Source organism: Streptomyces sp. WMMB303 (assembly GCF_029351045.1).
Lineage (GTDB): Bacteria > Actinomycetota > Actinomycetes > Streptomycetales > Streptomycetaceae > Streptomyces.
Genome location: NZ_JARKIN010000001.1, coordinates 2,159,689 through 2,275,031 on the forward strand (window position 1 = coordinate 2,159,689; position 115,343 = coordinate 2,275,031).

The window sequence follows — 115,343 nt, forward strand, 5'->3', positions numbered from 1 at the left end:
TGGCCCTGGACCACTACACGGCTCGCGAGCGGCGCCCCGAGGCCGGGCGGCTGCTGTCGGAGTGCGCGGTCACCCGGCTGCGGCAGGCCGAGCCGGGCAGCGGACACCAGCTGGCCTGGGCCCGTTTCCTCGCCGCCGTCGCCTCCCGCGAGGAGGAGCTGCGGCTGCTGCAGGGCCTGCTGGCCGGCACCGCCCGGATCGACGGGCTGGCGGTGGACCAGGAGCTGCGCTGGACCTTCCTGGGGGCCCTGACCGCCGCCGGTCTGGCCGACGAGGAGGCCGTCGACGCCGAACTGGCGCGGGACGACACCGCCTCCGGCAAGCGGCACCAGGTGCGCTGTCTGGCCGCCCGTCCCTCGGCCGCGGTCAAGGCGCAGGCGTGGGCCTCGGTCGTGGAGTCGGACGCGCTGTCCAACTCGCTGGTCGAGGCGACGATCTCCGGCTTCGCGCAGCCCGGTCAGACCGAGCTGACCGCGCCGTACACCCCGCGCTACTTCGAGATGCTGGAGACGGTCTGGGCCACGCGCTCGATCGAGATCGGCATGGCGATCGTGCGGGGCCTGTTCCCCGCCGCGCAGGGCGACCAGGCCACGCTCGACGCCGCCGACGCCTGGCTGACCGGGCATCCGGACTCCGCACCCGCGCTGCGGCGGCTGGTCGCCGAGGCCCGGGACGACCTGGCCCGGGCGCTGCGCGCCCAGCGCGCCGACGCCGCCGCATAGTCCCGCTCGGCGTGCCGGTCCCGCCGCCGGCCCGCGGCGGGACCGGCCCGGCGGCACTCCTCAGGCCACGACGGGGAGTCCGGGGTCGCGCCGGGCGGCCAGCCAGCGCGCGTAGGCGGGGCTGCCCAGCGCCACCTCCTCGTAGGAGGCGCGCAGATCCTCGACGACGCCGTCCCCCTCGACGCACGCGTGCCGTCCGGCCCGCAGCGCCACCACCAGCCGCACCCCGAGCGGATCCCCCGCCAGGGGGACGATGGACATGCCCGGCCGCGGCTGTGAGGTGGGCTGGCACGGGGTGACGACCTCCCCCGCGGCGACCAGGTCGCCCGCGGACAGGTAGTCGCCGTAGACCACCCGCGGATCGATCCGCGCCGCCGTGAACACCCGGCGCAGCCCGTCCCAGTCGCCGTCGACCGACGGGTCGACCATCCACTTCTCCCCGGCGAGCTCCGCGACGGCCACGGCCCGACCGGTCCGCGCCGCCGGATGGGTGGCGGGCACGGCGACGAACTGGGGCTCACGCCGCACCAGGACCTGCAGTCGGATGCCGTCGGGGACCCGCAGCGGGGCGCCCTCGACCTCGTGCACGAAGGCGGCGTCGAGCTGGTTGTCCGCGACCATCTGCAGCAGCGTGTTCGCCGAGACATCCGTCTGGAAGGTGATGTCGGTCTCCGGCAGCCGGCGGTGCAGGCGGCGCAGCCAGCCGGGGACGGCCCTGCTGCCGGTGCTGCCGAGCCGCAGCCGCGCCCCGGGGTCCGCGTGGCCGAGCCCGGCGGCGTCCTTGGCCTCCCGGATCAGCTCCGTCATCTGCGCCACGATCGGCCGGGCGCGGGTGAGGACGGTGCGGCCCAGCGGCGTGGGCCTGCTGCCCGTCCGCTCCCGGTTGAAGAGCGGACCGCCGACGGCCTGTTCGATCCGCCTGAGCTGGGTCGTCAGCGAAGGCTGCGTCATCCCGAGCTGGCGGGCCGCCTTGTGCACGCTGCCGGTGTCGGCGATCGCACACACTGCACGAAGATGCCTCACTTCGAGCTCCACACCGCGGAGCATATCGGCGGGTCGCGGGTCCCACCAGAGAGCGCCGGACCGGTGAACGGTGCGCGAACGCGCGTGCGGCACGGGGGGATTCACCGGTCCTATCGGGAGTTGGCATCATTCCGGAACGCCCTCCGTTCGAACAGACTCTCCCGGAGCAGCAATCCGTCCGGAGGGACCGGCGGCGCCCCCCACGCCAACATCCCAGAGCGGCGCCGGTTTCTCCGAAACCAAGGAGAGACCCCCCATGGAATACCGCAGATCGGCTCTTTCGGCGGCGCTCGGCCTGGGCGTGACCGTCGCACTCGGCCTGGGTGCCGTGCCCGCCTCCGCCGCGGACGACGCAGCCGCCGCCCGCCCCGCGGCGTCCTCGACGGCAGTCTCCGCCACCACCCAGGGCTTCACCGGCGAGAACCAGCAGCGCAACGAGAAGTTCTTCAAGTTCATCGTCAAGGAAGCCTTCAAGAAGCAGGCCGCGAAGCCGGGCATCCAGCAGGTCACCATCAACTACAGCGCCAGCGGCGCGCCCTCGTTCCGGAGCGAGATCGCCAACAGCACGGCGGTGTGGAACTCGGCCGTCTCGAACGTGAAGCTCGCCGAGGGCGGCGGGGCCAGCTTCGACTACCGCGAGGGCAACGACTCGCGCGGCAGCTACGCCTACACCGACGGGCACGGCAACGGCTACATCTTCCTGGACTACGCGCAGAACCAGCAGTACGACTCCGACCGCGTCGTCGCGCACGAGACCGGTCACGTGCTCGGTCTGCCGGACCACTACTCCGGGCCCTGCAGCGAGCTGATGTCGGGCGGCGGCCCCGGCACGTCCTGCACCAACGACCAGCCCGACGCCGCCGAGCGCGCGCGGGTCGAGCAGCTGTGGGCGAACGGCGTGGCGTCCGTCGCGTTCGAGAACGTCGGCTTCAAGTAAGCCGCACCCGCAACTGATCCACCCCCCGCACGTCGGCCCCCGGTCACCACCGGGGGCCGATGCGCGTGCGGCGGCGAGAGCGCCGGCGGGCCGTCAGCCCGCCGCACCCGCCGCCCGGTCCGCGGCCTGGGCCCGCAGCGCCCGCTCGACACCGGCCCTCGACTCGGTCACCAGACGGCGCAGCGCCGCGCTCGGCTCCGCCGAGGCGAGCCAGGCGTCGGTGGCGTCCAGCGTTTCCTGTGCGACCTGCAGCGCGGGGTAGAGGCCGATGGCGACCTGCTGGGCCATCTCATGGCTGCGCTGCTCCCACACGTCCTTGACGGCGGCGAAGTAGCGCTCGGTCCAGGGCTCCAGCAGGATGCGCTGGTCGGTCTGGACGAAGCCGGAGATGACGGCCTCCTGCACCGCGTTGGGCAGTTCGTCGCCCTCCACAACGGCCCGCCACGCCTCCGCCTTGGCCTCCGGGGTGGGACGTGCCGCGCGCGCGGCGGCCGCGTGCCGCTCCCCCGCCGAGGTGGCGTCACGCCCCAGTTCGGCCGCGATCTCCGCCTCGTCGGCCCGGCCGGTGGCGGCCAGCCGCTCCAGGAACGCCCAGCGCAGCTCCGTGTCGACGACCAGGCCCTCGACGGCGCGGCTGCCGTCCAGCAGCCCGGCCAGCAGATCGAGCTGAGCGTCGCTGCGGGCCGCGGCGGCGAACGCGCGCGCCCAGGCCAACTGGTGGTCGCTGCCCGGCGCGGCGGCGCGGAGCTGCTCGTCGGCGGCCTCGGCCCAGCGGGTGAGCCCGGCCTCCCGGTGCTCGGGCGCCGCGTACAGGTCCAGGGCGAGCTTGACCTGGCGCTGCAGGGACTGCACGAGGCCGATGTCGGACTCCTTGCCGATGCCGGAGAGCACCAGCTCCAGGAAGGCGCTCGCGGACAGCTCCGCGTCGCGGGCCATGTCCCAGGCGGAGGCCCAGCACAGGGCGCGCGGCAGCGGGTCGGAGAAGTCGCCCAGGTGCCGGGTGACGTTGGCCAGCGACTCCTCGTCCAGCCGGACCTTGGCGTAGGTGTGGTCGCCGTCGTTGAGCAGCAGTACGTCGGGGCGCTTGCGGTCGCGGGGCAGCGGCACCTGGGTCAGCTCGCCGTCGACGTCGAGTTCGACGCTGTCGGTGCGGACCAGCTTGCCGTCCACCAGGTCGTAGAAGCCGACGCCGAGGCGGTGCGGGCGCAGCGTCGGCTCGCCCTCGGCGCCGGCGGGCAGCGCGGGCGCCTCCTGGCGGATGGCCAGCGCCGTGAGGGTGCCGTCCGGCGCGCAGGTCGGCTCGGGGCGCAGGACGTTGATGCCCGCGGTCTCCAGCCAGGCCCGGGACCAGGTCTTCAGATCCCGCCCGGAGGTCTCCTCCAGGGCACCGAGGAGGTCGCTCAGCCGGGTGTTGCCCCACTGGTGGCGCTGGAAGTAGGCGCGGACGCCGCGGAAGAACTCCTCCATCCCGACATAGGCGACGAGCTGCTTGAGGACGGAGGCACCCTTGGCGTAGGTGATGCCGTCGAAGTTGACCAGGACGTCGTCCAGATCCCGGATCGGGGCCATGATCGGGTGGGTGGAGGGGAGCTGGTCCTGGCGGTACGCCCAGGTCTTCATCTGGTTGGCGAAGCTCGTCCAGGCGTCCGGCCAGCGGCTGCCGGGGGCGTGCGCCTGGCAGGCGATGGAGGTGTAGGTGGCGAACGACTCGTTCAGCCACAGGTCGTTCCACCACTCCATGGTGACCAGGTCGCCGAACCACATGTGGGCCAGCTCGTGCAGGATGGTCTCGGCACGGCCCTCGTAGGCGGCGTCGGTGACCTTGGAGCGGAAGACGTACTGGTCCCGGATGGTGACGGCGCCCGCGTTCTCCATGGCACCCGCGTTGAACTCGGGCACGAAGAGCTGGTCGTACTTCTCGAACGGGTACGGGTAGTCGAACTTCTCCTGGAACCAGTCGAAGCCCTGCCGGGTGACCTCGAAGATCGCGTCGGCGTCCAGGTACTCGGCCAGCGAGGGGCGGCAGTAGATGCCCAGCGGCACGCTGCGGCCGTCCGCTCCCTTCCCCTCCCAGCTGCTGTGCACCGAGTGGTACGGACCGGTGATCAGCGCCGTGATGTAGGTGGAGATCCGCGGGGTGGGTGCGAAGCTCCAGACGTTGTCCCGGGGCTCGGGGGTGGGCGAGTTGGAGATCACCGTCCAGCCCTCGGGAGCGCGGACGGTGAACTGGAAGGTGGCCTTGAGGTCGGGCTGCTCGAAGGTGGTGAAGACCCGGCGCGCGTCCGGCACCTCGAACTGGGTGTAGAGGTAGGCCTGGCCGTCGACCGGGTCCACGAAGCGGTGCAGGCCCTCGCCGGTGTTGGTGTAGGCGCAGTCCGCCACGACGACCAGCTCATGAGAGCCCTGGGTGAGTCCGCGCAGCGCGATGCGGGAGTCCGCGAAGACGGCGGCCGGCTCCAGGGGGGCACCGTCGAGAGTCACCTCGTGCACGGTCGGCGCGACCAGATCCGCGAAGGTGTCGCCCGCCTCCGCCGCCTGGAAGCGGAGCCTCGTCACGGAGCGGAAGGTGCCGCCCTGCTGCGCGCCGCTCAGGTCCAGGTCGATCTCGTACGAGTCCACGGTGAGCAGCCGGGCCCGCTCCTGGGCCTCCTCGCGCGTCAGATTCGTGCCAGGCACTTGGTTGATCTCCCCACTCTCGCGGCTCGCAGCGCTGTCGTGCTGATTGCTGAAGCCATACTTGCACGCGGTTGCGACAGCCGCTGGCGTGCGTTCCGACGCCGTTCAGACAGGGGTCATCCGGGTCGCCGATGAAACGGATGAGGGGCTTCCCCGCCCCTGTGATCCTCCGCTACCGGGAGACCGAATGCCCCGTCGCAGCCGTGTCCGGCCCGCCGACTCCGCTCCCTCTTCCCCTGCTTCCCCTGCTTCCTCTGCTCCCCCTGCCTCCCCCGCTTCCCCGGGCCCCGCCCGGATTGTCCCCACCGGCGAGTGCGCCACCGCGGCGGCCCGGCTCCACCCGCCCTCCCACCGCCCCGGGCGGCGCCGGATGCTCGGGCTGGCCGGTTCCGCGGGGGTCGCGGCAACGCTCGCCCTGGTGACCGCACCGGCACCCGCCGGCTCCGCCGCACCCGCCACCCGCACCCGGGTACGCCCGCTGCGCGCCGCACCCGCCCCTGCCGCCGGGGACGCGCCGCACGGCAACACCACCACCCTCACGCACCGCGCCGTGCCCTCCGGGGACGGCCCGTTCAAGCGGCTGGTCACCGGGCCCGGCTGGGGCCGGACGGTCCGCACCGAGCTGGCACCGGCCGGCCGGCAGCGGGCCGGCCAGGCCGTACCGCTGGCGTCGTTCGTACAGTTCACGGACTTGCACCTGGTGGATGTGCAGCACCCGTTGCGCTACGAGTACCTGCGCGCCGAGACCGCCAGTGCGTGGCGGCCGCAGGAGGCGCTGTCGGTCGCGGGAGCGGTCTCGCTGGTCGAGCGGGTCAACGCGCTGTCCGGCGGGCCCGCCACCGGCACCGCGCTCTCCTGCGTCGTGACCACGGGTGACAACACCGACAACAACTCGCGCGCCGAGCTGGAGTGGTTCGTGCAGGTGATGAGCGGCGGACGGATCACTCCCGACACCGGCGAACCCCTGCTCTACGAGGGCGTGCAGGACTCGGGGCTGCGGGACTACTGGCAGCCGGACTCGGACGTGCGCGACCGCGACAAGAACGTCGGCTACCCGAAGCTGGACGGCTACTTGCGGGCCGCTGTCCGGCAGGTGACCAGTCCGGGTCTGAAGCTGCCCTGGTACGCCACGGTCGGCAACCACGACGCCCTGCCGGGCGGTTGTTTCGCCGCGGCGGACGCCCGCGGCTTCTTCGCCGACTTCGCCGTCGGCGACCGGAAGCTGATGACCCTGTCCCGGGACCGGGCGGCACAGCTGTGGCGGGCCGTGGACCAGGGCCTCGACCCGGAGGGTGCCCGGTTCAAGGAACTGCTGCGCACCGAACGCCGCCGGATGCGGGTCGTCACCCCGGACCCGCGGCGCGCCCCGGTCACCCCGCGCGAGTACGTACGCACCCTCGCCGGGCCGCACGCGCTGGGGCACGGTCCCGCCGAGCACGGGTACACGGAGGCCAACGCCGAGGACGGCACGCTGTACTACACGTTCCGGATATCCGAGGACGTGATGGGCTACAGCCTGGACACCACCCGGCGGGACGGGCACTACAAGGGCCGGGTGGGCGCGGCACAGCTGCGCTGGCTGAAGCGCAAGCTGGCGGAACACGACGACAGCTACGCGCTCGTCTTCAGCCACCACACCAGCACCACCACCCCGGAGGGCGGTACGGAGCTGCTGGCACTGCTGCGCGACACCCCCCACGTGGTGGCCTGGGTCAACGGGCACAGCCACCGCAACAGGATCACCCCGCACAACACGTTCTGGGAGGTCAGCACGGCCTCGCACATCGACTTCCCACAGCTGGCGCGCACCCTGGAGCTGGTGGACAACAAGGACGGCACCCTCTCCCTGTTCACCACCCTCATCGAATCCGCCGCGCCGCACCGTACGGACTTCACCGACCTGTCGCAGACCGGGCTGGCCTCCCTCTACCGGGAGCTCGCCTTCAACGCTCCCGGCACCCGCAGGGGGCTGGAGGGGGACGAGGAGGACCGCAACACCGAACTACTGCTCCGCAAGCCGTGACCCGCGGGGCGAGCCGTGCCCGCCGGGCACGGCGCCGCAGCGGACCGCCCGCGCCGTGCGGCTCAGTCCGCGGCGGCGCCGACCGCTTCCCCGTCCCACTCCTCGGCGGTGAGCGCCGCCAGGCAGGCGCGGACCGAGGGGCTGTCGCCGCCCGCCCGCCAGGCCGCCCGCACCTCGCGGTGGAGCGCCGGTTGGACCGGCACGAAGCACACCCCGGGCGGGCAGGGCCACCGCCCCATGCCGGGCACCAGCGCCGCGGTCAGCCCGCGGGCCACGAACGCGAGCTGGGTGGCGTACTCGCCGACGGCGTAGCGCACCCGGGGTTCGACGCCGCGCGCCCGCAGCGCCTGGACCAGCGCCTCGTAGGGCTCGGTGCCGACCGGGCAGCTCGACCAGTCGACACCGTCCAGCTCCGCCAGGTCGACCACCTCCCGGCCGGCCAGCGGATGCCGGGCCGGGAGCGCCACCTGGACCTCCTCCACGGCGAGCGGCTTGACCCGCACGCCCTCGGGCAGCGGCATGGGGCGGCTGTGCCAGCTCTCGATCAGCAGCAGGTCCAGTTCACCGGCGAGCAGCAGCGGCACCATGTCGACGGCCTCGCCGTCCACCACGGTGGGCCGCAGCCGGGGGTGCGCCTCGGTGAGCGCGGCCAGCACGCCCGGCAGCAGGGCGCGCAGACAACTGCCGACGCCGCCGAGCCGGAGGGGCCCGAGGATCTCGTCCCCGAGGTCGGCCAGATCGCTCTCGGCGGCGGAGAGCTGCGCGACGACGCGGGCCGCGTGGTCGGCCAGCACGCGGCCCGCGTGGGTGAGTCGGACGCCGCGGCCCTGCGGCTCCAGCAGGGTGTGGCCCGCCTCGCGCTCCAGCTTGGCCAGTTGCTGGGAGACGCCGGAGGGGGTGATGTGCAGGGCGGCCGCGGCGCGTACCAGGGAGCCGTGCACGGCGACGGCGTCGAGGGCGCGGAGCCGGTCGGAGCTGAACATACGGGGGCACCTCATCGGGCGGTCGGGCGATCGGGGGTCTTACGGGGACGGGTACGCGGGCGGGCAGGATTCATCAGCGACGCTCACCGATACTGCCAACGAATCGTCGCTTTTCCTTGGCAGTCAGGGCAGGCAGAGTGACGGCCATGACCGGCACCGAAGAGAGGGCGCAGCAGGCCGCACCGCGCGGCCGACTGGCCGACGCCGCACCGGTGCCGCTGGCGGTGGCGGCCTCGGCGTGCATCTCCGCCTCCGCGATGTTCGTCAAGCTGTCCGGGGTCAACGCCGGCACCGCCGCCTTCCTGCGCTGCGCGCTGGCCCTGGTCGCCCTGGTGCCCCTCGCCCTGCTGGAACGGCGGCGGCTGGGCCCCCGACCGGTCCGCGCCCAGCGGTTCGACCTGCTGGCGGGCGCACTGCTGGGCGTCGACTTCGTCTTCTGGGCACAGAGCATCCACGACGTGGGCTCGTCCATCGCGACCGTGCTGCTCAACATCCAGATCGCCGTCTTCCCCCTGCTGGCGCTCGCCGTCACCCGTACCCGGCCCGGCGCACGCTACTGGCGCACCCTGCCCGTGCTGCTGTTCGGCGTCGCGCTGGCCAGCGGCGCCATCGGACATCCCGAGCCCGGCAGCAGCCCGGTCTCCGGGGTGCTCTACGGAGCCGGCGCCGGAGTGGCGTTCGCCGGATACCTGTTCCTGACCCGGCTGGGCGGCGGCGGGGCGCACACTCTTCACCCGGTGTGCGTCTCCACGCTGGCCGCCGGTGTCACCTCCGGGGTACTGGGAGCGCTGTGGACGGGGATCGACCCGGCGCCCGGCTGGGGCCCGCTGGGCTGGCTGACGGTGATGTCGCTGTTCGGACAGGTGCTGGCGCTCGTGCTGATGGGGCCGGCGCTGGCCCGGCTGGCGCCGGTGACCAGCGCCGCGCTGCTGCTGCTGCAACCGGTGCTGGCGCTCGTCCTCGGTGTCGTCTTCCTCGGTGAACGCCCCACCGCGACCCAGTTCGCCGGGTGCGTCCTGGTCGTCCTCGCCGTCTGGCACACCAGCCGCCCGGCTCACTAGAGTCCCCGTCCATGCACCTGCCGCGGCGCCTCCTGAGCGGGCTGATCTCCACCGTGACCGCCTTCGGGCTGATGGTGAGCTCCTCCACCGCCGCCGACCTGGGGCACACCCGCACCCGCGCGGCGATGGAGGCGCTGGTGGCGCGGGACGACGCACCGGGAGTGCTGGCGCAGGTGGCGGACGGAGCCGGGGTGTGGAACGGCAGCGCCGGCACCGCCGACTACGCCACCGGCCGCCCGCGGCTGGCCGGGGACCGGTTCCGGATCGGCAGCCTGACCAAGCCGTTCGTGGCGACGGTGCTGCTGCAACTGGAAGCGGAGGGCACGCTCGGGCTCGACGATCCGGTGGGCCGCTGGCTGCCGGACGTGCGGCTGGGCCGGTACGGCGCGGCGGTGGGCGGGCCGGAGCGGGCCGTCACGGTGCGCCAACTCCTCGGCCACACCAGCGGCATCCCCGACTACACCGAGGATCCGGCCCTGCGCGCCGCCTACTTCAGCCCGCGCTTCCCGGACGTGCGGACGCGCACGCACAGCGCCGGGGAACTGGTGCGGCGCGCCCTGACCCGCCCCCCGCTGTTCCGCCCCGGCACCGGCTGGAGCTACTCCAACACCAACTACCTGCTGGCCGGGATGGTCATCGAGCGCGCCACCGGGCACTCCTACGCGACGGAGATCGAACGCCGGGTGCTGCGCCCGCTGAAGCTGCGCGACACCTCGCTGCCCGGCACCTCGACGCGCATCCCGGGGCAGCACGGCAAGGAGTACTCCACACTGTTCGCACCGGGCACCGACCCGCCCGTCCGGGACGTCACCGCGCTCAACCCCTCGCTGGCCGGGGCGTCCGGCGAGATGATCTCCTCGACCGGCGACCTGGTGCGCTTCGTCAGCGCCCTGGCCACCGGCCGGCTGCTGCCGCCGCAGGAGACGGCCCGGATGCGGACGACACGCAGAGCGGACGCGACCGAACGCTACGGGCTGGGACTGACCGAGCGCACCCTCTCCTGCGGGGTCACGGTCTGGGGCCACGACGGCACCATCCACGGCTCCAGCACGGCGGCCTACACCACGCCGGACGGCACTCACACGATCGCCGTCAACCTCAACGGCGACTGGTCGGACGGCGCCCGCGACCTGGTCGAGGCCGAGTACTGCGACTGACCCCGGCGGCTCAGCGCGGCAGGACCGCCACGTACTCGGCGGGCGGCTGCTCCGCTGCGGCCATCAGCGCCGTCCGGACCACGGCAGCCTGCTGGGCCGGGCTCTCGCGCAGCTTCTCCGGGGTGACGTGGACGACGGTGATCCCGAACTGCTCCAGGGACTCCCGCTTGTGGGTGCAGGCGTCCCAGGCCGCCTCCGCACCGGCCCGGGGGGAACGCGCATCGATCTCCACAGCGACGGCCCGGTCCGGCCAGTAGGCGTCGACGGCACCGAGGTGCGGACCGCCGGGCACCCGCAGTTCGACGTTCCAGCACGGGTCGGGCAGTCCTTGCCCGAAGACCATCCCGTACAGCAGGCCCTCGGTCAGCGCCCGCCCCTCGGCCAGCAGACTCTCCACGGCGTCGGCGACGTGCGGCAGGCCGAGCAGCCGGGCCCTGGTGAGTTCGCGCACCACCGGCTGCGGTTCGCAGTGCCCGCCGCGCACCGCTTCGGTCAGCAGACCGCGCACCTCGTCGGCGTCGGCCGACTGGGCCACCGCGTCGGCCAGCGCCCGCGGCACGGGGGCCACCGGCAGTCCGGTGATCTCCTCCGGTTCGGGCACGATCCGGGTCCGCACCAGATGCGCGGAGGTGTAGGCAGAGCCTGCGGGGAGCGGCACCCGGGTACCCGGCCCGAGGGGCTCGCCCAGCTCCGGGACCAGCACATCGATCCGGTCGAGATCCAGCAGGGAGGGTGCGGTGGCGAAGCAGTGCAGCGCGAGCGCGGCCAGACCGGTGATCATCGCGCGGCCGGGCGGCCCGAACGGCTCGGCGCCGCCGTGCGCGTACCGGAGCGCGGCGCGCAGCCGCTCTTCGCTGGTGGGCAGTCCGGTACGGGGCGGGAGTGGTACATCGTGCGTCATGTTGTGGGCAATTCCCCACAGCCGACGGAGTGCCAACGTGTGTGACGAAGCTGTCACCGAACCCGGACAACCTCGTACTAAAGCACGGCAGTTCGACTGCCGATAGGGCGCGGCGCAGCGCGCCGGACCGGGCTCCCGCGGAGTCAGTTCTCCTTGCCGCGCTTCTCGCTCAGTGTCACCAGACCGGCGATGACCAGGAAGAGCACGAGGGGCGCTGCGACGTACAGCCCCAGGGTGTCGAGGACGCTCAGGCCGGAGCCCGGCTGGTCGCCGTCGTCGCGGGTGAGCGCGAAGGCGGGGGACGACAGCAGCGGCAGCAGCGCCGCGCCGACGGTGACCGTGCCTGCGCGCAGTGCGTTCTTCTTGACCTTGTCGCTCACACAGTCAAGATATCGGACGGGTGAGCGGGTCGCGCGCCGGGGTGCCCCTGCGGGCGGACCCCCTGTTCGGGCGGAGGTGCGGGGGCTCACGAGAGGTACGTTCCAGACGCGGGCGTTCCGTTCAAGGCGCGGGCACCTCGGGGCGCACGCCGGAGCGCGGCACAGCGGTCGGGGGCTGTGTCGTCGACCGGCCGGAGCGTGCTGCTCCAGTGCGGCACGGCCGGTGCGCGGCGGAGCGGCGGCGGGCGGTGGCGCCCAGAGCCGCGAGCACGGAGACGGCCGCCTCCCGGGCACCCGGACCCGGCGGTCCGGTGCGCTCCGGCAGGAGAGCGGGGCTCCGTGCGACGCGGCGGGCCACGCGATCAGATCTCTGCGGGCTCCGTGCCGAATCCGACCCCGGCGGGTTCGCTGGTCAGCGGCGCCTCCGCGAGCGGGGGCTCGCTGGTCAGCGGGGCGACGTCGGCGAGCGGGGGCTCACTGGTGAGCGGAGCGTCCGCGCAGCCGCAGATGCACGAGCCGTCGAGTCCGGAGTCGGGGTCGGACACACCGGACAGGTCTACCGGCTCGTGCCCTCGTTTGGAGAGTGCGCGCTGTTGGGGAAGCGGAGTCAGGGCGGAGATCAGGAGTTCAGCGGACGCGGCCACCGGGGGCCTCCGTTCGTTGACGAATGGATGGTCAGGACTCGCCCTACCCAGTAGACGGGCGCGCAGACGTGTCCGAAGAGGAAACGTGTCCCAGCTCACGCGCGTTCCCGCGGCGAATCGGCGACAACATTTCCCCGAGGGAGGAGATCCGTCGGACAAAACGGGCGCTCCGGCGAGGATTTGCGGCCTGCTCGCGGGTGCGGTCCCCGGCCTCGCCCGGTGCGGTGACCGGGGACGCAGCCGGTGCCGGGCGGGCCGGCGGGCCGTAGAATCCGTCGGCACAGGGTTTGTGGCAGATCTGTCGCCTCCCGAGGTGAGCGCGGCGCGGCACTCGCCTCTATGGTGCTGGCGGAGGCCGCAGCGGAACGGACGGCAGGCGCGCGTGCGCCGGGCCCGGGCCGCTCGGCGGAGGGGTTCCGGTCGGACATCGGGAGGAAGCGGTGGGGACAGCGCGCGGCCAGGACGACCCGAGGGTCTCCGGGTCCGGCACGGGCACCGTCCCGCGCCAGGGGGCACCGGGCGGCAGAGCCAGGATGAGCGCCGCCGCGCTCGCCGCGGCGGTCGTCTCCGGCCTGCTCACCGGCGCACCCGCCGCCCAGGCGGCCGCCCCGGCCGCACCGGACGGCCCGGCCGCCGGGAGCCGGGACGACGAGAGCACCCGCGACGGCCTGCCACCGGTCTGGCCCCGCCCGCAGAAGATGCGCGCACAGGGCGGATTCGTTCCCGTCTCCACCGCGGCCACGCTGATCGCGGACGAGGACGCCGACCCGCACGCCTTGCGCACCGTGCGGGCCACGCTGCGCGCGGCCGGGGTGCGCACGCTGCACGAGCGGCAAGCGGGCAGCGGCGGCCGATCCGCCGCCTCCGGCGGCCTCGTCGTACGGGTGGGCAGCGGGTCGGCGGGCGCGGCGCTGCGCGCTCTGCGCGCCCCCGCCCGCGGCGACCTGCCGACGGGCGGCTACCGGCTGGCCGCAGGACGGGCCGACGGGCACGACACCGTGGCGCTGGAGGGAACCGACGGCGCGGGCCTCTTCCACGCCGCGCAGACGCTCCGGCAGCTCGCCACCGAGCAGGACGGCCGGCCCGGCTTCCCCGGCGTCTCCGTCCGCGACTGGCCGACCGCCTCGGTGCGCGGCACGACAGAGGGCTTCTACGGCCAACCCTGGACGCAGCAGGAGCGGCTGTCGCAACTGGACTTCATGGGCCGCACCAAACAGAACCGCTACCTGTACGCGCCGGGGGACGACCCCTACCGCCAGGCGCCCCGCTGGCGCGACCCGTACCCGGCGGCACAGCGCGCCGACTTCCGCGAGCTGGCCGACCGCGCCGAGCGCAACCACGTCACCCTCGGCTGGGCGGTCTCACCCGGTCAGGGACTGTGCTTCTCCTCCCCCGAGGACCGCAAGGCGCTGCTGCGCAAACTGGACGCCATGCGCGCGCTGGGCGTGGGCGCCTTCCAACTGCGCTTCGAGGACGTCAGCTACACCGAGTGGCACTGCGACCAGGACGCCGACACCTACGGCTCCGGCCCCGCCGCCGCGGCCCGTGCCCAGGCCGAGCTGGCCAACGCCGTGGCCGACCATCTGGCCACCCGCCACCCGGACGCCGCACCGCTGTCCGTGGTGCCGACGGAGTTCTACCAGAAGGGCCGCACCCAGTACCGGGCCGCGCTGGCCGGGAAGCTCGACGACCGCGTGGAGATCGGCTGGAGCGGGGTGGGGGTGGTGCCGCGCACCATCAGCGGCGCCGAACTCGCCCGCGCGCGCAACGCCTTCCCGCGGCACCGCCTGGTGACGATGGACAACTACCCGGTCAACGACTTCGCCTCGGACCGGATCTTCCTGGGGCCCTACCGGGGCCGCGAACCCGCCGTCGCCTCCGGTTCGGCCGCGCTGCTGACCAACGCGATGAAGCAGCCGCTGGCCTCCCGCATCCCGCTGTTCACGGCTGCGGACTACGCCTGGAACCCGCGCGGCTACCGTCCCAAGGAGTCCTGGCGGGCCGCGGTGGACGAGCTGGCGGGCGGCCGCGGCAGCTCCGCCGACGCCCGCGCCGCGGTGCACGCGCTGGCGGGCAACGACGCCTCCTCGATGCTCGGCAGCGACGAGTCCGCCTATGTGCGGCCGCTGCTGGAGAACTTCTGGCGGGAGTACGAGAACGGACCGGGCTCCGGGCTGGACCGGGCCGCCGAAGAACTCCGCGACGCCTTCACGACCATGCGCACGGCGCCCTCGAAGGTGCCCGAGGGGCTCGGCCGGGAGGTGAAGCCGTGGCTCACGCAGCTCTCGCGGCTCGGCGCCGCAGGCGAGCGGTCGGTCGACATGCTGGTCGCACAGCTCGGCGGCGACGGAGCCGCGGCCTGGAAGGCGCAGTTGGAGGTGCGGCGGCTGCGCGCCGAGAGCCGCGGCAGCAAGGTCACCGTCGGCAAGGGCGTGCTCGCGGACTTCACGGACAGGGCACTGAAGCAGTCCGAGAACTGGAGCGGCGGCCGGCCCGGATCGAAGGGGAAGTCCGGCTCCGCACGGACCGGCAAGGGCGACGAGCGCGGCACCGGCGGCAGCGGATCCCGGCCGAGGGTGAGCGGCAGCCCGGAGGGCGCTCCCGACCACCCGCTCTCCGCCGCCGCCGACGGCGATCCGAGTACCTCCTACCACGCTGCGGTACCCCCGGCCACGGCCACCTTCACACCCGAGCAGCCGCCCATGCTCGTCCCGCCGGCCGCCGCGGCCGGATCGGGCGCCGACGACGAGAACGGCGCGGACGGCGGCCGTCCGGCGCGGGAAGCGCTGACGATGCGGCTGCCCGAGGCCCGCCCGCTGCGCGCCGTCACCGTGCTGACCGGCCCGGACTCGGGCACCCGGGGCACCGTCGAGGCACATGTCCCCGGCGAGGGCTGGCAGCGGCTGGGGGCGCTCTCCCGGACCGGCTGGACGCATCTGGCCACCGGGGGGCACGACGCGAGGGCCGACGCGGTGCGGCTGGTGTGGAGCCAGGACGCGAAGCCGCCGGTCGTCCACGAGATCACCCCCTGGTACGCCGACACCCCCGAAGCCTCCCTGTCGCTGCCGCGCAGCACCGTGGACGCGGCGATCGGCGGCGGCACCACCCGCGTCACGGCGCGGCTGACCGGCAACCGGCCGACCGACGTGCGGGACAAGGTCACTGTGCACGCCCCCAAGGGCTTCACCGTGCGCACCCCGTCCCGCACCACCGTGCGGCGGGGCGGCACGGTGGACGTGCCGCTGCGGATCAGCGCCGACAGCTCGGTCGGAACGGGCAGTTACCGCATCCCGGTCTCCTTCGGCGGGGAGCGCCGCACGCTCACCGTACGGGCCTATCCGCGCACCTCCGGGCCGGATCTGGCCCGCGGGGCCCGCGCGGCCTCCTCCGGGGACGAGACGAAGGACTTCCCGGCCGCCGCGGTCGCGGACGGCAAGCGCGGCACCCGCTGGTCCTCCCCCGCCGAGGACGGCGCGTGGGTGCAGGTGGAACTGGCCGAACGCGCCCGCGTGGGACAGGTCGTCCTGCGCTGGCAGGACGCCTATGCGGCGCGCTACCGGATCCAGGTCTCCCCCGACGGCAAGCACTGGCGCACCGCCGCCACGGTGCGGGACGGCGAGGGCGGCAAGGATGCGGTCCGGATGGACTCCCCCAAGGACACCCGCTTCGTCCGGGTGGTGGGCGACAAGCGGGCGACGCGCTTCGGGATCTCGCTGTGGTCGATGGAGGTCTACGCCGTGGATTCCGCGGGCCGGGCCAAGCACGCCCGGCGGGACGGCGACGAGGGGTAGCTCCCGGGAGCCAGGGGGCGCCGCGGGCGGCACCCCCTCGGGACGTCTGCCGACGTACGAAGGCCGCACCCCGCGGGGCGGGGGCGGCACGACAAAGCCCGGGTCTCAGGCAGTGGATCTGCCGTCGATCCGGGCGAGATCGTCATCCGCGCCGTACGGCTGGAGGTAGGGGAGCCACCGTGGGTCCCTGTGCCCCGTGCCGATGATGCGCCAGGCGAGGCCGGAGGGCGGGGCCGGTTGATGGCGCAACCGCCAGCCCAGCTCGGCGACCTGGCGGTCGGCTTTCACATGGTTGCAGCGGCGGCAGGCCGCCACGACGTTCTCCCAGGCGTGCGCCCCTCCCCTGCTGCGGGGGATGACGTGGTCGACGCTGGTTGCGATGCCACCGCAGTAGGCGCAGCGGCCGCCGTCCCTGGCGAACAGCGCACGGCGGGTGAGGGGGACGCTGCCGCGAAAGGGCACCCTCACGAACCGCTTGAGACGGACGACGCTGGGGGCGGGTATGACGTGGGTGGCGCTGTGCATCAGGGCGCCGGAGTCCTCGAGGCTGATCGCCTTCCCGTTGAGGACGAGTACGAGCGCGCGGCGGAGCGGTACGACGCCGAGCGGCTCGTACGACGCGTTGAGGACCAGGACATGCGGCACGGTGCCTCCTTGTACGTCGGCGGCGCGTGGCTCGCGCCGGGACGATCTCCCCTCAGTGTGTCCCGTGCCCTGGTCACTCCGCCACCACGACCGGGAAAGGAGATGTGCGTGTTTTGGACCACACCGGCCGCCTTGCGGCCGGAACGGCCTCCCCGCCCGAACGCCTGGCCCCATACTGCTCGGTGGCACCGAATGTGAAGTCCCTGCGCCGTTAGTGTGGTGCCGGCATTCGTACGGGTGCCTTGTTGAGGTGACACGCACGGAAGGTCGACCTGTGTACTGGCTGCTCAGCGCATCGCCCCCGCCGGACGGCCCCCAGCCGCCGAAGTCCCTGGAGGACGCCCAGGACAGTGCGGGAGAGGCGGCCGGCTGGGTCCAGGAGCACTGGTCGGAGTGGCTCGCCTCCGGGGTGCGCATCGTGTTCGTCTGCGTCATCGCGGTGGTGCTGCGCTACCTGGTCCGGCGCGCGATCACCCAGCTGATAACCCGGATGAACCGCAGGTCCGAGATCAGCGACAGCGGCAAGGCGCTGCGCGGGCTGCTGGTGAGCGGCGAGCGGCGCAAGCAGCGGTCCCAGGCGATCGGCTCCATCCTGCGCTCCGTCGCCTCCTTCGTGATCATGGGTACCGCGGCCCTGACGGTGCTCTCCGGGCTGGGCATCAACCCCGCGCCGCTGCTGGCCAGCGCCGGTGTCGCGGGCGTAGCACTGGGTTTCGGCGCCCGCAACCTGGTGACGGACGTCCTGGCGGGGATGTTCATGCTGCTGGAGGACCAGTACGGGGTCGGCGACCGGGTGGACGCCGGAGAGGCCTCCGGCGTCGTCCTGGAGATCGGACTGCGGGTGACGCAGCTGCGCGGGGACGCGGGCGAGATCTGGTACATCCGCAACGGCGAGATCAAGCGCATCGGCAACCTCAGTCAGGGCTGGTCCATGGCCGCCCTGGACGTGCGGGTACGCGCCGAGGAGGACCTGGAGGAGGTCCGGGCCGTGGTCGTCGCGGTGGGCCAGGAGATGAGCAAGGAACGCCCCTGGGACGAGATCCTGTGGGAGCCCGTGCAGGTGCTCGGCCTGGACGAGGTGACGCTCGACTCCATGGTGCTGCGCGTCTCGGTCAAGACCATGCCCGAGAAGAACCTGGCGGCGGAGCGGGAGCTGCGCTGGCGGGTGAAGAAGGCGCTGGACGAGCGCGGCATCCGGATCGTCGACGAGCCCTCGCTCGCCCTGCAGTCCCTGCCGTCGCCCTCCCTGGAGAAGTAGGCGGGGGGGCGTGCGCGGCCGCGCCGCCACGCCCCCTGCGGCCGGAGCTGCCGTTCGACCTACCGGCGCACCAGCGTGATCGTCGTCCACGCGCCCACGTGGACCCGGTCGCCCTCCTTGAGGGGGACGGGCACGAAGGGCTGGACCGGGTCCTCGGCGCCGTTGATGGTGGTGCCGTTGGTGGAGTCCTGGTCGACGACGGACCAGCTGCCGTCGGGCTGCTGCACCAGCAGCGCGTGCTGATGCGAGACCCCGGGGTCCTCCGGGGAGCGGCCCAGATCGATGTCCGGGGCCTCTCCCGTGGAGGCGCGGCGACGGCCGATGGTGACCTGCGGGCCGGTGAGCGGCAGCTGCTGCTCCGGGGAGTACGCGGGAAGGTTGAGCGCCGCCGCCTCGGGGCCGCTGCGCTGCATCATCGCCATGAAGTAGGCACGGTCCGGGGCGATCATCGCCGTCCACGAACCGCCGCCCTGCGGCACTCCGCCGCCCTGCGCGGCGTGCTCCGGCATGCCGTGCTCCGGTGCGCCGTGCTCCGGTGCGGGCAGACCGCCGTACTCCGCGGGCCCACCCTGCTGCGGGGAGCCCGGGCCGGGGCCGTGCCCGCCCGGTACACCGGGTGCCGGAGGCGCGGGCGGGCCGGGCGGGGCCGGGGGCGGTCCGGGGTGTCCGCCGGGCACCTGCGGCGGCGCCGGGGCCGCCGGGGGCGCGACCATCTGCTGCTCGGTGGGGCCGGGCGGGGACAGCTCCCAGTCGCCGCCCGCGGGCTGAGCATGCGGGCTCCCATACGGGTCGGCGAGGGGATCGGAGGGGTAGGGCTGCCGGTCCGGGCCGGGGAAGCCGCCGGGGCCCTGCGGTCCCGGGCTGTCGAATCCGGGCGGTGCGGGCGGCGCGGCGGGGGCCGGGAAGCCGGGACGGGCGGCCTGGGGCTGCTGGCCGGGCGGGGCGTAGGTGGTCGGCGAGTGGGTCAGGAAGTTGTAGCGGCACTCCTCGCAGAAGGGCGCCTGGGACTCGCGCGGCGTCCCGCACTGGGGGCACGGCTCGGGCGGGCCCGAGCCGGGTCCCGGGTAGCCGTAGCCCTGCCCGGGGCCGTGTCCGGGCGGGGGCGGGCCGGGCGCGGGCGGCGGACCGGGCGGGCCCGGGTAGCCGTAGCCGCCCGGAGCGGGCGGCTGAGGGGGCGGCGGTGCGGCACCGGCGGGCGACCCCGGCGCTTCGGCCATGCGGTGGCCGCAGACCTCGCACCAGTCGTCGGCCGCTGACTGGTGGCCGTTCGGGCAAGTCGGCATGGTGGTGCCTCCCCCTCCGTGCTCCTGCTCGTCGGTACCTGCTGGTGCGGGTCGCGCCGGTCGTGCGGAGGCGCCGCGGCCGGGACGCTAGCGCTTCACGCGGACCGTCTTGGTGGACCGCGTCTCCAGCGTCATCTCGTCAGCCTCGGCGACCTTCGTCTTCAGTCGAACAGTACCCGTCGCGGCATCCACCACGTCGACCACCTTCGAAAGCAGTTTCGCAGTATCCGTGTTCCCCGACGCGTTCGCCAACTGCACTGCTCGCCCCAGTTTGGCCGTTGCGCCCGCTTCGTCCCCCGCCTTTCGGAGATCGAGCCCCGTACGGATCACCTGGGCCAGTTCGGCCTGCCCCGTGTAGTGCGCCACCTGCGGATTGATGGAGGTGGTGGCCGCCAGGTCGTCCGTCCACACCGCGCGCACCAGCCCCTGCCCGAGTGTCTGCGCGGAACCGCCGTCCGGCGCGGGCAGCACCAGCGAGACCCGCGCGGCGAGCATCTCCTGGCCGATCCCGGCGGCCGGCACCTCCACACAGACGTGGTAGTCGCGCGACTCGTCCCCCCAGGACCCGGTCGGGTAGTCACCGGCGCGCGGACCCGCCTCCGTGCGGCGGTCGGTCAACTCCTCGACCGTGGGGGCCACCTGCTTGACGAACGCGATCCGGGAGCCCTGCGGGGTCCACAGCCGCAGCGCCACATCGGCGACCTCCTTGCCCATGGCGCTCTCCATCATCCTGGTGAAGTCCGCCGCCAGACCGTCCGGATCGGCCACGATGTCGGCGGTGCCGAGCAGCGCCGAGGCGATCCCGGTGACCTCCTGGACCTCCCAGTCGGTGCCCACCCCCCGTGCGTCGCAGGTGAAGTGGCCCGCGCACGCCTCCAGCGCCGCGCGCAGCGCGGCGGGTTCCTCGTGCTCGTTGCGCCCGTCGGTGAGCAGGATGCCGTGCCGGATGGTGACGTCGGCGGCGCTCAACAGCCGGTCGGCCAGCCGCAGCCAGGTGCCGATCGCGGTGCCGCCGCCCGCCGACAGGCCGCGCAGCGCATCCTTGGCCTGCGCCCGGGTGGTGGCGTCGGCCACGGCGAGCGCACCGCCGCCGGGGAACACCTCCTTCGCCTTGTGGGTGCCCGCCACGACGGCGAAGGAGACACCGTCCCGGAGCGTGTCGATCGCGGCTGCGGTGGCGTCGCGCGCGTTGCGCATCTTGGTGGGCGGATAGTCCATCGAGCCGGAACAGTCGAGCATGATGACGACCGCCGCGTCAGCCCCCTCCGCCGCCGGCACCCGGCCCGGCTCGGTCACCGGCAGCGTCATGCCGCCCGTCGTACCACCCCCCGTGGAGGTGACGGTGACCACGGCGTTGACCTCTCGGGCGCCTTCGGGCAGGTACGCGTTCTGGTAGACGTCCACCGAGAAGCGCGGCGCGTTGGACTTCGCGAAGTTGGCCATCTGTTCCGCTCCTGTTTGCTCTACAGCGACAAGTGGACAACGGGGCGGAGTGGAAGTGCGATGGTGCGTGCGGTACTTCCCCCCGGACAGCGCTCCCGTCGCCCCCGGCACCGCACAGCGATGTCCGAAGGCCCCCCGCGGCGGGCTCGGTTCAGGCCGGGCCCGCCCCTCCCGACGGCGCGGGGAACGGCAGCACGGCCACCGTCACGTTGTCGTGCCCGCCGCCGTCCAGCGCATAGCCGACCAGGTGCTGCGCGGCCTGGAGGGGGCGCGCCGAGGCGTCGGCCGGCACGGCCGCGGCCATCTCCCCCGCCGACTCGGCGTAGTTCCACAGGCCGTCCGTGCACACCACCACGACACCGGGCTGTTCGGGTTTGAACGAGCAGGTGTGCGGGTCGATCTCGTAGGCGTCCGCGCCGAGCCAGCCGGTGATCGCGTGCGCCCGCGGGTCCGCGTAGGCCTCGGCCTCGTTCATCAGCCCAGCGGCGACCATCTGGGCCGCCCAGGAGTCGTCCTCCGTCAGCCGCGCGGGGGCCGAGACACGGTCGTCGGGCACCCAGTAGGCGCGGCTGTCGCCGATCCAGCCGACGGTCACGACACCCTCCACGCTGATCGCGCCGACGACGGTGCAGGCCGGAGCGTTCTTGGACGGCTCGACCGGGGTGTCGGCGGCCAGCGCGTTGACCGCTTCGGAGGCAGCCAGCAACGCGTCGTGCATGGCCTGCTGCGGGTGGCGGCCGGCCGGCAGCGCCCGGCGCAACGCCTCACCCGCGGCCTCGGCCGCCGCCGACGACGCCTCGTCGGGACGGGTGGCCGAGGAGACTCCGTCGCAGACGACGGCGAGGGTCGCGGGCGCACCCTCCGGGATGGCCGCCTCGGCGATGGCGAAGTAGTCCTCGTTGCGGTGGTGCCGCAGCCCCCGGTCGCTGGCGGCCGCGACGGTCCCCAGCGCGGACTCCATGTGGTCGCGTTCCCGGGGCTGCTTGTGGCCGCAGTGCTCGCAGTAGCCGTCGCTGTCGATCGTCCCGGTGCCGCAGGCCACGCACGTCGGCCCCGGGAACTGCGGGCCGGCGGCGGGCGCACGGGGGTCGGAGGCCGCCGCGGCGGACCGCGCCGCAGGGGGCGGCGGAGGCGGCGGCACGCTCGGGACCGGGGGCACCGGACCCGGGCCGGCCGGGCCGCCGGCGGGCGCACCCGGCGCCGCGGAAGGCGCCGGGCCGGATCCGGCCTGCGGCGGCGCTGCCGGGGGCGGCGGCACCGGAGGCGGCGCCGGGACTTCCTGGCCGGGCGGCGCTGCCGCCGGCAGGCCGTCCGGGAGCGTGGGTTCCCGGCGCGGCGCCGGAGGGGTGCCCCGGCCGGCTGCGAGGCCCTGCACGGCGGCTGCCAGATCCGCACCGCAGGCGCCGCAGAAGCGGTCGCCCTCCTCGAGCGGTTCCGCACAGCTCGGGCAGGCGGAGAGTTGGTCCAACTGAGGCATGGTCACACCCACGTCCTGGGGCGGAAACGGTTGGCCCGCTCCACCAGTTCGATCCTCGCGGTTCCGCTCTGCGCATGCCGGGCGAGCAGCCGGTAGGAGCGCTCCAGGCCGAAGCGCAGCCCCTCTTCGGTGAGCGGACTGTCCAACAGCCGTACCCCGGCACCCGGCGGTGCCCCCGGTGCACCCGCAGGCGCGGGCCCGGAGGAAGCAGCCCCCCGGGCGGGAACAGCCTGGCACAGCAGCCAGTCGAGTGCGCACCCGAGTACCTCGCAGGTCAGCTCGTGGCGGCGCACCTCGTCCAGCCCGACGTGCTGGAGATCGGCCACCTGCTGCGCTGCCGCGCGCAGTTCCTCCAGCAGCGGCTCGTGCGGCGAGCGCTGCCGCAACCGGGCGCGAACCGCCGCGATGCGCGCCGGGGTGTAGTGGATGGAGGACTCCGGCACCGACTCCAGCACCTGGACGGCGCCCGGCCGGTCGCCGGCCGCGAGCCGCACCCGGGCCAGCCCGAACGCGGCGCTCACGTACGACGGGTCGGTGGTCCACACCAGCCGGTAGTACTCGGCCGCGTTGTCCAGCTGGCCGAGCACCTCCGCGCAGCAGCCCAGGGCCAGCTTGGGTGCGGGCTCGCCGGGGAACGCGTCGTAGACCGCGTCGAAGGAGAGCGCGGCGGTCTCCCGGTCGCCGGTCGCCAGCGCGGCCAGGCCGCGGTACCACACGACCCGCCAGTCGTCGGCGTGCCGGGCCTCCAGGGCGTCCAGCGCGTCGAGCGCGGCCCCGGCGCCCTCCTGCCCCGCGTCGCTCTCCAGGAGGGCGCGCAGGGTACGCAGCCGCAGCTCCGGCGAGTCGGCCGGCGCCCCGTCCAGCGCGGTGAGCAGCTCGGCGGGCGAGGAAGCCGACAGCCCGGCGAGGAAGCCCGCGTTGGGGTCGGCGGCGTCGACGCGCGGGACGGGCAGCGCCAGTGCCGTCAGCCGGGTACGGAACGGAGCCAGCTCGACCACGCGCGCGGGAGCGGCGTCCGGGCTCCCGGCGCCGCCCGGCGGCGGGAACGAGGCGAGCGGCGCGGGCGGCGCGGTACGGGCCGGCGGCACCTCCGGCGCACCCGCCGGGGCGGGGGTGGGAGGCACGGCGGCGCCGCCCGCGGCCTCCGGCACGGTGGCAGCGCTGCCGGACGCCGCGGAACGCCCCGCGCCCGCGAGCGCGGCCGGCCGGGCGCGGCGCTTCCCCGCCGCCGGATCGCGCGCCCCCAGCAGGGAGGCGTCGCCGGACCGGGGCGCGAACAGCTCGGTGTCCACGACCCGCGGTTCCGGGCCGAAGAGGGTGGACAGGGCGGGGCGCGGCTTCCCGGTCTGCAACGCCACGACCTCCCGGAGGACCCCCAGAAGCTGGTCGGCCATCTCCTGCGCGGAGGCGAACCTGCGGCGCGGGTCGGGGTCGGTCGCCCGCACCAGGAACCGGTAGAAGGACTCGTACCGCTGGAAGACCCCGATGTTCTCCGGGTTGGGCAGGCTGTCGACGTAGACGTTGGTGTAGCCCTGGAAGTCGAAGGTCAGGACGGCGAGGGTGCGCGCCACGGTGTACAGGTCGGAGGCGACCGAGGGGCCCTCCTCGGCGACCTCCGGCGCCTGGTACCCGACGGTGCCGTAGATGGCGCTCTCGTCGTCGTCCATGCGGCGCACCGCGCCCAGGTCGATCAGCTTGAGCTGGTCGCCCTGCTGTATCGCGTTGTCGACCTTGAAGTCGCAGTAGAGCAGGTTGCGGCTGTGCAGATGTCCCAGGGCCTCCAGGGCCTCGATGCCGTAGGCGCACGCCTGCTCCACGGGCAGCGGGTCGCGCTTCCCCGCCGGGGTGCGCCGGTCGTTGGCGATCTGCTTGAGGGAGCTGCCGCCGACGTACTCCATCACGATGTAGCCGTCGAGGCTGCCGGTGCGCTGGTCGAGGTGCTCGACGAAGTTGTAGATGCGGACGATGTTGGAGTGCTCGATCTCCGCCAGGAAGCGGCGCTCGGCGATCGCCGCCGCCATCGCGTCCTGGTCACCGGTGTCCAGCAGCCCTTTGAGGACGACCCAGCGGTCCGAGACGGCCCGGTCGACGGCCAGGTAGACCCAGCCGAGTCCGCCGTGCGCCAGGCAGCCCGCGACCTCGTACTGTCCGTGCACGATGTCCCCGGGACGCAGCTTGGGCACGAACGAGTACGGGTGGCCGCATTTGGTGCAGAACCCCTCCGTGCGGCCCGGCCGGTCGCCGCGCGCCCGCCCCACCGCCGCGCCGCACTCCCCGTTGCTGCAGAAGCGCTTGCGCTCGGGCACCTCCGGGTTCGCCAGGACGACCCCGGCCGGATCCGGCCGGGGCACCTGCGGGATCTGCACCAGTCCGGCGCCCAGCCTGCTCCGCCCGGAACTCTTGGCGGAGGTGCTGGAGCTGCGGACGGAGACCGAGCGCTCGGTGCCGGGCCCGGACAGCGAGCGGGAGAGCCGCCCGGAGACCGAGCGGCGCGAGGAGCGCGAGCGCGCCGAGCCGCGGGAGGAGGTCCGCGACGAGCCCGAGCGCGCCGAGCCGGAGGAGCGGCTGTGCCGCGCCGCGCCGGTCATCCCGGTGGGCGCCGCGCCCAGCATCCCGCCGGGTGCCACCACGGGGGCGAGCCCGCAGGTGCCGCAGTACAGCTCGCCCCCTCCCATGTCCTCGTACCCGCCGTCGCACTGCGGCCGCTGGCACGGCCGCTCCGGTGCGCTCGTCTGCTCGCTCACTCTGCCCCCATGTTCATCGCTCCGCCCGCGGCGTCCCTGGTCTGCCGCCGGTGCTGCAGTGCCTCCTGTGCGGCCCGTTGGTAGCGCAGTACGGCGTCCTCCGCGGCCCGCAGGTCGCAGGGGGCGCTCCACAGCATCCGGCGCGCCGTGTCGTAGCGCTCGATGAGCAGGCTGTCCTCGGCCAGACCGTGCTGGGCCACCTTTGCCTTGTACGCGTCCAGGCGGCCGCGCAGTTCCGCCCGCACGGCCAGTGGCGCGGTGACGGCCGAGAGTTGGGACCGGGCCCGCTCCAGTTCGTCCTCGGCGCTCGCCTCCAGTTCCTCCAGCAGCGGTGAGAGCCGGTGCCACTGCGCGTACCTGCGGTGCTCGACGGCTTCGGCGAGCCGGCTGTGCAGCACCGCCGGCGGTCCGCTGACGGCGGGCACCTCGGAGGCGGCGATCTTGGCCAGCACCTCGCCGCGCGCCGCGCGGGCCTCGGCGAGTGTGCGGTCGGCGCGGGTGAGCAGGTCGCGCAGCTTCATCAGCCGCTGTTCGGCGTCCTGCCGCACGGCGAGCACGGCGTCGATCTCGCGCCGTACCTCCTCCAGCGCGCGGGCTGCGCTGTCGTAGCGGGTGGTGTCCGGTCTGCCGCCGCCCGGCGCGCCACTGCCTCCGGTGGGTGTCCAGAAGGCGAGCGGATCCCGGACGACCTCCTCGCGCAGCGCGGTGAGTTCGGCCGTGATGCGCTCCAGGTCGTCGGCGGACGGATGCTCACCGGGGCGCACGCCCACCGAGTGCGCCAGAGAGCGCACGCGGCCCAGTTCGGCGGCGAGCATGTCGATCCGGGCCGGCAGCGCGGACCACACGGAGTCGGCCGCCGCCACCACGTCGAGTGCCTGCGCGTACCACCCGTTCATCCGCTCGACGAGCTGCCCGAGGGTCAACTCCTCGGCGAGCTTCGGCGCCCCGGACAGGCTCGCCCCCGCGGTACCGGGCAGCCCCGCGCCGGGGACGGTGAGGGTGCCGCGCAGCAGCCGGGTCAGCTCGACCAGGTCGTCGCGGCTGGGCCAGCGGCGGCGCTCCCGCAGCCCGCGGGCCTGGCGCAGGGTGCGCGCGTAGACCTCGAACCCGTTCCACAGCGCGGTGATGGCGGCCTCGGCCCGGGCCCAGCGGTGCGCGGTCGTCCCGGCGAGCTCGGCGCCCTCCAGGAGCCTGCGCCCGGCGTGGTCCTGGAGCGCGAGCAGGGAGGACTCCACCGCCTCGTGCTCGGCGTCGAGCCGCTCCAGCACCCGGTCGGTCTCCTCGCGGCTCATCACCTCTCCGGCGGCTCCCGCGGACCCCATCGATCACCTCGCTGTTCGACTCGTACTCACGGCGCCGTTCCCACGAACCGGTTCCGCGGCGGCCACGTCGGCAGCCGCCTCGGCGGCCCTCTCCGCAGCGCGACCGCCGCGTCCGGTTCAGTCGCGGTAGAGCGGCTCGGGCGGTGCGGGCTTCTTCCCTTCCGTACCCATCATGTCGTCGGCCAGCCAGCGGTCGTAGGAAGACTTCCATTTGTGCTCGCGGTAGTCCTCCAGCACCTTGTTGACCCTGCGGACCAGATCCTCGTCCTCGAGGTTCATCGCGACGCCGTACGGCTCCAGCGTCTCGGGCTGCCCCACGAGTTCGACCGAGGGGTCCTGCGCGGCCTGCCCCGCGCCCAGGGCGCTGTCGGTGACCGTCGCGTCCGCCTCGCCGAGCTGCATGCGCACCAGGCAGTCGAGCTGGTTCGGCACGACGACCGGGCGCGCGCCCAGTGCCGCGTAGGCGGGGGTCTTCATCATCTTCTCCGCCGTGGAACCCGATGCGTAGCACACGTGTTTGCCGCGCATGCTGCTGTCGAAGCCCTTGACGCGTGCGTGCTTCTTGGGCACGACCAGTTGCTGGCCCGCCTGGAAGTACGCGGTGGAGAAGGCGACCTGCGCGCGCCGGAGGCAGTTGATGGTCATCGTCCGCACGACCATGTCCACATCACCACTCTGGATGGCAGGGACACGCTGGTCGGTGGGGATGGTGCGGTAGACGATCCGGTCGGCTCCGTCCTTCCCCAGCAGATCCCGGGCGATCGCCTTGACCAGGTCGATGTCGAAGCCCTCGATGGTGCCGGTGGCCGGGTCCCGGTAGCCCCACAGGTAGCTGTTCTGGTCGACACCGACAACCAGTTTGCCCTTCTTCTTGATCCGCTCGACCGCCTTCCCCGAGGCGCCGGACGGCTTGAGGCTCTCCGCCGGATTGCTGCCGTCCGCGCACTTCTCCGGCCGCGGCTCGGCCCCGGGCTCGGTGGCGGAGGCGGGCCGTGCCACCGCGGCACCCGGGCCGGAGCGCGCCGCCGCACGGTCCGCCGAGGTGCCGCCCGGGGCTCCGGCGCCCCCGACCGCGGAGACCAGTACCGCCCCGGCGACCGCCAGGCCGCCCACGGCGACGGCCGACGGCCTGCGGAAGGCGCCGCCCGGCCGCCCCCGTGCGGGCACCCGCCCGCTCCGGCGGCCCGACTCGCGCCTGTCGTCGGGGCCCCGGCCCACCGCACCGCCGGGACCCCGCACCCCCGGCGCGTCCGGCGCGTCCGGCGCGTCCGGCGTGTCCGCTCCCGTTGCTCCCGTCGCCGACATGGCGTCCCCCCTCCTCACCTGTACTCCGCGAGTCGCCGCCCGATGCCCAGCACCGTGCCCACTGCTGCGAGCACGGCCAGCAGCAGCGCTCCCACCAGCAGTCCGCCGAACCGGCCGCGGCCCGCGGCGGCGGCCTCCTCGAACTGGCGCTGCTCATGCGCCGCGGCCCGGCCCAGACTCGCGTCCGCCGCGTCGAAGCTCTCCCGCGTGCTGTCCTCGGCACCGATCACCCGCGCGACCGCGTCCTCGTAGTTGCCGCCGTCGTCCTCGGCCCGCGCCTGCCGGTGCCGCTCCTGCCAGGTCCGTACGGCCCGCTGCGCGTCCCGCACCGCGTCACCTCCGCTGCGGTCGTCCGCGACCCGGCGGGCCTCGCCCAGCAGCCCGCCCCCGGTGCGCCGTTCACCGCCGGTGCCCGCGACCGCGGCCATCTGCTTGCGGTAGCTCTTCTCGTACGCCGCGCCGCCACCGCGCGCGACCAGTGTCATGTTCTCGTCTCCACGGGCCTGCAGGGTGCCTATCCACGCCTCGTTGAGGGCCTGAAGGGAGCGCGCGCCCTTGGTGTCGGACTCGTTCAGCCCCGAGCGCGCCAGCGTGTGCCCCGCCCCGAGCCACACCAGCAGCGCGAGCACGGCGGCGGTCGCGCCGAGCAGGCCGCGGTCGAAGACCCGGTTGGTGCGGCGGTAGTTGCGGCGCTGCGCCCAGCCCAGTGCGGCGAGTGCCAGCACGCCGGTGCCGAGCCCGAGCAGCGGCCAGCTCTCGGCGTCCGTGTAGTCGCCGCCCAACTGCTCGGTCTCGGCCGTGTACAGCTTGCGGGCGGCGGGCAGCAACTCGCCGCGCATCTTCTCGTTGGCGTACCGCAGGTAGGCGCCGCCCAGCGGCAGGCCCTGCCGGTTGTCGGCGCGCGCGGACTCCACCAAGCCCGTGTAGACCGGCAGTCCGCGGTTGAGTACGGCGATCTGCCGCTCCGCGGTCGGTGACCCACCGGAGGCGGCCGCCGCCTCGGCGAGCAGTTCGGACGCCTCGCGGATGTCCTTCTCGTAGCGGCGGCGCTCCGAGCGGGGCTCGTCACCGCCCGCCAGGAAGCCGCTGGAGGCCGAGGTGTCGGCATCGGCCAGCGAGCGGTAGATGTGTGCGGCGTCCGCGCTCAGCGGCTGGCTGTGGTCGACGACGGCGTCCGCCGCCGCCACCCGGTCGGAGACCTGCCACGCCGACACGGCCCCGAACAGCAGCACGAGCGCAACCAGGGCCGCGCCGATCGCCCGCAGCCTGCCCGGCTCGGTGGTCGCGGCCGTGCGCAGCCGCCGCACCCCCTCGGACCAGGCCGTACGGCGCGCAGCCGGTGGCCCGGCGGGCTGCGGCCCGCCGCCTGCGGCGGCCCCCATCGCTCCCGCGCCGGGCCCCTCCGGCGGCGCCCCGGACAGCGGCGGCGGGGCCGGTGGCACGGTCGGCTGCTGATTCACGGCTGGAGCCCTCCCCCTCGGTCGCCGGCAGACACCCTGCCGCGTGCGTTCCCTCCGCTCCGTTCCGCGCAGCCCCCGGCTCCCCTGCCGGGGACCGCGAGCGTCGGGACGCTCCGGCCGTGGTGCCCAGGCCAGCAGTATGGCCGCCGCGGGCAGCAATGACAGGGACTTGGCCGGGATCTTGTTCGGATCGCGACCGAATGCCCGACCGGGCACGTCTCCCCGGCACTTCCCGGGGGCGCGTTCCCCTGCGTGGCACCACCGCAGGCCGAGCGCTGCCCCCGCGCCCGCTCCTGCCCTCCCTCACGCACCCCGCGGGCCGCCCGGTTCCCGGTTTCGCGGTTTCCCGGGCCAGGAGCGTACGAGGCGTGCGGTCCGGCCCCGCCCGGACGTCGCCGCAGCGCGAGCCGGCCGACGGGTCGCCGCAGCGCGAGCCGGCCGATGGCCAGGTGAGACAGAACAGATGACCGCGCGAGACCGGAATACCGGATTCAGCCGTTAGCCTCCGCGCATGTCCAACGCGATCACAGCCGATGGGCTGCGCAAACGGTACGGGGAGACGCGGGCCGTCGACGGCGTCTCCCTCGAAGTGACGCGCGGCGAGTTCTACGGCATCCTCGGGCCGAACGGAGCCGGCAAGACGACCACCATGGAACTCCTGGAGGGGCTCCGCGAACCCGACGAGGGAACCGCACACCTGCTGGGATCGCCCTCCTGGCCCCGCGACCCGGCACTGCTGCGCCGGATAGGCGTGCAGCTCCAGGCATCCGCGTTCTTCGAACGGCTGACCGCCCGGGAGCAGATACGCACCTTCGCCGCGCTCTACGGCGTCGAGGAGTCGCACGCCGACCGGATGCTGGAGTCCGTGGGACTCACAGAGAAGGCGGACACCCGGGAGGACAAGCTCTCCGGCGGCCAGGCGCAGCGGCTGTCCATCGCCTGCGCCCTGGTGCACGATCCGGAACTGGTCTTCCTGGACGAGCCCACCACCGGCCTGGACCCGCAGGCCCGGCGCAACCTGTGGGACCTGCTGCGCACCCTCAACTCCTCCGGCCGCACGGTGGTGCTCACCACGCACTACATGGACGAGGCCGAGACGCTGTGCGACCGGGTCGCCGTCATGGACCACGGGAAGGTGCTGCGGGTGGGACCTCCGCGCGCGCTCGTGCAGGAGCTGGAAGTCGACACCCTGGAGGACGTCTTCCTCCAGTTGACGGGGCGGGAGTACCGGGAGTGAGAGCGTTCCTCAATCTGTCGCTGGCGATGACACGCGGGCTGGCCCGCGACCGCGCGGCGGTCTTCTTCACACTGATCTTCCCGCTGATGTTCCTGATGCTCTTCGGCGCGCTCTTCAAGGACCAGGGGGTCGGCAAGTCCGACATCGTGCAGGTCGGCAGCGTCAAGGTGCTCGACGGCCTGCCCGACAAGGAGCGCGCCGGGCTGCGGGACGTCCTGGAGATCGAGAAGACGGACGGTTCGGCCGCGGCCCGCCGCGAGGCCCTGGAGAAGGTCCGCAAGGGCGACGCCGACGCCGCCGTCTTCCAGCGGGACGGCAAGGTGGAGCTGCGCTACTCGGCGGCCGACCAGGTGCGCTCGGGCACCGTACGGGGCGTGCTCAACAGCATCGTCCAGCAGGCCAACCAGCGTGCGACCGGGCAGCCGCCCGCCTTCGCGCTGCAGACCGGCACCGTGGAGGACGAGACCACCAAACCGATCCAGTACCTCACGCCGGGGCTGCTGGGCTGGGCGGTGGCGATGGGCGGTGTCTTCGGCTCCGCCTTCAACCTGGTGAGCTGGCGCCGGAAGCGCATCCTGCGCCGTCTGTGGCTCGCCCCGATCAGTGCGCGCAGCGTGGTCGGCGCCCGGATCGGCGTGAACCTGATGACCGCCTTCGCGCAGACCGCGATCTTCCTGGCGGTCGCCTCGTTGCCCTACTACGGGCTGAAACTCACCGGCGACTGGTGGCTGTGCCTGCCACTGGTGGTCTGCGGCACGCTGGCGTTCATGTCCATCGGACTGCTGGTCGGCTCGTTCGCCAAGACCGAGGAGGCGGCCAACGGGATGGCGCAGCTGATCATCCTCCCCATGGCGTTCCTCTCCGGCGCCTTCTTCCCACTGGACAACGCACCGGGATGGATCCGCGCGGTCAGCGAGTTCCTGCCGCTCAAGCACCTGGCCTCGGCCATGCAGGACGTCCTCACCCGTGGGGAGAGCTGGGGCACCGCGCTGCCCGTCATGGGCGGACTGCTGCTGTTCGCCGCGGTGCTGACGGCGATCGCCGCCCGGGTCTTCCGCTGGGACGCCGCCTGACCCAAAGCGGTACCCGGCTCCGGGCCCGGCGGCACCGGGACGCAACCGTGCGCGGGGCCCGGACGGAGGCGTCGGGGAGGGCCGGTCCTAGGTCCGCGGACCTCCTCCGGGTCGTCTGCGACCATGGACGGGTGATGGAGATTCCGCGCGGCAGTCTGGAAACGCAGACCTTCTACGAACAGGTCGGCGGCGAGGAGACGTTTCGACGGCTGGTGCACCGCTTCTACCAGGGGGTCGCCGAGGACCCCCTGCTGCGGCCCATGTATCCGGAGGAGGACCTGGGGCCGGCCGAGGAGCGGCTGGCGCTCTTCCTGATGCAGTACTGGGGCGGCCCCCGCACCTACAGCGACGCGCGGGGCCACCCGCGGCTGCGGATGCGGCACGCGCCCTTCACGGTGAACCGGGCCGCGCACGACGCCTGGCTACGGCACATGCGGGACGCGGTCGACAGCCTGGAGCTGCCCGCCCCGCTGGCGACCAAGCTCTGGGACTACCTGGTCTACGCCGCCGGCTCGCTGATCAACACCGCCGACTGACCGGCAGCGGCACGACGGCCGGGGCAGCACCCTCGGCGCGTTCCCGGCGGGCGCTGCTACGTAGGGCCCACCCGGTGCGGGTGGGCCCTACGCGCATGTTCCGAACCTTCCGAGCGCTCCGTACTTCCCGGCGGGCTTCCCCGGCGGCCGGAGCCGACGGTCACCCGGTGCCGGAAATACCGGATATACCGCTCACACCGGGGTGACGCTCAGCCCGCCGCCCGCTCCCGGACGCTCCCGACTGCGCACGGCCACCGACCCGTAGACGGTCCGCAGCCGCAGCCAGGCCCCCGACTCCAGCAGCGCCGCCGGATCCGTCCCGCGCAGGAAGCCGAGCGCGTGCGCCGCGTGCGCGGCGCGCAGCGGCAATTGCGTACGCCCCAGCGGCCGGGACCAGATCTCTTCGGCGAGCGCGTCCAGGGCCTGCCTGCCCCGGCGCTCGGGCGGCAGCTTCTCGGCCCGCTCCCGGAACTCACCGACCGCTGCGGCCGCCACCGACCCCACCGCGTCCACCGGCACCCGGGCGAACTCTTGCCAACCGCCGCGCGGCGGCAGCACACCCGCCCAGGACGGACCGGTCACGGCCTTCGGCACAGCGACGGCCTCCCGGTCCTCCTCGACGAGTTCCAGCAGCTCACCGGCGGCAACGGTCACATCGAGCTCCACCGGCTCCAGCAGCCGCCCGGTACGCACGGCCAGCACCTCGAAGCGGGCGGGCCTGGCGAACACCCCGGCCACCCCGCCGCCCGCCTGGATGCGCACCGCGGCGTTCTTCTCCCAGCGCACCAGCCGCTCCAGGAAGGCGGCGAGCCCCGCCGCCTCCCCGGGGTCGGCGAAGACCAGCCGGTCAGCCGCTGTGACTGTCATCGATGTACCCCTCCAGGAAGGAGCGCTCGGCGGCCGACAGCCGCCGCGGATAGCCCTCCTTCAGGTTGTACGGCACCACGACCGTCCGCGCCCGGACGAACGGGCCGCCCGCGGACACGGGGTCCGTGATCTCGTAGCCGAACGTCACCGACGCCGCGGTCAGCTTCACCACCCACGTCTCCACCGTGACCGGATCCGCCTGGTGGACCAGCTGCCGCAGATAGTCGATCTCGTGCCGCGCCACGACGGTGCCGCCCGTGAACGCCTCCGGGTCCGTCTCCCGCGCCGCCCGGGTCAGGAAATCGATCCGGGCCTCCTCCAGATAGCGGAGGTAGACGACGTTGTTGACGTGCCCGAAGGCGTCCATGTCCGACCAGCGCAGCGGACACCGGTAGCTGTGCCGCACGCGCTCAGCTCCGGGTGAGCTTCTTGTAGGTCGCGCGGTGCGGACGCGCCGCGTCCGGCCCCAGCCGCTCGATCTTGTTCTTCTCGTAGGACTCGAAGTTGCCCTCGAACCAGAACCACTTGCTCTCGCCCTCGTAGGCGAGGATGTGGGTGGCCACCCGGTCCAGGAACCAGCGGTCGTGGGAGACGACCACGGCACAGCCCGGGAAGTCCAGCAGCGCGTTCTCCAACGAGGAGAGCGTCTCCACATCCAGGTCGTTGGTCGGCTCGTCCAGCAGCAGCAGGTTGCCGCCCTGCTTGAGGGTGAGCGCCAGGTTCAGCCGGTTACGCTCACCGCCGGAGAGCACACCCGCGGGCTTCTGCTGGTCCGGGCCCTTGAACCCGAACGCGCTCACATAGGCGCGCGACGGCATCTCGACCTGGCCGACGTTGATGTAGTCCAACTCGTCGGAGACGACCGCCCACAGCGTCTTCTTCGCGTCGATGTTCGCGCGGCTCTGGTCGACGTAGGAGATCTTGACCGTGTCCCCGACCTTGATCGACCCGGAGTCGGCCCCCTCCAGCCCCTGGATCATCTTGAACAGCGTGGTCTTGCCCGCACCGTTCGGGCCGATCACGCCCACGATCCCGTTCCGCGGCAGCGTGAAGGACAGGTCGTCGATGAGCACCTTGTCACCGAACGCCTTGCTGAGGTTCTCCACCTCGACGACCACGTTGCCCAGCCGCGGCCCCGGCGGGATCTGGATCTCCTCGAAGTCCAGCTTCCGGGTCTTCTCCGCCTCGGCGGCCATCTCCTCGTACCGGGTCAGCCGCGCCCGCGACTTGGCCTGCCGCCCCTTGGCGTTGGAGCGGACCCACTCCAGCTCCTCCTTGAGGCGCTTCTGCCGCTTGGCGTCCTTCTGGCCCTCCACCTTGAGGCGGGACTGCTTCTTCTCCAGGTACGTGGAGTAGTTGCCCTCGTAGCCGATGGCACGGCCGCGGTCCAGCTCCATGATCCAGCCGGCCACGTTGTCCAGGAAGTAGCGGTCGTGGGTGATGGCCACGACGGTGCCCGGGTACTTGGCCAGGTGCTGCTCCAGCCACTGCACCGACTCGGCGTCCAGGTGGTTGGTCGGCTCGTCCAGCAGCAGCAGGTCGGGCTGCTCCAGCAGCAGCTTGCAGAGCGCGACGCGGCGCTTCTCACCACCGGAGAGGTTGGTGACCGGCCAGTCGCCGGGCGGGCAGCCCAGCGCGTCCATGGCCTGCTCGAGCTGCGCGTCCAGATCCCAGGCGTTCGCGTGGTCGAGCTTCTCCTGGAGCTTGCCCATCTCCTCCATCAGCTCGTCGGTGTACTCGGTCGCCATCTGCTCGGCGATCTGGTTGAACCGGTCGAGCTGCTGCTTGGTCTCCGCGACACCGTCCTGGACGTTCTCCAGCACCGTCTTGGACTCGTCCAGCGGCGGCTCCTGCAGCAGGATGCCCACGGTGTAGCCCGGCGACAGCATCGCGTCACCGTTGGAGGGCTGCTCCAGACCCGCCATGATCTTGAGCACGGTGGACTTGCCCGCGCCGTTGGGGCCCACGACACCGATCTTCGCGCCGGGCAGGAAGCTCAAGGTGACGTCGTCGAGGATCACCTTGTCGCCGTGCGCCTTGCGCGCCTTGCGCATGGTGTAGATGTACTCAGCCAAGAGGAACCGTCCGGCAATCTGTAGGTAGTCGTACGCGGCCAGGCCGCGCGGGTCGTCATGCGGCAGCGGGCCGCGGGTTGAGTGCGGCCGCTCCAGCTAAGGCATACGCCCTCCATCTTGCCGCACCCGGGCCCCGGGCCGGAAACCGCACCTGCGCCCGGCACCGCGGAGCACACCGGTTCCGGCCGGACGCAGCCGCCCCGGACACGGGGCGCGGGAGCTGGACGGCGCCGGGGCCGCGGAGGCCGCAGCCCGGCTTCCGCGGCCGCCTCAGCCGCGGCGACGCACGATCCGGAGCGTGGTCACTCCCACGGCCAGCAGCGCGATGGCCACGGCGGCGAACAAGCGGGTGCCCCCGCCACCACCGGTCTCCGCCAGGTCACCGTCCGACGCCGGGACACTGCCACCCCCCACCGTCGCGGGCCGCTCGACCGTGGCGGGCGCGTTCTGCCGGGTCACCCCGCCACCGGCGGCGGCGGTCGTGCAGTCGAGAACCCCGCTGAACGTCTTCCGGTACCCGTGCGGTCCGCGCACCGGGATCCGGTACGGCTGGTCCTCCGCCACCGGGACCGTGACGGTGCCGTGCTCGCCGCCCGCGATGTCCTCACGCTGCTTGCCGACCCGCAGCGGGAAGGAGGAGTCGCCACCGTTGGAGACGGTGATGTCCACCCCGGAGTCGGCACAGTTCTCCCTCGCCGTGGCGGCGGGAGCAGGCCCGCGCTCGGCCCAGTTGACCGTGGCGGTGGCGGAGACGGTGGACTGGCTCGACCCGGCCAGGATCTGCGCCTGCCCCCGGCCCCGCTCACCGGAGCCGGTGAACACCCGGCCCAGCGGCACCTTCGTGGCGACCTGCGCGGTCAGCGACCCCTTACCGGCCTCCACCCCCTCGGGCAGCTCGAAGTAGAGCTTCGTCCCGTTGCGCGCCGTACGGACCCGCTTCCCTTCCCGGTCGACGATCCGCATCCCCTGGGAGGCGGCATGCGGTCCGGGCGCCACGCTCACCGCGGCGGCGTTCGTGCGCACGGTCACCGGGCCGGGACGCTCGTCGGCGCGGCCGGAGACCTCCGCCCTGTCGAACGTGAGGGACGCGCCCGGCTCGGACATCGACCGGGCCTTGTCCACGAGATGGTCGGCGAGCTGCTGGGCGGCGGGGTCGGTGGCGGTGATGTGGGGCGGCTCCGGGGGCCCCTCCCCCCTCCCCCCGCCCCTCGAAGTCCCGCTCGCGCCGCTTTCGGCCAGCCGCCAGATCGCGACCTGGGTGCCCGCCGCCGCGGTCTGCGGGGTGAGCCGCTCGGCCCCCGCCGACTTCGCCAGCGCCTGGAGATCGTTGCGTCGCGGATAGGAGTGCTCGACTGTCCAGCGGATCTTCCCGGAGTTGCGATTGCCGGACAGCGACGAGGTCTGCCACTCCCCCTCCGCGTAACGCGACTGCTCCTGTGCCGGGTTGAGCACGTCGAGTCCGTATGTCTGCAGCGTGCCGCCCCCGTCGACGGACATCTCGAAGAGCCCGGCACCGACCGTCTGCCTCTCTCCCTCGGCGGCGACGACCGCCCGGCCGTGCGTGCGGAGGCCGTCGAGCGTGGCCACCGCTCCGCTGTGCTGCTCGGGCCCTCCGTCGGCGAACGCCCCACCCGCGTCGTTTCCGGTGGTGGCCCTGGCCGGAGCCGCGGCCGCCGGGCCGACGGCACCCGCCGTGCCTGTCGCGCACAGCGCGGTGGCCGCCGCGACGACGGTGAGCCGACGGGCCGCACGCGCCCGTACAGAAGTCATGGTCTTCCCCTCTTGGCGGACTCTCCCCCGGTCGCGTCGTCCGCGAGCCGCCGGTCCACCGCAAAGCTCTGAACCCCCTGGTCAGTACGCGTGGGATGGTAAGGAGCAAAACGCCACGGGATCCCCACGATTCACGGTGGCCACACATTCCGACTCGGAATCGTTATCGCCGAATCCGACGGACCGGGACGATCACGACGCGCCGCGCTGACCTGGAACGCCGTCCTCCGCCAGCGCTCCGGGCAGGAGTTCACCCTCTGGTACGGCCTCCTCCGGCACGGATTCGGAACCCGGCGTGCCGACCCCGTCACCCGGCGCCCCGAAGGGCGGTGGTCCTGCCGCAGCCACCGGGGGCCAGGCCGGGGCGGGGCCACGGGTGAGCTCCGGGTTCGCGCGAGACGCCCGCACGAACGCCGAGGTGCCGCGCGTCAGATCGTGCCCCACCGTCGCCGCGAGCAACTCGGCCGACAGATACCGGCGCCCGTCCCGCTCGCCCTCCACGACGCGCAACTGACCCCGGACGATGACGGGTTCACCGCGGGCGACGGACGAGGCGAGATGGCCGGCCAGCCCCCGCCAGGCCCAGACCGTGTAGAAGCTGGTGGAGGCGTCCGCCCAGCGCTGGTGCTGTTTGTCGAACCGCCGGACCGTACTGGCCAGCCGGAACCTGGCGACCGGAAGCCCGGACGGCGAGGTCCAGTGGTCGACCTTCGTCGCCACGTTGCCGGTAACCGTCACATAGGTCTCGTTCATGCGTCTCCCCCTGCTCGCTGCCGATTGCCGCCGGTGCTCCGCCGGGCCCGTCGTCACGAGGACGGCGGCGGTCCGGCGGAGCACCACCGGGTGCCCGAGCGCGGCGGCCCTCGGTGCGACCGCCGTTCCGCGGTCCCGTCGGGGGCCGCCGCAGGCCGGTCGCCCTCGGTGCCGTCGTGCGGGTTCCAGAGTGGGGGGAGAAGGGCGGGCGTGGGGAAAGAGGGATTCAGCTGTGGATTACTCGGAGGTTGTGCACAACTCGGTCACACCGGTGGATGGCCCTGTGGTGTCGGTACCGGCGCCGACACCGGCCCCTCGCCCCCCGGTGTCCGACGCGGCCGAATCACCGGAACCGCCACAACCGGCCGGAGCGCTCCGGTCTCCGTGCTTGAACGGGTCTCGCGGGCCGCCCGCGGAGATTCCCGCTCCGCGGCCGTCCACGCCGCCGGCCGGCCCTCCGGCGGCAGAACCACTCCGGGCTCCGACGACCGCAGCGCCCTGCGAACCGATCCAGGCCTCCGCCGGCCGCTCCTCCACGACCGAGTCGACCGCACCGGCGGCGATGGCGTACTGCTCCCGCACCTGGCGGTACCGCAGCAGCTCGGCGGCCACCGGCTCCAGCACCCGCGTCCCTCCGCAGCAGGCCGCCAACTGGCGCAGGTGCCGCTCCTCCGCCAGGCCATAGGTCCGGGCCGGACCCCGCGCGGCGCGGCGACACGCCCAGGCGAGCCCGGGGCCGGCGAGGGTGGCGGCCGCGAGGAGAACGCAGGGCAGCAGTGCGGTGCGGTCGAACCCGTGGGCGACGATGGCGACGACAGCCACCCACACGGCTCCGGCCGCCTGGAGGGCGAACAGCAGCCACTGCCCCGCGAATGCGGCGGTGTGCCAGGTAGGACGCGGTACGCGTACCCCGGAACCCGCGGTCCGGTCCGCGTCCGGTGACGGCCCGCCCGTATCCGGGGACGACCCGCCCGCCTCCGGGAACGGACCGGCGATGTCACGCGACGGCCCGGCCAGGTCGCGCACGGGTCCGTCGGATGCCGCGGCCGTCCACCGGGGTGCCCCGTCGAGTGCCGGGGAGGCGGTCGCTCCCCGCATCCCGGAGCCGGCGTCCGGACCGTCCGCAGGAACGTCGGCGCCGCCGTCGGCGCCGAACTGCGGGCCACGCGGGCGGCCGGGGTCGCTCGCGGCGCGGGGGGCCGGAGCGCCGGGGGCGGACTGCTGACCGGGCACGGCCGCTGCGGTGGCGGATGCGGGCTTGGCCGCCTGCGGCGTCTCCGTTCCGTAGGGGAAGTCCGTCAGCGAGGCCGTGATGGCGGCTGTCCGCTGCGCGTCCGGTCCGGCGGAGCAGGCTTCCATGACCTGGTCCAGGGCCTCGGGCAGACCGGCGGCCCCGCGGCGGGCCGACTCGCGGACGGTGTGCGCCCAGGCGTCGGGCAGACCGCTCGCAGCCGCGTCCGCCAGCTCCCGCACGGCCTGGGCGACCACCGGCCGTGCGGCCAGCGGCTGCTGGAGGGTGTCGCGGCGGACGCGGGCACCGGCGGTGGAACCGTCCGGCTGTTCCCCGGCCCCCGCCCCGGCCCACTCGCCGCGCTCCGAAGTCGGCCTGGAGGCGTACCAGCGCAGCGCGCGCACCCAGGGGATGCCGGAGGAGTGCTCTGCCTGCCGCAGCCACGCCCGTTCCGCGGCCTGGCCCGCTGCCGCCGCGCCCACGGCGACGGCGAGCCGGTCCTCGAAGTCCTCGCGGGCGCGCTCGCTCAACCCGACGGGCCCGCCCTCGGCGCCCACTCCCGGCTCGGTGTAGACGGGACGCAGCCGGTCCATGGCGCCGTCCAGATCGGCGGTCAGCCGCAGGACCGCGGCCCGCTGCTGCGCGACGAACTCGCCGAGCTCCTCGCGCAGCACGTCGATGCCCTCGTGTGTCAGTGCCGAGGCGGACAGCACGGCCGCGCCCGGTTCGCCGTGCTCGCCCAGCGCCATGCCGTCCTCGTCCAGCAGCCGCCGCAGGTCGTCCAGCACGGCGTCGACGGAGTCGCGGGTGAGCCGGTCGGTCTGGTTGAGGACGACGAAGGTGACCTCGGCGTGTCCGGCGAGGCGGCGCAGGTAGTCCTCGTGCAGCAGCGCGTCCGCGTACTTCTCCGGGTCCACCACCCACACCACCGCGTCGACCAGCTCCAGCATCCGGTCGACCTGCTCGCGGTGGCCCGGGGCGGCGGAGTCGTGGTCGGGCAGGTCGACGAGGATGAGGCCGCTCAGCGTGCCGTCGTGCGTGCGGTGGCGGGCGTGCTGCGGAATGCCGAGCCTGTCGAGGAGCCCGTCGGGGCTGCCGTCGCTGTAGCGTCCCGCTTCCCAGGTGCAGGCCACCGGTGCGGCAGTGGTGGGGCGGCGCATCCCCACCTCGGAGAGCCGGCCGCCGGTGAGTGCGTTGAACAGCGACGACTTTCCGCTGCCTGTCGCGCCCGCCAGGGCGACGGTCGTGTAGGAGCGGGGCAGCCCCCTGCGGGTGGCCGCCTCGTCCAGCACGGTGCCCGCCTCGGCGAGCACGTCGGCGTCCAGCCGGGTGCGCGACAGCCCGACGAGTTCGCGCAGGGCGCCGAGCCGCTGACGCAGGACGCTCTCCCCCGCGTCGCACCGCGGGTCCCGGCGGATGTCTCGGCGGAGGTCCCGGCCGACGTCCTTCCGGTCGTGCCGGTCGCGCTGCTCGTTCCGGTCGTGCTGCTCGTTCCGGGTGTTCCGGACGGGAGCAGTGTCCGTATTCCGTCGCGTGGCGCTTCCTCCGGCTCCGACGTCGCGGAGTGCACTTCCCGCGAGGTCCTGGGCGCAGCTCCCTTCGGCACGCCGGGTGGAGTCCTCGAGGCCGCCGCGGGGCGCGGCGGCCGCCGTGCCACCGTCCGGTTCCGGGTGCGGCCTGAGCGGCTGCCGGTGCGGGCGCTCCTCGGGCTCGGGGACGGGGGGTTCCGGCCACACGTGCGTGCGGCCGGAGACGTCCTCGGTGGCCGCGCGGGGCGCCTGGGCGGCCGAGGAGGACGGTGTCTCTCGCACAGCAGAAGCCGGCTCCGGCACCGCAGGAGCGGGAGCGGGCTCCGGTACGGCAGGAGGAGCGGGCTCCGGTACAGCCGCTGTGGGCACCCGCTCGGCGTCGGCCGGGTGTGGTTCGGGGGCGGCGCCGGGGTCGGGGGCGGGGGCGGGGTCGGGGGCGCGCGGGGGCTCGGGCCAGGACGTGCCGCGCCAGGGCGGCGTCGCGGCGCATCCCGGGCGGGGGTGTTCCGCTCCGCGGGCCGGGGGCTCCGTCGCCGAGGTGTGGCTGCGGGGGTTGGGAGCCCGCGGGCCGGCCTCCGGTGCGACGGCACGCTCGGGGCGGACGGGAGGGCCGGGCGGCACGGAGGGCTCGGGGCGTGCGACGGGTCGGGACGGCTCGGCGGCTCCGGCCGGCGCCGCACGCCCGGTCGGCTCGGCTGCTCCGGCGGGGTCGGTGCCTCCGACCGGCCGGCCCGGCTCGGTCGCCTGACCCTGCTGGGCCTGCTGGGCCGGGGGCGCAGGCGGGGCGGGCGCGGCGGGAGCGGGGGGCTCGGCCTGCGCGGCAGGCGGGGCGGCGCGCTCCGCGCGTGCCCTGCGGGCGATGACGCCGTCGTCCCATCCGCAATCCGGTGCGGCGGCCCGGGCGTGCGCGTCCTGCGGCTCGTCCTCGCGGTGCGCGGTGCCACTGTCACCCGGCAGGTCGCGGCAGTCGTGACCAGGAGGGTGCTCTGCGGCCGCTGTCTCGGGGGCCAGGACCGCCTGCGCCTGCGCCGCCGGGACAGCCACCGCTTCGCGAGGATCAGGAGCCCCCTGGCGTCCCCGTTCCACCGACCCGCCGACCCCGTCAGACGCACCGGATGAACCGGATCCACCGGCTTCGGCGGCTTCGGCGGGTCCGCCCGGCTCGCATGGCGCGGGTCCTCCAGGTCCGTCCGGGCCTTCCGGCCTGCCCGGTACGCGTCCGCCTTCGGGCGCGCCGTCGAGCGGGGCCTCCGACTGCTGGCGCGGCAGTTCCGCCGCCGCGACCTGGCCGTGGCCCTCGGGTCCGTCCGGGCCGCTCCGCGCGGGGGGCTCCTGGGGCGGCTGCTGTTCGTCCAGGCTCAGCTCCAGTTGCCCTTTGCCGGGCTCGCTGTGCGGGCTGCTCCAGCCGTCGGGCCAACTGCCGGACCAGCGCTCGGGCGGCTCGCCCGCTCCGGGGTTGGTGGCATCGGTGGATGTCACTGCTGTCACCTCTCCATGTGCGCGCTCTGCAGGCCGCGCGCGGCGTTCTCCGTACCGAGCGGTGCGCGCGTGGGCGGGAATTCGCGGGCGGTCACGTCCGTCCTGCTCTGCTCCTGAGGGCCGCCCCGTGCGTCCTCCGGCCGCTGCGGCCGGTGGAGTTCCCGCAACCGGTGCGGCTCGTGGAGCCCGTGCGTTCTGGTGAGCTTGTCCAGCACCGAGAACGCGGCGATCAGTTCCATCTGCGGTTCGGGGCCGGCGTCGAGTTCCGCCAGGGGGACCAGGCGCAGGTCGCGCTCCCCGTCCAGGACGCGCCTCACGCAGTGCTCCAGCAGCTCCGCGCACTGCTCGCGCAGCTCGTGGGCAGCCTCCTCGCCGAGCAGGTCCTCGAGTGCGTCATCGGCGCCCGCGACCCGCACCCCGCCGAGCAGGGAGGCGGCCAGCAGTCCGGCCACGTGCTCGGCGTCCTCCTCGCCGCACGAGGCACGGCCTGCCGCGCGGGTCTCCTCCTCGGCCAGCTCCTCGACGCAGCGGCGCCATCGGCGCACCATCACGCCGATCCGGCCGACGGCCTCGTCGCGTTCGCTCTGGCCGCCGGAGAGGAGCCGGCCGCAGCCCTCCAGACCCGGTACGCCTCGGCGCAGTTCGGCGATCCGTTCGTCGGCGGCGGCGACCGCGCCGGACAGCAGTGCGGTCAGGCCCTCGGCGAAGGCGTCGAACAGTTCTTCGCCGTCGCTGTCGGTGGGGAAGCTGCGCCAGTGCTCGGCGACGTCGCCCGCCAGCAGTTCACCGTCGGCGATGCGGGTGCGCAGCCGCTGTCCGGCGGTCCCGTAGGCGTTCTCGATGTACCGGGTGAGTCGCTCGGCTGCCGCGTGCTGCGCCGCGGAGGAACCGGCCAGGGCCGTGATGCGCGGGCGCAGCGAGGCGAGCGTCCCGTCGGCGGTGCGGCTGGCGGCTGCGTACCGGGCGTCGGCGTCCTGGGCGTGCTCCTCCAGCCAGTCGCGCAGTCCGCTGACGGCGGAGACGGGCAGCAGCCCGGATCCGCCCGCCGATTCGGGCAGTTCCGGGATGGTGAAGCAGGGGATCCTCCCGAGCCCCGCCCGGTCGAGGAGCAGCCCGTACTGCGTCGTGACCTCGGCGGCCATCTGGTGCGGCACCCGGTCGAGGACGGTGGCGAGGGTGACGTCGTACTCCTTGGCGGTGCGCAGCAGGTGCCAGGGGATGGCGTCGCCGTAGCGCGCGGCGGTGGTGACGAGCACCCAGATGTCGGCGGCGCAGACCAGTTCGGCGGCCAGGTCCCGGTTGTGCGCGACGAGGGAGTCGATGTCGGGCGCGTCGAGCAGCGCGAGGCCGGGGGGCAGGCCGCTGTCGGTCTCGACCCGGAGGACGCGCGGCGGCTCGTCCGGGTCGGTGTCCCACTCGTACTCCCACTCCGCACCGGCCGCGGCGTCCCGGCCCGGGCTCCGGCGGGGGTCCCAGTCGGTGGCCCAGGCGCTGTCCCAGTCGGTGGCACGGTCGGCCGGCCGGCCGGCGAACCGGTCGCCGCTCTCCGCGGCACCGGCCGGATCGCCGGAGCTGCCGGGCGTGTCGTGCGGGCCCGGGGCGCCCGGTCCGCCGAAGGCGCCGGGAGCGGCGCCCATGCCGGGCGCGGCGGGCGTCCCGGGCGGGTCCTGCCGGGGGGTCCAGGCCCGGTCCAGGCGGGGCAGCACCCGCTGTCCGACGAACCAGCCCCGGTCGTCCGGATGACAGACCAGCACAGGTGTGCGGGTCGTGGGCCGCAGTACGCCCGCCTCGCTGACCTTGCGCCCCACCAGGGAGTTGACCAGCGTCGACTTGCCCGCCCCGGTCGAACCGCCGATCACCGCGAGGAGCGGCGCCTCGGGGGTGCGTACGCGCGGGACGAGGTAGTCGTCGAGCTGGGCCAGCAGCTCGTCCCGGGACTGCCGGGCGCGCTCGGCGCCCGGCAGCGGGAGAGGAAAGCGCGCGGCTGCGACGCGCTCACGGAGTGCGGTGAGCGCGTCGAGCAGTTCAAGCCGTACGTCCAAGATCGCCACATAGGGCAGAATGCCCAATTTTGCGGCAGTTTTGAAGCTTATCCACGGTTGCGAGCGAGGAAAATGTGTAGTTTCAGTACTGAAAGACCACTTTTGAACCCGTTCACCCCGCATGGCCCACCTGCCACCCAGCCGCCCCCATAACGACTACGCAACACCCGCAACCCACACGGCCAAAACCGCTGCGTGAATCGCACCCGCCTGCGATTATCGGGACCGCTTCACGGAACCTCCACATAGCGTCGCGGCCGTGGAGCGAACAGGACGAGCCGCCAGGCCCCCTATCCTTGACACCGCCGGTCACGGGGGGCGGCGAGCCCGCCCACCCGCGACGGAGGACGGCCCCCGTAGCTCAGTGGATAGAGCAGGCGCCTTCTAAGCGCTTGGCCGCAGGTTCGAGTCCTGCCGGGGGCGCCCGCTCAAGGGCCGGCCGGCGGTCGGCGTCGCAGCCCGCCGGGCCGGCCCCGACCCGGCCCAGCCCGGCGCGCAGGCGGCACAGCTCTCCCACCCTCCTCCCCGCGGGTCGGTCCCTGCCGCACGCATCGGCCTGTCAGGCGGAAAGACATCCAATCCGCCGAACGGATGACACTCCGGTTCCGCATCCGAAAGATCGGCCCCGGCCCAGCCGTGACGGGCCCCGACGTCTCGGGCAACTGACTGAACCACAGGCCGGACGTGAGCGGTCACGACTCGGAGGGCCACTCAAGTGCGTCCGGCGGCGGATCGAGTATGGCATTGCGAGCCGCAAGCGCGAGAGCGCTCTGAGCGCCGAGAGACAGTCCGATCCGGTTCCAGTGGAAGATGACGTGGTAGGCCAAGACCCGGCGGATGCCTCGATCGAGAACGCCTGCCGTTATGCCTTCCTTGAGTGCGTTTCCCGCGTGCCGGAAGGCCGCGGCCCATTCGGCAACCGGGTGCAGAAGGGCCCCTTTGCCGAATACTGGACCGTCCGGGCTCGTGTCGCTGACCAGGAGTTGCCGGATCTGCCGGGTCATTCCCTCAAGGCGGTCTTCGAGGACCTTGCCCGTGGCGGAGCGGTGCTCCTCATTGATGACGCGGTCCCAGACGTCTCCTTGTTCCTGCCACTCCAGGCCCGCGGCCCGCATCATGACCGTGCACAGGAGCACGGACAGTTCACGGCGGCCGAGGGGCACGTCGGTGCGGCCGTCGCGCGACAGGATGTGATGGCTGTCGGCGGTGAAGAGGTGGTGAGCGTTGAGCATGCCAGCCGTGCCCCCGAAGGCGGCAGTCTCCGGCTCGTAGATACCCGGCCACCAGCGGCTGAGACGGCCAGCCTTGACCAGCTCGTCCAGCTGAGCGCCGAGTTCCGTGCGAACCTGAGGCTGCGGGCCACCGTAGAGGCGCAGGCGCCAGCAAGGGTGCTTTCGGATGAACCACCACAGCGAGACCACACCGTGCTTCTCCAGGCGGGCGAGTAAGGGTGCGATGTGCGTCGCTGCTGTCTGCTCGGCGTGCGCCCACTCGGAAAACTCGACGTAGAACTGCCACCAACCCGTGCGCAGCAGCTCATGGCGGGCGAGTGCGGTGTGACCGGCCTGTTCGAAGACCTCGACCGCGTCGGCGAGTGCTATGGGCTCCATGCCCGCCTTCTGCGCGACATCGTCGACGGACTGCCCGGCGATGACGTCGAGGACAGCACGGCCCACCGGCCCAGGGTTCGGGGGCCAAGCCAGAGGCGTCAGTTGATCAGCAGACATGCATCCCATCCAGTGGTTGGTGTCCGGTCGGCGGAGACCGTTGTGAGGGCCAAAGCGCATCCGGCATCGCCCTCCAGGAGGCCGAGCCCCTTGGTCACAGACGGGCGGGCGTGGGTAGTCAGGTCCTTGCGGAGAGCTGGGAGGAGGGCAGCCAGATGGGGTGTACGGGCGTCGCGAGCTGCCCGGAAGGCTGTTTGGTACAGGCCCGCCCAGCCGTGGCACAGGGTCGTGTCGGAGATCTGGGCGAGTTGCCCGGGGTCGCTGAGGCACTGGTGCAATGCGTCCTCGTAGAGGAGCTGGAGTGCCGGGTCGTTCAGTGCGATTCCGGCGAGCTGCCCCGCTCTCGCAATGCCGGGCGTGCCATAGCACCAGCTCGGCCGGCCGGGTGCACGCTGGTGGGAGCGGCCGGATTCGAGATCGGCGAGCGTGAGGTGTTCGGGCCACCACGGGCCTGCTTCGCCCTCCTGCCGCCAAGTGTCGAGGTGGTCGCAGATCGCACGGATCGCGTCCGCCTGGCCCTCGACGCGGACGCCGTGGCGCTCGGCTTGGGCCAGCAGCAGTAGTGGGCCTGTGATGCCGTGCGCTGCGCCCAGGTTTCCGTGTCCGCCCGGCATGGTGTGTTCGCGGTGAGGATCATGGTCTACCCACCAGCCAGGAGTGGGATGGTTGTTGTCGAGGGGACGGGTCAGCGCGACCAGGTAGCTGAGAACGCGTTCCATCGCGCTGCTGTCGGGAGCGCTGCCCAGCAGGTAGGCGCCGATCCCGGTGAGCCCGAAGAAGGTGTCGTATTCGCCGAAGGTGGTCAGGGCTCCGCGATGCAGCCGGGCGAGAGCGGCGTCGGCGCGGCGGTGCGCCAGGGCGATGACGTTGTCGCGCAGGGCGGAGTAAGCGTCCTGGTAGAAATGTCGCACGGTGTCGGGGACGGTGTTCAGGACGAAGGCGAGGGCCGGGGCACCGAGGTAGAGGCCGGTGGTGTCGGCTGCGCTGATGTCCCTGGCTGCAGCCTCAGCGATCCAGCGGTGCGCGGGCGACCAGGGTGATCGGCCTTGCGCGGCGTACTCGATGTGGAACAGGGCGATGCCGGCGGCGCCCTCGGCGAGGGACTGCTCAGCCCAAGGTTCGTCCTCGAGTGGTGCGGCGTGCTGCGCCAGGTGCGCGGCGAACTCCTGCGTGAGGGCCTGGGCCTGTTCAAGCTCCGTCGTCATCGTTCAACCCGGATCGGCCGGTGGCGCAGGGCGATGGTGCGGGCGAGGTGAAGGGTGGCGGCTTCCGCAGTGGGTCCGACCCCGAGCGCGCGCACCTGATGGTGGTGGAACAGCGACCGCAGGACCGTCGTCGGGTCGTGCTCCGTCTCGATAAGGGCCTGGCGGTATGCGGTGAGGACTCTGGCGCGCTGTTCCCATGCCTCGACGATCTCTGCGCCGCCCTGAAGAGCGAGCGTTTGCTGTTCAGCGTCGTAGAGCTGGATGGCTTGTTCCCTCAACGTCCGGTCGGGTCGCCCGTGGGCCGGGGTGCGTTCGATCAACCAGGTCCATGCGTCGTCTCGGGACGTGAGCAGATGCGCGGCGATGTCGACGAGACTCACAGCGGTGAGCGACTGGGGTGCGATGTCGTAGCTGGATGTAAGCCGGATCTGCGCGAGGGCTGCGGTGGAGTCGGCGGCGAACACGCGGTGCGCGGCGTCCATTGCCTGCCCCGTCCCGTATCGGCCGGTCTGGGGCCGGTAGGACTCGAAGGTGAGGCTGGACAGCAGGCGCTGGTGGTGAAGGTCGGTCGCCCAGGCGTTCACTGCGGCGGCCGCTGCCCCGTAGTCGCCAGTGAGGTGCAGGGTTAGCGCGAGGTGTTGTCCGGCCTCTGGGCGGGCGAGTTCCCGGTGTCGGGTGAACCACCACATCGGCTGGCCGAGTGCAGCCAACAGACGCGGAAGGTGCCAGTCCAGGATTTCGTCATACCGGTTGGGGTGGGTGTTTAGATGCATCCGCAACACCTCGCCGTCACCAGGGAGCTGCACAGGCGGAACGGGCTGATGAGCGCGGAGTGGGGACAGCGACGTGGTGGAGGCCGCGGGTGCGGTCCGTACGAAGGCGAGCAGGATCTCGTGGGCCCGGCCGATCCAGCCGCACTGGTCGTCGTCAGCGACCTCGCGCAGTTCCAGTTCGTGGACGTCGTGGAGTCGGGTGTGAACGAGGCGGCGGTGCACAGGGTGATCGAGGTCGACGGGAAGCCGTTGGTCGAACTCGGTCAAGGAGACGCGGTTCGGGACGTTCAGGCGTACGCGCCATGCGGCGAATGGTAGGTCCGCTCGATCCAGGTGACGATCGCGGTGCGGAGGTCCTGCCGGGTGGCCCAGGTGCGGCGGTCGAGGACGTTGTTCTGCAGCAGAGCGAAGAAGGATTCCATGGCGGCGTTGTCGCCGGCCGAGCCGACTCTTCCCATGGATCCGGCCAGGCCGTGGCGGTGCAGAGCGTGGACGTACTTTCTTGATCGGAATTGCGATCCGCGGTCGGAATGGACTGTGCAGCCGGCCACGTCCCCTCTTCTGGCGGCCGCGTTGTCCAGGGCGTTCACCGAGAGGCGGGCCTTCATCCGGTTGTCGATGGAGTAGCCGACGATCCGGCCGCAGAAGGCGTCCTTGACCGCGCACAGGTACAGCTTGCCCTGGCTCGTGGGGTGTTCGGTGATGTCGGTCAGCCACAGCTGGTTCGGGGCATCGGCGGTGAAGTCGCGTTGGACGAGATCATCGTGCACGGCCGGACCCGGTCTCTTGCCGTTCTTCGATCGCTTCTTCCCGAAGGCCGACCACCAGGCGTTGTCCCGGCAGATCCGCCACGCGGTCCGCTCGCTCATGCGCTCCCCGGCCGTCTCGGCCTCCCCGGCGAGAAAGCGGTAGCCGAACTCGGGGTCGTCGCGGTGGGCGTCGAACAGCGCATTCGCGCGGTAGGCCACGGTGACCTCGGCATCGGTCACGGGCTGAGACAGCCAGCGGTAGTAGTGCTGGCGGGAGAGCTTGAGCATCCGGCACGCGACCGCGACGGGGACTCCGTCGGCGGCGAGCTCTCTCACGAGCGGGTAGAGCCTTTTCCCGGCAAGTTCGCCTGCGACAGATACGCGGCAGCTCGGCGCAGGACCTCGTTCTCCTGCTCCAGCAGCCGGACCCGCTTCTTCAGCTCAGTGTTCTCCGCCGACTCAGACCTGGTGACACCGGGCTTCTCGCCGTCCTCGACCGCGGCCTGGCGCATCCACTTCGACAGCGTCATCTCATGGACGCCGAAGTCCTTCGCGATCTGCGCGAGGGTGACGCCCTTCTCGCGGTTGAGCGCGACGCGGACCACGTCGTCACGGAACTCTTGAGGATAGGGAACTGGCACGGCTACATCCTTCCAGGCCGCCCTACGGGCAAGCCAGAGCAGATGTCACCCGACCATGCAGCAGACCCCTGACTGCGCACGGCCGGGTGGCTCGGCATCTGCGCCGCGCAGGGTTGCTTGCAGGTCAGCGTAGGTGTGCGGCGTTCCCTGCCGCCTGTGCCACCGTGGCCGGTCGCGGTCGTGAGCTCTTGCTTCGAGGCTCAGCCGTTGGCCACCGGACGTTCCTACATGCGGCCAACGGCCAGAGGCCGACCGAGGGCACCTCATGCAGACGCCGGAAGGCCAACTGAGCACCGCTGCGGATTCTCAGGGGATTGATTGTTGAGCGTGAGGCCATGGGTCATCCTCAGACTCGTGAGTGCTGAGGATCTGCGAGACGAACTGATCTGAAGACGTCGGCGCTGACGGCCATCGCCCGCCAGCAGCAGGTGATCCGACGCCTGGGGGAGGACGTACGGGGCGAGCGGAGAAAGCTCGCCGAACTCGTATGCGTGGCCACCACCAGGACGCCCGGCAACCCGATCCCCTACGGCCGTGTCGAACACGTCGCACGCCTCCTCGGCCGCAGGAGCCGAGCCGGAAGGACGCCACAACCGTCGCAGTCGGCAAACACCGTGCCGCCCTCACTCCACACTGCCGAATGACCGGCGAGCCGAAGGGAACCCCCACCGCTCATGTCCACCGCACCCCTCGACGGCGGGACACCGGTCCCGCCCATGCCCGAGCGGACTCCGAAGTCGCTGCGCGCCGCCATCGCCCAGCATGCGCCGCAACTCCTCGTGGACTTCGACCGCGACTGGCGGCGTGACATCGCCGACGCCTACGACCTTGCCCCCGTCCCCGCCTTCATGGCCCGCTGGTGGGGCGAGTACGCCCTCGCCCGTAACCTCGAACTCGAAGCCAGGGTCCACCGCCTGGAAGACGAGGCCACCCAGGAGGGCGACTACGCGCGCGCCAAGGCGATGATCGAGGAAGCCGGGCGCATCCGCAGGGAAGCCGCGAAGGCGGAACCCGGCGAGTGACAGACGCTGGTCAGAGGCGCTTTTTGGTTACCGGACCGCCTGTCGGACAGCCCGCTTCGGGAAAGCGCGAGGCCAAGCGCTTGGCCGCAGGGCCGGCCGGTCCCCCAGTTCGCCGGGCCCCATCGAGGCCGGCTGCGGGAGTCGGCGCAGCTCGCCGATGCTCCTCCAAGGGGGAGCCGGCGGATGGGGAACCGGCCCCCGGCCCGGCGTCATCCGGCGAGCGACCTCCGGCGTGGCGGGAAGGGGACGGTCACGGCTCCTGCGGGTCGGGCACCCGGGGCGCCAGGGCACGGCGGATGAACCGTCGTTGCCAGGGCACCTCGACCGCGCGGGCGTGGTACTTCTCCCGTACCCAGGTGACGGCCTCCTCGGGGTTCAGGCCCTCGAAGACGCACATCGCCGACAGGGCCGTTCCGGTCCGTCCGACTCCTCCGCCGCAACACACCTCGACACGTTCACCCGCGGCCCGCCGGTGAGCGAGGCGGAGTGTGCGCAGCGCGGTATCGGAGTCGGTGGGGAGCCAGAAGTCGCGCCAGGGAACCCACAGGGACTCCCAGGACGGCTCAAGCGGCCGCCGGCCGGTGAGGTGCACGGTGAGTGCCGGTGTCGGGCCGGCCGGCAGGTCGTGCCGCAGGCCCCGTCCCCTGATCATTCGTCCCGAGGGGAGCCTCAGCACCCCTGGGGCTCCGGATTCCCACACATCACTGCTCATGATTTCCCTTGTTTCCCTTCCCCCTGGATCGACGGCCACGGAATGCGGGTCGCCGCGCACCGCGGCCCATGGCGGCCGGGGTCGCGGCTGTCACGACCCGAGATAGCGCAGCACTGCCAGGACTCGGCGGCTGTAGGCGGTGGAGCGGTCGAGGTCGAGTTTGTCGAAGATGGCGTTGACGTGTTTCTCGACCGCGCTCTGCGAGACGTACAGCTGGGCGGCGATGGCCGCGTTCGTGTGCCCCTGTGCCATGGCGGCCAGGACTTCGCTCTCCCGCGGCGTGAGCCTTTGCAGAGGGTCGGAATGGCTGCTGCGGGCGAGGAGTTGCCGCACCACCTCGGAGTCGAAGGCGGTGCGGCCGGAGCCGACGCGTTCCAGTGCGTCCAGGAACTCGTCGACCTGGACGACCCGGTCCTTGAGCAGGTAGCCCACGCCGGTGGCATCGGTGGTCAACAACTCGGTCGCGTAGCGGTGCTCGACGTACTGCGACAGGATGAGGACGCCGGTTCCCGGCCGGCGGCGCCGGATCTCCAGGGCGGCCCGCAGCCCTTCGTCGGTGTGGGTGGGGGGCATCCGGACATCGAGGATCACCGTGTCGGGTGGTCCGCTCTCCACCGCGGCCAGCAGCTCGGTCGCGGTGCCGACCGAGGCGGTGATCTCGTGCCCCTCGTCGGCCAGGAGCCGCACCAGCCCCTCGCGCAGCAGTGTCGAGTCCTCCGCGATCATCAGTCGCACGGCAACTCCGCGGTGATGCGGGTCGGGCCGCCGGCGGGGCTGTGGACGGTGAGGTGCCCGTCGAGGGCGGCCACGCGCCGGGCCAGGCCGAGCAGACCGCCGCCCGAAGGATCGGCGCCGCCGCGGCCGTCGTCCTCCACGCGCACATCCAGCACATCACCCCGCTGCTCGACGTGCACCGACGCGCACGAAGCCCCGGAATGCTTGACCGCGTTGGTGACGCACTCGGCCACCACGAAGTACGCCACCGTCCGTACGGTCCGGGGCAGGCCGTCGCCCACGCGCGCGGAGAGCCGCACCGGGATACCCGCACGCGCGGCGACGGTCTCCAGCGCCTCGGGCAGCCCGTCCTCGTCCAGTACCGCGGGGTACACGCGCCAGGCGACTTCCCGGAGTTGTGTCAGCGCCTGCTGGGACTCGGCGTGCGCCTGGAGCACCAGTTCCCGGGCCCTGGCCGGGTCCGTGTCGCGGCGTGCCCGGCCCAGCAGCATGCCGAGCGCCACGAGACGCTGCTGTACACCGTCGTGCAGATCGCGTTCGATCCGTCTCCGTTCGTCGTGCACGGCCTCGACCACCCCGGCGCGGCTTGCGGCCAGTTCACCGATACGGCGTTGCAGGACTTCGTGTTCGCTTCCGCCGGCGAAGCGCCGGGCGAGGTGTGCGTCCAGCGACGCCACCCCGTGCAGGCCCTGAGCGCACAGGAAGAGCAGGAACAGCCCGCCGAGAGCGGACAGCAGCACAGTCGCGGGATACTCGATCTCCGCGAGGACGAACCAGCCCCATGCCAGGAACGAGGCGTAGCCGGCACCGACGGCCGCGGCCAGCAGGACGACGCCGCCCAGCAGCCCGACGCCGCACCGCGCCGCGAGATAGGCGAAGGCGGCACTCCCGCCGGCGGGCACGGCCGGGTCGGTTCCGTACCAGGCGGACATCCGTCGGCGCTCCCAGCCGGCCAGCCGTCCGGCTGTGACCGCCACCCCGCGCGGCGGGCCGGTACCGGTGCGCCCGCCCGACACGGCGAGCGACCACAGACCGCCCGCGAGAACGAGGACCAGTTCGGCCACCGCTGACAGCGCACCGCAGAGAACCCCTACGGTCACCCGGAACCACCGGCGTCTCAATGTGCGCATAGCCCTCACGCTAGCCGCACCGAGTGCCCCTGGGGACTGCGGAAAACCACACCCTTCCGTTGTGCGTTTCCCCAGCCGGCCGTGCGGCGGTCCGCATACCGGCCCGTCCCTGCGCTTTCTACCGTCGACGGCGTGATCATCAATGCTGCTTCTCAGCTGCCGGCCGGCGGCGTCGCCGGGTGGGCCGCCGATCTGACGGAATCCCTGGGCGCCGTGGGCGCGGGCGTGGCCATCGCGCTGGAGAACCTCTTCCCGCCGCTGCCGAGCGAAGTCATCCTGCCGCTCGCCGGATTCGCCGCCGCCCGGGGGGATCTCTCGCTGGCCGCGGTGCTGTGGTGGACGACTGCCGGCTCGGTCGCCGGCGCGCTGGCCCTCTACGCGCTCGGAGCCCTTCTCGGCCGGGATCGCATGGTGGCGTTGGCGGCCCGGATCCCTCTGGTGAAGGTCTCCGACATCCACCGCGCCGAGGCGTGGTTCGCACGGCACGGCACCAAGGCCGTCTTCTTCGGACGGATGATTCCCCTCTTCCGCAGCATGATCTCCGTCCCCTCAGGCATCGAACGGATGCGCCTTCCGCTCTTCCTGGCCCTGACCACGGCCGGCAGCGCCCTGTGGAACGCGCTCTTCGTCCTCGCCGGTTACCTGCTCGGCGAGCGCTGGCACCAGGTGACCGACCTCGCCGGGACCTACTCCACGGCGGTCCTGGCCGCCACCGCGCTCGCCGTTCTCGGCTTCGCCGTTCTCCGCCTGGTGAGGGCCGGAAGCGGCGGACGTCGCGCCGGCGGCTGACGGGTCTCCTGACCGGAATTCCCGTTCACCGAATCCGATCCAGCTCTCTGTCCTCGAGGTCCGACCGGCTTCCCGCGTCGGGCTCGCCCTACCGGAAGGAAAGACGTGCCGAAGAAACCGGCAACGGTGCGGATCGCACGATGGAGCGCCGCACATCCCTGGTCCGCCATCGGCCTGTGGATCGCGTTCGTCGCCGTGTGCCTCTTCCTGGGGGGAGCGGCCGGCACCAATGCGATCAGCGACGAGGAGTCGGGGGTGGGCGAGTCGGGCCGGGCGGGAAGAATCGTGCACTCCGGGGATTTCCCCGAGAAGCCCGAGGAGAACGTACTGATCACCGCCGAGGACGGCGGAGAGCTGGACCGGACCGCCGGACAGGCGGCGGCAGCGGAGGTGGTCCGGAGGATGACGGCGCTCGCCGAAGTGGAGAGCGTCGGTGATCCGGTCCTCTCGCCGAACGGCAAGGCGCTGCTGGTCCCCGTCACCATGAAAGGCGACACGGAGAACGCCGACCGGCGGGTCGGGCCCCTGCTCGAAGCGGGCACGGCCGTCGAGGACGGTCACGAGGGCCTGCGGGTCGACGAGGTGGGCACCGGCTCCACGGCGAAGGGTCTGTCGGAGACCCTCGGCGAGGACTTCGAGCGGGCCGAACTGATCAGCCTTCCGCTGACGCTGCTGATCCTGCTCGTCGTCTTCGGTGCGATCACCGCGGCGGGCGTGCCCGTGGTGCTGGCACTCTCCTGCGTCGGCGCCGCCATCGGGCTCTCCTCGCTCGCCTCCCACGTGCTGCCCGAGACCAGCGCGGTCAGCAACGTCATCCTGCTCATGGGCATGGCCGTGGGCGTGGACTATTCGCTCTTCTACCTCAAGCGGGAGCGCGAGGAACGCCGTGCGGGGAAGTCCCACGTGGACGCGATCGAGATCGCGGCGGAGACCTCCGGACACACCGTGGTGGTGTCCGGCACCACGGTGATCGTGGCGATGGCGGGGCTCTATCTGGCCGACGAGGCGACCTTCGCGTCGCTGGCCACCGGTTCGATCATCGTCGTCGCCGTGGCCGTGCTCGCCTCGCTGACCGTGCTGCCCGCCCTGCTCGCCAAGCTCGGCCGCTGGGTCGACAAGCCCAAGGTGCCGGTGCTGTGGCGGCTGACCCTGCGGCCCGGCGAGTCGCGGGTGTGGCCCGCGCTGCTGCGCCCGGCGCTGTCCAGGCCGTTGACCACGCTGGTGGTGTCGGTGGGCGCGCTGCTGCTGCTCGCCGCGCCGGCCCTCGGGATGAAGCTGAAGCAGCCGGGCTCCGACGACCTGTCCCGCGACATCCCGGTGGTGCGGGCCATGGACCGGCTGACCGAGGCCTTCCCCAGCAAGGGCACTGTGCACCAGGTCGCCGTCCGGGCACCCGCCGGCCGGGCCGAGGAGGTGAAGGCCGCATTGGAGGCGTTGCTGGAGCGCACCGCGGACGACGGGCTGTTCGCACACGACTCGACTCCGACGATCGAGGAGTCGGCGGACCGCCGAGTGCACACCGTCGACATCGGCACGCCCCACCGGCCCGAGAGCGACGGCGCCCGCGAGTCCCTGGACGTGCTGCGCGGCTGGGTGCCGCAGGCCGTGAACGACGTGCCCGGCGCGGAGAGCGCGGTCGGCGGCAAGGTGGCACAGGGCGTGGACTTCACCGGGCATCTGGAGGCGCGGCTGCCCTGGGTGGTGGGCTTCGTCCTGCTGCTGACCTTCGTCACCATGGTGCTGATCTTCCGTTCGCTCGCTGTGGCGCTCTCCGCGATCCTGCTGAACCTGCTCTCCGCCGCCGCCTCGTTCGGTGTCCTGGTCGCCGTCTTCCAGCACACCTGGGCGGAGGGCCTGCTCGCCTTCACCAGCTCGGGCGCGGTCGTCTCGTGGCTGCCGCTCTTCCTGTTCGTCGTGCTGTTCGGGCTGTCGATGGACTACCACGTCTTCGTGGTCAGCCGGATCCGCGAAGCCGCGTCCGAGGGCGCCACGGTGCGGGCCGCGATCCGCGCGGGCATCACGCGCTCGGCGGGAGTGGTGACCAGCGCGGCGATCGTCATGGTCGGGGTGTTCGCCATCTTCGGCACGCTGAGCATGGTCGAGTTCAAGCAGTTGGGCGTGGGGCTCGCGGCGGCCATCCTGCTGGACGCCGCGATCATCCGGATCTATGTGCTGCCCGCGCTGATGACGGCGCTCGGCCGGTGGAACTGGTGGCCCGGCGGGACATCCGGCAGCGGCGCGGCGGATATCCCGCAGGCCGATTCGACGTGTCTCGTGCCCGACGGCCGGCCGCAGCCCGCACGGCTCGCCTCCCGGCAGTCGCACCGGCAGGGCGCACACCAGCCGGCCGGGCTCGCGCCGCCTGCCGGGCAGGGCGGCCATCCGCAACAGCAGCCGCGGCCCGGCCGGCACCGCCGGGACACCCCGTGAGCCGGCCACGGTAGCGGCCGGCCAGGTCAGGAGCCGGGCCCGGCCGCGGCAGTGAGGGAGGCGAGCTGGGTGAGGATCGAGGGGTCGGTGATCTGCTCGTCCTCGGCGAGCAGGAGCACTTTGCTGAGGATGATGCTCGTCATCCGGTCCTCGTCGGCGAACGGGAGGAAGAGCCGGCGGTGTGCCGTGGCGCCGAACGAGGCGGGCACGACGCACAGGTGGCCGCCCGGTTCGACGTGGATGCTGCCGCTGGTCAGATGCACCCGGTAGAGGGCCCGGGTACCGCGGACGACGGCCGTGTGCCCTTCGACGGCGACCCGGGCCAGGCCCAGGTCGGCGACGAGCGCCGCGAGCAGTTGTGCCCGGCCCACAGCCTGCGCCGGGGACGGGTACGCCTCCGGCTCCCTGCCGGCGACCGACACCACCAGGTCCAGGTCCCGCATGGCCTCGGAGAACGCCACCGGCGGTACGTCGGCCAGCGGCACCGAGGTGGTGCCGGCGCCGTCCGCCCCGGCCGGGGCGCCGCGGAAGCCGGGGGCGCGCTGTCCGCCGGTGAGGAAGCGGAGTCCGCCGACGCGGACCTCGCCCATCCCGAAGTAGCCGCTCAACTCGCAGTCCAGCGCCGCCACGAGGCCGCCACCGACGGTGCGGGTCGCCTGGTGGTCGTCGTACTCGCCGTGGGTGGACCAGCCCCGGCCGGACAGCAGCTGCCCCGCCACCTTGCCGTCGACCGTCTGGCCGGCGAACCGCCATGACACGTCGCCGGCCTCGCGCTCGGCCGGGGTGAGCAGATACAGCTCGCGGAACGCCTGTTTGACCGGCTGGCGGAGCCGGCGCCGCACCAGTTGCTGCTGCCAGTGGCCGAGCAGCCGCCGTTCGTGCAGGTCGACGGGGTGGACCGCGGTGACGGGGCCGGTGGTGTCGACCTCGTCCAGCAGGCCGATCGTGCCTGCACGGTCCCGCCAGAGCAGCGCGGGCAGCATCGCCGCGCCGGCGGGCAGCGAGCGCAGCCGGTCCAGTTCGTCGGGCGTCAGCGTTCCGGCGGTGGCGACCAACCGCTCCACCAGCCCGGTCCGCATCCGGCGGGCCTGCTCCCGCAAGCGGCTCTGGTGCGCGCGCAGTTCCTGGTACCCGGGGTCGGCGCGGACGGCCGCGGGCGCCGACTTCAGCGTCCTGCCCGCCCGGCTGACCGTCAGGGCCGGCTCGGCGCCGTCGATCCGCAACGCGACCCGATAGGAGCCGGCTTCCGCCTCGGTGGGGGTCTCGGCGGCGAGCCGCGCCTCGCAGTCCCATTCGAGGCGGTCGGCGTCCGGTGCGCCCGCCACCTGGGCCAGGTGGTCGAGGGCGACGGCGATCGCGGCGGCGTGGCTGTGTCGGCGGTTCGGGCCCAGCTTGGCGCCCTTCTTCGCGGACGCGCGCAGCGCCAGATAGCGGTCGAGTACCGTCTCGTCCGCGGCGAGAGGCAGCATTCCGAACGCGGCGATCCCGTGCAGCGAGTGGTGTCCGACGCGCTTGAGCACCTGGGCCCGGTTCTCGCCCAGAACCGCGGAGACCAGTTCGTTCGGTTCGTGCTCCAACAGGCGGCGCGCGGTGTCCGGCCCGGCCTCCTCGACCGCGGCGAGGAGAGCGGCCCGGTCCTGGCGGGTGACGCCGTCCGGCATCGCCCGGATCAGCCGCAGCAGCGGCCCGGCCCCTTCCAGGCCGAACAGCGGGAGCAGCGCGTCGGCGTCGCCTGCGGGCCGCCGCCAGCCGAACGCCCGGCGCTGCTCCTCCGGCGACCGGTCCCGCAGCAGGTCCAGCAGGGCGGCGCGCTCCTCGTCGGTCAGTTCGGCCGCGCCCAGGTGGCGGGCCACCCGGGGGCCGCCCTGCCAGGTCAGGGCGGCCCGGACGAAGCGCAGTCCGCGCGGGGCCGGCCCCTTGGGCAGCTCGTCCCAGTCGGCCGGTGCCGGTGCGGAGACGAGCCGCCACGTCAGCGCGTCGAGGTGGGTCCGTACCGCGTCCACGAAGGCAGCCGGTGGGTCGGTCGCCTCGCCGGCCGGTGAGCGGCCTCCGGCGAGGGCGAGGGCGAGGTAGGGGTCGTCGGTGACGGCCCGTTCGACCAGGTCCGCGTCCAGGGCGCCGGCCCGGTGCAGGGCGCCGAGGATCCGCACGACGGTCTCCCGCCGCAGGGTGCCGAGCGGGGTGCGGATCAGGACCCGCAGCAGCCGGGTGTCGGTGGCGGCGACGGCCCGCTCCGCCACCTCGTCCAATTGCAGCCGGTGCCGTACGTCGCAGCCGAGGAAGGTGGCGAGGAGTGCTTTGCGGTGTGCCGTCGGCCACGGCGCGGCCAGCAGTGCGGTGACGTCGTCCTCGCAGTCGGCGGGGTAAGCGGCGTCGTACAGCACGTCGAGTTCGGCGACGATGTCGGCCAGGTGCGGGGTGAGATTGCCGAGGGCCCGGTCGTCGCCCTGCTCGATCCGGGAGCGGATCTCCTCGGCGAGGTCCCGCAGGCCCGCCAGGTCGTCGGCCCGCGCTGCGGCCCCCGCCCGGTCCACCAGCCGCCACAGCGCCTCGCGCTGCTCGCGGACCACGCCGCGGTAGTCCTCCGGTATGCCGGGGTCGCCCTCGGAGGGGGAACGCTCCACTGTGCTCAGCCTCCCGCCAGTGCGACCAGCCGCAGGAAGACCACCGGCTCGCCGGGCCGGGGGGTGATCTCCTCGTCGAGGTCCGCGATCTGCCGCCCGCCGGTGAACACCGCGAACGTGCCCCGGACGAAGGCCCGGTGTGCCCGCGACACCTGCTCGGGGACGTCCGGGTCGGCCGGCTGCTGCGGCATCCTGATCACGCCGGTGGCGGCCTGGGTCCGGATATCGGCCTCGGACAGGTACTGGCGGTCGAGGGCGCGCCGGCTGCGGGCCGCGTCGGTGCGCAGCTCCCGGATCTGCTCCTCGACCGCCCGCCGGATCAGCTCCCGCGCCGTCGCCCGGTCACCGTCCAGCCGTACCCGCACCGTCGGCGGGCGGTCCCCGGGCGGGCCGGGTATCGCGCTGCGCACCTCGACGTCGATCATGGCCGCCACGGTAGTCCTCCCCTCCGACATCCGCGTGTGCATAGCGGGTCGGCCGCGGCGTGGTGCCGTCGTCACCGGGGCGATCGCTGGACTGGGCTTCACCCCGGGCGCGGGTCGCTCTCCTCGAAGTGGCTCGGTCTGCCCTCGCGGTGCGCGAGCCGGCCGCGGCGTTCGGCGCGGGCGCGGGGCAGCAGGGTCCAGGTGCCGTCGGTGCGGCGCAGGGCGGCCGAGTGCCAGGGGGTGGTCCAGGCGTCGGGCGCGTCGAGGAGCCGGAGGCCGAACTTGTCCGTGCCGTAGGGCTGGGGGTGGATGGACAGGCGTACGGCACGCGGGTGGCACTCGGCGATCAGTCCGCCCCAGGCGCGGCTGCGCTGGATGACGCCGTAGGCGCGGCGGCGGCAGTCGCGCTGGAGGGCCGAGCGGGTGCCGGTGAAGTCGGCGGTGTCCTCGACGAGGAAGCGGGTGATGCCCCGGTAGAGCGGCAGGGTGTGGCCCGCGGAGCGCACCTGGGCGCGCAGTTCCTCCAGGGGCGGGGCGTATCGCCGGTGCACGTGGGCCCGCTTGTCCGCGTGCGGCAGGGCGCCGAGGACGTCGCGCAGGTCGAAGACGGAGAGGTGGCGGAGCGACAGCGTGCGGATCAGGCGGCGGAGTTCGTCCGCGTAGGCGTCTATGTGGGCGTCCGGCACGCGGATGAGGTCTCCGAAGACGTGGCCGTCGGAGCAGATGACCACGCGGGCACCGGGTGCGTGGATCCGCGCCATGTCGGCGCACAGTGCGTCGAGGAAGCCGAGGGAGAGGCGCTCCCCCTGGTCCGGGAGCGGGCCGAGGACCTTGGCGGGGTTGGGCGATTTGCAGGGGAAGCCCGGCAGGGTGAAGACGACGGGTTCCCGGGCGCGGACGAAGTCGTCGATCCGCCGCAGTTGGTGCGGGAACGCCGTGAGGCGGTCGGGTGCGCGGTCGGTCGTGCGGCAGTACGGCAGCAGCAGTCCGAGGATCTCCGCGCTGATGCCGGTCGTGTCGGTCCCTTCGAGGCCGATTCCTTCGAGGCCGGTCGCGCCGGTGCCGGGGCCGGAGCCGGGGGCGCTGACGCCGCGGGTGTCGGTGTCGGGCGTGCGGGGGCCGCTTCGGGTCGTCGCAGGCATGGCGTGTTCTCCGTGACGGTCGGGGCGGGCGTGCGGGCATGACGGCATGGCGCCTCGGCGGTGGGGTGCGCCGGGCGTCGGCGGTATCGGGTGTGTGCGGGGTACTCGGTCCGGGCCGCGGGACGCCGGGACCGTTCCGAGGTGGGAGCGGGGAGGCGCGGGGGGTACGGGGCCGGATCAGTCGCGGCGGTGGTCGTAGGTGACGGGCAGGCTGAGGGTGCCGCGGCCGAGGACGGCCGGGGTCCAGTCGAGTTCCGTGTCGTCGACGGCCGGGCGCAGACCGGGAAGCCGGGTCAGGAGGGTGCCCAGGGCGATCTGGAGTTCGGCACGGGCGAGGGCCGCGCCGGGGCAGAAGTGGATGCCGTGTCCGAAGGCGAGGTGCGGGTTGGGGGTGCGCTCGAGGTCGAGGGTGTCCGGGTCGGGGAAGCGGCGCGGGTCACGGTTGGCGGCGCAGAGCGAGACGATCACCGAGTCCCCGGCCGGGACCTCGGTGCCGTGCAGGTCGCTGTCCTGGTCGAGGAAGCGCCAGGTGGTCAGCTCGAAGGCGCTGTCGTAGCGCAGCAGTTCGTCCACGGCCCGGGGCAGCAGCCCGGCGTCGTCGCGCAGCCGCGCGAGCGCGTCCGGGTGCCGGAAGAGGCTGATCAGTGCGGTGGTGATCTGGTTGGTGACCGGTTCCTGACCGGCGACCAGGAGCTGGAAGATCATCGAGTTCAGCTCCTCCTGCGTCAGCTCGCGGCGGTCGCGGGCCGCGACGAGGCGGCTGAGCAGGTCGTCCTCCCCGTGCTCTCGCTTGTGGGCGACGACCTCGGCGATGTATCGCTGCAGGCCGTGCAGTCGGGCCTCGTACAGCGGGCGTCCGGGGTCGGCCGGTCCGACGGGCTGGACGACCTTGCCCCAGTCCCGGTCGAAGCGGGCGGCCGACTCCCCTGGGAGGCCGATGGTCTCGGCGAGCACCCGGAAGGGGAAGTGGGCCGCGAATCCGGCCACGAGCTCGGCCGGTCCGGTCGCCGGGAGCCGGTCGACGAGCGCGTCGGCCATCTCCTGGAAGCGCGGCCGCAGTTGTGCGACGCGCCGCGGGGTGAAGGCGTCCGTGACGAAGCGCCGCATCCGGGTGTGCTCGGGCGGGTCCTGGTGCAGCAGGTGCACTTGGAGCTGGGAGTGCTGCGGCTCGGGCATGATCGAGGCTCTGGCCCGCCAGCGGTCGTTGCCGCGGTCGTGGTTCTTGCCGAGGCGGTCGTCGTCGAGTGCGGAGTGCGCGGCGTCGTAGCCGGTGACGAGCCACGCCTCTACGCCGCTGGGGAAGAGGACGCGGTGCACCGGGCCCGCCTCGCGCATCCGCGTGTAGAGGGGGTAGGGGTCGGCCTTGTAGGGGCAGCCCAGCAGGGGGACGGGGTCGGGCAGCGGCTCCTGGGAGTCGTCGGCGGGGGTCGGCGGGTCGGGGAGGGACATGGGCACTGCTCCTGGGACGGCGAGGTCGGACTGAGGGCGGGCGCGGGCCGGGGTCGGGGCGCTCCGGCCGGAGCGGGTCGGGGGCGGGGTGCGGAGCGGGGTTCGGGGCAGACGGCCTCACCTCGGGGACGGGGAGTGCGCCCGCCGCAGGCCCGGGACGTGATGACGCGCCGGGGGGTCGCGGTGGAGGAACGAGGACTGGGGTCGGGTCAGCGGCGCGCGGCCGGAGCCGCCTGGGGAGCGGCGCCGTCCGGCGCCGGATCGGTGGGCGCGCGGGCACCGCGGCCGAGGAGCGGTACGGCGAGGCAGGCGGCGCAGCCGGCGAGCACGATCCCGGCCCGGACGCCGGAGCCCGGCCCGGCGAGTCCCCAGGCGGCGGTGGCCAGGGCGGGGCCGAGGGTGAAGCCGAGCATCCGCGAGAGCTGGATGGCCGATCCGACCGTGGCCGCGCGGCCGGCCGGTGCGGCTCCCATGGCCAGGGCCTGGGTGGGGCCGCCGTTGAGGCCCATTCCGGCGCCCGCCAGTCCGAGCCGCCACGCGATGTCGGCCGGCGACCAGCCGTCGTCCAGCGGGACGAGCAGCAGCAGGCCGCAGGCGGTGAGGGCGGCTCCGGTGACGGCGACGGCACGGGTCCGGAAGCGGTCGGCGAGGCGCCCGCCGAGGGGTCCGGCGAGTGCCATGCCGAGCGGGAAGGCGAGCACCGTCAGTCCGGTCGTGGTGGCGCTCGCTCCGGCGTCCCGCTGCAGGTGCAGGGCCAGGAGGTAGCGGGCGGCGGCGAAGCCGAGCGCCAGCGTCAGGACCGCTCCGAGGGTGTGCGCCATCGGCGTCTTACGCAGCACGTCGAGCACGGGACGGCCGCCGGGTCCGCGCAGCCACCACCACAGCGGGGGCGCGGCGGCGAGGGTGAGCGCGAGCCAAGCAGAGCTGTCCGAGGCGAGTGTCAGAGCGAGCAGAAGAATCGTTACTCCTGCCGCGACGAGCGCCGCGTCACCGAGCGAGCGCCGGTCCGGGGCCCGCAGCCGGCCGCCCCGCGGCAGCACGCTCTCCCAGGCAGGCGGCCGTCCGCGCAGCAGCGGCAGCCCCCGCACCGCCAGCAGCACGAACAGGCAGAACGGGATCTTGACCAGAAAGATCCACCGCCAGCCCCACTGGTCGAGCAGCAGCCCGCCGACCGCAGGGCCGGTCACGGCGCCGAGGGGGCCCAGGGTCGCGGGTACACTCATCGCCCGGCCGCGCAGCGCCGGGCGCACCGACCGCAGCGCCAGCACCGGCATCAGCACGAACAGCACCGCGGCGCAGCCGCCCTGAGCGAACCGGGCGGCGATCAGCCAGCCCGCCGAGGGCGCGGCGGCGGCCAGTGCGCTGCACAGTGCGAACCCGGCGGTCGCCGCGGGCAGCGCCGCACGGGTGCCCCCCTGGTCGAGCCGGCGGCCGGCCGGGAGCAGGAGCGCGACGACCGGAAGCTGGTAGCCGAGGACCACCCACTGCGCGGTCCGGTCGGACACCTCCAGTGCCGCCGAGATGTCGGCGAGGGCCACGTTCACGATGTTCATGTCGAGCATCACCACGAACGACAGCACACCCGCCACCGCCACCAGCAGCCAGTGGTCCCGCTCCGGGGAGCGGCCCGCGGACCTGCCCGCGGGTTCGGGCGCGGGCCTGCCACCGGTCCGCTTCGAGCGCGCTGCACGGTCCGTCACCTGAGCCCTCCCCGTTCGCGGGCCACCCGGTGCGGCGGCCTCGTTCCAGAAGTCGGCGGACGGGGAGGCTGAGTTCCGGGGCGGACCGCGTGTGCCGGAGCACGCCTCGGTGGGCGGGCGGCGCGCGTCACGACAGGCGCCTCACGGGCGGGCGCGGGGCGGCACGCACGGCCGACGGCCCGCCCCGGGGGCCGCCCGCCCGGCCCGACAGCTCCGCCCGGCCCGACAGGTCATCCTGCTCCGACCGGTCCGAACCGTCCCGCTGCGCCGCCGCGAAGGGGCGGTGATGGTCGAAGGCGATGAGCGGGTCCCCGGTCAGCGGGTGCTCCACGACCGCCGCGCGCACCCCGAACACCTCCGCCAGGAGCGCCGGGGTGAGGACCTCACGGGGCGGGCCGGAGGCCACCACGCGACCGTCGTGCAGCACGTGCAGCCGGTCGCAGACGGCGGCGGCGTTGAGGTCGTGCAGGGAGATCAGTGTGCTGCGCCGCCGCTCGCGCAGCAGGCCGAGGAGTTCGACCTGGTGCCGGACGTCGAGGTGATTCGTCGGCTCGTCCAGCACGAGGACGTCCGGCTGCTGGGCGAAGGCACGGGCCAGCAGGACGCGTTGCCGCTCGCCGCCGGACAGCTCGGAGAACCGCCGCTCGGCCTGATCGGCCATCTCCACGTCCGTCAGGGCGCGGGAGACCAGCTCCCGGTCGGCGGCGTCCTCCCCGGCGAAGGCGCGTTTGTAGGGCGTGCGGCCCATGGCGACGACCTCGCGCACCGTCAGTTCGAAGTCACCGCCCCGCTCCTGCGGCAGCGCCGCGACGTGCCGCGCGGAGCGGGCCGGGCTCAGCGCGCGCACATCGGTGCCGTCGAGCAGCACCCGCCCCTCTACCGGCTTCAGATGCCGGTAGACGGTGCGCAGCAGGGTGGACTTGCCGCTGCCGTTCGGGCCGACCAGGCCGGTGATCTCACCGGACGCGGCCAGCAGGCAGGCCCCGGTGACGACCGTGTGCCCCTGGTAGGCGACGCTCAGGTCCTCGATGTCGATCTTCATCGGTCGCTCCCCCGTTCCTTCCGCGAGCACTCCCCCGGTTCGCCGGGCGCGGCGCTCACCTTGCGCTTCCCAGCCGCCGGTCCAGCAGATACAGCAGCGCCGGGGCACCGATCAGCGAGGTGACGACCCCGACCGGCAGTTCCTGGGTGTCCATGGCGGTGCGGCACACGATGTCGACCACGATCAGGAGCAGTGCGCCGAAGAGCGCCGAGACCGGCAGCAACCGGCGGTGGTCGCCGCCGACGACCAGCCGGCAGGCGTGCGGCACCATCAGCGCGACGAAGGCGATGGCCCCGGAGACCGCCACCAGGACGCCGGTGAGCAGACTCGTGAGCGCGAACATCTCCCGGCGCAGCCGTACCACGTCGACACCGAGCCCGGCGGCTGTCTCGTCGCCCATCAGCAGCGCGTTCAGCCCCCGGGCGCGGGCCTGGAGCAGCAGCATCCCCGCCGGGACGGCGATCGCGGGGACGGCGAGCAGCGGCCAGCTCGCCCCGCTGAGGCTGCCCATCAGCCAGAACAGCACGCTGTGCGTCTGCTGTTCGTCCCCGGCCTGCAGCACGAGATAGCTGGTGAAGCCGGAGAGGAACTGACCGATCGCCACGCCCGCCAGCACCAGGCGCAGCGGTGCGAAGCCGCCGCCGCGCCGCGCCACGGCCCACACGAGCGCGAAGGTCGCCAGCGCGCCGGCGAAGGCCGCGCCCGAGAGCCCGAGTCCGAGTGCCCCGCCGCCGCCGAAGCCGAGTACGAGGGCGGCGACGGCGCCGAGCGAGGCGCCGTTGGAGACGCCCAGGAAGTAGGGGTCGGCCAGCGGGTTGCGGACCAGGGCCTGCATCGCCGTGCCGACCAGGCCGAGCCCGGCGCCGACCAGGGCCGCCAGCAGGGCGCGGGGCAGCCGCAATTGCCAGACGATCAGATCGTCGGTGCCGGGTCCGGGGGGTTCGCCGGTGGCCCGGCGCCACACCACGCTCCACACCTCTCCCGGCGGGATCGACGTGGAGCCCCAGGCGACCGCGGCCGTGAGGGCGGCCGGCAGCGCCGCCGCCAGAAGCAGCGCCGACGGCCATGCGGGCACGGTGCGCCGGGCCCGGGTGGGCGCGGCGTCCTTGCGCGGGGTGCGTGCGGGAGTGTCGAGCACCGTCAGTCGGCCTTCCCCGGGTGGAGGGTCGCGGCGATCTTCTCGACGGTGTCGGCGTTGGTGACCCCGGCGATGGTGGTCCGCTCGGAGTGGATCCGCAGGAAGCGGCCCTTCTCGACGGCGGTCAGGCCCTTGGTGGCCGGGTTGGTCTCCAGCCACTTCCGGGCCTCGTCGAACGCCTTCTCGTCGGCCGCCTCACTGCCCCGGTTGCGTACCGCGAGCTGGATCCACTCCGGGTCGCGGGAGATGACGTCCTCCCAGCCGACCTTCTTGAAGGCGCCGTCGCAGTCGGCGAAGATGTTGCGGGCCCCGGCCTGGTTGATGACCGCGTTGCCGACCTGCTTGTCGCAGAGGGCCGTGGGCTGCTTGGTGCCCGCGTCGTAGTCGAAGAAGAAGTACGTCGGCCGCTCGCGCTCGGGGGTGGAGCCGACGGCTTTTTGCACGGCGTCCACCTTCTTCCGCATTCCGCGGACGAGTTTCTCCGCCTGGTCCTCGGTTCCGGTGACCTTGCCGAGTGCGGTGATGTCGTCCTCGACGGCGGACAGGTCGGTCATCGGGGAGGAGCGCCGGGCCGCGCACGCGGTCGACTTGAGATATATGTGCTCGATCCCGGCGGCCTCGAACTCCTCCTCCGTCGGCGCGTCGCCCATGCCGCCGCCCATCTTCATGGCGGAGAAGGTGTCGATGTAGAGGTCGGCGCCGGAGCCGAGCAGCTTCTCCTTCGGGATGACCGTCTTGCTGAGCACCTTCACCTGCTGCGCCTGCGCGTCGAGACCGGCCGGGAGGGTGCCCCTGCCGGGCGGGAAGCCGGTGCCGATCACCGTCTCCCCCACGCCGAGGCGCAGCAGCAGTTCCAGGGCGGCGGCGTTGCTGGTGACGATCTTCTCCGGCGGCTTGCGGAAGGTGGCCTCGGCACCCTTGCAGTCGGTCACCGTTACCGGGTGAGCGGCCGCGTCCGCTCCTCTGCCGGCCCGGCTCGCGGTGCCGTAGCCGTCGTCGCCGCAGCCCGCCACCAGCAGGGCGCCCAGCACCGCTGCCGCGGTGCCGCCCCGTACGCGAGAACGCATCACTGCCTCCTGGATCCACTCGTCCACGGGTGAACCCTCGCCACCCGGTCCAACAGTCGGACCGGGTGGCGCTCCGGTTCCCGGCCGGTGCACGGGACTATTCCGCGCCGGCCGGGCGGCGGTGCGGACGCGTGGGGCGCGGGAGCGGCCGCCGCCGCGGGCGGCCGGTCAGTCCCGCGGGTGGAGCGGATCGCCGTGGAGCGCGGCCGGGGGAGCGGAGGCGCGGTTCCAGTCCATGCGGGACCAGGGCAGGGCGAGGTCTTCCGGGTGCGCGACGGGCAGCGGGGACAGGTCTTCGGCGGGGGTTGCCTCGTGGTGGCGGGCGAAGACGGCCTCCGTGTACCGGTGGCCGGTGTCGGCGGCGATGAAGACGACCGGTCGCGCGGGATCGAGGCGGCGTTCCCACCGGGCGGCGAGGTAGGCGGCGCCGGTGGACAGGCCGGCGAAGACGGCGTGCCGGCGCAGCAGGTCGACGCTGCCGGCGCGGGCGGCGTCGAAGGCGAGCCAGTGGAGGGTGTCGTAGAGGTCGTGGCGTACGTTGCCGAAGGGGATGGAGCTGCCCACCCCGGCGATGATGATCTCCGGGTCGGAGACGTGCTCGCTGCCGAAGGTGACACTCCCGTACGGCTGGACACCGACGAGTTCCACGTCCACCCGGCTGCGCCGCAGGTACCGGGCCAGCGCTCCGGTGGAGGCGCCGGAGCCCACGCCGCCGACGAGCCGCAGGGCCCGGGCACCGGTCTCGGTCCGGAGTCGTTCGGCGACGGCCGCGTAGCCGAGGTAGTGGATGTCGTCGTGGTACTGGCGCATCCAGTGGTGGTCGGGGTGGTCGCGCAGGATCTCCCGGACGCGCGCGACGCGGCGCCGCTGGTCGAGCTTGAGGTCGGAGCACGGCTCCATCTGCTCCAGGCGCGCGCCGAGGACGGCGAGCTGGGTGCGCAGGGTGTGGTCGACGGTGGTGGAGCCGACGATGTGGCAGCGCATGCCGTAGCGGTGGCAGGCCAGGGCGAGGGCGTAGGCGTAGATGCCGCTGGAGCTGTCGATGAGGGTGTCTCCGCGTCGTACGGCGCCGGTGTCCAGGAGGTGGCGGACGGCTGCCAGCGCGGAGACGACCTTCATGGTCTCGAAGCGCAGGCAGATGAGACCGTCCTCGAGGTGTATCAGGTCCGGTCGGCCGATGGCCTCGGAGATGTGCTCGTCCATGGGAGGGGTCCTCGCTCCGGGAGGTGGGGGCCGGGTCGGTGGTGAGGCCGGTGGTCGCCTCTGCGGTCCGGTGGTGTCGCGCCGGTGGTCGTGCCGCTGTTCGTGCCGGTGGAGAAGTTGACGGTGGGCGTCATGCCGTCGCCGTCCAGGGCGCGGAGGCAGTGGCGCACCCTGCGGTGCAGGCCGGGGGCGCGGGGATCGAAGAGGAGGCCGGCGACGTTGCCGCTGTGGGCGATCTGCACGCCGGTGGCACCCGTCCGGTCGGCGATCGCGGTGAGCGTCTCGAACTCCGGATGGTGCAGGACGCGTTGGCCGAGGCGGGCGCTTGCGGTGCTGACCCGCCCGAGCAGCGCGGGGTCGGCGTCCGCGACTGCGGTGCGCAGCATCCGGCGCAGCCGCTCGTAGCGGGCCGGTTCGCGGTCGTCGTCGGTGCGCGCGGACAGGGACAGCGTGTCGACCGGCGCGCCGCCGCCCAGCGTGCAGCCGACCACCAGGGCGGGCGGCAGGGCGGTGCCCAGGGCTTCGAGGACGCGGCCTTGGCGCTGGGCGAAGAGCAGCGGGCCCGGGCCGAGCATCAGCGGGTCGCAGGCTCCCTCCGCCCGCACCGCCAGCCGGGCGATCGTCTGCGGGGCGAGCCGCAGCCGGTAGGAGTCGGCGACCGCCCGCACGGTGGCGATGACGTCGCTGGTGGAGGATCCCATCCCGAGCCCCACGGGGAGGTCGCCGCTGAGCCGCAGTTCCCCGCCGCACGGTTCCACGCCGCGGTGCGCGGCGCACGCGCGTACCGCGAGGAGAGCTGCCGCCCGTGCCTTCGCACGGCCGGGCGGTGTCACCGTGACCGCGTCGGGGCCGTCGTCCGAGCGGCGCAGGAAGGCGGCGTGGGCACCCGGGCCGTGCATCGGCAGGGTGACCAGCGCGTGGCAGGGCCGGCGCCGTTCGTCGAGGAAGACGCCCTGGAGGATCTCGCCGTGGTGGCAGGCGGCCTCTCCGGCGCCGACGACCTCCCGTGGGCCGGCGGCGGGCCCTGCCGGGCGGGTGGTGGTCATGATCCGCCCGCCGCCCCGCGGTACCGGTAGAGGGTGGTGGGGTCGGCGCTGAACTGCGAGAAGGGGAACGGTTCCGCGGACAGTGCGGTCACCCCGGCGCCGAGGAAGGCCCGCGCCACGGCGCTGCCGGACTGCGCGTAGACCACCAGGGGCACTCCTTGTTCGCGGCACCGGGTCAGAACGGTGTCGAACGAGCCGTTGCCGAGGGTCATGCCGGTGGCGACCACGGCGTCGGCGGCGTCCAGGACCTGGTCCATGTCGTCGGTGACCGGGTCGCCCCACTGGGTGCGGCGCAGGTTGAAGTCGCAGGGCAGGGGGATGCCGCCGCGCTCGCGGATGGCCGCGACGAGCGGGTTCACCACCCCGATCAGCGCGACCTTCGCACCACCGGGGAGGTCGAGCAGTCCGGCGATGGCCGCGTCCCTGGCCCGCGCCCGGGTCTCGGGGGTCCCGGCGGGCAGGACGACCGGTTCGGCCTCCGCGGCCTGCCGGTGCGGCCGGACGCGGGAGAGGTAGGCGTCGAGTGCGGCGATCCGCAGCGGGCGGGAGGCGTCGCGCAGCAGCGTGTCCAGCGGGGTGCCGGACGCGTCGCGGCATATCTCCGGGTCGATCTCCCCCGCCTCGAAGGCGCAGCCGCCGAAGGAGTCCCCCGACCGGACCAGGACGTACTGGTTGAGGTAGGTGGTGTCCCCGCCGGCCAGCCGGGTGCCGTGGTGGATCCAGAACACGCTGGTCGCCGCGAGTTCGGCGGGCCGCGGACCCCATGCGCCCGCCAGGGCGCCGGATATCAGCTCGTCGGTGTTCTTCAGGGCTGCTGTGTTCTTCATGGTTGTGTTCTTCATGGCTGTCCTTGGGCGCGGGCACGGACGTGCGGCGGCGTGCCGTCGGGGACGTCACCGGCCGCCGGTGGGGGCGCGGTTGCCGGGCGCTGCCGGAGGTCGTCGTGCGGGTCGGTACTGAGCCGGTGGAGGGGTGCGGTGCGGTTCACGAGGGCTCCTGGGTCGGTGGGGACGGAGCAGCGGGGACGCGTCGGGGGTCATCGCAGCTCCGGGAGGGTGTCGGTGGTCCGCGCCGTCGAACCGCGGTAGGAGACGGCGAGGTTGCCGAGGCTGTCGTGCTCGACCTCGGCGTCGACCTCGAAGACGTCGGCCAGCCGCGCGGGCGTGAGGACGTCCGCGGGGCGGCCCGCGGCGACCAGCCTGCCCCGCTGCATGAGCAGGAGCCGGTCGCAGTAGCGGGCGGCCAGGGCGAGGTCGTGCAGGGCGACCAGCACCGTCTGCCCGGTGCGGGTCAGCAGCTCCATCAGCTCCAACTGGTGTCCGATGTCGAGATGGTTGGTCGGCTCGTCCAGCAGGAGGCATCGGGGGCGCTGGGCCAGCGCGCGGGCGATGTGGGTGCGCTGGCGTTCGCCGCCGGACAGCGACTTCCAGTGCCGGTCGGCGAGTCCGGTCAGTCCCAGTCGGGCGAGCGCGGCGGCGACGACGGCCCGGTCGGTGGCGTCCGGGCCGCCCCAGCGGTCGCGGAACGGGGTGCGGCCGAGCCCGACCACGTCGGCGACGCGCAGGTCGGTGTCGGTGGCGGCGGCCTGTTCGACGAAGGCGGTGTGCCGGGCGAGGCGCCGCGGGCTCCAGCCGGTCACCGGCTCTTCGTCGTACCGTACGGCGCCGGCCGTCGGTGTCCGCAGGCCGGCCAGGCAGCGCAGCAGGGAGGACTTGCCACAGCCGTTGGGGCCGATCAGCCCGACCGTCTCGCCCGCGGCGACCTGGAGGGTGACGTCGAGGACGAGCGCACGGCCGGACACCGACCAGGTCAGATGTTCGGCGCTGAGCCTCACAGTTCACCTCTTCTGCGCAGCACCAGCAGGAACAGCGGTACGCCGAGCAGGGCGGTGAACACGCCGACCGGCACTTCCTGAGGGGCGAAGGCCATCCGGGCCAGGGCGTCGGTCCACACCAGGAAGACAGCCCCGACGAGGGCGGAGTACGGCAGCAGCGAGCGGTGCAGCGGTCCGACCACGAACCGCACACCGTGCGGCACGATCAGTCCCACGAAGCCGATGGCGCCGACGGAGGCCACCGCCACCGCGGTCAGTACCGCCGTCGCCAGCAGCAGCACGCGCCGTACCGCCCGCACGTCGATGCCGAGCGAGGCGGCGGTGTCGCTGCCGAAGGCGAAGGCGTCCAGCGCGGTGGCGTACAGCCGGAAGAGCACGAGCCCCACCGAGCACACCCCCGCGCACACGAGCACCGCGTCCCAGCGGGTGGAGGCCATCGAGCCGAGCAGCCAGTGGGTGATCGCCCGGGTGGACTCGGCGTCCGCTGAGGCGGTCAGCACGAGCGCGGTCAGCGCGGCGAACAGTTCGGCCACCACCACGCCCGTCAGCACGATCCGCGCCGAGTCGAGGCCGGTTCTGCGCAGCAGGAGCAGCAGTGCCCCGAACGACAGCAGCGCACCCGCGAACGCCCCGCCGGTCACCCCGAACGAGCCCGCGCCGACGCCGAGTACGACCACGCACACCGCGCCGGTCGACGCCCCGGAGGAGATGCCCAGCAGATAGGGGTCGGCGAGCGGGTTGCGGGTGACCGCCTGCAGCACGGCTCCGCATGCTGCGAGCGAGGCGCCGACCAGGGCCGCCATCAGCACACGCGGTACCCGCAGGTCCCAGATGAGGGAGTCGCGCAGCCGCGGCAGCGGCGTCACGTCGAATCCGGTGCGCGCCCCCACGACCCGGGCCAGTTCGGTGTATCCGATGTCGGCCGCTCCCACCCGCACCGAGACCGCCAGCGACACCAGCAGAGCCACGGCGCCGAGCAGGAGCAGCCCGGCCCGGGAGACGGCGGACGGTCCCGGGCTCGGGGGAGAGTCCGGGGGCGGGTCCGGCGGACTCTTGTGGCCCGTACGTACCCGCCCCGCGCCACCGGTGTCGGCCGGTGCGTCTCGCGCGAACTCCTGGGCCGGGCACAGCGGGTCGACGGGGTGGGCCTCCCCGGACGGAATCCCGCACGCGCCCGGAGAGCCGGGGGCGGCCGGGCTAGCGGACATGCCCGAGATCCTTCATACCCTTGATCAGCAGGCCGAGTGTGTGGGTGGTGCGCACCGAGGGGTCCATCTCGATACCGGGCGCCTCGATGATGCGGTTCTTCCGGACCGCGGCCAGTTCGGACACCGTCGGGTGCTCGCGCATCATGGCGAGCTTGTCCTCGGCGCTGTCCCCCGGCTTTCCGCGCTCGGAGAGGTCGCCGACGACGAGGAAGTCCGGGTCGCGGTCGGCTATCTGCGCCCAGGAGACCTCCGGCCACTCCTCGTCGACGTCGTCGAAGGCGTTCTTCGCGCCCACGAGCCGGCTCATCTCGCTGGGCAGACCGCCCTTGCCCGCGACGTAGGGTTTGTCGCCGTAGACGGAGTACAGCCACACGACAGTCGGTTCGCCTCTGACGCGGTCGGCGGTCCGGGCCGCCTGCTCGACCACGGCCCGTTGTTCGCCGACCAGCTTCGCCGCGCGCTTCTCGACGCCGAAGATCCTTCCGTAGTTCTCGTAGTCGTCGAAGAGGAGGTCGAACGCGGTCTTGTCCGGGTCGTTCCGCTCCGGGCAGTCCACCGCGCTCACGTAGGAGGGCAGGTCCAGTGCGGCGAGTTCCGCGCGGGTTCCGGCCCGGTCCTTGGCGTACGGCTCGGCGGAGGAGGCGACGGCCAGGTCGGGGGTGGCCGCGCGCAGTTGTTCGCCGGTCAGGAGGTCGGGACTGAGGACCGGCACCTGGTCGTAGGCCCGCTGGTACTCCTCGGCGACTTTCGTCTTCAGGTAGGCGGTACCGGCCATGTGCTCCCCGAGTCCGAGTTCCAGCAGCGTCTCGGTGGCGGACTGGTCCAGGGTGACGGCGCGTTCCGGCGGGCCGTCGAAGGAGAGGGTGCGGCCGCAGCTCGTCACTGTCGTCCTGTCCGGCTTCTGTGCGGAAGCGTCGGAGGACTTGCCGGACGAGGAGCAACCGGCGGCGGTGGAGGCGAGGACGGCCAGCGCGACGGCGAGGCGGGCGGAATGACGCATGGGCTTCTCCGGTGAACAGGGCAGGGGAATCGGGCCGTGCCGGGGAGCGAGGGCAGGCGGACATCACCTTAACGGAAATGATTATCATTAGACTACTCTGGTCCCGTCGCGCCGCCGACCCGGCCCGAGTGCTGCACCTCCGGCCGACAACGCACCGCCGGCCCGCACGGCCGCCCCCGAAGCCGCGTCCCGCTTCCGCGTCCGACCCGACCGACCCGACCACTCCGCAGAGAACAGGAGCCCTCGTGCCGATCCCGCCCGCGCCCCCCGCGTCGCCCGCCGCCCCCGCAGCCGGCCCCGGAAAGCAGCGGACCGTCCTGCTCGACCCCGCCTTCCTCCGCCTGTGGACCGGCGCCACCGCGTCGGGCCTGGCCACCTGGGCCCTCCCCTTCGTGCTCGGACTCGCGGTACTCGAGCGCGCCCTCGGCGCCACGGACCTCGGACTGCTGCTCGCGGCCCGCACCGCGGGCTTCCTCGCCGCGGTGCCCGTCGCCGGAGTGCTGGCCGACCGGCACTCCCGCCGGGGCGTCGTACTGTGGGCCGGACTCGCCGCCGGGCTCGGGGCACCGGTGATCGCCGCCGGACTCGGGCACTCGCTGCTGCTGATGGCCGCCGCTGCCGCACTGGCCGGTGCCGGGCAGGGCGCCTGCCGGCCCGCCTACCAGGCCCTCACCGCCGAAGTGGTGGACGCGGAGCGCCGACAGCAGGCCAACGCCGCCATGACCCTGGCGGTTCGGGTCACCACGCTCGTGGGGCCCTCGCTGGCCGCCCTGCTCGCGGTCCTCCTCGACGTCCGGGCCCTGCTGACGGGCATCGGACTGCTGTGGCTCGTCGCCGCGTGCGTCCCCGGACGCGGCGCACGCCCCCGGACCGCGCACAGCACCGGGCAGGACGCTTCCGGCACCGGACGCACCGGAATCCTCACCGAGTTCGCCGAAGGCGTCCGCGAAGCCCGCAGGCACCCGTGGTTCGTCGCCGGTCTGGGCGCCCTGACGGCCGTCATCGCCACCGGATACTCGGCCACCGGGGTCGCCCTCCCCGTCGTCAGCCGCGACACCTACGGCACCGAGGCCGTGCTGGCCGGTGCGATGACCGCCTACACCGCCGGAGCACTCGCCGGGGCCCTGATCGTCGCCCGATGGCGCCCCCGCTCCCCCGGCCGAGCCGCCCTGGCCGGACTCGCCGCCTACGGATTCGCCCCGCTCAGCCTGGTGTTCCCCGTGCACCCCGTCGTGGTGGCGGCCGCCTACGCGGTCGCGGGCATCGGCATCGAACTGTTCAACGTGCCGTGGTTCACCGCCGCCCAGCGCGAAATCGCACCGGACAAGCTGGCCCGGGTCTCCTCGCTGGACTTCCTCCTCTCCTACGGTCTCGCCCCGGTCGGACTCGCCGTCATCGCCCCGGCCATCGACACGTTCGGCAGCACGGCGGTCCTGACGGCGTGCGCCGTCGTCTGCTTCACCGTGCCGGCCGCCGCCTCCCTCGCCCCCGGCGCCCGCACCTTCTCCCGGCAACGCACGCCCGAGTCCGCATCGCAGTCGACGAAGGCGACCACCCCCTGATGTACCGGTCGAGGGCGGTCGCGTCCCGTGGGCCGCCCGGCTGGCGCGCGCCACGTGCCACGCGGCTGTTACATGTCCCGGACACAGTCCCGTGAACTCGCGGCCCGCGGCGGCCATCACATCTCCCGTACGCCGCACTCGCCACGGGGGCGCCGGGGAAGAGTCCGGCGCCGGAAATGAGGAACCATGACCGCCAAGCTCAACCGCGCCGTCCGCTGCACCGCCGCCGTGCTGGCCGCCCTCGCGGTCGGCGCCGGAGCGACCGCGTGCGACGCGTCGTCCGGATCGTCGGACAAGGCCGCTTCGCACTCGGGCTCGGGCGCGGACTCCTCCTCCGGCACGCAGGACGGCGGCTCGCAGAAGGACTCGCAGAAGGGCTCGGGGGACGCCGTGGACGGGGTGAAGAAGACCGCCGTCAAGGGCTCGCGGACCGACGCGGTGAACCCCGCCTCCGCCCAGGCCCGGGAGAGCAAGCGCTGCCACACCGGCGAACTGCGCTACTCCTGGGGCGGTCCGCACGGCGGCGCCCCGGACATGGAGGCCGACCAGCAGCAGATCGCCTCGATCCGGCTCACCAACAGCGGCGGACGCACCTGCACCGTGTACGGCTTCCCCGGCGTCCGTCTGATCAGCGACTCCGGCGACACCTGGGACCTGCGCCGCTCCTCGGACAAGCCGAGCACCCTCACCCTGCACCCGGGTGACGACACCGCCATGGTCTCCATGAACGTCCTGCCGCTGCCGCACGACATGAAGGGCCCCAAGCCCTTCAAGGTGAGCAAGGTCCTGCTGACCCCGCCCGACGAGACCACCCACGTCACGCTCGAGTGGCCCTACGGCGGTGCCCTGGTCGACCAGTCCGGCGCCACCCGGCCCGGCACCTTCGTCAACCCGGTCGGCGTGGGCTGACACCGCCGCGCCGCTCCCGCCGGCCGGTGGCGGTTCCGTCGGCGGCGACCGCGTCCCCGCCCGGACCGGAGGCGGGGCGGGGACGGGCATCCGCTCCGTCCCCGCCCCGCCTCCGGTCCTTCAGGTCGGCCGCGCGGCGGCGCCGCGCGTGCGGGTCGGGCGGGTGTTCAGCCGACCGGGTCCTTGGCGGTGCCGGCGGGCTGCCCCTCCGCGGCGGCCGCCGGTGCCGCGGCGGGCTCCGGCTCCGGCTCCGGCCGCGGCTGCGGCTCCGAGGGCCTCGGCTTCCCGGCGTACGGGGCGCGGCCCAGTTCGGGGAAGTCCTCCTTCAGCGCCCGGAGCAGGCAGAACATCACCACGAAGGCGATCACGAAGAACGGCAGCCCGATGACGGTGATGACCTGCTGGAGGGCGTCCAGTCCGCTCTTGCCGGTGGCCGCCAGCAGGGTGCCGCCGACCACGCCCTGCATGACGGCCCAGAAGACGCGCTGCCGGGTGGGGGTGCGCTTCTTCTCGTCCGCCCGCTCGCACAGCATGTCGACCACCATGGAGGCGGAGTCGGCTGAGGTGGTGAAGAAGATGACCACGATCAGCACCGACAGCGCCGAGACGAAGGTGGCCGCCGGGTAGTTGCCCAGGAACGTGAAGAGCGCGCCGGGTACGTCCCCGTCGTCCACGACCGCCTTGACCAGCCCGCCGGGGCCGTTCATCTCGATGTCGAACGAGCCCATGCCGAAGATGCTGAACCAGATCACCGTGAAGGCGGTGGGCAGTCCCAGAACGCCCACGACGAATTCCCGGATCGTGCGCCCCTTGGAGATGCGGGCGACGAAGATGCCGACGAACGGCGACCAGGTGATGGTCCAGGCCCAGTAGAAGACCGTCCAGCTCCCCTGCCAGCCGGTGTCGGCGAAGGTGTCGTTCCAGAACGACAGCGGCACCACCGAGCTGAGATAGGTGCCGGTCGACTCGACGATGCCCTTGGCCATGAAGAGCGTCGGCCCGGCGACGAGGACGAAGACCAGCAGGCCGACGGCCATCAGGATGTTGACGTTGGAGAGCATCTTGATGCCCTTGTCCAGGCCGCTGACCACGGAGGCCGTCGCGATCGCCGTCACTCCCGCGATCAGCAGGACCTGGACCAGTTTGTTCTCCGGGACGCCGAAGAGTTCGTTCAGACCGCTGTTGATCTGCAGGGTGCCCAGCCCGATGGAGACCGAGACCCCGAAGAGGGTGCCCACGACGGCCGTGACGTCGACGGTCTTGCCGATCGGGCCGCTGATCCGGTCGCCGAGCAGCGGGTGCAGGATCGAGCTCACCCGGAAGGGCAGGCCGCGCTGGTAGACGAAGTAGGCGAAGGCCAGCGCCGGGAGGCAGAAGATGGCCCAGGTGTGCAGGCCGAAGTGGTAGAGGGCGAACGCCATCGCCCGTTCGGCCGCCGAGTTCGACTCCGGCTTGACGCCCTGTTCGGGCGGGTCGGCGAAGTGGCTGATCGGTTCGGCGACCCCCCAGAACATCAGGATGGTGCCGATCCCCGCCGCGAAGAGCATCGCGAACCACGCGCCGTTGCTGTACTCGGGGCGCGAGTCCTGCCCGCCCAGTCGCACATGCCCGTAGCGGCTGAGCGCGATCCAGATCAGGAAGAGCACGAACGTGGTGACGCCGAGGATGTAGAACCATCCGAGGTTCGTGAGGATCCAGTCCGAGGCCGCCGTGAAGACGCTGTCGACCTGGTCGGTCAGCGTGATGGTGGTGGCGACGAACAGGACTGTCAGCGCCGCCGAGGTGAAGAAGATGACCGCGTCGGTCCGCAGACCCAGCCTGCGTTGCAGCTTGTCCAGCATGGAGTTGTCCCAACAGACGGGGAGGGAGTGCACTGAAGCGCGCCGGGCCGGGCTGATGCCAGAAGATGTGCGTTCGCCAATGATCGCCCCGGCCGCGTTGAGCGTTGATGGTGGCACTCCCGATCAAGCACCGCATCCCCTGGACTCTTCTGTTGCACATTCGTGATCGTGTGAGTAACTGCCCTGTGAGGGAGCAGTGTTGACTCACCGAATGCTGTGGCGGGGGGCGGTGGCCCCCGGCAGCCTCGGACGCGGAGCCGCAGAGGTCGGAGCACTGGGGGCGCGGCCGCGAGTACCCGGGATCAGAGCGAGCCGCACACATACGCAAAGAGGAGAAGTACGAACGGCCGACCGGGCGGCCGGGTGCCGTCCCGCACACCCCGGCGGCCGGGTTCACCGGCTGCCGGTGCCGTTCGGCCGGCGGGGTGAAGCTCGGACCTCCTGGCCCGATCCGGGGGCGGCGGCCGACGCGGTGCGGTCGCCGTGTCCGGCTCCGCCTCAGCGGCGCAGGTCGTTGTAGACCGTGGCCCTCGAGACCCCGAGGAGATCCGTCAGGGCCGACACGGCACCCTTGAGTTCGAGGTAGCCCTGCTCCCGCACGGCCTGGACGAGGGCGACGCGATCGGCGGTGGTCAGAGCGCGCGGGGTGGTGCCGCGGGCGGCGGCGAAGGACTCCGCGACACCGCGCAGTTCGTCCACGGTGCGGGCACGCAGCGTCTCGGCGACGGGCGGGCGGTGGTCCTCCGTACGCAGCAACTGCTCCAGGCCGCGGGTGAGGGTGGAGAGCAGCGAGACGTCCAGGTTCAGGCAGACGGCGGCGACGTAGCCGCCTTCGCTGTTCCGGATGCCGACGGAGGTGCTCTTGGCGGGGCGGCCGTCGGGGAACCGGTTGGGATAGTTCTGCAGGACCTCGGGGTGGCCGGGGTCCGCGATCCGGGCCAGGCCCAGTTCGGTGGCCGGATCGCCGACCCGGCGGCCGGAGAGGTTGTTCTCCACGGCGCGCACCGCGTGTTCGGGGTCGCGCAGATCGTGCAGCACGGCCTCGCACAGGCCCGGGAACATCCGCCCGACGGCGGTGACGATCTTCTCCGCCTCGCGCAGCAGCAGTTCGTCCTCGGCGGCGCTCACCGTGTCCCCTCGATGATCTGTGCCGTAGCAGTCGGCGCCTTGAGTGCCGACCCGGTCAGGATGACGACCGTGGTGCCGCCCGGCGGCAGTTCGCCGCGCGCCGCGAACAGGTCGACGGCGGCCGCGGCGGTGGCGCTGGTGGGCTCGGCGTAGAGACCGGTGGCCGCGAGGCGGCGCAGCGCCGAGGCGATGTCCTCCTCCGGGACGGCGGCTGTGGTCCCGCCCGAGCGGCGGACGGCGGCCAGCACTTCGGGGAGCCGGACGGGCTCCTTGATGGCCGTCCCCTCGGCCAGTGTCGGCCGCCACCGCCCGGACGCGGGGGCGGCCTGCTCGGCGTCGGACCCGGCGTGGAACGCGGCGTCCAGCGGCGCGCAGTTGGCCGGCTGGGCCACCAGCAGCCGGGGCAGGGCGGCGATCCGCCCTGCGGCGAGGAGTTCGCCGAACCCCAGATCGCAGCCCAGGACGGTGCTGCCCGCGCCGGCGACGGTGACCACGGCGTCCGGGGCGCGGAAGCCGAGGTCCTCCCAGATCTCGTAGGCCAGCGTCTTGGTGCCCTCCAGGAAGTACGGATGCCAGTTGTGGCTCGCGTAGACGGTCTGCTCGGCCCGGCGCAGCGCCGCCGCGGCTGTCGCGTCCCGGTCGCCGTCCACCGGGGTCACCCGGGCCCCGTAGGCGGTGGCCTGCAGCGTCTTGGCGGGTGAGGTGTGCGCGGGGACGAGGATGGTCGCACCGACACCGGCGGCGGCGCAGTACGCGGCGACCGAGGAGCCGCCGTTGCCGGAACTGTCCTCGAGAACCTGGTCGACCCCCTGAGCGGCCAGCGCTGAGATCATCACACTGCTGCCGCGGTCCTTGAAGCTGCCGCTCGGGTTGAACCACTCCAGCTTGAAGCCGACCTCGACGCCGCTCCAGGTGCGTGCCAGCAGCGGAGTGCACCCTTCGCCCAGGCTGACCGGGGGCAGCGGGGGCAGCGCGGCCCGGTAGCGCCACAGCGACCGGTCGGCGGTCACGATGTCGGCCGGCCTCGGTGCCTGGGCCGGTGAGACGAGCAGCGGTGTGCCGTCGTCTCCCCGCCAGCGCAGCGGGTCCAGCGGGTAGCGGCGGCCGGAGCGCGGATCGCGCAGGTGGCGCGCCGGGGGTGTCTGGGGGCCGTCCTGGGAGGAGCTGGACACGAGAAGTACTCCCTTGCCGGAGGTTCCGCGGGGGACCACACGTCCGAGGTTGGACGCAGAAGCTAAAATTAGACGCTCCGTCCAGACGGCGCCAGATTCGGCCCACAGGTAGGATCGTCCGATCATGGAGACGGAGGCACAGGTCGAACTGGTCGCGATACCCGCGGGGCGGGTCGCCCTGTCCGACCGGCGGACGGGGCGTAGCTGGCCGGTCGACCTCGCGCCGTACCGGCTGGCCGCGCACCCCGTCACCCAGGAGCTGTACGCACGGATCACCGGCGAGCGGCCGAGCACCGCCCACGGGGACCGGTTGCCCGTCGAGGGCGTGTCCTGGTGGGACGCCGTACGGTTCTGCAACGCCCTCTCGCGGCACGAGGGCCGCACGCCCGCCTACCGGCTGCCGGCCGTCCCGAACGGCGCCGCCGAGAGGCGCGGGGACGACGACGGCACCGGCGTCGAGTGGAACCGCACCGCGGACGGGTACCGGCTGCCGACCGAGGCCGAATGGGAGCACGCCTGCCGGGCCGGGACCTCCGGACCGCGCTACGGACCGCTGGACGAGATCGCCTGGTACCGCGGCACCTCGCAGGAGCGCCCCCACGAGGTCGGGGGCAGGCTCCCCAACGCGTGGGGCCTGTACGACATGCTCGGCAACGTCTGGGACTGGTGCTGGGACCTGTACGACCCCGAGGTGTACGGCGGCTACCGGGTGCTGCGGGGCGGCGGCTGGTTCGACGAGCACTGGAGCTGCCGGGCCTCGGTGCGGCGCCGCAGCCATCCGACCTTCCGGGTGGACGACGTGGGCTTCCGCGTCGCCCGGGGCTCCGCGGCAGGACCCGGCGGCGGGGCCGCCGGCGGTTGCGGCGCCCGGCGGGCACCCGCAGGCTGAGGACAGCGGCGCCCCTCCGCGTCCCTCACCCCCACCCCCTCCGCAGCCCCTCCGCACCCCTCTCCGGATTCCACCGCCCGCGACGCCCGTTCCACGGCACACGGCGTCCGTGACCGCAGGAGTGTCCATGAAAGCGCCCACTGCGGCGGCATCCCGCCCGCGGCACCCCCTTCCGGACGTGCCGGGCCGTCCGAGCCCGCGGAGGTGGCCGGCTCCGCGTATGTGCCCGGCCGCGCGCATGAGCGGTCCCGCGTGAGCGGCCCGGCATCCGCGCGCAGGGCGGCACCCGTGAGTGCCGGGGGCGCCCGTCCGGCGGCGGTCGTCCTGCGCACGGTGACCGCGTCCTGGTACCAGGACGGACCAGGGGAGCCGCTGGTGCGGCTCCCCCACACGGGTTCGGGCCGCTGCCGGGCGGTACCCGGGTGCGGGCAGCCCCGAGCCGTGCTCTTCGGCCGGGACGGCACCCTCGTCGAGGAGGTGCCGCACAACACCGATCCGGGCCGGATCCGTCCGCTGGCCTCGGCGCGCGAGGCGCTGGAGGCACTGCGTACCGCCGGAGTGCACGCGGGGGTGGTGAGCAATCAGCCCGGCATCGGACGCGGAGCCCTCCGGCTGGAGCAGCTCGACGCACTGCACGCGCGGATGGAGGCGCTGCTGGGGCCGCTCGCGGTGACGGCCGTGTGCCCGCACCGGCCGCAGGACGATTGCGCGTGCCGGAAGCCGGAACCGGGTCTGGTGTTCGCCGCGTGCCGGGTGCTGGGCGTGCGCCCGTCGGAGACGGCGGTGGTCGGAGGGCGCACCGCGGATCTGGGTGCCGCGCACCGGGCCGGTGCCACCGGAGTACTCGTCCGGGCCGGGCGCCTCGGCCGGCCCGGGGTGCCGTCCCGCACGGCCGCGCATCTGGGCGCCGCGGTCCGGGCGCTGGTCGGCACGCCGGCGGGAGGCTGAGGTCGCCGGACACCCGGTCCGGCGGCGCCCGGCGCGGCGAGGGCGACCACGACAACCTCTGACCGTTTTGAGAGCTTTTGTGAGCATGAGACGCTGGTCAGCGGAAGGCGTGTCGAGGCCGACGCCGCCGGGTCCGCCGCACGCCGCGAGCGGGAGTCCCCGGGACTCCGAAGGGAGCCGCATCATGACCGCCGAACTGCACGGCACACGGGTGGCCCTGCTCGCCACCGACGGCGTGGAGCGGATCGAACTCGAGCAGCCGCGCGGCGCGCTGCACGGAGCCGGGGCGCGAACCGAGGTGATCGCGCTGCACACCGGGGAGATCAACGCCCGCCAGATGGACATCGACCCGGCCGGCACCCTCACGGTGGACCGGACCGCCGCCGACGCGTCCGCCGACGACTACGACGCACTGCTGCTGCCCGGTGGCGCGATGAACCCCGACCAGCTCCGCACCGATCCGGACGCGGTGGGCTTCGCCCGGGAGTTCATGCGCGCCGGCAAACCCGTCGCGGCCATCTGCCACGGTCCGCTGACGCTGGTGGAGGCGGAGGTGGTCCGCGGCCGGCGCCTGACCTCCTGGCCCAGCATCCGCACGGATCTGCGCAACGCGGGCGCCGAGGTCGTCGAGGAGGAGGTCGTGATCGACGGCAACCTCGTCACCACCCGCGGCCCCGACGACCTGCCGGTCTTCTGCGCCGCGCTCGTCGCACACCTGGCCAGGACCAGAACACCCCAGTTCGCCTGACCTTCCGCGGCGGCCGCTCCAGGCCCGGCGTCCCCGGGTCTCAGACAGCTGCCCGACCGGATCCCCCGGGCTGGAAGTGGACTGCTCTCGCGTGCCGCAGCCGGGTACGCAGAAGGACCGGGAAGCGCGGTGCGGGAACCGTGAGCACGGGGCAGCCGGCGCGGGTGAGGACACGGCGCGCCGTACCACCGCGCCCGAACGACACCCAACGGGCGCCGCGCACTCCGATGACCAGACGGTCGTGTGGACGGCCGGCCGTCGCGCACAGGGCCCGCCAAGGCCGGTCGCGCACCAGCCGCCGCTCGACGTCGGCCACCCCCGGAGGGTTGCCGCCGAACGCCTCGTCGAAGGCGCGGTCCAGCCGCACCCGGGCCTCCCGGCGCCAGTTCTCGGCCCAGATCCGGTCCGGCCGCAGCATGTACCCCGCTTCGCCACGCGGCGGCTCCCAGGCCAGCACCGCCAGCAGCGGGCGACCGGTGCCGGCCGCCTCCTGCGCGGCGGCCCGCAGCGCCGCCAGACTGGCGAGGGACCCGCTCACACCGACGACCAGCCGGCCCGGTCCCGCCTCGCCGCCGCTCCTCCCCGCCGTCTCCCCGCTCCGCCCGGCGGCGCCGGATCCGCCCTTCATCGCTCACCCCTCCTGCGTGTCGTCCCGTCCGATCTCTTCGCCGTCGCAGCGTGTCCAACAGCCGCTGCACAGCGAAGTCTGGGCCCGATTGGACTGCCCCGACAGGGCCAATAAGGTGAAACTGGCCTGCGGACGCCCGCGAGCTGTGGCACCGAGGGGAGCGTGGCGCCGTCGGGCCCCTTCCGGCAGTCCGGCGCGAGGCGAGGCGGGGCGGGTGTCCCGGTGTCCCGTGGGACGCCCCGGCAGTCCGGTGCAGTGCCGCCGTGGCGGCAAGGGAAGGAGACGGGCGCGGGACCGCTCCCGGCGGTCGGCACCGGATGTTCTTCAGGTGTGAGCCCGGGGGTCTCCCCCCTCGCACGTCATCCACAGGGCGACAACCGCACTTGTCATCATTCTGACGACATGATACAAGAAAGACGAGGTGCAGCGCACAGGCGGAACACGGAGAAACTGCCCAGGCTCATCGGAGGTGTTCGTAAGAGTGATGCGCACCGATCCGTGCCACGAGCCCGACCGCCGCACACCGAAGTTCCCGGGTGCGAGCGGCAATCGGCCCCGGTCGTCCGCGAGTCCGGTGGCCACCTGTCGGTGCGGGCCCGCGCGTCGTCGACCGGGCGACGTGCCCGCGCTCCACCCGCCGGGGGACGCCCCGGACGCGTTCGCCACCGAAGCCGGACGCAGCACCCTCGCCGGTCCGTCGGAAACCCGCCACACGGCCGCCGGCCCGCTGCGCGCCCGGCGCAGCGGGCGGCCACCGGACGTGCTCCGTCCCGGCACTTGACCGGCCACCACCCGACGCGTCCACGCCGCTCACCCGGCGGACGCACCGCGCCTCCGGCCGCTCGCACCTGCCGAAGGCCGTCACAGCACTGCCGGCGACGAAGCCGGACGTACGCGGATCAGCAACCGAGTCCACTGAGTTCTCAAGGCAGCGCGGCGCCGAGCACGGCGGACGGCCCGCGGGAGGGGACGCTTCCCCTCCCGCGGCCGAGCCGTCCGTCCGGCGCACGAGAAGCCCGCCACCCGCTCCCGGAAACAGAGTCGGGGCCGGGCCCGGGATGCGCGCGGCCTCAACACAACCGGAGACCGAGACGTGTCACTGACGCAGATCAAGCCCCAGGCCGCCCCCGTCACGGAGGCCATGACGTACCACCGACTCGTCGAGCGGGTGCGCTACGACGGCGCCTACCCCACAAGCGAACGTGCCGACGCGGTGATCCACGCCGTCCTCACCTCCCTCGGACGGCGCCTGCCCGAGGAGGAGCGCACCGCGCTCGCCGACGTGCTCCCGGAGGAGGCCGCGCGCTTTCTCACCTCCACGGCCCGCGAGCCCGAGCAGTTCACCGGCTGGGAGTTCGTCGCCGACCTCGCCTCCCGCACCGGCGGCACCCCTGCCACAGCACGCTGGGACACCGGCACGGTGCTCGAATTGGTGGCCAGGCTCGCCGGTGCGGACCTGGTCGCCCGCATCCTGGAAGCGCTCCCCGCCGGGTACGCGCTGCTCTTCGGCCGCGCCGAACTCACCCGCCCCGCCCCCGCGCAGCCGGCTCCCGCACCGCGCGCCGCCTGACCGCCCGTCGCCGCCGCGGGCCGCGGGGACGACGGCCCGCGCCGGGACGGACAGGGCCGCACCTGCCGGCAGGTCGGGTCAGGTCCCGGGGCGGGCGCCGCAACGCGCCCGCCCCGGCGCCGCTGTCAGCGTCCGGCCGTCAGCACGCGGGCGGCCAGCACCAGTGCCGCCTCCTCGGCGGGCGGAAAGCCCAGCCGGTTGTAGGTCATATGGACGTGGTGCAGCAGCAGTTCGGCCCGGGGTACGGGGACGCCGGCCGCCGCGCAGCGGTCCAGCGCCGCCGACACCAGCGCCGCGTGAGCCGCGCACCGGCGGCGGACGGTCTCGCCCGGCCGGGGCGCGTCCCCCACCTGCGAGGCCAGGGCGCGCAGCCGCTCCCGGGTCTCGTCCGCCGGGAGCACCAGCCGCAGCCGGGCCAGCCACCGGCGCCGGTGCGCGGTCCAGAACGCGTCCCGTTCCTCCGGTGCCAGGCAGCCGGCCACCAGCGTGCCGGTGAGCTCGACGGCGGCGGCGGCCCGTGCGAAGGCGGCGGGCAGCGCCGCCAGTTCGGTCTCGGCGAGCAGCGCGCAGCAGTCGGTGAAGACCCCCTCGGCCAGCGCGACACCCGCCGTTCCGCCGTACTTGGCGCGTTCGGGCGCGTAGGGGGCCGGGCTCACCCCGACGGGCTGGTGCCGGGGTGCCATGGTGGGTTCGGCGGGCAGCAGCCCGCCGCCGTCCGCGTGCTCCGGTTCGGGCAGCGCGGCCAGCAGCGCCCGCACCTCGGGGGTGCGGCCGTGCAGTGTGTCGGCCTGCTCGGGCGTGCAGCGGACGCGCAGCCGCAGGTGGTGTCCGGTCGCGTCCCAGTAGCGCAGGAAGTGCCAGTCCGGCGCCCGCAGTTCGGCGGCACGGTCCGCCAGCCAGGGCAGCACCGTACGGACGGCGGCGTCCATCCGCGCCGGGCCTCCGGGATAGGCCCGCAGATACCACCAGTCCCAGGCCGCGCCGGCCTGCTCGTACCCGGCTCCGGCATCCGGGAAAGCGGTCCGCGCGACGCTCGCGTCGGCATCCTCGTCCGCGGATACGGCGCCCTCGTGTGCCGCCTCCCGGGGGCGGGCAGCGGTACCGGTCATCCCTCCTCCTCGTCCTCGCAGGTGCCGGCCCAGTGCAGCAGCGCCGCGTGCTCGGCCGCGCGCCGGTGCCCGTCCGTGTCGCGCAGCGGATGTTCGTCGTGTGCGGGCAGCGCCTCGACCAGCCGCAGATGGCCGGTGCCCGGGGTGATCCAGTGGGCCAGGACCTCCAGCGAGACGGCCGAGTCCAGCCGCGCCCACAGCGGCTTGCGGTCGTGGTCGGTGCCGAAGCCGCCGCCGTTCGCGGGCAGCAGGTAGGCGAACACCTCGCGCGGTACCCCGTGCGCGCGGCGGAAGGCGTCCATCGCGGCGACCCCCGCCGCGTCGCATCCCGCGTCCGGGGACGGCAGCGGGAGCCGGTGCACCGGGACGGTCCAGGAGGCCCGCCGCGTCACCACCGCGCCCGCACCGTCCAGCGTCTCCCGGTCCTGTGCGCGTACCTGCTCCGGGTCGCGGGGCAGTTGGAAGGGCATCCGGTGGTCGGACAGCGGCGAACCGTTGATCCACGGGTCGGACAGCACGGCCAGGAAGCGGGCGAACTTGGGGAACAGATGGGTGGGCACCAGACCGGTGTAGGCGGCCGCCAGCGGCAGCCCGTCCGGGGCCAACAGGGTGAGGGTGTCCTGCCGCGGATCGTGCACCAGACGGGTGGCGTCCAGCGGAAGCGCGTCGGCGGCGCCGAGTTCCCCGGGCAGGGTGAGCGGGGGCAGCAGCCCGCAGGACTGGGCCTGCGCGGTGCTGCACTCGGTCCACAGCACCAGCTCGCGATGGTGCGCGGCGTGCGGCCAGCAGCGGCGTACATGGCCTCGGAGCGCCTCGGCGAAGTCCTCACCGAGCAGTTCCTTGAAGCGGGTGAGCAGGCCGCCGGTACCGGGGTTGAACTGGTTGACGACCAGTCGCGGGCCGTCGGCGGCGGCGCCGGGGCCGCCGACGATCTGCTGGAACAGCAGGGCAGCGGTGGGCGGCGCACTGCTCGGGCCGACCGGGAGCCAGGCCCGCTCCCCCGGGTCCTCGCGTGCGGCGAGGTCGAGTTGCACGGCCCGCTCCAGTTCGGGATCGCGGTCGCTCTCGGCGCCGCAGCGCATGGCGAAGCCGAGGACGTCGTCGCAGCTGCCGCCGCTGCCGTAGGCGGCCACGAAGCGGCGCACCAGGGTGTCGTAGAGGTGCGAGCGGAACAGCCGGGGGCGGATCCGGGCACCCAGTCGGCGCAGGTCCTCCGCTATGTGCTCGTCCGCCACGACCGGCGGCAGTCGCAGTCCGGTGGCCGCGTCCTCGTACCAGACCTCGGCGGGCTCGAACCGGTCCCAGCCCGCCGTGCGGGCCCAGTCCCGGCCCAGCTCGCGCACGCGCGCCACGGCTCCGGCGCGCCGCCGGGCGGCCTCGGTGCCCGGCCGGACGGGTTCGGCCAGCCGCTCCCGTTCGGCGGCCAGGGTCCGCAACCGGCCGACGACCGCGAGCCCGTCCGCCGTGTCGGACCCGTCCACCGCGTCCCCGGCGGCCGGGGTCTCGGCGGCGTCGGCCTGCTCCGCCTCGGGCAGCTGCCGGGTGAGCGCCAGCAGGGCGTCCAGTGCGTCCTCGCCACGCCGCCACGGAGGGACGGGCGCCAGGGCGCCGCTGTCGAGCATCCGCAGGAAGCGCCGGAAGGGGTCCGGCCCGCCGAGGGTGCGCAGCGCGTCGCCGTGCGCCAGGGTGCCGTCGGCGTGCTCGGGGGTGCCGTCGCCGGGAACCGGTGGGCCGGCGCCACCGGCCGTCGTGTCCCCGCCGCGGGCCGGAGCCGCGTCGCCACCGGACCACGTCACCGCGCCGTCGGCCGGCATACCCGCCTCCGGTGTGCGGGCTGCTGTCAGCGCCCGGGCCCAGTCCGCCGCCGGGCCGGCCTCGACCACCTGGTCCAGCCGCCAGGTGACCCCGCCGGTGGCCACGTACTCGGGGTGGAGCATCAGCGGCGCACCCGCGCCGGACGCCTCCGCCGCGGAGTCGGCCGGGCGGACGGGGGCCGGACGGTAGCGCAGCAGCTGCGCGGTGCGGGGCGAGCGGGCCAGCGCATACAGGGCGGTGAGGGCGACCGTGGCGGACACCTGCTGCACGGCGCGGCCGTCGTGCGCGCCGCCGGGGACGCCGACCGTCGTCAGTCGGGCGAAGGGGCTGGTCTTGGCGGCGGCGCGGACGGTGTACGAGTACAGCGTCCGCATCGCGCGCTGCCGCTTGCGGTTGCCGCGCGCTCGGCCGTACCGCACCCAGTCGGGGGTGGCCAGCGCCAGGGAGTGCGCGAACGCCGGCTCCTCCAGGGCGGCCGCCAGGGTGTCCTCGGCCGCGGCGCGGTCGCGGGCGACCTCCTTGTCCAGCTCCTCGGCCACCGCCTGCGCGGCGGCGGTCAGCTCCTGCCAGCGGCGCAGCGCGCCGCGCGCCTCAGCGTCCGCGTACTCGGCGATCCGGGCCGCCGTCGGCCCGTCCCAGCCGGGCGGGGTGGCCCGGTGTGCGGCGCGGCGCGCGGCCAGTACGGCCCGCCGCAGGTCGCGGGCGCCGTCGAGGAGGGGGACGAGGGCGTAGAGGACGTCTTCGACCCGGGGCCGCAGCTCCTCCAGCGCGCTGCTCAGCTCGGCGTGCCGGTCCAGGAGTTCGGCGGTGCGCTCGGACGGCAGCGGGCAGTAGGCGGCGGGCAGTCCGGCGACGCGGGTGAGTTCGGGGCGGCCCAGCTCGGGCCGGGTCTCGGGCGCGGTCACCGGCCCCACACCCCCTGGACGCTGCCGTAGGAGAACACCGTGCCCAGCACCGCGACGTATGCCAGCACCAGCACGTACAGCGTGCACAGCGCGCCGTACGCCAGGTGCAGCCTGCGCGCCGCGGGCGTCATGGCGGCCAGATGGGAGGGCAGCGGGCGGCGCAGCAGGGTGTGTTTGAGCAGGCCGAAGGCGCGGCCGCGGGCGTCGACGGTGCCCATACCGGCCTCCAGCGCGGCGTAGCCGTCGCTGGGCAGCAGGGGGTTGAGGTTGGTGATGACGCTGAGGATCTGGAACACCAGCATGGTGGCCGCCACGCTCGCCGCCGTGCCGCCGGCCGTGGTGGCCACCAGCGCGGTGAGCCCGGCGATCCAGCCGTCGTTGACGGGCCCGGCCAGTGCGAGCACGACTCTGCTGGTGCGGGAGCGCAACCGGTAGGCGTCGGTGCGGTCCACGTAGGCGAGCGGCATGAAGTAGAAGAGCAGCGCGAACCCGAAGCCCCGCACGGGCACTTTCAGGATCTGCGCGACCATCGCGTGCGCGCACTCGTGGAGCACGATCTGGCAGAGGAAGAGCACCAGCGCCACCAGCGTCGTCCAGTGCGCCGGGCGCGGGTCGGGGACCGGCCCGGCGAACAACGCCCAGACGGCGAGTACCGTGCCCAGCACCCCGCCGGCCAGGTGCACACCCGCCGTCACGCGGCCGGGCACGAGGCGCAGCGGCGCCGCGAGCGGCTCCAGCAGCCGGGGCAGCAGCGTGCGGCTGACCACGAAGCGCGGCATCATCTGGTTGCGCTTGCCGCGCCGCCCGGTGTCGCGGGCCCGCTGCGGGGTGGGGGCGCCGTCCAGCAGGCCGCTGTCGTGGAGGTTCTGGACGAAGCGGTCCAGCTCGGTGCGGGCGGCCTCGGGGGTCTTGGTGCCGTGGGCGGCCATCATGGTGGCGATGTCCTCCAGCGACCGCGAGCCGTCGAGGCGTTGGACGAGGCCGGCGGCCGAGCGGCTGAGCCGGTGGTAGATGCCGGAGGACGCGTCGTACAGCAGCGGGTGGTCGTCCATCCCGCGGATGACTTCCAGGCCCTCGCGGAGCTTGGGTCGGGTGAGGGTCTCCATGCACAACTCCCTGGTGGCGGTTCGGCGCGCGGGCCGCGTCGTAGCCTGAGCGTGCTCGCGGGTCGCGTCCGCGAGCACCCGGTTCCGGGGCGCTTCGCCCGCTCCGGAACCGGGGTCTCACCTCACGGGGCGGTCCGGTGTTCGCGTGTCACCAGGCCGCTGGGCAAAACGGTGGACACCGCTGCTCAGTTGCCGTTGGAGGAGAAGCAGCCCGCCGTGCCCAGGCAGGCGGCGGGGCAGCTGCCGCAGCCCGCGGTGGCGGCGCAGCCGAAGGTGGTGAAGGGGCTGTCCGACTCGGGCAGCGCCTCCATTTCGAGGTCCTCGGACCACAGTTCGAGTTCGACGCTGTCGGTGTTGTCCATGGGTGTCACCTCCTTCCGTCCGGTTCGATGCCGTACAGGTGGCCGGTGGTGCCTGGTGTGCCGTCCGCGCCGGTCAGCCGAAGCTGGAGGCGGACGACGAGGACGAGGCGGTGCTCCACGGGCAGGAGGCGGATCCCGCCGTGGTGGCGCTGCCCCAGGTGCTCAGCGCGGTGCCCTCGCTCAGCTCCTCGACCGCCAGGTCGTCGTCGAACGACTCGACGAACAGGTCGAGGTCGTCGCCGGGGTGCTGCTGCATCTCTCATCTCCCTTCTGCTGTGTCGCTGGTGCGGTGGATGGCGTGCGTGCTGCCGCGGCTGTCAGCCGATGCAGGACGCGCTGCCGACGGTGGCCGCCGACGAGCCGGGGCAGGACGCCGTGGAGGCGGAACCCGCGCAGGCGAAGCAGCCGCCCGGTGCGTTGCCGTCCGGCAGTTCCTCGACCGCGAGATCCTGATCCTCGATGTACAGGTCCAGCTCCAGGTGGTCCATGGACTCCATGGGTGACCTCCTCCGTGTGTACTGCGGGTCGGGGTGCCGGTCAGCCGTAGCTGGAGACGCTGGAGGCGCTCGACGCGCTGGTGGCCGGGCAGGAGGCGGTACTGGCGCTGGTCGCCGTGGAGAAGCTGGCCAGGGCGTTGCCCTCGGGCAGCTCTTCGAGGGCCAGTTCGTCCTCGGCCACGGCGTACAGGTCGATGACGTCTTCCATGCTGCTCACTTCCTTTCGTCACTCGGGTGCGGATCGGTGGGGCATCCGGCCTGCGCGTGCCGGGGGGCTGGTGCCGGCCCCGGGGCGCGCGGCCGGACATTCAGGGGGCGGCCGGTCGGCTCCCGGCGGGCGGCGCGGTGCCGTCGCCGGGCGGGGCCGCGGGCGGGTGGCCGAGCGCGAGCGCGAACACCTGCTGCCTGCTGGTGCCGTCGGAGCGCAGCGGGGCGCGGACGGAGGCGGGGATGAACCCGGCGAACGCCGAACCGGTCAGCCCGTGCGCGACCCCGGCCAGCCACATGGTGTGGACGGCGGCGCCGGCCCGGGTGAGCAGCGTCCGGTAGCCGTGGCCGCCGTCGCGTTCCTCGGCCGTGCGCAGGTCTACGGCGACCGAGACGATCGCCGGCGCGTCGCCGAACTCGGCTTGCAGGGTGAGGGTGTGGCGCTGCTCGGGTGGTGGCAGTTCCAGCACCGGCCGGGCGGTGCGGGTGAGCGCGTCGAGGTGGTGCACGGCGGGCCGCAGCCCGGCCACCCGGAAGGCGACGACGCTGATCTCCAGCGGCGTGTGGGGCTGTTCGTCCGGCCACTCCTCGGCGTCGGCCGCCACGCCTTCGGCGATGACGTCGGTGAGCAGCGGCGCGGGCAGCGCTTCCGGGGACCAGAGGCGGTTGGCGCGGCGGCTGCGCAGGGTGTCCAGCAGGTCCAGCCGGGTGGCGGGGTCCCGGTCCGCGCGTGCGGGCACGGCCGTGGACGGCCCGAGCGGCTCGGGCGGGGCCGCGCGCCGGGTGGCCGGGGGGTCGTGCGGGCGCGCGGGCGCGGACGCGAAGGAGTCCACGAGCTGGAGTGCGAGGTCGTCCGGGGCGATCACAGCGGCCTCCCGAGGTCGGTGACGGCGGTGACGGGTTCGACGCGCGGGTCGACGCCGAGCGCCGCGGCGGCCGCCCGCTCGTCCCAGCGGTGTACGGGGGTGCGCGGCAGGCCCAGGGTGCGGCAGACGCGGCGCAGGGTGGCCTGGGCGCAGCCCGCGTCGAGCAGCGTCACCCGCAGTGCGAAGGAGTGGTACTTCTTGGCGACCTTGCCGAGGTTGCCGGTCAGCAGCAGGGTGGCGGGGCCGGCTCCCGGCATGCCGTCGAGCGTTTCGGTACCGGGCGAGAGGAGCGCGAGGCGGTGGTCTCCGGGTACGTATCCGTAGAGGCCGGGCTCCAGGCCGGGCGCGTCGCGGACGGCCAGGTGGGCGAGGACGGAGCCGATGTTGCCGCCGCTGGGTGTCCAGCGGCGCAGGAAGTCCGGGTCGCCGACGCGGATGCCGGCGACGGTGGCCAGGACGAGGGAGAGGGTGTCCCGGTCGACGGCGGCCTCCGGGCCGGTCTCCTGCCCGTAGGGCTGTCCGGCCAGGCGTGCGGTGTCCGGGGGCGGGAGTTCGGTGCGGGGGCAGACGGGCCACGTCTTCTCCTGGCGCTGGAGGGCCAGGTTGGAGGGCTTGTAGTGCTGCTGGTGGCCCTTGAGGTCCATGTACTCGTGCGGCGGGAATCCGATGAACGCCTCGTAGCGGGCGGCCAGCGGCGCGGGGTCGGGGCCGTCGGCGGCACCGCTCTTCTCGACGGCGGGGAGGGCGGAGCAGGTGGGGCAGCCGGGGCGGGTGGCGCCGCTGTGCCGCTGCTGCTTGAGGTCGTCCAGGTCGACGGTGCGCCACTGGTTGGGGTAGGGCGAGGGGACGGCGCGGGAGAGGAACCCGAACAGGTCGTGCGCGGCCAGCGCGGCGGTGAGCGCCGCGGCCTCCTCGTCCGGCTCCGGGTCGGCCGGGGCGGACTCCCGGGTCCCGGACTCCTCGTCCAGCAGGCACTCCAGGCACGGCGTGTACCGCGGGTGGACGAACGGCCCCAGCCGGGCCCGCCCGGCGGAGACGGCCACCCGCACCAGCGGGACGTCGCGGTCCCGGCAGACGGCGGCGACGGCCGGCAGTTCGCCCGGCGGCAGGCCGGCGGTCACGGCCAGTGTGGTGTCCGGAGGCGGTACGGCGTCCGGCCCCGTCACCCGCGTCACGTGCGCGGAGGGCGCCAGCTCCGCCGCCAGCGCGTCGGCCGCCGCTCCGGTGCCGAACAGGGCCACCCGGGCCGCGGCGAGCCGCAGCGCGCCCTGCTCCCAATAGCCGTTGGCGCCGGTGGAGTCACCCATCCGGGAGAGGTAGTCGGCGAGTTCGGCGGGCAGTGCCGCCCCGGGGTCCGGCCGGTCGGCGCCTTGGGGCGGCGGGGAGTCCTCGATGACTCCGCACATCCACAGCAGCGAGAGGGCCTTGAAGACCGCGCGCTGCGTCAGTTCCAGTTCCGCGGCGAGCGCGGTGCGGTCCCGGCTCCCGTCCAGCAGCGGAAGCAGCCGGGGCAGCAGTGCGGTGGCGGCCTTGCCGCGGAACACCTGGGGCGCGGGCAGCCCTTCGACCGCCAGGCCCTCGTCGATCTGCTGCACGGCCAGGCCGCGGCGCAGCCGGGGCAGTGCCGGTACCGAGAGCTGCGGGTCGCGCAGCGCGGCGGCGCCGGTCTGCTCGGCGGTGAGTACGTCCCCGTTCGGCATCTTCGTCAGCTCCCCACCGCTGCGGCGCCGGTCAACCGCTCGAAGGTCCGCCACGAGGTGTCCTCGCCGCCGCGCGGCGGGCGGCACCGCGGGCACTGGTCCACGGCCACCACGTGGTGGCGTGCCGTCCTGCCGTCGGCGAGGTTGACGGAGCGCACCCGGGTGGCGGTGGCCTCGCTCTCCGGTGGTGTCCCGAAGAGGTCGTGCACGGCGGCGCGGGCCAGCGCGACGGCCATGCCGACGTGGTGCGGCGCGTAGCCGGTGACCCGCGCCCGGCCGGGGTGCGGCGCGTGGCCGTCGCCGGTGCCGCTGCCGTGCTGCTCGCGCACCCGGCGCGGTACGGGCGAGCGGTCGTGCTGGTCGCGGCGGCGCACGAAGCAGCGGTGGCAGGCGCCGAACCCGGGCCGCACGGCGGGTCCGCAGCGCAGCTCGGCGGGTTCCAGCTCGATCGGGAGCCAGGGCACGCCCCAGGCGTACGCGGAGGTTTCGACCGCCTCGGCCAGGGTCGGTCTGGGGTGGTCGGTGATCAGCACCAGCAGATCGCCGACCGGCCAGAAGCTGGGGTGGCTGCCCTCGTCGACGCCCATGGTGACGGCGCCGGGGAGGGCCGCGGCCAGCCGCTCGCCGACGGCGTGCCCGAAGGAGCCGGCCGCGAGGAACAGCGGTCTGCGGGGGCCGGTCGTTCCGGTGTGCATCGCTTCTCCTGCCCGGGGTGGGGTGGTGGTGGCGGTGGACGGGTGCTGGGGGGACGGGTCGGCGGGGTGTCAGGCGAACGGCTGCGGAAGCCGGGTGATCTCGTCCTCGGACAGCACCGGATGGCCCATCGCGCGGGGCGCCTCGTACAGCCGCGGGTGGCCCAGGTAGCGGGCCCGGTGCACGAAGGAGAGCGGCATGAGCCGGGGTACGGCGACCCGGACCGCGGTGGCGCCGGCCTGCCGGGCCTCGTCGGTGGTCAGGTCGACGGCGATCACTTCGCAGCCGCGTGCGTGCAGCCGCTCCAGCAGCCAGTCCAGGACGCTGCGCGGGTCGGTGGCGGCGGGGCGGGGCAGCGCGCTCAGCGGCCGCTCCTCCCGCTCGCCCTCCAGCAGGAACGCGAAGCGGTCGCGGGCCGACCGCGGTCCGGCCTGTGCCGCACCGCCGACGACGTCGACCAGTTGTTCGGCGTCGTCGCCCGGCCGCCCTTCGCGTGCCTGGTTGGTGATGTGGTGCCGCAGCGCGATCCGCAGGGACGCGGCCTCGCGGTGCAGCTTGGCGACGGCGTCGCCGGGGTCGGGATCGCAGGTGGCGGCGACGATCTGGGCCAGTTCGGGGTCGTCGTCGGCGAGTTGCACCCCGTAGATCACCGGGATGCCCAGATCGGTGGTGGCGTCGAAGAACCGGGTGCGTACGTGCGGGTTGGCGGCGCGCCGAACGAACGCGCGCTGCCGGGGCGAGAGCGCTTCGGTCTCCACCGTCAGCCGGGGCAGCCGCAGCCTTTGCAGCCAGGTCAGCGCGATGGAGTCGCGCTCGACGACTTCGAGCAGCCCGTTGACGACGGCGGCGGCCGGGTCGGTGTGCACGGCGCAGCCGGTGGAGACGGGGTGGCTGACGCGCTCCCCGCGCGACTCGGGCGGGTTCTTCAGCCACACGTGCACGGCGGGCACCCAGACCGGCCGGCGCCGGGTGAAGGACCAGCCGCGCACCCAGCGCATGGGCGCGTCCGGGTCGGGGCCGACCAGTCCGTGGCCGCCGGCGGCGAGTTCGGCGGCCGACAGCCGGGGCCAGGAGTCCAGCGGGACGGCCTCGTCGCCGAGTTCGGCGGCTGTCGCCCAGCGGCAGCGACCGGTGTCCCGGGCGCAGGAGGAGTAGCGCTCCAGGGACTCGGCGACCGCCAGCAGCGCGGCCCGGTCGGCGGACAGATCGCCGCCCGCCCCGTCGAAGTTGCCGTGCTCGGCTCCCAGGTCCCAGTCCTCGTGCCCGGTCAGCACGTGGCCGGGGTCGCCCAGGGAGGCGGTGAAGATGGGGAAGTCCGGGTCGCCGGGGCTGCCGGGGAGGCGCACGGCGCCGCTGACGAGGCCGTAGGGCGAGACGAGGTCACCCATCCGGCGCAGCGAGGCGGGCGGTGGTGCGGTGGCCGGCTCCTGGACGGCGGTGGCCTGTCCGGGGGTCTTCGGGGCGGCGGCCTCCGGGACGGCGGGGCCGGTTTCGGAGGCGGCCTCGGGTGCGGCGGCATCGGGGCGGGGCAGTGTGGTCGTCGCGTCGGCGTTCATCAGTTCTTCTTCTCCGTGTACCAGCGGAAGGCGCGGACGGCCGCGGCGGTCAGCAGCGCGGCGGTGGCGGCGATCAGCAGCCAGTCGAGCCACTGCGCGTGCCGGGTGACACCGCCGGTGACGTCGTGCCGGAGCGCGTCGCCCAGCAGCGCCACCGGGTTCCAGGACAGAACCTCGGCCAGTCCCTCGGGCATCAGCTCCAGCGGGAAGAGCACGCCGGAGCCCATCAGCAGGAGCGGGGTGAGCAGCCCGGAGAGTGCGTTGGTCAGTTCCGGCGAGCGCAGGGTGCCGCCCAGCAGGAAGCCCACCGACATCAGCAGCCACATGCCGAGCGCGGTGGTCAGCAGCATGGTCAGCGCGGACAGCGGCGTCAGCAGGCCCAGTACGGTCGCGACGGCCCCGGCGACGGCGAGCAGTGCCAGCCCGAGCGCGCCGCGCGCGGGCAGCAGCGAGGTGAGGATGGCCTGCGGTCTGGCCGGTGTGGTGCGCAGCAGCCGGAGGGTGCCGTTCGCGCGCAGCGAGACCAGCGTGCCCGCGGTGGCGCTCAGGGCGAGCGACATCAGCGCGAAGACGAGGACGCCCGGGAGCACGAACGGCATCGGTTCGAACGGCGGACTGCCGTCGGTGCCCACGGCCTCCAGAGTGCGCCCGTCCCAGCCGGTGCCCGGCAGCGCGTCGCGCAGTGCGGAGACCACCGAGGGGCTCTCGGGGTCGGTCACCACGCGCAGCGCCTCGCCGTCGGCGGACGGGGCGACCACGGCGTCGGTGTCCTGGGGCGCGGCGCGCGGCCCGTCGACCGCGGTGACCCGCGAACCGTCGCCGAGCGCCGAGCTGAGCCGGGCCGCCTGGGTGTCGCTGCCCACCACCGCGATCGTGTAGGGACCGCCGGCCCAGGTGAGCTGCATGATGGCGACGAACAGCCCGGCGAGCAGGACCGGGAAGACGACGCTGAAGAACAGCGCCATCGGGTCGCGGACCAACTCCTTGGTCATGCCCCTGGCCAACGCGGTGAACTCCCCGCGGGGCGCGGTGCCGGGGCCGTCGGGACCCGGCGGGGGCGGCTGCGCGATGTCTGCCGTGCCGGTCCGGGCGCCGTCGGCGCGCGGACCGTCGTCCTGCGCCGGACCGGTGGCCGTCCGGCTCGTCCCGAGTGTGCTCACCGCGGGCTTCCTCCTTCCGGGCGGGCGCCGCCGGCCGCGGCCGGTGCCGCGTCGGCCGCCGCCGGAGCGCTGTCGGCCGCCGGAGCGGTGCCGGTCGCGGCCAGGAAGGCGTCCTCCAGCGTCGGACGGTGGAGGCGTACGTCCGCTTCGGGCGCCCGTTCCTCCAACCAGGCCACAGCGCGCTCGGGCCGCCGGGCCTCGACGGTGAACCGCGGTGCGCCGCCGCCGTCCCCGGGCTCGGCCCGCACCGCGTCGGCGCCGAACTCCGCGCGGGCGGCCCGCAGCAAGCCCTCCTGGGAGGAACGGACGGTGACGGTGCTGCCGGCGGTGAGATCGCGCACGATCTGTGCCGGGGTTCCGGAGGTGCGCAGCCGCCCCTCGTGCAGGACGGCCAGCCGGTCGCACCGCTCCTCGGCCTCCGCCATGGCGTGGGTGCTCAGCAGGAAAGTGGTGCCGCCCGTGCGGGCCCTGTTGATGACAGCCCAGGCGTCGCGGGAGGCGTGCGGGTCGAGCCCGGTGGTGGGTTCGTCGAGGACCACCAGCGGGGTGTTGCCCACCAGCGCCGTGGCCAGCAGCAGCCGCTGCTGCTGGCCCCCGGAGAGCCGGGCGGTCCTGGTGCGGGCCTTGTCGGTGAGGCCCAGTTCGTCGATGAGCGCGGGTACCGGGCGCGGGTCGGGGTAGAGCGACGCCCACATCCGGAGCGTCTCCTCCACCTGGAGGCGGGGGAAGAGGCTGGTCTTCTGCGGCTGGAGGGAGAGCGCGCCGCCCAGCCAGGCGTCGCCGCGCCGCCCGGATCCGAGTTGCCTGCCGAGCACCCGCACGTGTCCGGCGGCGGGCCGCAGCAGCCCGGTGACCGCCGCGATCGTGCTGGTCTTGCCCGCTCCGTTGCGGCCGAGAAGACCGAAGATCTCGCCGCGCCCGACGGTGAAGCCGACATTGTTCACGGCCGTGAAATCGCCGTAGCGGACGGTGAGTTCCTCGACCGCGAGGACATGCGGGTCGCCGGACTCGGCGGCCTCGGTATCCGGACTTTCACTGCGTTCTTGAATGCTGAACATTTCGACGCTGCACCCCCACGTCCGCGCAATACGTCGACACGTTCTGCGCTGTGCGTCAGGCCGGCCCGATCGGCCGTGATCGGGAGCAATGCTGGTCGCCCGCCGGAACCTGCGGCAAGGGGTGTTCGGAGAGACCGAATGCCGGAACCGGCGTACAGAAGAGGGGACTTGAGCGTTTCGACGAACGGCCTACCTGTCAGTCTCCTTGTGCCGCAAGGGACTTACGGGAATAGTGAGTCGTCCGACCAGGCGGATACCACGGGATGACCTTCCCTGCTCGGGCACCGGCCAGGACCGGGCCCGGTGTCCGCAATGCACCGAGTTTGCATGATTTGCCATACGGGGAGACTCAGTGAACGATCGGATGCTTCGCGCCTTCGTCACCTGTGCACGAACGGGCAGCGTGACCAGAACGGCCAGCGCCTTGGGCTACTCGGCCGCCAGCATCAGCGACCAGATCCGCCAGCTCGAAGTCCACACCAGGAAGCCGCTGTTCCGCCGCACCCCGGGAGGCATGAGTCTGACCGAGGCGGGTAGGCGCATGGTTCCGGTGGCCCACGACATTCTCTCGCGGATGGATCTGCTCTGCCGCTGCGAGGAATTGCCCGGACGCGGCAGGCGGCGCCGCGGCCACCATTCCGCACCACTGCGGGAAGTGCACGCCGTGCACCGCACCGCCTGAATCAGCGGGCATTCACGAATCGCGTTCGCGAAGGAAAAGCCAGAAGTTCACGCAGCGGCGTGCGCGAAGGCGGGGAGCGATGGGCGAAGCATCGCTCCCCGCCTTCGCATATGCGGGTTCCCGCTCGGTGCGGCGCTTTCCCCGCGCGGATTTCCCGCGGCGGTCGGGACGGGCGGGGCTACCGCTCGCCGGAGTCCGCCGGCGGTTCCGCCTCCGGACCCCGGGCGATGGCCTGGAGGCCCTCGCAGTGCTCCTGGAAGATCCGCCTGCCCTTCGGGGTGGCCTTGAGCCAGGTGCGCGGACGCTTCCCGAGGTACCCCTTCTCGACCTCGATCAGGCCCGCCTCCTCGAGCGCCGCCGACTGCTTGGAGAGAGCCGAGTCGCTGACCTCCACCACATCCCGGACGAAGCGGAACTCCAGCCGTTCGGCCGAGGCCAGCGCGGCAAGTACGGAGAACCGGACCGGGGACTGCAGCAGCGGCTCCAGCCGGTGACGCGGGTGGCGTGCGGTGCTGCTCACCGCGCACCCGCCCGGCGGGCCAGCAGTGCCGCGCCCAGCGTCCACGCCGCGAGCACGGCCAGCGCGGCCGACCACCACAGCAGCGGTGCGCCGCCCGGCCAGACCGAGCCGATGACGACGGCTGCCACGTACAGCGCGCTCCAGCCCGCACTGAAGACGAGGTGGAAGCGGCGGAAGCGGCGGGTGACGACGGGCCGGGTGCCCGCGTACCCCATGGCCGCCATGCCGAGGGCGGCCCCGACCGCGTTGAGCGTGACAGCGGCCGCGGGAGCCGTCCGGGCCGCCGCGGCGGCGCCGAGCAGCAGCACGGTGAACCCGAGGAAGCCCAGCAGATAGCGCGCGTACCAGTCGGCGTGAGCCCGCTGACCGGCCCCCTGCACCGCGTCCCGCCGGGCGAGTGCCGCCCGCGCCTGCGCTGCCTCCATGACCCGCCTCCCGTGTTGTCGGCCGTTCACGTTCTTTCAGACTAGGCATCTACTTTCCATTTTTGCAAGTCCTCTGTCACCGTCCGTGCACTTGACAAGCTTTGCATAATGCAAAAGTAAGAAGGGAGCAGTGATGGTCGGCATAAGGGCTGGTGGCAGCAGAGGTACGACGAGCGCATGGGTGCGCTCCGCACCATGGGGGCTGATGCTGCTGGCCGTCCTCACCGGAGCAGGCGCGGGCCTCGGCTCGATCGTGTTCCGCTGGTGCATCGAGCAGTTCACCCGGCTCTTCTCCGGGCACGAGGACTACGCCGCCGACCCCGGCTCGGCACACCCGCACCTGTCCTGGCTGGGGCCGTTCTTCGTGGTGCTGGCGCCGGTGGTGGGCGGGCTGCTCTACGGCCCGCTCGTCCAGCGCTTCGCCAAGGAGGCGCGCGGACACGGAGTGCCCGAGGTGATGCTCGCGGTGGCGCAGCGCGGCGGGCGGATCAGCCCGAAGGTCGCGGTCGTCAAGACGCTCGCCTCCGCGCTGACCATCGGCTCCGGCGGTTCGGTGGGCCGCGAGGGACCGATCGTGCAGGTCGGCTCCGCGCTCGGAGCCACCATGGGCCGGCTGGTGCGCGCCGACGAGGGGCGGCTGCGGCTGCTGGTGGCCTGCGGCGCCGCGGGCGGCATCGCCGCGACGTTCAATGCCCCGCTGGCGGGTGTGTTCTTCGCCATGGAACTCATCCTGATGACCTTCAGCGCCGAGGCATTCGGCGCCGCGGTGCTCTCCAGCGTCACCGCGAGCGTGATCGGCCGGGCCGCGTTCGGAGACGTGGCCTTCCTCGAACTCCCGGCCTTCCACGTCGACCACCTGGGCCAGTACGGCCTCTTCGCGGTGCTGGGAGTGGTCGCCGGCGCCGTCGGGGTGGGCTTCTCGCGCATCCTGTACGCGATCGAGGACGCCTGCGACTGGCTGTGGCGCGGACCCGAATGGCTGCGGCCCGCAGCCGGAGGGCTGGTGCTGGGGCTGCTGCTGCTCGCCCTCCCGCAGATGTACGGAGTGGGCTACCCGGTGCTGGAGAACGCCACCGAGGGCGAGTACGCGGTGGGCTTCCTGCTCCTGCTGCTCGTCGGCAAGATCCTGGCGACCAGCGTGACCATCGGCATCGGCGGCTCCGGCGGCGTGTTCGCGCCGAGCCTGTTCATGGGCGCGATGCTGGGCGCCGCCTACGGCGCCGTGCTGCACCAGCTGCTGCCGCACAGCGCGGGCGCGGTCGGCGCCTACGCGCTGGTGGGGATGGGCGCGGTCTTCGCCGGGGCGTCCCGGGCCCCGATCACCGCCGTGGTCATCCTCTTCGAGCTGACCGGCGAGTACTCGATCATCCTGTCCATGATGCTGGCGATCGCGCTGGCCACGGCGACCGGACGGCTGCTGTCCCGGGACACCGTCTACACGCTCAAGCTGCGCCGCCGCGGCATCGACCTGGAGGGCCCGGCCCAGGGCGCGCCGCTGGGCCGCCAGCCGGTCGGCTCCGTGATGGAGGCGCTGCCCGAACCGCTCTGCGCCAGCACCCCGCTCACCGAGGCGGCCGACGTGCTGAGCCTCTCCGGGCACGGGGCGCTCCCGGTACTGGACCCGGCGGGCCGGTACGCGGGAGTGGTCACCACCCGGGCGGTGGCCGAAGCGCTGTCCGAGCAGCCGGACGGCGCCCCCACCACAGCGGGCGACCTGGTCCACCGGCCGCCGGTCGTCGAGCCGGACGAGCCGCTGGCCACGGCGCTGCACTCGCTCGCGGACTCGGTGGGCAGCGGGATGCCGGTGCTGGACCCCGAACGGGGCGTCCCGGTGGGCTGGCTCAGCCACCGCAGCGCCCTGCGCGCCCTCCACGCCCCGGCCGCAGCGCCGGCCCCGGAGTCGGTACCGGCCTGAGCGGACCCGGCCTGAGCGGACCCGGCGCCGGACGGCTGCCCGGCCGGTCGGCCGCCGGGCAGCGGTCTCAGGTCACGGCCGGTCCCAGGACCGGTCCGCGGGCTGCTCACGGGGCCCCTCCGGCGCCCGGCCCTCGGCGGGGTCCGGCGCGGTCGGTGCTGCCGCGAGGTCGGCCAGGTCGCCCCAGCCCAGCGGGTAGGGGACGTCGGCGTCCGTGGGGGGCACCGGCGGCTCGCCGCCCGCCCGGTTGAAGTCCGTCAGGGCCTCGATGAGCGCCGCACGCCGGTCGGGGGCGAGACGTTCGACGACCGCCGCCAGCTCCCGGCGGCGGCGGGAGGTGACACTGCCCACGATGCGCCGGCCCTCGCCGGTGAGCGTGAGGAGCGTCTCGCGGCGGTTGTGCGGGTTGGTCTGGCGGTCCACGAACCCGGCCGTGATCAGCCGGTCGGCCATCCGCATGGCCGTCGACGGCGCCACCCGCAGCAGCTCGGCGACCGCGACCAGCTTGGTGGCACCGCGGGAGGAGAGGGCCACCAGCATCCGGAACTGCGGCAGCGTCACCCGGTCCTCCACCTCGGCCAGCGAACTGGCCGACACCGCCACCAGCACCCTGGACGCGGTCAGTACGGCGCGGGTGACCGCGTCCACATCGTCCAAACCCTCCAGCGGGTCTCCGCTCTCGGTCATGTCCCCTTTTTACCGCTTCCTTCTCTTCCGCATCCCGCGGTCTCCCGGGCCGGCCCCGGACCGGTCACGCGCCCGGTCACGCGGGCCTCAGTCGCGCCCGGGGCCGCGCCCCGGGCGGTAGCGCACCAGGAGCATCGCGGCGTCGTCGTCCTGGACGCCACCGGTGTAGCGGTCCACATCATCCCGCAGCGTGTCCAGCGCCGCCTGCGCGTCGCCGGTGCGCAGCAGCCCGCCCTTGTCCTTGAGGGGGTAGAAGTTCCCCTCACCGTTCCGGGCCTCGGTCACCCCGTCGGTGTAGAGGAGAAGTTGGTCGCCCGGCGCGAACTCGGCGCTGAACGTGGCGGGCGGCTCCCCTCCGTGCGCGGCCAGCCCGAGCGGCAGCGCGTAGCTGGCCGGCCGGGGGAAGTCCACGCCGCCCCGGCGGACCAGCATCGGCGGCGGATGGCCGTGGTTGAGGAAGACCACGGTGCGCTCCTTGGGGCGGACCTCGGCGATGATGGCCGTCACGAACTTCTCGTCCTCCAACTCCCGGCCCACGCTGCGCTCCAGCCGGGCGCCCAACTGCGCCAGGTCCGGCTCCTCGTAGGCGGCCTCCCGGAAGGTGCCCAGCACCACGGACGCGGTCTCCACCGCCGCCAGCCCCTTGCCCTGCACGTCCCCGACGATCAGTCGTATCCGGTCGGCGGACGCGGCCACCTCGTACAGATCGCCGCCGATCCGCGCCTCGGCCACCGCCGAGGTGTAGGAGACCGCCACCCGCAGCGGGCCCGCGCTGCGCGGAACCGGACGCAGCAGCACTCGCTGGGCGACCTCCGCGATCGACCGCACGCTGGCCAGCTCCTGCTCGCGCCGGCCCCGCATGATCGCGGCCACCACACCGGCGACGGTGACCCCGGCGACGGAGGCCAGGGCCGTGTAGCCGCGCCGGGTCAGCAGAAGGTCGTCGTAGATCCCCAGCCCGACGCAGAGCAGCATCGCCAGCGCGCCGACCACCAGGGTGCGCCGCCAGGTACCGACCAGCCCGGCGAAGGCGGGGCCGAGGGAGACCAGCGGCAGGAAACCCACCTCGGGGCCGGCCAGCATGTCGACACCGGCCACCACCGCCATCACCAGGACCGGCAGCAGTACCAGCACGGTGTAGGTACGCTGCTCGCGCCCCTCAGCCATGGTGCTCCCTTGCGACGTCGCGCCTGCGGAACCGCTTCCGCCGCGGTCCTTCGCTCGGAACTTCACCCTAAGCAACGGTCGCAGTGGGCCACGGGTGCCCCGGCCGTCTCGTTATCCGATCGCAGCGCCTCACCTCGAGTGCCCGGACCTGCCGCGCGGCCGCCGCGGCTGCGGTCCCGTCGCCGGCAGGGGTGCCGGAAGGACCGGAAGGAGGGGTCTCACTCCCGCTCCGGCGCCCGCGCGGCGGGCGGCTGCCGGAGGGCCGCCTCGACGGCGGCCACCCGGTCGGCCAGCAGGCCGAGCGCGGCGACGGCCCGGGCCATCGGGTCGGTGTCGGTGTCGCCGAGGGCCTGGGTGCGGACGTAGCCGCGCTTGATCTCCGACCACCGGTCCGCCCGGTCGCCGGTGAGCACGCCGCGCAGCTCGGCCAGCTTGAGCAGGTTGGCCTCCGCGTCCGCGGTGAGGGTCTGGGCCTCGGCCGCGAAGTGGTCCTCGACCAGGGCGCCCAGCTCCGCGTCGTTCATGACCGGCTGCACCCGCTGCACGATCTTGTTCATGGTGCGGTACGAGCCCTGGAGCCGGAACGGCGGCTCGGTGCGGGTCGCGTCGGTCTGCCCGGCGGAGGCGATGTAGGCCCGGTTGACCGCGAGGACGGTCTCGCGCACCGCCAGCACGTGGCGCAGCACGGCCAGTATCCGGTCCAGCTCGGCGGGCGGGCAGGGGTGGGAGAGCCGGTCGGCCCGCGCCTCTGCCGCACCCTCGGCCAGTGCGACCAGCAGTTCGACGTCCGCGCGGGGGCGGGCGGCCAGCGGCGCCAGCACCGGGTGGGAGGTCAGCGCGTTCTCCACGAAGCTGAGCGCGAAGGCGTCCTGCTTGCCCGTCAGCACCTCGCCCAGGTTCCACACGTCGGCCCGGTTGGCCAGCATGTCGGGGATGCGGAAGCGGCTGCCGGAGCCGGTGTAGGGGTTTCCCGCCATGCAGACGGCGAAGCGCTTGCCGCGCAGGTCGTAGGTGTGCGGTGCGCCCTCCCAGACACCCTCCACCCGCCGGGTGCCGTCGCACAGCGGGATGAACTTCTCCAGGAACTCCGGTGCGGTGTGCTGGATGTCGTCCACGTACAGCAGGGTGTTGCTGCCCGCCTTCAGCGCCAGGTTGAGCTTCTCCAGCTCCTGCCGCGCTGTCGCGTGCGGCGCCTGGGCCGGGTCCAGGGAGGTCACCTCGGAGCCGAGGGCCGGGCCGTTCACCTTGACGAGCAGCAGCCCGAGTCGTTCGGCCACGTACTCCAGCAGTGTCGTCTTGCCGTACCCCGGGGGCGAGAGCAGGAGCAGCAGTCCGCCGAGCGTCCCGGCTCCGGTGTCGGTACCGAGCTGCTTGGCCAGGTTCTCGCCGATCAGCGGCAGCCACACCTCGTCGATGAGTCTGCTGCGGACGAATCCGGGCAGGGCCTGCGGCCGGTGGTCGGCCAGCCGCAGCCGGTCCCGCTCCCGCGCGACCAGCCGGGCGCGGCGCCGCTGGTGGGCACGGAAGGCGGGCACGGCCTCGGCCCGGAAGGCGGCGGTGCGGGCGAGGAACTCGTCGATCCGCACGGTGAGTTCGCCGTCCCGGATGCGCGGGTGGGCGCCGAGCAGTCCGGTCGCGGTGCGGGTGAGCGGCGCGTCGCCGTCGTAGCGCGCCGGCTCCGGGCACAGCTGCGCGGCCACCGCCTCGGCGAGGTCGCCCGGGGTGGGGTCGGAGCCGGTGGAGCGGGCATAGGAGGACAGCCAGGCGGTGGCCAGTTGGTGCCGTTCGGCGAGGGTGTCCAGGGCGGCGAGGTCGGCCAGGTAGCCGTCGTGGAGGTCCGGGTCGACGGTGTGGCGGAACTTCTCCAGCAGCGTGCGGGCCGCGCCGCTGAGCACGAACCCGTCCGGGGAGCCGGTCAGTTCGTGCAGCAGGTAGTCGGCGGCGGCCTCCGGCCGGACGCCGGTTCCGGCGGCGGCCGGCCATTCCCTGCCGAACGACGCGAGCGCGGCCGCCAGTTCGTCGCGGAGCCCGGTGGGGGCCGGCACCGGCCCGAAGGTCTCGTCCGCGCGGGCCAGCGAGACGGCCCGGCGCTTCCAGGCGTCGCGTTGCCCGGGCGCGGCGCCGTGGGCCCAGAACAGTTGTGCGGCGGCCCGGGCGCCCGGCTCGTGGCGCAGCGCACCGGCTCCCTCGTACAGCTCCAGCAGCGTGCGCAGGACGAGGACGGCGTCGTGGTCGTGGACGCCGCGCTCGTACCCCTCGTCGTAAGCGTCCCGGGCGGCCTGCCGGACCAGTCCGGGCAGGTCCTCGACCGCGCCGAGGGCTTCCGGGCCGTGCTCGTCCAGCAGCCGGGCCGCCAGGTGTTCGGCCCGGTAGACCTCCGCCGACTCGGACGGGAGCAGCCGCTCGCCCAGCGCGCGTTCGGCCAGCAGCTCCGGGTCGGTGACGGGCGCGCGGTAGTCGGTGCCGGTCAGGGTGAGCGCCAGCCCGTCCCCGTCGGGCACCAGGGTCAGGTCCAGCGGCTGGGTGTTGACCGCGAAGCGGTGACGGCCCAGGCGCAGCACACTGCCGCCGTCCAGGTAGAGCTCGCCGCGGTCCCGCAGGGCACGCGCCGCCTCCTGACGCGCGGTCGACAGCCGGTCCTCCAGTTCCTGGGCGCGGGCCGACTCGCCCGACTCGCGCAGGGCACCGGCGGTGCGCCGCACGGCCTCCGCCATCGGGTCGGAGGTGAAGAACGCGGCGAGTTCCTGGCTGTCGGCCAGTTCGGCGGCGCGCCGGGCGAGGGTGCCCAGAGTGCGCTCGGCGGAGCCGACGAGCTGTTCGGTGCGGCGGGCCCTGGCGTCGGCCAGCGTCTGTTTGCGGGCGGCGAAGGCGTCGTTGAGCTCGGCGCGCTTGGTGTCGAGGTCGGCGAGGAAGTCCGGGGACTCGGCGAACCGCCGCTCCAGGTCCTCGATCTTCGCCAGCAGCCGGGCGTGCTGGGTGTCGCACTGCTGCGGGGTGTCGCCCGCGGCGAGGGCGGCGGTGAGCGCCTGGCCCAGCAGCGCGAACTCCGCGGCGAACTCGGCCTGGGACTCGCTCGCGAGCAGGGTGCGGCGGCGGGCCTCCGCCGTGGCGCGGGCCCGGTTGAGCCCCCCGGCCACCTCCGAGACGCGCTCCAGGACGGCGGTGCGCACGGCCGCGTCGCCCGCCTCCAGTGCGCCGATCACCTCGGTGACGGTGCGCAGCCCTTGGTCCAGGGCGCCGATCCGGTCGGCGACGGCGGCGGCCTCGGCGGCGGTGCCGGCTTCCCGCCCGGCGGCGATCAGCTCCTCGATCTCGCGGTGCTGGTCCGCGAACGCGCCCTCCTCGCGCAGGCTCTCGACCGCGCGCAGGCCGAAGGCGGCCAGTTCGGCTTCGGCTTCGGCCGCCAGTTCGGCGGCGCGCGCGGTGTCGGCGTGGCGCGTCTCGGCGCAGCCGAGCAGTCTGCCCTGGGCGGCGCGCAGCGCGGTCAGCCCCTCGACCCACGCGGCGGCCGGGCGGGGCTCGTCGCCGCGTACCCGCCGCACCACGGCGGTCAGTCCGGCGGCCGCGGCCTCCAGTTCCCCGGCCGCCTGCCGGGTGAGGTCGCGGACGGTCTCGAACTCGGCGAGGACCTGTGCGGCGGTGCCCGCCAACTCCTGGAGCGGGGTGTGCAGGTCGCCTGTTTCCGGGGCGCCGAGCCAGGGGTGGCTGTCCGCGGTACGCTCGCAGGCCGCCGCCAGCGCCCGGTAGCGCTCCGCGCTCGGCTCGCCGTGTGCGGGTGCGGCGGAGCGGGCGACGGCCAGGCACGCCGAGATGCCGCCGACCAGGTCCCGGTTGCCGATCCGGGCCAGCGGTCCGGCGTCCGGGGCGGCTCCCCCGGGACCGGCCTCGAACGCGTCGGACACGTAGGGGGACGCCCAGGTCTGCACGGTGTGCACCCGGCCGGGCTCCGCAGCGTCGTCGCCGTCGGCGCGCAGCACGGCCAGGGTGCCGTCGCCGAACAGCGCGTGCCCCTTGCAGACCAGCGGGGCGGCGAACTCCTGGCGCAGGGTGCTGTAGGACAGCAGCAGGTCGCGGCCGCCGTCCTGGGGCGCGTGGAAGGCGAACAGCACGTCCTCGCCGTTGGGGGCCCGCAGCGCGGCCTCGAAGCCGAACCCGTCGGTGTCCACCGCGTCGAAGGTCTTCCACTCGCCCGAGGCCAGGTAGTAGCCGCCGGGGAAGACCACGCCGCCGTCGCCGGGCAGTCGGCGGCAGGCCGCACCGATCCCGTCCAGCCGGACCACCTGCCGGGTGAGCGGGTCGACGACCAGATAGCGGCGCTGTTCCTCCTTGTAGGGCCGCACCCGCAGCAGGACCAGCGGGCCGACGGCGGCGTGTGCGATCTCCGCGTCCGCGAGGGACTGCAGGGGGTCGCTGACGGGCTCGCGGTACAGCTCGTCGGCGTCCGCTGCCCCAATGCCGCCCCCGGTACCGGTCTCCTCCGTCTCGATCCGGGCCCCGGAGCCGTGCCCGTACCCGACGGTGAGGAAGCCACCGACCGTGGAGACGTGGATCCCGTCGCCGATCGCGGCGTACGGACGGCGTCCGGAGACGTGGTCCTCGCGGGTGGCCTCGGTCCACGTCAGGTCCTGCTCGGGCGGGACGGTGTGGTCGCGCTCGCCGCGCGCGTCCAGGAACCGGGCGCTGCCGCCGTCCGGGGCGAGCTCCCAGCGCAGCACCCGGATGTCGGCGGGGTTCTCGCCGGTCTGGAAGACGGCCAGCAGCCGGCCCTCGACCGGGCGCAGCCGCAGCAGCCGGGCCTGCCGGTAGTAGCGGTGGAGCGCGGCGAACTCGTGCCGGAAGTCGGCGTCGTCCAGCAGTCCGGGCACCGCGTCCGCGGGCAGCGGGTTCAGCTCCCGGTCGTGGAGGGCCAGCACATCGCCCGGTTCGGTCCGGCCGTCCGCCGGGGGCGGCCCGGCGTGGCGGCCGAACAGCAGCCGGTCCCCCACCGCCACCACGTCACGCGGCAGGCTCGGGCGCTCGCTGTGCAGCCGCCCGGTGCCGGTCAGCGCCAGCCGCCGGGCGCCGAACTCCTCGGTGCGCAGCGTGTCGAGCGCCTCGGCGCGGCGGGCGAGTTCGACGGCCTGCGCGGCGAGCCGGTCGCGCAGCACCTCGTACGTTCCGGTGTCCGGACCGGTCTCCATCGCGGGCTTCCTTCCTCGGGGGGCTGTGGGTGCGGGGCCGGTGCCGGCCTGCCGGGACGTGTGGGTCCGGGCAGGCCGGTCGCGGGCTGCGGGTCAGTCCCGGCCGCCGCCGGGCGCGGCGGCGGTGCGGCCGTCCCCGTTCAGCTCGGCCAGCGGCATGTCCGCCAGCCCGAGCCGGCGTGCGCTCTCCAGCAGTTCGCCCAGCTGCCCGGACTGCTGCCCGCCGTCGGTCATCAGCTTCGTCAGCAGCGCGGAGACGGTCAGGTTCTGCACGTCGCCGGTGCTGAAGGAGCTCAGTACCCGGGTGAGGTCGCGGGTGAAGTCGGCGGTGCCGTCCAGCCACGGCCCGGCCAGGGCCTGCGCGGTCCGGGAGTTGTCGACGAAGCCGTCCACGCTCTTGCCCAGCGAGACGGCGGAGACGATCCGGTCGAAGAAGGCGGACTCGCCGCCGACGATGTCGATGTCGGCGCTCTCCAGCCCCTTGGCCAGCACGGCGGCCTGAGCTTCGGCGAGCTGCCGCTGGGTGTCCAGTCCGGCCAGCCGCACCTCCTTGTCGGCCTCCAGGCGCAGCCGGTACTCCTCGTGGGCGCGGGACGCCTCGTCCAGCGCCGCCATCGCCGCCGCCTTCTCGGTCAGGCCCTCGGCCTCGGCCTTGAGCTTCTCGCCGACCGCTGCTGCCTCCGCCTCCGCCCGGGCGCGGGCGCCGTCGGCCTCGGCGCGCAGCCTGGCCCCGACGGCCTCGGCCTCGGCCCGGCCGGCCTTCTCGATGACCTCGGCCTCCTTGTCGCGTACCTGGATCTCGGCCAGCCCCGGTGCGGCGTTCTCGGCCTGCACGCCCTCGGCCAGTCGCGCCTTGGCCTTGGCGTCCAGGTCGGCGGCCTTGAGCCGGGCCTCGGAGAGGGTGAGTTCCTCGGCGGCCCGGTGGGTGGCGGCCTGCTCGGCGGCCTCGGCCGCCTTGATGTCCTTGACCAGCTTCTCCTGCGCCTCGGCCTCGGCCGCGATGACGAGGGCCTGCCGCTCGCGCTCGGCCTCCTCGACCGTGCGCAGCTTCTTGATGGACTCCTCCTGCTCGGCGACGGTCCGGTCGACGGCGACGCGTTCGCGGATCACCTCGGCGATGTCCCGGCGCTGGGCCTCGACCTCCTTCTCCGCGGAGATGCGGGTCAGCTCGGTCTCCCGGTCGCGTGCGATGACCTCCAGGAGGCGGTCCTTCTCGATGCGCTCGTTCTCGATGGCGATGACGCGTTCGCGGTTCTTCTGGGCGACGGCGATCTCGCGGTTCTGGTTCTCGCGCTGCACCCCGAGCTGCTCCTCGGTGCGCAGGAAGGCGGCCTGGGCGCGCTGCCGCTCCTCCTCCACGACCCGCGCGGTCTCCGCCTCCTCGCGGGCCCGGACGGTCTCGACCTCGCGCTTCTGCTTGGTCTCGGCGTCCGCCTGGCGGCGCTCCAGCTCCAGGATCGCCTCGCGCGCGTCGACGTTCTGCCGGGTGATCTCCTTCTCCTCGCCGCGCTGGAACTCGTTGGTGCGCACGTGTTCGGCGGCGGTCAGCTCGGTGATCTTCCGGATGCCCTGTGCGTCCAGGACGTTGGCGGCGTCCAGTTGGACCAGCGGCGTCTGCTCCAGGTAGTCGATGGCCGCGTCCTCGAGGCTGTAGCCGTTCAGATCGGTGCCGATGACCTGGATGATGCGGTCGCGCAGTTCGTCGCGCTTGGTGTACAGGTCGGCGAAGTCGAGCTGCTTGCCGACGGTCTTGAGCGCCTCGGAGAACTTGGCGTTGAACAGCTCCTGGAGCGTGCCCTTGTCGCTGGCCCGCTCGGTGCCGATGGCCTGCGCGACCTTGATGACGTCCTCGACGGTCTTGTTGACCCGCACGAAGAAGGAGATGCGGATGTCGGCGCGGATGTTGTCCTTGCAGATCAGCCCGTCCCGGCCGGTGCGCGAGATGTCGATGGTCTTCACCGAGATGTCCATGACCTCGGCCTTGTGCAGGACGGGCAGCACGACCTGCCCGGTGAAGGTGACGTCGACCTTGCGCATCTTGGAGACGATCAGCGCGCGCCCCTGCTCCACCTTGCGGAAGAGCCGGGAGACGACGAGCAGGGCGGCGAGCACGATCAGCAGGACGACGGCGACGAGCACGCCGAGGCCCAGGTTGAAGGTTTCCATGTGACGACCTCTACGAAGAAGGAGCGGCTCGGGGAGCCGGTGTGCGGCGGTGGTCCGGTGGCCCGCGGTCCGGCCGGGGCCGGTGCGCGCGCATGGCGGCGCGGCGGACCGGTGGTGCGGTGCTGCGGTGCTGCGATGCTGTGGTGCTGTGGTGCTGCGGTGGTCTGAGGGTCAGTCGAAGGTGCGGCGCGGGTCGAGCGCCGGGTCGAAGGGCGCGACCCAGAAGAACTCGCCCGCCGCGTCGTAGGCGTACAGCAGGCCGGTGCTGCCCCGCGTCAGCCGGGCGGTCCCGCTCTGCCGGACCTGGACGAGCGCGCTGGAGCCGTCCTCGGCGGTGACCTCGGCCTGGCCGAACCGGCCGTCCACCTGGCGGGTGCGCACGGTGCAGGTCAGGCCGACGAAGTCGTGGCGTGAGGGGCCGGTTCCGGTCGGCAGCACCAGGGCCGCGACCCGCGCCGCGGCGCGCGCGAGCGGCCAGCCGGCCGCCGGCGCGGCGACCAGCAGTGCGGCGCCCGCCGCCGCCTGCTGCCCCGGCCCGAGCCCGGACCCGTCGAGCAGCAGCCCGCCCGCCAGGCTCAGCAGCCAGGCGACCGCGGTCAGCAGCGAGACCCCGACGGCGGCCGGAAGTCCGGCCAGGCCGTTGAAGACCGAACCGAACGGTGCGGCGGCCTCCTCCGGGTCGACGGTGCCGAGGGCCGCGAGCAGCCAGCCGAGCACGACGACGAGCAGCGCGGCGGAGAACACGACGGTGGGGAAGGCCGTGGTCGCTTCCAGGAAAGTTCCCATGGCCGTCCCCTCCGTCGCCCCCCGTTGGCCTCAGCGCCGCACACCCTGCCGGTGTGCGGCACCCCCTGCCGGTGTGCGGCACTGAGGCATCCCCCGGTTCCCCCCGGATTCCCCCGTGGTTCCCCCCGTGGCAAGCATTCTGGCCGGGGGGCGCCGCTCCCCGCATTGCCGGAACCCGGCAGCGTTCTCTAGGGTCTGCGTGCCGGACGGCGTCAGGGAACCGTCAACGCGGCACCAGGAGAGCGGAGATACGGGTGAGTGACGCTGCGGGCATACCGGAGACCTATCTGGACGGCTACGTCGAGCTGCTGGACGAGGTCTGCCGGACGGGCCGCCGACTGAAGCGGGACGAGCTGGAGACCCGGCGCGAGCTGGGCGAGCGCGCGGCGGACGCCGGGTTCGGACTGCGCGATCTGGTCAGCGCCCACCTCACGGCCGCGCGGACGGCCTGGCCGACCCTGCCGGGCGACGCCGACAGCCTGCTGACGGTGATGCACCAGGTGGTGGACGCGGTGGCCGAGGGGTACGAGCGCGCCCAGCGGCAGGCGGTCCGTCAGGAGGAGGCAACTCGCCGGGAGTTCATCGACGACCTGCTGCACGGCCGCAGCGACCTGGGCCGGCTGGCCGAGCGCGCCGAGCGCTTCGGACTGCGGCTCTCGCACACCCACGCGGTGGCCGCGGCGCGCGGCCCGGCCGACTACGACGAGAGCCACCAGGTGGCGCGCCGGGTCGAACGCGCGCTGATCGCCCGCTTCCACGACCGGGGCATCCTGCTGACCACCAAGGAGGGCCGGATGCTCTGCGTGGCGCCGGGCGACCAGCCCGAGGTGCTCACCTACTTCGCCAAGCAGTGCTACGCCGCGATGGAAGGCGGCCAGGTGGCGATCGGGCGCGTCCAGCCGGGCCCGGGCGGGGTGGTGCAGTCGTACGAAGAGGCCGTCAGCGTGCTGGATCTCGGCGCCCGGCTGGAGTTGCGCGAACCGGTGCTCTACGCCTCGGAGCTGCTGGTCTACCCGGTGCTGACCCGCGACCGGCAGGCCATGGCCGACCTCGTGCAGGCGACGCTGGGTCCGCTGGGTGCGGCCCGGGGCGGGGTCGAACCGCTGCTGGAGACGCTCACCGCCTACTTCGAGTCCGGCTGTGTGGCCGCGGAGGCGGCCCGCCGGCTCTCGCTCAGCGTGCGGGCCTTCACCTACCGGCTGGAGCGGATCCACCAGTTGACCGGGGCCAGCCCCACCGACCCCGCACACCGCTACATGCTGCAGACCGCGGTGATCGGCGCCCGGCTGCTCGGCTGGCCCGGTACGCCGCTGAGCGCGTGAAACGGGCCGGTAGCGTTCCGCCCATGAGTACACAGTCCGCGGCCGGGGTGGATCCCGGCTTCTGGGAGGAGCGCCGCGTCTGCTTCCTCACCACTCCGCGCCCCGACGGCACCCCGCACCTGGTCCCGGTCGGGGTGACCTACGATCCGCAGACCCGGATCGCCCGGGTCATCAGCAGCCGTTCCAGCAAGAAGGTCCGCAATGTGCTGGCCGCCGGATCCGAGGGGGCGCGCGCGGCGGTGAGCCAGGCCGAGGGGCGCCGCTGGTGCACTCTGGAGGGCACCGCCGTGGTGCGGGACGACCCGGAGTCGGTGGCCGACGCCGAGGAGCGCTACACGCGGCGCTACAAGCCGCCCCGGCCCAATCCGGACCGGGTCGTCGTCGAGATCGCCGTCACCCGGGCACTGGGCACCGCCAGGCCGGCGGGCTGGTGAGCGGGGCCGCGTGGCCGGTCAGCCCCAGGCGGCCCGGGCCAGTGCGACGCCGGCGAAGGCGGCCCCGAGTCCGGCTGCCGGGCTCGCCGCCACGTTGAGCAGCGCGTAGCGCGCCGCGCCCTGCTCTGCGAGGCGCAGCGTCTCGTAGGAGAACGTCGAGTAGGTGCTCAGCGCGCCGCACAGCCCGGTGGCCAGCAGGAGCTGCGCCTGCGGTGCCCCCAGGACCGGGGCGCCGGCCAGCGCGGCTCCGGTGAGCAGGCCCAGCAGCAGGCTGCCCGCGACGTTCACGGTGAACGTGCCCCAGGGGAAGAGCGCGTCGTGCCGGGCCTGCACGGCCCGGTCGGTCAGGTAGCGCAGCGGCGCGCCGACGGCGGCGCCGAGGCACACGTACAGCCAGTTCACGCGCCCGCACCGCCGGGCTTCCGGGGGGCGCCGCGGCCCGGCAGGCGGACCGTCCACACCTCGTCGAGCAGCACCGGGCTCTCTCCGGTCAGGTCCTCCAGTTCGGGGAGGAAGGCCCGGATCCGGTCGGCCTCGTCCACGATGACGACGGCCACCGGCAGGTCCTCGCTCAGCGACAGCAGCCGGGTGGTGTGCACCATCGAGGAGGCGCCGAAGCCCTCGATGCCGCGGAAGACGCCGGCACCGGCGAGCCCTGCCGCGTGGGCCCGGTGCACGATCTCGGCGTACACGGGCCGGTGGTGGTGCTGGTCGTTCTCGCCGAGCAGCACGGTCAGCCGCAGCGCCTTTCCGTACCGGGCCGGGTCCGCCTCCGTCATCCCTGCCTCCCTGAGATCAGCCGGCGGGTGGTTCCCGCCGCGAGCCCGACCGCTGCCATCGCGCCCAGCAGCGTCAGTGCGAGGTAACCGAGCGCGGTGCCGGTCGCGTCCGCCTCCAGCAGCCGCTCGATGTCCACCGCGTAGGTGGAGAAGGTGGTGAAGCCGCCCAGCACCCCGGTTCCCAGGAACGGCCGCACCAGTCGGTGTGCGGCCCATACGTCGGTGATCAGGACCATGAACACGCCGATGACCAGGCATCCGGCCACGTTGACCCCGAGGGTGGTCCAGGGGAAGGCGCCGTGCGAGGTGGGCCACAGGAGTCCGGCACCGTAGCGGGCGCAGGCGCCGAGTGCGCCACCGAGTGCCACGACTGCCACGACGGGGCCCTGGCCGCGCAGCGCCACGGGCATGCGCCGGGGCCGCACGGGGCGCCGCGAAAGCCTCTCCACACCTGTCTCCCACTCGCCGGGCGCCCGTGGGCGCGCGTCGTCGCAAGCAGGGACCGTTGGCGGCGCCGTCGCCGCGGTTGGTGTCCGGCGAGCCCCACCGCCGTGCGGGGCCGGGGGCGGCCGCCGCGCCCCCAGGTTAACGCCGGTCCCGCGGCCTGCGCACCCGCGGGGCCGTGTCGGGCGGAGGCGCTGCCCGAAAGCCCGGAGGGTGTCGCCCGGAAGCCCGGAGGGCGCCGCCGGGGAGCCGCGGGGAGCCGCGGACCGGGTTCGCGCACCGGGTCGCCCCCCTTGCGTGTGTTCGAAAATCTGGCAGGCTCCCCCCGTCCCATGCCAACACGGGGCGCATTCGGGGGTCTTGACTTCCGCAGGTGCTCCGTGCCGTCGAGAGGACCCCCCATGCGTGCTGTTCACGCTCCTCTGGCCACCGCCCTGGGCACCGCCGCCCTACTGGTGCTGTCCCCGCAGGCACCGGCCTCGGCCATGCCCCTGACCCCCACCGACCCCGCCGTCCCGGCCACCGCCTACGACGCTCCCGCCGACTACTACCAGGACGCGGAGGGCAAGTCCGGCTCCGAGCTGAAGTCGGCCCTGCACGGCATCATCGAGGACTCCGAAGCGCTCTCCTACGACCAGGTGTGGGACGCGCTCAAGGCCACCGACCAGGATCCGGACGACTCCTCGTCCGTCGTGCTGCTCTACAGCGGCCGCTCGCAGAGCGCCGACGACAACGGCGGCGGCGCCGACCAGTGGAACCGGGAGCACGTCTGGGCCAAGTCGCACGGCGACTTCGGCACCGCGACCGGTCCCGGCACCGACATCCACCATCTGCGCCCCACGGATGTCTCGGTCAACAGCACCCGCGGCAACAAGGACTTCGACGAGGGCGGCGAGGAGGTCGACCAGGCGCCGGGCAACCGCACCGACGACGACTCCTTCGAGCCGCGCGACGAGGTGAAGGGCGACGTGGCCCGCATGGTCCTCTACATGGCCGTGCGCTACGAGGGCGACGACGCGTTCCCGGACCTCGAGCCGAACGACGAGGTGGACAACGGATCGGCGCCCGCCATGGGCCGCCTCTCGGTGCTGAAGGAGTGGAACGAGCAGGACCCGCCGGACACCTTCGAGAAGCGCCGGAACGACGTCATATACGACCAGTTCCAGCACAACCGCAACCCGTTCGTCGACCACCCGGAGTGGGCCGACTCGATCTGGCCCTGAGGACGCGTGGTGCGGGGCCGGGTGCGCCCCGGCCCCGCACCGTCCGGCACCGGCCGCCGCTCACCGCCGCGCACCCCCGGCGGAACGTCCCCGCTTGTGACGCTTGTCTCCGACGGCTACGTCACACCCACCCGTGCCGATCTTCGCGCAGGCGCATCACCAGCACAGATGCCGCTGTTGGGTGTCAAGCGGCTTTAACGATCTTTAGCGCCCCTCGTTGGAGCATTCGGACAGACGTGCTTACGGTCGCTCCCGCTCGACACGTTCGCCCCGCACCAGTGGGCGGACAGCCGCGACCGTAAGGAACGAAAGACCATGCTGTTCTCCGGCAAGGGCCGTCATCGTCGCCCCAGCAAGGCCGCCCGTATCGCCGCCATGACCGGTGTCGCCGGCGCGGCGGTCGCCGTGCCGCTGGTCTCCGCGACGGGCGCGCAGGCCGCTTCCGTCGACACCTGGGACAAGGTGGCCCAGTGCGAGTCGAGCGGCAACTGGCAGGCCAACACCGGCAACGGCTACTACGGCGGCCTGCAGTTCTCCCAGTCGAGCTGGGCCGCGGCAGGCGGCAC

93 protein-coding genes, 1 tRNA gene and 1 pseudogene (2 of these 95 only partly in view) are annotated in these 115,343 nt (G+C 73.7%); 26 read left to right on the top strand and 69 right to left on the bottom strand.

Annotated elements, in window-relative coordinates:
* On the top strand, window positions 1–722 hold the final stretch of the coding sequence (gene pepN / locus P2424_RS09820; protein ID WP_276475384.1) for an aminopeptidase N. Its footprint begins 1,912 nt before the window's first position; 722 of the gene's 2,634 nt are visible here — the last part of the coding sequence; its start codon lies off the left edge, out of view; the stop codon is at window positions 720–722.
* Between the two features lie 60 nt (window positions 723–782).
* On the opposite strand, the gene P2424_RS09825 is transcribed toward pepN (P2424_RS09820), so the two are convergent.
* Window positions 783–1,769, bottom strand: a complete 987-nt coding sequence (locus P2424_RS09825) for a LysR family transcriptional regulator (RefSeq protein ID WP_276475385.1) — start codon at window positions 1,767–1,769, stop codon at window positions 783–785.
* Window positions 1,770–2,001: 232 nt separating this feature from the next.
* Here P2424_RS09825 and snpA point away from each other — a divergent pair, with 232 nt between their 5' ends.
* On the top strand, window positions 2,002–2,682 hold the full coding sequence (snpA, locus tag P2424_RS09830) for a snapalysin (RefSeq protein ID WP_276475386.1): 681 nt from the start codon (window positions 2,002–2,004) through the stop codon (window positions 2,680–2,682).
* 93 nt (window positions 2,683–2,775) lie between these two features.
* Here the strand turns inward: snpA and pepN (P2424_RS09835) are convergent, their stop codons facing one another.
* The gene (gene pepN, locus P2424_RS09835) at window positions 2,776–5,358 is read right to left on the bottom strand and encodes an aminopeptidase N (protein WP_276475387.1); all 2,583 of its coding nucleotides are present in this window, start codon (window positions 5,356–5,358) and stop codon (window positions 2,776–2,778) included.
* Between the two features lie 370 nt (window positions 5,359–5,728).
* On the opposite strand from pepN (P2424_RS09835), the gene P2424_RS09840 reads away from it, so the two are divergent.
* Window positions 5,729–7,381, top strand: a complete 1,653-nt coding sequence (locus P2424_RS09840) for a TIGR03767 family metallophosphoesterase (RefSeq protein ID WP_276475388.1) — start codon at window positions 5,729–5,731, stop codon at window positions 7,379–7,381.
* Window positions 7,382–7,443: 62 nt separating this feature from the next.
* Here P2424_RS09840 and P2424_RS09845 read toward each other — a convergent pair whose 3' ends face one another.
* Window positions 7,444–8,364 (bottom strand): LysR family transcriptional regulator, encoded by a 921-nt coding sequence (locus tag P2424_RS09845; RefSeq protein WP_276475389.1) that lies wholly within the window; start codon window positions 8,362–8,364, stop codon window positions 7,444–7,446.
* Window positions 8,365–8,510: 146 nt separating this feature from the next.
* Here P2424_RS09845 and P2424_RS09850 point away from each other — a divergent pair, with 146 nt between their 5' ends.
* The gene (locus P2424_RS09850) at window positions 8,511–9,425 is read left to right on the top strand and encodes a DMT family transporter (protein ID WP_276475390.1); all 915 of its coding nucleotides are present in this window, start codon (window positions 8,511–8,513) and stop codon (window positions 9,423–9,425) included.
* Window positions 9,426–9,436: 11 nt separating this feature from the next.
* Window positions 9,437–10,582, top strand: coding sequence for a serine hydrolase domain-containing protein (locus P2424_RS09855; protein ID WP_276475391.1), 1,146 nt, complete (start codon window positions 9,437–9,439; stop codon window positions 10,580–10,582).
* Window positions 10,583–10,592: 10 nt separating this feature from the next.
* On the opposite strand, the gene P2424_RS09860 is transcribed toward P2424_RS09855, so the two are convergent.
* The 3 genes from P2424_RS09860 to P2424_RS09870 all read right to left on the bottom strand — a co-directional run bounded on the left by P2424_RS09860 (window position 10,593) and on the right by P2424_RS09870 (window position 12,507).
* Complete coding sequence (locus P2424_RS09860; protein ID WP_276475392.1) at window positions 10,593–11,483, bottom strand: hypothetical protein; 891 nt, start codon at window positions 11,481–11,483, stop codon at window positions 10,593–10,595.
* Between the two features lie 143 nt (window positions 11,484–11,626).
* Window positions 11,627–11,863, bottom strand: coding sequence for a hypothetical protein (locus P2424_RS09865; RefSeq protein ID WP_276475393.1), 237 nt, complete (start codon window positions 11,861–11,863; stop codon window positions 11,627–11,629).
* Between the two features lie 362 nt (window positions 11,864–12,225).
* The gene (locus tag P2424_RS09870) at window positions 12,226–12,507 is read right to left on the bottom strand and encodes a hypothetical protein (protein WP_075001366.1); all 282 of its coding nucleotides are present in this window, start codon (window positions 12,505–12,507) and stop codon (window positions 12,226–12,228) included.
* Window positions 12,508–13,040: 533 nt separating this feature from the next.
* Here P2424_RS09870 and P2424_RS09875 point away from each other — a divergent pair.
* Window positions 13,041–16,298 carry a beta-N-acetylglucosaminidase domain-containing protein gene (locus P2424_RS09875; RefSeq protein WP_276478902.1) on the top strand — a complete coding sequence of 1,086 codons (3,258 nt, stop codon included), beginning with the start codon at window positions 13,041–13,043 and terminating at the stop codon, window positions 16,296–16,298.
* A 105-nt stretch (window positions 16,299–16,403) separates the two neighbouring features.
* Here P2424_RS09875 and P2424_RS09880 read toward each other — a convergent pair whose 3' ends face one another.
* Window positions 16,404–16,943, bottom strand: coding sequence for an HNH endonuclease (locus P2424_RS09880; RefSeq protein ID WP_019358101.1), 540 nt, complete (start codon window positions 16,941–16,943; stop codon window positions 16,404–16,406).
* Window positions 16,944–17,217: 274 nt separating this feature from the next.
* Between P2424_RS09880 and P2424_RS09885 the strand changes: the two genes are divergently transcribed.
* Window positions 17,218–18,201: a mechanosensitive ion channel family protein gene (locus tag P2424_RS09885; protein ID WP_276475394.1), complete on the top strand. Its 984-nt coding sequence runs from the start codon at window positions 17,218–17,220 to the stop codon at window positions 18,199–18,201.
* 59 nt (window positions 18,202–18,260) lie between these two features.
* On the opposite strand, the gene P2424_RS09890 is transcribed toward P2424_RS09885, so the two are convergent.
* From P2424_RS09890 to P2424_RS09920, 7 genes are all read right to left on the bottom strand, one after another.
* Complete coding sequence (locus P2424_RS09890) at window positions 18,261–19,484, bottom strand: FHA domain-containing protein (RefSeq protein ID WP_276475395.1); 1,224 nt, start codon at window positions 19,482–19,484, stop codon at window positions 18,261–18,263.
* Window positions 19,485–19,571: 87 nt separating this feature from the next.
* On the bottom strand, window positions 19,572–20,927 hold the full coding sequence (locus tag P2424_RS09895) for a VWA domain-containing protein (RefSeq protein ID WP_276475396.1): 1,356 nt from the start codon (window positions 20,925–20,927) through the stop codon (window positions 19,572–19,574).
* A 151-nt stretch (window positions 20,928–21,078) separates the two neighbouring features.
* Window positions 21,079–22,404, bottom strand: a complete 1,326-nt coding sequence (locus P2424_RS09900) for a PP2C family serine/threonine-protein phosphatase (RefSeq protein ID WP_276478903.1) — start codon at window positions 22,402–22,404, stop codon at window positions 21,079–21,081.
* Window positions 22,405–22,406: 2 nt separating this feature from the next.
* Window positions 22,407–25,148, bottom strand: a complete 2,742-nt coding sequence (locus tag P2424_RS09905; RefSeq protein WP_276475397.1) for a serine/threonine-protein kinase — start codon at window positions 25,146–25,148, stop codon at window positions 22,407–22,409.
* A complete protein-coding gene (locus P2424_RS09910) occupies window positions 25,145–26,470 on the bottom strand; it encodes a hypothetical protein (RefSeq protein ID WP_276475398.1) in 1,326 nt (441 codons plus the stop codon). Before P2424_RS09910 ends, P2424_RS09905 begins: the two co-directional genes overlap by 4 nt.
* A 117-nt stretch (window positions 26,471–26,587) precedes the next feature.
* Window positions 26,588–27,775 (bottom strand): glutamate ABC transporter substrate-binding protein, encoded by a 1,188-nt coding sequence (locus tag P2424_RS09915; RefSeq protein ID WP_276475399.1) that lies wholly within the window; start codon window positions 27,773–27,775, stop codon window positions 26,588–26,590.
* Between the two features lie 14 nt (window positions 27,776–27,789).
* Window positions 27,790–29,082: a hypothetical protein gene (locus P2424_RS09920; RefSeq protein WP_276478904.1), complete on the bottom strand. Its 1,293-nt coding sequence runs from the start codon at window positions 29,080–29,082 to the stop codon at window positions 27,790–27,792.
* A gap of 664 nt (window positions 29,083–29,746) precedes the next feature.
* Between P2424_RS09920 and P2424_RS09925 the strand changes: the two genes are divergently transcribed.
* The 3 genes from P2424_RS09925 (at window position 29,747) to P2424_RS09935 (ending at window position 32,081) form a co-directional block, all read left to right on the top strand.
* Window positions 29,747–30,472 (top strand): ABC transporter ATP-binding protein, encoded by a 726-nt coding sequence (locus tag P2424_RS09925; RefSeq protein WP_276475400.1) that lies wholly within the window; start codon window positions 29,747–29,749, stop codon window positions 30,470–30,472.
* Window positions 30,469–31,545 (top strand): ABC transporter permease, encoded by a 1,077-nt coding sequence (locus P2424_RS09930; RefSeq protein ID WP_276475401.1) that lies wholly within the window; start codon window positions 30,469–30,471, stop codon window positions 31,543–31,545. Before P2424_RS09925 ends, P2424_RS09930 begins: the two co-directional genes overlap by 4 nt.
* 134 nt (window positions 31,546–31,679) lie before the next feature.
* Complete coding sequence (locus tag P2424_RS09935; RefSeq protein ID WP_276475402.1) at window positions 31,680–32,081, top strand: globin; 402 nt, start codon at window positions 31,680–31,682, stop codon at window positions 32,079–32,081.
* A gap of 192 nt (window positions 32,082–32,273) precedes the next feature.
* Here the strand turns inward: P2424_RS09935 and P2424_RS09940 are convergent, their stop codons facing one another.
* The 7 genes from P2424_RS09940 to P2424_RS09970 all read right to left on the bottom strand — a co-directional run bounded on the left by P2424_RS09940 (window position 32,274) and on the right by P2424_RS09970 (window position 43,836).
* Complete coding sequence (locus tag P2424_RS09940) at window positions 32,274–32,948, bottom strand: hypothetical protein (RefSeq protein WP_276475403.1); 675 nt, start codon at window positions 32,946–32,948, stop codon at window positions 32,274–32,276.
* Window positions 32,929–33,354, bottom strand: a complete 426-nt coding sequence (locus tag P2424_RS09945; RefSeq protein ID WP_276475404.1) for a thioesterase family protein — start codon at window positions 33,352–33,354, stop codon at window positions 32,929–32,931. Before P2424_RS09945 ends, P2424_RS09940 begins: the two co-directional genes overlap by 20 nt.
* A 4-nt stretch (window positions 33,355–33,358) precedes the next feature.
* Entirely contained in the window at window positions 33,359–35,023 is a 1,665-nt protein-coding gene (gene ettA / locus P2424_RS09950; protein WP_276475405.1) for an energy-dependent translational throttle protein EttA, read from the bottom strand.
* 270 nt (window positions 35,024–35,293) lie between these two features.
* Window positions 35,294–36,793, bottom strand: a complete 1,500-nt coding sequence (locus P2424_RS09955; protein ID WP_276475406.1) for a thioester domain-containing protein — start codon at window positions 36,791–36,793, stop codon at window positions 35,294–35,296.
* Between the two features lie 192 nt (window positions 36,794–36,985).
* Complete coding sequence (locus P2424_RS09960; RefSeq protein ID WP_276475407.1) at window positions 36,986–37,546, bottom strand: single-stranded DNA-binding protein; 561 nt, start codon at window positions 37,544–37,546, stop codon at window positions 36,986–36,988.
* Window positions 37,547–37,783: 237 nt separating this feature from the next.
* Window positions 37,784–41,785, bottom strand: coding sequence for a GTPase (locus P2424_RS09965; RefSeq protein WP_276475408.1), 4,002 nt, complete (start codon window positions 41,783–41,785; stop codon window positions 37,784–37,786).
* Between the two features lie 5 nt (window positions 41,786–41,790).
* Complete coding sequence (locus P2424_RS09970; RefSeq protein WP_276475409.1) at window positions 41,791–43,836, bottom strand: dynamin family protein; 2,046 nt, start codon at window positions 43,834–43,836, stop codon at window positions 41,791–41,793.
* Between the two features lie 341 nt (window positions 43,837–44,177).
* On the opposite strand from P2424_RS09970, the gene P2424_RS09975 reads away from it, so the two are divergent.
* A tRNA-Arg gene (locus tag P2424_RS09975) sits at window positions 44,178–44,250 on the top strand.
* A 269-nt stretch (window positions 44,251–44,519) separates the two neighbouring features.
* On the opposite strand, the gene P2424_RS09980 is transcribed toward P2424_RS09975, so the two are convergent.
* The 4 genes and pseudogenes from P2424_RS09980 to P2424_RS09995 all read right to left on the bottom strand — a co-directional run.
* Window positions 44,520–45,503 carry a thiopeptide-type bacteriocin biosynthesis protein gene (locus tag P2424_RS09980; protein WP_276475410.1) on the bottom strand — a complete coding sequence of 328 codons (984 nt, stop codon included), beginning with the start codon at window positions 45,501–45,503 and terminating at the stop codon, window positions 44,520–44,522.
* A gap of 32 nt (window positions 45,504–45,535) precedes the next feature.
* Complete coding sequence (locus P2424_RS09985) at window positions 45,536–46,759, bottom strand: lanthionine synthetase C family protein (RefSeq protein WP_276475411.1); 1,224 nt, start codon at window positions 46,757–46,759, stop codon at window positions 45,536–45,538.
* On the bottom strand, window positions 46,756–47,799 hold the full coding sequence (locus P2424_RS09990) for a thiopeptide-type bacteriocin biosynthesis protein (protein ID WP_276475412.1): 1,044 nt from the start codon (window positions 47,797–47,799) through the stop codon (window positions 46,756–46,758). The genes P2424_RS09985 and P2424_RS09990 overlap by 4 nt, the downstream gene beginning before the upstream one ends.
* Before the next feature lie 44 nt (window positions 47,800–47,843).
* Window positions 47,844–48,922: pseudogene (locus P2424_RS09995) on the bottom strand (IS3 family transposase); the annotation flags it as partial.
* 674 nt (window positions 48,923–49,596) lie between these two features.
* Between P2424_RS09995 and P2424_RS10000 the strand changes: the two are divergent.
* Window positions 49,597–49,944, top strand: a complete 348-nt coding sequence (locus P2424_RS10000; protein WP_276475413.1) for a DUF6247 family protein — start codon at window positions 49,597–49,599, stop codon at window positions 49,942–49,944.
* 250 nt (window positions 49,945–50,194) lie between these two features.
* On the opposite strand, the gene P2424_RS10005 is transcribed toward P2424_RS10000, so the two are convergent.
* From P2424_RS10005 to P2424_RS10015, 3 genes are all read right to left on the bottom strand, one after another.
* Window positions 50,195–50,596 (bottom strand): protein-tyrosine phosphatase family protein, encoded by a 402-nt coding sequence (locus P2424_RS10005; RefSeq protein ID WP_276475414.1) that lies wholly within the window; start codon window positions 50,594–50,596, stop codon window positions 50,195–50,197.
* Between the two features lie 150 nt (window positions 50,597–50,746).
* Window positions 50,747–51,382, bottom strand: a complete 636-nt coding sequence (locus tag P2424_RS10010) for a response regulator transcription factor (protein ID WP_276478905.1) — start codon at window positions 51,380–51,382, stop codon at window positions 50,747–50,749.
* Window positions 51,382–52,521: a sensor histidine kinase gene (locus P2424_RS10015; protein WP_276475415.1), complete on the bottom strand. Its 1,140-nt coding sequence runs from the start codon at window positions 52,519–52,521 to the stop codon at window positions 51,382–51,384. The genes P2424_RS10010 and P2424_RS10015 overlap by 1 nt, the downstream gene beginning before the upstream one ends.
* 132 nt (window positions 52,522–52,653) lie before the next feature.
* On the opposite strand from P2424_RS10015, the gene P2424_RS10020 reads away from it, so the two are divergent.
* Together P2424_RS10020 and P2424_RS10025 are read left to right on the top strand one after the other, a co-directional pair.
* On the top strand, window positions 52,654–53,310 hold the full coding sequence (locus P2424_RS10020) for a DedA family protein (protein WP_276475416.1): 657 nt from the start codon (window positions 52,654–52,656) through the stop codon (window positions 53,308–53,310).
* A gap of 105 nt (window positions 53,311–53,415) precedes the next feature.
* Window positions 53,416–55,740, top strand: a complete 2,325-nt coding sequence (locus P2424_RS10025; protein WP_276475417.1) for an MMPL family transporter — start codon at window positions 53,416–53,418, stop codon at window positions 55,738–55,740.
* Window positions 55,741–55,766: 26 nt separating this feature from the next.
* On the opposite strand, the gene P2424_RS10030 is transcribed toward P2424_RS10025, so the two are convergent.
* The 14 genes from P2424_RS10030 to P2424_RS10095 all read right to left on the bottom strand — a co-directional run bounded on the left by P2424_RS10030 (window position 55,767) and on the right by P2424_RS10095 (window position 72,618).
* Entirely contained in the window at window positions 55,767–58,364 is a 2,598-nt protein-coding gene (locus P2424_RS10030; RefSeq protein ID WP_276475418.1) for a DUF4132 domain-containing protein, read from the bottom strand.
* Between the two features lie 5 nt (window positions 58,365–58,369).
* Window positions 58,370–58,789: a hypothetical protein gene (locus P2424_RS10035; protein ID WP_276475419.1), complete on the bottom strand. Its 420-nt coding sequence runs from the start codon at window positions 58,787–58,789 to the stop codon at window positions 58,370–58,372.
* Window positions 58,790–58,887: 98 nt separating this feature from the next.
* Window positions 58,888–59,931, bottom strand: a complete 1,044-nt coding sequence (locus tag P2424_RS10040) for an isocyanide synthase family protein (RefSeq protein WP_276475420.1) — start codon at window positions 59,929–59,931, stop codon at window positions 58,888–58,890.
* 177 nt (window positions 59,932–60,108) lie between these two features.
* Window positions 60,109–61,380 carry a cytochrome P450 gene (locus P2424_RS10045; protein ID WP_276475421.1) on the bottom strand — a complete coding sequence of 424 codons (1,272 nt, stop codon included), beginning with the start codon at window positions 61,378–61,380 and terminating at the stop codon, window positions 60,109–60,111.
* A gap of 209 nt (window positions 61,381–61,589) precedes the next feature.
* Window positions 61,590–63,080, bottom strand: coding sequence for an MFS transporter (locus P2424_RS10050; protein WP_276475422.1), 1,491 nt, complete (start codon window positions 63,078–63,080; stop codon window positions 61,590–61,592).
* A 127-nt stretch (window positions 63,081–63,207) separates the two neighbouring features.
* Window positions 63,208–64,122, bottom strand: a complete 915-nt coding sequence (locus tag P2424_RS10055) for an ABC transporter ATP-binding protein (protein WP_276475423.1) — start codon at window positions 64,120–64,122, stop codon at window positions 63,208–63,210.
* Window positions 64,123–64,177: 55 nt separating this feature from the next.
* Complete coding sequence (locus tag P2424_RS10060) at window positions 64,178–65,260, bottom strand: iron ABC transporter permease (RefSeq protein WP_276475424.1); 1,083 nt, start codon at window positions 65,258–65,260, stop codon at window positions 64,178–64,180.
* A 2-nt stretch (window positions 65,261–65,262) separates the two neighbouring features.
* A complete protein-coding gene (locus P2424_RS10065; protein ID WP_276475425.1) occupies window positions 65,263–66,327 on the bottom strand; it encodes an ABC transporter substrate-binding protein in 1,065 nt (354 codons plus the stop codon).
* A gap of 168 nt (window positions 66,328–66,495) precedes the next feature.
* Window positions 66,496–67,530, bottom strand: a complete 1,035-nt coding sequence (locus P2424_RS10070; RefSeq protein ID WP_276475426.1) for a pyridoxal-phosphate dependent enzyme — start codon at window positions 67,528–67,530, stop codon at window positions 66,496–66,498.
* Window positions 67,488–68,576: a GHMP kinase gene (locus tag P2424_RS10075; protein ID WP_276475427.1), complete on the bottom strand. Its 1,089-nt coding sequence runs from the start codon at window positions 68,574–68,576 to the stop codon at window positions 67,488–67,490. The genes P2424_RS10070 and P2424_RS10075 overlap by 43 nt, the downstream gene beginning before the upstream one ends.
* A complete protein-coding gene (locus P2424_RS10080) occupies window positions 68,573–69,385 on the bottom strand; it encodes a DUF364 domain-containing protein (protein WP_276478906.1) in 813 nt (270 codons plus the stop codon). Before P2424_RS10080 ends, P2424_RS10075 begins: the two co-directional genes overlap by 4 nt.
* A 227-nt stretch (window positions 69,386–69,612) precedes the next feature.
* Window positions 69,613–70,410, bottom strand: coding sequence for an ABC transporter ATP-binding protein (locus tag P2424_RS10085; protein ID WP_276475428.1), 798 nt, complete (start codon window positions 70,408–70,410; stop codon window positions 69,613–69,615).
* On the bottom strand, window positions 70,407–71,618 hold the full coding sequence (locus P2424_RS10090) for an iron ABC transporter permease (protein WP_276475429.1): 1,212 nt from the start codon (window positions 71,616–71,618) through the stop codon (window positions 70,407–70,409). The genes P2424_RS10085 and P2424_RS10090 overlap by 4 nt, the downstream gene beginning before the upstream one ends.
* Window positions 71,608–72,618 carry an ABC transporter substrate-binding protein gene (locus tag P2424_RS10095; RefSeq protein WP_276475430.1) on the bottom strand — a complete coding sequence of 337 codons (1,011 nt, stop codon included), beginning with the start codon at window positions 72,616–72,618 and terminating at the stop codon, window positions 71,608–71,610. Before P2424_RS10095 ends, P2424_RS10090 begins: the two co-directional genes overlap by 11 nt.
* A gap of 317 nt (window positions 72,619–72,935) precedes the next feature.
* Here P2424_RS10095 and P2424_RS10100 point away from each other — a divergent pair, with 317 nt between their 5' ends.
* A complete protein-coding gene (locus P2424_RS10100) occupies window positions 72,936–74,180 on the top strand; it encodes an MFS transporter (protein ID WP_276478907.1) in 1,245 nt (414 codons plus the stop codon).
* Window positions 74,181–74,366: 186 nt separating this feature from the next.
* The gene (locus tag P2424_RS10105) at window positions 74,367–75,089 is read left to right on the top strand and encodes a DUF4232 domain-containing protein (RefSeq protein WP_276475431.1); all 723 of its coding nucleotides are present in this window, start codon (window positions 74,367–74,369) and stop codon (window positions 75,087–75,089) included.
* Window positions 75,090–75,256: 167 nt separating this feature from the next.
* Here P2424_RS10105 and P2424_RS10110 read toward each other — a convergent pair whose 3' ends face one another.
* The 3 genes from P2424_RS10110 to P2424_RS10120 all read right to left on the bottom strand — a co-directional run bounded on the left by P2424_RS10110 (window position 75,257) and on the right by P2424_RS10120 (window position 79,230).
* Entirely contained in the window at window positions 75,257–76,930 is a 1,674-nt protein-coding gene (locus P2424_RS10110) for a BCCT family transporter (RefSeq protein ID WP_276475432.1), read from the bottom strand.
* A 498-nt stretch (window positions 76,931–77,428) separates the two neighbouring features.
* A complete protein-coding gene (locus P2424_RS10115) occupies window positions 77,429–78,058 on the bottom strand; it encodes a PAS domain-containing protein (protein ID WP_276475433.1) in 630 nt (209 codons plus the stop codon).
* Complete coding sequence (locus P2424_RS10120; RefSeq protein ID WP_276475434.1) at window positions 78,055–79,230, bottom strand: pyridoxal-phosphate dependent enzyme; 1,176 nt, start codon at window positions 79,228–79,230, stop codon at window positions 78,055–78,057. The genes P2424_RS10115 and P2424_RS10120 overlap by 4 nt, the downstream gene beginning before the upstream one ends.
* Before the next feature lie 124 nt (window positions 79,231–79,354).
* Here P2424_RS10120 and P2424_RS10125 point away from each other — a divergent pair, with 124 nt between their 5' ends.
* The 3 genes from P2424_RS10125 to P2424_RS10135 all read left to right on the top strand — a co-directional run bounded on the left by P2424_RS10125 (window position 79,355) and on the right by P2424_RS10135 (window position 81,815).
* Window positions 79,355–80,119: an SUMF1/EgtB/PvdO family nonheme iron enzyme gene (locus P2424_RS10125; protein WP_276475435.1), complete on the top strand. Its 765-nt coding sequence runs from the start codon at window positions 79,355–79,357 to the stop codon at window positions 80,117–80,119.
* Window positions 80,120–80,407: 288 nt separating this feature from the next.
* Complete coding sequence (locus P2424_RS10130) at window positions 80,408–81,067, top strand: HAD-IIIA family hydrolase (RefSeq protein WP_276475436.1); 660 nt, start codon at window positions 80,408–80,410, stop codon at window positions 81,065–81,067.
* Window positions 81,068–81,251: 184 nt separating this feature from the next.
* The gene (locus P2424_RS10135; protein ID WP_276475437.1) at window positions 81,252–81,815 is read left to right on the top strand and encodes a DJ-1/PfpI/YhbO family deglycase/protease; all 564 of its coding nucleotides are present in this window, start codon (window positions 81,252–81,254) and stop codon (window positions 81,813–81,815) included.
* Between the two features lie 40 nt (window positions 81,816–81,855).
* Here P2424_RS10135 and P2424_RS10140 read toward each other — a convergent pair whose 3' ends face one another.
* A complete protein-coding gene (locus P2424_RS10140; RefSeq protein ID WP_276475438.1) occupies window positions 81,856–82,443 on the bottom strand; it encodes a universal stress protein in 588 nt (195 codons plus the stop codon).
* A 1,093-nt stretch (window positions 82,444–83,536) separates the two neighbouring features.
* Here P2424_RS10140 and P2424_RS10145 point away from each other — a divergent pair.
* Complete coding sequence (locus tag P2424_RS10145) at window positions 83,537–84,013, top strand: DUF2267 domain-containing protein (RefSeq protein ID WP_276475439.1); 477 nt, start codon at window positions 83,537–83,539, stop codon at window positions 84,011–84,013.
* Window positions 84,014–84,138: 125 nt separating this feature from the next.
* Here P2424_RS10145 and P2424_RS10150 read toward each other — a convergent pair whose 3' ends face one another.
* The 13 genes from P2424_RS10150 to P2424_RS10210 form a co-directional block, all read right to left on the bottom strand.
* Window positions 84,139–85,122, bottom strand: a complete 984-nt coding sequence (locus P2424_RS10150; protein WP_276475440.1) for a lantibiotic dehydratase C-terminal domain-containing protein — start codon at window positions 85,120–85,122, stop codon at window positions 84,139–84,141.
* Entirely contained in the window at window positions 85,119–87,842 is a 2,724-nt protein-coding gene (locus P2424_RS10155) for a hypothetical protein (protein ID WP_276475441.1), read from the bottom strand. Before P2424_RS10155 ends, P2424_RS10150 begins: the two co-directional genes overlap by 4 nt.
* Window positions 87,839–88,948 (bottom strand): PqqD family peptide modification chaperone, encoded by a 1,110-nt coding sequence (locus P2424_RS10160; RefSeq protein WP_276475442.1) that lies wholly within the window; start codon window positions 88,946–88,948, stop codon window positions 87,839–87,841. The genes P2424_RS10155 and P2424_RS10160 overlap by 4 nt, the downstream gene beginning before the upstream one ends.
* 185 nt (window positions 88,949–89,133) lie before the next feature.
* Window positions 89,134–89,310 carry a thiocillin family RiPP gene (locus P2424_RS10165; RefSeq protein WP_276475443.1) on the bottom strand — a complete coding sequence of 59 codons (177 nt, stop codon included), beginning with the start codon at window positions 89,308–89,310 and terminating at the stop codon, window positions 89,134–89,136.
* A 73-nt stretch (window positions 89,311–89,383) separates the two neighbouring features.
* Window positions 89,384–89,566 (bottom strand): thiocillin family RiPP, encoded by a 183-nt coding sequence (locus P2424_RS10170; RefSeq protein WP_276475444.1) that lies wholly within the window; start codon window positions 89,564–89,566, stop codon window positions 89,384–89,386.
* 61 nt (window positions 89,567–89,627) lie between these two features.
* The gene (locus tag P2424_RS10175; RefSeq protein ID WP_019358889.1) at window positions 89,628–89,807 is read right to left on the bottom strand and encodes a thiocillin family RiPP; all 180 of its coding nucleotides are present in this window, start codon (window positions 89,805–89,807) and stop codon (window positions 89,628–89,630) included.
* A gap of 40 nt (window positions 89,808–89,847) precedes the next feature.
* Window positions 89,848–90,015: a thiocillin family RiPP gene (locus tag P2424_RS10180; protein WP_019358890.1), complete on the bottom strand. Its 168-nt coding sequence runs from the start codon at window positions 90,013–90,015 to the stop codon at window positions 89,848–89,850.
* A 100-nt stretch (window positions 90,016–90,115) separates the two neighbouring features.
* The gene (locus tag P2424_RS10185; RefSeq protein ID WP_276475445.1) at window positions 90,116–90,880 is read right to left on the bottom strand and encodes a nitroreductase family protein; all 765 of its coding nucleotides are present in this window, start codon (window positions 90,878–90,880) and stop codon (window positions 90,116–90,118) included.
* On the bottom strand, window positions 90,877–92,580 hold the full coding sequence (locus P2424_RS10190) for a TOMM precursor leader peptide-binding protein (protein ID WP_276475446.1): 1,704 nt from the start codon (window positions 92,578–92,580) through the stop codon (window positions 90,877–90,879). The genes P2424_RS10185 and P2424_RS10190 overlap by 4 nt, the downstream gene beginning before the upstream one ends.
* A gap of 5 nt (window positions 92,581–92,585) precedes the next feature.
* Window positions 92,586–93,275, bottom strand: a complete 690-nt coding sequence (locus tag P2424_RS10195) for a TOMM precursor leader peptide-binding protein (RefSeq protein WP_276475447.1) — start codon at window positions 93,273–93,275, stop codon at window positions 92,586–92,588.
* Window positions 93,276–93,344: 69 nt separating this feature from the next.
* Window positions 93,345–94,829, bottom strand: coding sequence for a YcaO-like family protein (locus tag P2424_RS10200; protein ID WP_276475448.1), 1,485 nt, complete (start codon window positions 94,827–94,829; stop codon window positions 93,345–93,347).
* Window positions 94,829–95,989, bottom strand: coding sequence for an ABC transporter permease (locus tag P2424_RS10205; RefSeq protein ID WP_276475449.1), 1,161 nt, complete (start codon window positions 95,987–95,989; stop codon window positions 94,829–94,831). The genes P2424_RS10200 and P2424_RS10205 overlap by 1 nt, the downstream gene beginning before the upstream one ends.
* Window positions 95,986–97,047, bottom strand: a complete 1,062-nt coding sequence (locus P2424_RS10210) for an ABC transporter ATP-binding protein (RefSeq protein WP_276475450.1) — start codon at window positions 97,045–97,047, stop codon at window positions 95,986–95,988. Before P2424_RS10210 ends, P2424_RS10205 begins: the two co-directional genes overlap by 4 nt.
* 364 nt (window positions 97,048–97,411) lie before the next feature.
* On the opposite strand from P2424_RS10210, the gene P2424_RS10215 reads away from it, so the two are divergent.
* Window positions 97,412–97,729 (top strand): LysR family transcriptional regulator, encoded by a 318-nt coding sequence (locus P2424_RS10215; protein ID WP_276478908.1) that lies wholly within the window; start codon window positions 97,412–97,414, stop codon window positions 97,727–97,729.
* 178 nt (window positions 97,730–97,907) lie between these two features.
* On the opposite strand, the gene P2424_RS10220 is transcribed toward P2424_RS10215, so the two are convergent.
* Window positions 97,908–98,249, bottom strand: a complete 342-nt coding sequence (locus P2424_RS10220) for a transcriptional regulator (RefSeq protein WP_276475451.1) — start codon at window positions 98,247–98,249, stop codon at window positions 97,908–97,910.
* A complete protein-coding gene (locus tag P2424_RS10225) occupies window positions 98,246–98,674 on the bottom strand; it encodes a hypothetical protein (protein ID WP_276475452.1) in 429 nt (142 codons plus the stop codon). Before P2424_RS10225 ends, P2424_RS10220 begins: the two co-directional genes overlap by 4 nt.
* 205 nt (window positions 98,675–98,879) lie before the next feature.
* Between P2424_RS10225 and P2424_RS10230 the strand changes: the two genes are divergently transcribed.
* The gene (locus P2424_RS10230; RefSeq protein WP_276478909.1) at window positions 98,880–100,589 is read left to right on the top strand and encodes a chloride channel protein; all 1,710 of its coding nucleotides are present in this window, start codon (window positions 98,880–98,882) and stop codon (window positions 100,587–100,589) included.
* Window positions 100,590–100,661: 72 nt separating this feature from the next.
* Here P2424_RS10230 and P2424_RS10235 read toward each other — a convergent pair whose 3' ends face one another.
* The 5 genes from P2424_RS10235 to P2424_RS10255 form a co-directional block, all read right to left on the bottom strand.
* A complete protein-coding gene (locus P2424_RS10235) occupies window positions 100,662–101,276 on the bottom strand; it encodes a MarR family transcriptional regulator (RefSeq protein ID WP_276475453.1) in 615 nt (204 codons plus the stop codon).
* An 87-nt stretch (window positions 101,277–101,363) separates the two neighbouring features.
* On the bottom strand, window positions 101,364–102,443 hold the full coding sequence (locus P2424_RS10240; RefSeq protein ID WP_276475454.1) for a PP2C family protein-serine/threonine phosphatase: 1,080 nt from the start codon (window positions 102,441–102,443) through the stop codon (window positions 101,364–101,366).
* 218 nt (window positions 102,444–102,661) lie between these two features.
* On the bottom strand, window positions 102,662–107,623 hold the full coding sequence (locus tag P2424_RS10245; protein ID WP_276475455.1) for a DNA repair ATPase: 4,962 nt from the start codon (window positions 107,621–107,623) through the stop codon (window positions 102,662–102,664).
* A gap of 93 nt (window positions 107,624–107,716) precedes the next feature.
* Window positions 107,717–109,789, bottom strand: coding sequence for a flotillin family protein (locus tag P2424_RS10250; protein ID WP_276475456.1), 2,073 nt, complete (start codon window positions 109,787–109,789; stop codon window positions 107,717–107,719).
* A gap of 171 nt (window positions 109,790–109,960) precedes the next feature.
* Window positions 109,961–110,575: a hypothetical protein gene (locus tag P2424_RS10255; RefSeq protein ID WP_276475457.1), complete on the bottom strand. Its 615-nt coding sequence runs from the start codon at window positions 110,573–110,575 to the stop codon at window positions 109,961–109,963.
* Window positions 110,576–110,829: 254 nt separating this feature from the next.
* On the opposite strand from P2424_RS10255, the gene P2424_RS10260 reads away from it, so the two are divergent.
* Both P2424_RS10260 and P2424_RS10265 read left to right on the top strand, forming a co-directional pair.
* Entirely contained in the window at window positions 110,830–111,897 is a 1,068-nt protein-coding gene (locus tag P2424_RS10260; RefSeq protein ID WP_276475458.1) for a helix-turn-helix domain-containing protein, read from the top strand.
* A 23-nt stretch (window positions 111,898–111,920) separates the two neighbouring features.
* Window positions 111,921–112,331, top strand: a complete 411-nt coding sequence (locus tag P2424_RS10265) for a TIGR03618 family F420-dependent PPOX class oxidoreductase (RefSeq protein ID WP_276475459.1) — start codon at window positions 111,921–111,923, stop codon at window positions 112,329–112,331.
* An 18-nt stretch (window positions 112,332–112,349) separates the two neighbouring features.
* On the opposite strand, the gene crcB (P2424_RS10270) is transcribed toward P2424_RS10265, so the two are convergent.
* Genes crcB (P2424_RS10270) through crcB (P2424_RS10280) form a run of 3 tightly spaced genes read right to left on the bottom strand, consistent with a single transcriptional unit; the run spans window position 112,350 to window position 113,520 of the window.
* Window positions 112,350–112,733, bottom strand: coding sequence for a fluoride efflux transporter CrcB (gene crcB, locus P2424_RS10270; protein WP_276475460.1), 384 nt, complete (start codon window positions 112,731–112,733; stop codon window positions 112,350–112,352).
* Window positions 112,730–113,110: a DUF190 domain-containing protein gene (locus tag P2424_RS10275; protein ID WP_276475461.1), complete on the bottom strand. Its 381-nt coding sequence runs from the start codon at window positions 113,108–113,110 to the stop codon at window positions 112,730–112,732. Before P2424_RS10275 ends, crcB (P2424_RS10270) begins: the two co-directional genes overlap by 4 nt.
* Window positions 113,107–113,520, bottom strand: a complete 414-nt coding sequence (gene crcB / locus P2424_RS10280; RefSeq protein ID WP_276478910.1) for a fluoride efflux transporter CrcB — start codon at window positions 113,518–113,520, stop codon at window positions 113,107–113,109. Before crcB (P2424_RS10280) ends, P2424_RS10275 begins: the two co-directional genes overlap by 4 nt.
* Before the next feature lie 435 nt (window positions 113,521–113,955).
* Between crcB (P2424_RS10280) and P2424_RS10285 the strand changes: the two genes are divergently transcribed.
* Both P2424_RS10285 and P2424_RS10290 read left to right on the top strand, forming a co-directional pair.
* Window positions 113,956–114,777, top strand: coding sequence for an endonuclease (locus P2424_RS10285; protein WP_276475462.1), 822 nt, complete (start codon window positions 113,956–113,958; stop codon window positions 114,775–114,777).
* A 315-nt stretch (window positions 114,778–115,092) separates the two neighbouring features.
* A protein-coding gene (locus P2424_RS10290; protein WP_276475463.1) for a transglycosylase family protein crosses the window boundary here: on the top strand, window positions 115,093–115,343 show its 5' end (the start). 427 nt of this gene lie beyond the right edge of the window; 251 of the gene's 678 nt are visible here — the first part of the coding sequence; its start codon is at window positions 115,093–115,095; the stop codon falls past the right edge of the window.

Coding starts and splice junctions, on each gene's coding strand:
- P2424_RS09825 (WP_276475385.1), bottom strand. CDS start 1,769: ATGCTCCGCGGTGTGGAGCTCGAAGTGAGGCATCTTCGTGCAGTGTGT.
- snpA (WP_276475386.1), top strand. CDS start 2,002: ATGGAATACCGCAGATCGGCTCTTTCGGCGGCGCTCGGCCTGGGCGTG.
- P2424_RS09840 (WP_276475388.1), top strand. CDS start 5,729: ATGCTCGGGCTGGCCGGTTCCGCGGGGGTCGCGGCAACGCTCGCCCTG.
- P2424_RS09845 (WP_276475389.1), bottom strand. CDS start 8,364: ATGTTCAGCTCCGACCGGCTCCGCGCCCTCGACGCCGTCGCCGTGCAC.
- P2424_RS09850 (WP_276475390.1), top strand. CDS start 8,511: ATGACCGGCACCGAAGAGAGGGCGCAGCAGGCCGCACCGCGCGGCCGA.
- P2424_RS09855 (WP_276475391.1), top strand. CDS start 9,437: ATGCACCTGCCGCGGCGCCTCCTGAGCGGGCTGATCTCCACCGTGACC.
- P2424_RS09860 (WP_276475392.1), bottom strand. CDS start 11,483: ATGACGCACGATGTACCACTCCCGCCCCGTACCGGACTGCCCACCAGC.
- P2424_RS09875 (WP_276478902.1), top strand. CDS start 13,041: ATGAGCGCCGCCGCGCTCGCCGCGGCGGTCGTCTCCGGCCTGCTCACC.
- P2424_RS09890 (WP_276475395.1), bottom strand. CDS start 19,484: ATGCCGACTTGCCCGAACGGCCACCAGTCAGCGGCCGACGACTGGTGC.
- P2424_RS09895 (WP_276475396.1), bottom strand. CDS start 20,927: ATGGCCAACTTCGCGAAGTCCAACGCGCCGCGCTTCTCGGTGGACGTC.
- P2424_RS09900 (WP_276478903.1), bottom strand. CDS start 22,404: ATGCCTCAGTTGGACCAACTCTCCGCCTGCCCGAGCTGTGCGGAACCG.
- P2424_RS09910 (WP_276475398.1), bottom strand. CDS start 26,470: ATGGGGTCCGCGGGAGCCGCCGGAGAGGTGATGAGCCGCGAGGAGACC.
- P2424_RS09915 (WP_276475399.1), bottom strand. CDS start 27,775: ATGTCGGCGACGGGAGCAACGGGAGCGGACACGCCGGACGCGCCGGAC.
- P2424_RS09925 (WP_276475400.1), top strand. CDS start 29,747: ATGTCCAACGCGATCACAGCCGATGGGCTGCGCAAACGGTACGGGGAG.
- P2424_RS09935 (WP_276475402.1), top strand. CDS start 31,680: ATGGAGATTCCGCGCGGCAGTCTGGAAACGCAGACCTTCTACGAACAG.
- P2424_RS09940 (WP_276475403.1), bottom strand. CDS start 32,948: ATGACAGTCACAGCGGCTGACCGGCTGGTCTTCGCCGACCCCGGGGAG.
- P2424_RS09955 (WP_276475406.1), bottom strand. CDS start 36,793: ATGACTTCTGTACGGGCGCGTGCGGCCCGTCGGCTCACCGTCGTCGCG.
- P2424_RS09960 (WP_276475407.1), bottom strand. CDS start 37,546: ATGAACGAGACCTATGTGACGGTTACCGGCAACGTGGCGACGAAGGTC.
- P2424_RS09985 (WP_276475411.1), bottom strand. CDS start 46,759: ATGACGACGGAGCTTGAACAGGCCCAGGCCCTCACGCAGGAGTTCGCC.
- P2424_RS10000 (WP_276475413.1), top strand. CDS start 49,597: ATGTCCACCGCACCCCTCGACGGCGGGACACCGGTCCCGCCCATGCCC.
- P2424_RS10005 (WP_276475414.1), bottom strand. CDS start 50,596: ATGATCAGGGGACGGGGCCTGCGGCACGACCTGCCGGCCGGCCCGACA.
- P2424_RS10010 (WP_276478905.1), bottom strand. CDS start 51,382: ATGATCGCGGAGGACTCGACACTGCTGCGCGAGGGGCTGGTGCGGCTC.
- P2424_RS10015 (WP_276475415.1), bottom strand. CDS start 52,521: ATGCGCACATTGAGACGCCGGTGGTTCCGGGTGACCGTAGGGGTTCTC.
- P2424_RS10035 (WP_276475419.1), bottom strand. CDS start 58,789: ATGATCGACGTCGAGGTGCGCAGCGCGATACCCGGCCCGCCCGGGGAC.
- P2424_RS10040 (WP_276475420.1), bottom strand. CDS start 59,931: ATGCCTGCGACGACCCGAAGCGGCCCCCGCACGCCCGACACCGACACC.
- P2424_RS10045 (WP_276475421.1), bottom strand. CDS start 61,380: ATGTCCCTCCCCGACCCGCCGACCCCCGCCGACGACTCCCAGGAGCCG.
- P2424_RS10055 (WP_276475423.1), bottom strand. CDS start 64,122: ATGAAGATCGACATCGAGGACCTGAGCGTCGCCTACCAGGGGCACACG.
- P2424_RS10065 (WP_276475425.1), bottom strand. CDS start 66,327: ATGCGTTCTCGCGTACGGGGCGGCACCGCGGCAGCGGTGCTGGGCGCC.
- P2424_RS10070 (WP_276475426.1), bottom strand. CDS start 67,530: ATGGACGAGCACATCTCCGAGGCCATCGGCCGACCGGACCTGATACAC.
- P2424_RS10075 (WP_276475427.1), bottom strand. CDS start 68,576: ATGACCACCACCCGCCCGGCAGGGCCCGCCGCCGGCCCACGGGAGGTC.
- P2424_RS10090 (WP_276475429.1), bottom strand. CDS start 71,618: ATGTCCGCTAGCCCGGCCGCCCCCGGCTCTCCGGGCGCGTGCGGGATT.
- P2424_RS10095 (WP_276475430.1), bottom strand. CDS start 72,618: ATGCGTCATTCCGCCCGCCTCGCCGTCGCGCTGGCCGTCCTCGCCTCC.
- P2424_RS10105 (WP_276475431.1), top strand. CDS start 74,367: ATGACCGCCAAGCTCAACCGCGCCGTCCGCTGCACCGCCGCCGTGCTG.
- P2424_RS10110 (WP_276475432.1), bottom strand. CDS start 76,930: ATGCTGGACAAGCTGCAACGCAGGCTGGGTCTGCGGACCGACGCGGTC.
- P2424_RS10125 (WP_276475435.1), top strand. CDS start 79,355: ATGGAGACGGAGGCACAGGTCGAACTGGTCGCGATACCCGCGGGGCGG.
- P2424_RS10135 (WP_276475437.1), top strand. CDS start 81,252: ATGACCGCCGAACTGCACGGCACACGGGTGGCCCTGCTCGCCACCGAC.
- P2424_RS10140 (WP_276475438.1), bottom strand. CDS start 82,443: ATGAAGGGCGGATCCGGCGCCGCCGGGCGGAGCGGGGAGACGGCGGGG.
- P2424_RS10150 (WP_276475440.1), bottom strand. CDS start 85,122: ATGACCGGTACCGCTGCCCGCCCCCGGGAGGCGGCACACGAGGGCGCC.
- P2424_RS10160 (WP_276475442.1), bottom strand. CDS start 88,948: ATGGAGACCCTCACCCGACCCAAGCTCCGCGAGGGCCTGGAAGTCATC.
- P2424_RS10165 (WP_276475443.1), bottom strand. CDS start 89,310: ATGGACAACACCGACAGCGTCGAACTCGAACTGTGGTCCGAGGACCTC.
- P2424_RS10170 (WP_276475444.1), bottom strand. CDS start 89,566: ATGCAGCAGCACCCCGGCGACGACCTCGACCTGTTCGTCGAGTCGTTC.
- P2424_RS10175 (WP_019358889.1), bottom strand. CDS start 89,807: ATGGAGTCCATGGACCACCTGGAGCTGGACCTGTACATCGAGGATCAG.
- P2424_RS10180 (WP_019358890.1), bottom strand. CDS start 90,015: ATGGAAGACGTCATCGACCTGTACGCCGTGGCCGAGGACGAACTGGCC.
- P2424_RS10190 (WP_276475446.1), bottom strand. CDS start 92,580: ATGCCGAACGGGGACGTACTCACCGCCGAGCAGACCGGCGCCGCCGCG.
- P2424_RS10195 (WP_276475447.1), bottom strand. CDS start 93,275: ATGCACACCGGAACGACCGGCCCCCGCAGACCGCTGTTCCTCGCGGCC.
- P2424_RS10200 (WP_276475448.1), bottom strand. CDS start 94,829: ATGAACGCCGACGCGACGACCACACTGCCCCGCCCCGATGCCGCCGCA.
- P2424_RS10210 (WP_276475450.1), bottom strand. CDS start 97,047: ATGTTCAGCATTCAAGAACGCAGTGAAAGTCCGGATACCGAGGCCGCC.
- P2424_RS10215 (WP_276478908.1), top strand. CDS start 97,412: ATGCTTCGCGCCTTCGTCACCTGTGCACGAACGGGCAGCGTGACCAGA.
- P2424_RS10225 (WP_276475452.1), bottom strand. CDS start 98,674: ATGGAGGCAGCGCAGGCGCGGGCGGCACTCGCCCGGCGGGACGCGGTG.
- P2424_RS10230 (WP_276478909.1), top strand. CDS start 98,880: ATGCTGCTGGCCGTCCTCACCGGAGCAGGCGCGGGCCTCGGCTCGATC.
- P2424_RS10235 (WP_276475453.1), bottom strand. CDS start 101,276: ATGACCGAGAGCGGAGACCCGCTGGAGGGTTTGGACGATGTGGACGCG.
- P2424_RS10240 (WP_276475454.1), bottom strand. CDS start 102,443: ATGGCTGAGGGGCGCGAGCAGCGTACCTACACCGTGCTGGTACTGCTG.
- P2424_RS10245 (WP_276475455.1), bottom strand. CDS start 107,623: ATGGAGACCGGTCCGGACACCGGAACGTACGAGGTGCTGCGCGACCGG.
- P2424_RS10250 (WP_276475456.1), bottom strand. CDS start 109,789: ATGGAAACCTTCAACCTGGGCCTCGGCGTGCTCGTCGCCGTCGTCCTG.
- P2424_RS10255 (WP_276475457.1), bottom strand. CDS start 110,575: ATGGGAACTTTCCTGGAAGCGACCACGGCCTTCCCCACCGTCGTGTTC.
- P2424_RS10265 (WP_276475459.1), top strand. CDS start 111,921: ATGAGTACACAGTCCGCGGCCGGGGTGGATCCCGGCTTCTGGGAGGAG.
- P2424_RS10275 (WP_276475461.1), bottom strand. CDS start 113,110: ATGACGGAGGCGGACCCGGCCCGGTACGGAAAGGCGCTGCGGCTGACC.
- crcB (WP_276478910.1), bottom strand. CDS start 113,520: ATGCCCGTGGCGCTGCGCGGCCAGGGCCCCGTCGTGGCAGTCGTGGCA.
- P2424_RS10285 (WP_276475462.1), top strand. CDS start 113,956: ATGCGTGCTGTTCACGCTCCTCTGGCCACCGCCCTGGGCACCGCCGCC.